Source organism: Thermoanaerobacterium calidifontis (assembly GCF_055381745.1).
On the sequence record NZ_AP042436.1, the window covers coordinates 2,441,006 to 2,556,348 of the forward strand.

At 37.9% G+C, this 115,343-nt stretch carries 104 protein-coding genes, 2 pseudogenes and 1 riboswitch (2 of these 107 running past the window's edge); of the genes and pseudogenes, 10 read left to right on the plus strand and 96 right to left on the minus strand.

Features of this window, described 5'->3' with window-relative positions; translation table 11 throughout:
* The 7 genes from ACZ42G_RS12655 to ACZ42G_RS12685 all read right to left on the minus strand — a co-directional run.
* Nucleotides 1-499, minus strand: the 5' end (the start) of a protein-coding gene (locus tag ACZ42G_RS12655) for a hypothetical protein (RefSeq protein ID WP_464850688.1). It extends 527 nt beyond the left edge of the window; only the first 499 of its 1,026 coding nucleotides appear in the window; the start codon lies at nt 497-499; its stop codon lies beyond the left edge, outside the window.
* A 12-nt stretch (nt 500-511) separates the two neighbouring features.
* Entirely contained in the window at nt 512-1,465 is a 954-nt protein-coding gene (locus ACZ42G_RS12660) for a phosphodiester glycosidase family protein (RefSeq protein WP_038069157.1), read from the minus strand.
* Between the two features lie 210 nt (nt 1,466-1,675).
* Nucleotides 1,676-2,026: a PIN domain-containing protein gene (locus tag ACZ42G_RS12665; protein ID WP_464850690.1), complete on the minus strand. Its 351-nt coding sequence runs from the start codon at nt 2,024-2,026 to the stop codon at nt 1,676-1,678.
* Between the two features lie 181 nt (nt 2,027-2,207).
* Nucleotides 2,208-3,305, minus strand: coding sequence for an RNA-guided endonuclease InsQ/TnpB family protein (locus ACZ42G_RS12670; RefSeq protein WP_464850692.1), 1,098 nt, complete (start codon nt 3,303-3,305; stop codon nt 2,208-2,210).
* The gene (gene tnpA, locus ACZ42G_RS12675; protein ID WP_078060501.1) at nt 3,302-3,706 is read right to left on the minus strand and encodes an IS200/IS605 family transposase; all 405 of its coding nucleotides are present in this window, start codon (nt 3,704-3,706) and stop codon (nt 3,302-3,304) included. The genes ACZ42G_RS12670 and tnpA overlap by 4 nt, the downstream gene beginning before the upstream one ends.
* Before the next feature lie 176 nt (nt 3,707-3,882).
* Entirely contained in the window at nt 3,883-4,140 is a 258-nt protein-coding gene (locus ACZ42G_RS12680) for a UPF0175 family protein (RefSeq protein WP_464850693.1), read from the minus strand.
* A 149-nt stretch (nt 4,141-4,289) separates the two neighbouring features.
* Entirely contained in the window at nt 4,290-5,459 is a 1,170-nt protein-coding gene (locus tag ACZ42G_RS12685; protein ID WP_464850694.1) for an iron-containing alcohol dehydrogenase, read from the minus strand.
* A 176-nt stretch (nt 5,460-5,635) separates the two neighbouring features.
* Between ACZ42G_RS12685 and ACZ42G_RS12690 the strand changes: the two genes are divergently transcribed.
* Together ACZ42G_RS12690 and ACZ42G_RS12695 are read left to right on the plus strand one after the other, a co-directional pair.
* Nucleotides 5,636-6,676, plus strand: a complete 1,041-nt coding sequence (locus ACZ42G_RS12690; protein ID WP_464850695.1) for a DNRLRE domain-containing protein — start codon at nt 5,636-5,638, stop codon at nt 6,674-6,676.
* Between the two features lie 74 nt (nt 6,677-6,750).
* Complete coding sequence (locus tag ACZ42G_RS12695; RefSeq protein ID WP_464850696.1) at nt 6,751-7,821, plus strand: tetratricopeptide repeat-containing glycosyltransferase family 2 protein; 1,071 nt, start codon at nt 6,751-6,753, stop codon at nt 7,819-7,821.
* A 50-nt stretch (nt 7,822-7,871) separates the two neighbouring features.
* Here the strand turns inward: ACZ42G_RS12695 and ACZ42G_RS12700 are convergent, their stop codons facing one another.
* The 16 genes from ACZ42G_RS12700 to ACZ42G_RS12775 form a co-directional block, all read right to left on the minus strand.
* Nucleotides 7,872-9,845 (minus strand): methyl-accepting chemotaxis protein, encoded by a 1,974-nt coding sequence (locus ACZ42G_RS12700; protein ID WP_464850697.1) that lies wholly within the window; start codon nt 9,843-9,845, stop codon nt 7,872-7,874.
* An 87-nt stretch (nt 9,846-9,932) separates the two neighbouring features.
* Complete coding sequence (pgeF, locus tag ACZ42G_RS12705) at nt 9,933-10,748, minus strand: peptidoglycan editing factor PgeF (protein WP_464850698.1); 816 nt, start codon at nt 10,746-10,748, stop codon at nt 9,933-9,935.
* Between the two features lie 58 nt (nt 10,749-10,806).
* The gene (locus tag ACZ42G_RS12710) at nt 10,807-10,944 is read right to left on the minus strand and encodes a hypothetical protein (protein WP_168170199.1); all 138 of its coding nucleotides are present in this window, start codon (nt 10,942-10,944) and stop codon (nt 10,807-10,809) included.
* A gap of 96 nt (nt 10,945-11,040) precedes the next feature.
* On the minus strand, nt 11,041-12,159 hold the full coding sequence (locus ACZ42G_RS12715) for a DUF362 domain-containing protein (protein ID WP_274893533.1): 1,119 nt from the start codon (nt 12,157-12,159) through the stop codon (nt 11,041-11,043).
* Nucleotides 12,160-12,173: 14 nt separating this feature from the next.
* Nucleotides 12,174-13,730, minus strand: coding sequence for a murein biosynthesis integral membrane protein MurJ (murJ, locus tag ACZ42G_RS12720; protein WP_464850699.1), 1,557 nt, complete (start codon nt 13,728-13,730; stop codon nt 12,174-12,176).
* Between the two features lie 16 nt (nt 13,731-13,746).
* Nucleotides 13,747-14,175 carry a 3-hydroxyacyl-ACP dehydratase FabZ gene (fabZ, locus tag ACZ42G_RS12725; RefSeq protein WP_274894083.1) on the minus strand — a complete coding sequence of 143 codons (429 nt, stop codon included), beginning with the start codon at nt 14,173-14,175 and terminating at the stop codon, nt 13,747-13,749.
* Between the two features lie 115 nt (nt 14,176-14,290).
* Nucleotides 14,291-14,632: a rod-binding protein gene (locus ACZ42G_RS12730; RefSeq protein WP_274893536.1), complete on the minus strand. Its 342-nt coding sequence runs from the start codon at nt 14,630-14,632 to the stop codon at nt 14,291-14,293.
* Nucleotides 14,633-14,656: 24 nt separating this feature from the next.
* Nucleotides 14,657-15,457, minus strand: a complete 801-nt coding sequence (flgG, locus tag ACZ42G_RS12735) for a flagellar basal-body rod protein FlgG (protein WP_464850700.1) — start codon at nt 15,455-15,457, stop codon at nt 14,657-14,659.
* Nucleotides 15,458-15,472: 15 nt separating this feature from the next.
* Entirely contained in the window at nt 15,473-16,219 is a 747-nt protein-coding gene (gene flgF / locus ACZ42G_RS12740; RefSeq protein ID WP_464850702.1) for a flagellar basal-body rod protein FlgF, read from the minus strand.
* 12 nt (nt 16,220-16,231) lie between these two features.
* Nucleotides 16,232-17,260, minus strand: coding sequence for a rod shape-determining protein MreB (gene mreB, locus ACZ42G_RS12745; protein WP_464850704.1), 1,029 nt, complete (start codon nt 17,258-17,260; stop codon nt 16,232-16,234).
* Between the two features lie 129 nt (nt 17,261-17,389).
* Complete coding sequence (gene spoIIID / locus ACZ42G_RS12750) at nt 17,390-17,641, minus strand: sporulation transcriptional regulator SpoIIID (RefSeq protein ID WP_014757250.1); 252 nt, start codon at nt 17,639-17,641, stop codon at nt 17,390-17,392.
* Nucleotides 17,642-17,776: 135 nt separating this feature from the next.
* Entirely contained in the window at nt 17,777-18,592 is an 816-nt protein-coding gene (locus ACZ42G_RS12755) for a peptidoglycan DD-metalloendopeptidase family protein (RefSeq protein ID WP_464850705.1), read from the minus strand.
* A gap of 79 nt (nt 18,593-18,671) precedes the next feature.
* Nucleotides 18,672-19,739 carry a stage II sporulation protein D gene (gene spoIID / locus ACZ42G_RS12760; RefSeq protein ID WP_464852174.1) on the minus strand — a complete coding sequence of 356 codons (1,068 nt, stop codon included), beginning with the start codon at nt 19,737-19,739 and terminating at the stop codon, nt 18,672-18,674.
* A 58-nt stretch (nt 19,740-19,797) separates the two neighbouring features.
* Nucleotides 19,798-21,258, minus strand: coding sequence for an S-layer homology domain-containing protein (locus tag ACZ42G_RS12765; RefSeq protein ID WP_464850706.1), 1,461 nt, complete (start codon nt 21,256-21,258; stop codon nt 19,798-19,800).
* A 15-nt stretch (nt 21,259-21,273) separates the two neighbouring features.
* Nucleotides 21,274-23,769 carry an S-layer homology domain-containing protein gene (locus tag ACZ42G_RS12770; RefSeq protein ID WP_464850707.1) on the minus strand — a complete coding sequence of 832 codons (2,496 nt, stop codon included), beginning with the start codon at nt 23,767-23,769 and terminating at the stop codon, nt 21,274-21,276.
* A 13-nt stretch (nt 23,770-23,782) separates the two neighbouring features.
* Nucleotides 23,783-29,038 carry an IPT/TIG domain-containing protein gene (locus tag ACZ42G_RS12775; RefSeq protein WP_464852176.1) on the minus strand — a complete coding sequence of 1,752 codons (5,256 nt, stop codon included), beginning with the start codon at nt 29,036-29,038 and terminating at the stop codon, nt 23,783-23,785.
* Between the two features lie 400 nt (nt 29,039-29,438).
* Here ACZ42G_RS12775 and ACZ42G_RS12780 point away from each other — a divergent pair.
* Nucleotides 29,439-29,729, plus strand: a pseudogene (locus tag ACZ42G_RS12780) (MTH1187 family thiamine-binding protein).
* A 20-nt stretch (nt 29,730-29,749) separates the two neighbouring features.
* Here the strand turns inward: ACZ42G_RS12780 and ACZ42G_RS12785 are convergent.
* From ACZ42G_RS12785 to ACZ42G_RS12970, 38 genes are all read right to left on the minus strand, one after another.
* Complete coding sequence (locus tag ACZ42G_RS12785; RefSeq protein WP_014757257.1) at nt 29,750-29,893, minus strand: YvrJ family protein; 144 nt, start codon at nt 29,891-29,893, stop codon at nt 29,750-29,752.
* Nucleotides 29,894-29,994: 101 nt separating this feature from the next.
* Nucleotides 29,995-30,213 carry a DUF2922 domain-containing protein gene (locus ACZ42G_RS12790; protein ID WP_045413198.1) on the minus strand — a complete coding sequence of 73 codons (219 nt, stop codon included), beginning with the start codon at nt 30,211-30,213 and terminating at the stop codon, nt 29,995-29,997.
* Between the two features lie 37 nt (nt 30,214-30,250).
* Nucleotides 30,251-30,475 (minus strand): DUF1659 domain-containing protein, encoded by a 225-nt coding sequence (locus ACZ42G_RS12795; protein WP_085113102.1) that lies wholly within the window; start codon nt 30,473-30,475, stop codon nt 30,251-30,253.
* A 113-nt stretch (nt 30,476-30,588) separates the two neighbouring features.
* On the minus strand, nt 30,589-31,983 hold the full coding sequence (gene pepV / locus ACZ42G_RS12800; protein ID WP_274893549.1) for a dipeptidase PepV: 1,395 nt from the start codon (nt 31,981-31,983) through the stop codon (nt 30,589-30,591).
* A 94-nt stretch (nt 31,984-32,077) separates the two neighbouring features.
* Nucleotides 32,078-33,592: a glutamate/gamma-aminobutyrate family transporter YjeM gene (gene yjeM, locus ACZ42G_RS12805; RefSeq protein ID WP_274893551.1), complete on the minus strand. Its 1,515-nt coding sequence runs from the start codon at nt 33,590-33,592 to the stop codon at nt 32,078-32,080.
* A gap of 112 nt (nt 33,593-33,704) precedes the next feature.
* Nucleotides 33,705-34,532, minus strand: coding sequence for a 5'-methylthioadenosine/S-adenosylhomocysteine nucleosidase family protein (locus ACZ42G_RS12810; protein ID WP_274893552.1), 828 nt, complete (start codon nt 34,530-34,532; stop codon nt 33,705-33,707).
* A gap of 162 nt (nt 34,533-34,694) precedes the next feature.
* Entirely contained in the window at nt 34,695-35,948 is a 1,254-nt protein-coding gene (gene murA, locus ACZ42G_RS12815; protein ID WP_085113106.1) for a UDP-N-acetylglucosamine 1-carboxyvinyltransferase, read from the minus strand.
* A 9-nt stretch (nt 35,949-35,957) separates the two neighbouring features.
* Nucleotides 35,958-36,710 carry a YwmB family TATA-box binding protein gene (locus tag ACZ42G_RS12820; protein WP_274893553.1) on the minus strand — a complete coding sequence of 251 codons (753 nt, stop codon included), beginning with the start codon at nt 36,708-36,710 and terminating at the stop codon, nt 35,958-35,960.
* Nucleotides 36,711-36,909: 199 nt separating this feature from the next.
* Nucleotides 36,910-38,061 carry a non-hydrolyzing UDP-N-acetylglucosamine 2-epimerase gene (wecB, locus tag ACZ42G_RS12825; protein WP_274893555.1) on the minus strand — a complete coding sequence of 384 codons (1,152 nt, stop codon included), beginning with the start codon at nt 38,059-38,061 and terminating at the stop codon, nt 36,910-36,912.
* Nucleotides 38,062-38,079: 18 nt separating this feature from the next.
* On the minus strand, nt 38,080-39,114 hold the full coding sequence (locus ACZ42G_RS12830) for an MraY family glycosyltransferase (RefSeq protein WP_274893556.1): 1,035 nt from the start codon (nt 39,112-39,114) through the stop codon (nt 38,080-38,082).
* A gap of 65 nt (nt 39,115-39,179) precedes the next feature.
* Entirely contained in the window at nt 39,180-39,626 is a 447-nt protein-coding gene (locus ACZ42G_RS12835; RefSeq protein ID WP_274893557.1) for a deoxycytidylate deaminase, read from the minus strand.
* A 12-nt stretch (nt 39,627-39,638) separates the two neighbouring features.
* Nucleotides 39,639-40,271, minus strand: coding sequence for a uracil phosphoribosyltransferase (upp, locus tag ACZ42G_RS12840; protein WP_274893558.1), 633 nt, complete (start codon nt 40,269-40,271; stop codon nt 39,639-39,641).
* A 16-nt stretch (nt 40,272-40,287) separates the two neighbouring features.
* A complete protein-coding gene (gene rpiB / locus ACZ42G_RS12845; protein ID WP_085113111.1) occupies nt 40,288-40,734 on the minus strand; it encodes a ribose 5-phosphate isomerase B in 447 nt (148 codons plus the stop codon).
* Nucleotides 40,735-40,748: 14 nt separating this feature from the next.
* A complete protein-coding gene (locus tag ACZ42G_RS12850) occupies nt 40,749-41,189 on the minus strand; it encodes a low molecular weight protein arginine phosphatase (protein WP_274893560.1) in 441 nt (146 codons plus the stop codon).
* 17 nt (nt 41,190-41,206) lie between these two features.
* Nucleotides 41,207-42,256, minus strand: coding sequence for an L-threonylcarbamoyladenylate synthase (locus tag ACZ42G_RS12855; RefSeq protein WP_274893561.1), 1,050 nt, complete (start codon nt 42,254-42,256; stop codon nt 41,207-41,209).
* 23 nt (nt 42,257-42,279) lie between these two features.
* Nucleotides 42,280-42,999, minus strand: a complete 720-nt coding sequence (locus ACZ42G_RS12860) for a ZIP family metal transporter (protein WP_085113113.1) — start codon at nt 42,997-42,999, stop codon at nt 42,280-42,282.
* A 309-nt stretch (nt 43,000-43,308) separates the two neighbouring features.
* Complete coding sequence (prfA, locus tag ACZ42G_RS12865) at nt 43,309-44,370, minus strand: peptide chain release factor 1 (RefSeq protein WP_085113114.1); 1,062 nt, start codon at nt 44,368-44,370, stop codon at nt 43,309-43,311.
* A 51-nt stretch (nt 44,371-44,421) separates the two neighbouring features.
* The gene (gene prmC / locus ACZ42G_RS12870; RefSeq protein ID WP_085113115.1) at nt 44,422-45,261 is read right to left on the minus strand and encodes a peptide chain release factor N(5)-glutamine methyltransferase; all 840 of its coding nucleotides are present in this window, start codon (nt 45,259-45,261) and stop codon (nt 44,422-44,424) included.
* The gene (locus ACZ42G_RS12875) at nt 45,248-46,177 is read right to left on the minus strand and encodes a DUF1385 domain-containing protein (protein ID WP_274893562.1); all 930 of its coding nucleotides are present in this window, start codon (nt 46,175-46,177) and stop codon (nt 45,248-45,250) included. Before ACZ42G_RS12875 ends, prmC begins: the two co-directional genes overlap by 14 nt.
* Nucleotides 46,178-46,201: 24 nt before the next feature.
* Nucleotides 46,202-46,783 carry a thymidine kinase gene (locus ACZ42G_RS12880; RefSeq protein WP_085113117.1) on the minus strand — a complete coding sequence of 194 codons (582 nt, stop codon included), beginning with the start codon at nt 46,781-46,783 and terminating at the stop codon, nt 46,202-46,204.
* A gap of 323 nt (nt 46,784-47,106) precedes the next feature.
* Entirely contained in the window at nt 47,107-47,316 is a 210-nt protein-coding gene (rpmE, locus tag ACZ42G_RS12885; protein ID WP_045413159.1) for a 50S ribosomal protein L31, read from the minus strand.
* Nucleotides 47,317-47,379: 63 nt separating this feature from the next.
* Nucleotides 47,380-49,218, minus strand: a complete 1,839-nt coding sequence (gene rho, locus ACZ42G_RS12890; RefSeq protein ID WP_085113118.1) for a transcription termination factor Rho — start codon at nt 49,216-49,218, stop codon at nt 47,380-47,382.
* Nucleotides 49,219-49,569: 351 nt separating this feature from the next.
* Nucleotides 49,570-50,217, minus strand: a complete 648-nt coding sequence (gene fsa, locus ACZ42G_RS12895; RefSeq protein WP_013788937.1) for a fructose-6-phosphate aldolase — start codon at nt 50,215-50,217, stop codon at nt 49,570-49,572.
* 66 nt (nt 50,218-50,283) lie between these two features.
* Nucleotides 50,284-51,135: a class II fructose-1,6-bisphosphate aldolase gene (locus ACZ42G_RS12900; RefSeq protein WP_045413153.1), complete on the minus strand. Its 852-nt coding sequence runs from the start codon at nt 51,133-51,135 to the stop codon at nt 50,284-50,286.
* Between the two features lie 72 nt (nt 51,136-51,207).
* Entirely contained in the window at nt 51,208-51,561 is a 354-nt protein-coding gene (locus ACZ42G_RS12905; protein ID WP_085113120.1) for a response regulator, read from the minus strand.
* 185 nt (nt 51,562-51,746) lie between these two features.
* The gene (locus ACZ42G_RS12910; protein ID WP_274893563.1) at nt 51,747-53,177 is read right to left on the minus strand and encodes an N-acetylmuramoyl-L-alanine amidase; all 1,431 of its coding nucleotides are present in this window, start codon (nt 53,175-53,177) and stop codon (nt 51,747-51,749) included.
* Nucleotides 53,178-53,384: 207 nt separating this feature from the next.
* On the minus strand, nt 53,385-55,298 hold the full coding sequence (locus ACZ42G_RS12915; protein WP_274893564.1) for an FAD-dependent oxidoreductase: 1,914 nt from the start codon (nt 55,296-55,298) through the stop codon (nt 53,385-53,387).
* A gap of 263 nt (nt 55,299-55,561) precedes the next feature.
* Entirely contained in the window at nt 55,562-57,346 is a 1,785-nt protein-coding gene (locus ACZ42G_RS12920; protein WP_274893565.1) for an ABC transporter ATP-binding protein, read from the minus strand.
* A 29-nt stretch (nt 57,347-57,375) separates the two neighbouring features.
* Nucleotides 57,376-59,124, minus strand: coding sequence for an ABC transporter ATP-binding protein (locus ACZ42G_RS12925; protein WP_274893566.1), 1,749 nt, complete (start codon nt 59,122-59,124; stop codon nt 57,376-57,378).
* 406 nt (nt 59,125-59,530) lie between these two features.
* Entirely contained in the window at nt 59,531-59,947 is a 417-nt protein-coding gene (locus tag ACZ42G_RS12930; protein ID WP_085113450.1) for a hypothetical protein, read from the minus strand.
* 4 nt (nt 59,948-59,951) lie between these two features.
* The gene (locus ACZ42G_RS12935) at nt 59,952-60,437 is read right to left on the minus strand and encodes a type II toxin-antitoxin system HicB family antitoxin (RefSeq protein ID WP_464850715.1); all 486 of its coding nucleotides are present in this window, start codon (nt 60,435-60,437) and stop codon (nt 59,952-59,954) included.
* Between the two features lie 30 nt (nt 60,438-60,467).
* Nucleotides 60,468-60,719, minus strand: coding sequence for a type II toxin-antitoxin system HicA family toxin (locus ACZ42G_RS12940; RefSeq protein WP_085113452.1), 252 nt, complete (start codon nt 60,717-60,719; stop codon nt 60,468-60,470).
* A gap of 160 nt (nt 60,720-60,879) precedes the next feature.
* The gene (locus tag ACZ42G_RS12945; protein ID WP_240495879.1) at nt 60,880-60,975 is read right to left on the minus strand and encodes a hypothetical protein; all 96 of its coding nucleotides are present in this window, start codon (nt 60,973-60,975) and stop codon (nt 60,880-60,882) included.
* Nucleotides 60,976-61,279: 304 nt separating this feature from the next.
* Nucleotides 61,280-67,756 (minus strand): pectinesterase family protein, encoded by a 6,477-nt coding sequence (locus tag ACZ42G_RS12950; RefSeq protein WP_464850716.1) that lies wholly within the window; start codon nt 67,754-67,756, stop codon nt 61,280-61,282.
* 468 nt (nt 67,757-68,224) lie between these two features.
* On the minus strand, nt 68,225-69,583 hold the full coding sequence (locus ACZ42G_RS12955) for a PTS fructose transporter subunit IIC (RefSeq protein WP_464850718.1): 1,359 nt from the start codon (nt 69,581-69,583) through the stop codon (nt 68,225-68,227).
* 12 nt (nt 69,584-69,595) lie between these two features.
* Nucleotides 69,596-70,045: a PTS sugar transporter subunit IIA gene (locus ACZ42G_RS12960; protein ID WP_464850720.1), complete on the minus strand. Its 450-nt coding sequence runs from the start codon at nt 70,043-70,045 to the stop codon at nt 69,596-69,598.
* A gap of 6 nt (nt 70,046-70,051) precedes the next feature.
* Nucleotides 70,052-70,984: a 1-phosphofructokinase gene (gene pfkB, locus ACZ42G_RS12965; protein WP_464850721.1), complete on the minus strand. Its 933-nt coding sequence runs from the start codon at nt 70,982-70,984 to the stop codon at nt 70,052-70,054.
* Entirely contained in the window at nt 70,929-71,756 is an 828-nt protein-coding gene (locus ACZ42G_RS12970; RefSeq protein WP_014757300.1) for a DeoR/GlpR family DNA-binding transcription regulator, read from the minus strand. Before ACZ42G_RS12970 ends, pfkB begins: the two co-directional genes overlap by 56 nt.
* 358 nt (nt 71,757-72,114) lie before the next feature.
* Here ACZ42G_RS12970 and ACZ42G_RS12975 point away from each other — a divergent pair, with 358 nt between their 5' ends.
* Nucleotides 72,115-73,047: a hypothetical protein gene (locus tag ACZ42G_RS12975; RefSeq protein ID WP_464850723.1), complete on the plus strand. Its 933-nt coding sequence runs from the start codon at nt 72,115-72,117 to the stop codon at nt 73,045-73,047.
* Here the strand turns inward: ACZ42G_RS12975 and ACZ42G_RS12980 are convergent, their stop codons facing one another.
* The 25 genes and pseudogenes from ACZ42G_RS12980 to ACZ42G_RS13100 form a co-directional block, all read right to left on the minus strand.
* On the minus strand, nt 73,048-74,232 hold the full coding sequence (locus tag ACZ42G_RS12980; protein ID WP_464850725.1) for an ArnT family glycosyltransferase: 1,185 nt from the start codon (nt 74,230-74,232) through the stop codon (nt 73,048-73,050). It abuts the gene before it with no gap.
* Nucleotides 74,233-74,241: 9 nt separating this feature from the next.
* Complete coding sequence (locus ACZ42G_RS12985; RefSeq protein ID WP_464850727.1) at nt 74,242-74,580, minus strand: EamA family transporter; 339 nt, start codon at nt 74,578-74,580, stop codon at nt 74,242-74,244.
* Nucleotides 74,577-74,948, minus strand: a complete 372-nt coding sequence (locus tag ACZ42G_RS12990) for a DUF2304 domain-containing protein (protein WP_464850729.1) — start codon at nt 74,946-74,948, stop codon at nt 74,577-74,579. The genes ACZ42G_RS12985 and ACZ42G_RS12990 overlap by 4 nt, the downstream gene beginning before the upstream one ends.
* Nucleotides 74,949-74,959: 11 nt before the next feature.
* Nucleotides 74,960-75,670 (minus strand): glycosyltransferase family 2 protein, encoded by a 711-nt coding sequence (locus tag ACZ42G_RS12995; RefSeq protein ID WP_464850731.1) that lies wholly within the window; start codon nt 75,668-75,670, stop codon nt 74,960-74,962.
* Nucleotides 75,671-75,764: 94 nt separating this feature from the next.
* Nucleotides 75,765-76,172: a GtrA family protein gene (locus tag ACZ42G_RS13000; protein ID WP_038068571.1), complete on the minus strand. Its 408-nt coding sequence runs from the start codon at nt 76,170-76,172 to the stop codon at nt 75,765-75,767.
* A complete protein-coding gene (locus ACZ42G_RS13005; protein WP_464850733.1) occupies nt 76,141-77,109 on the minus strand; it encodes a glycosyltransferase family 2 protein in 969 nt (322 codons plus the stop codon). The genes ACZ42G_RS13000 and ACZ42G_RS13005 overlap by 32 nt, the downstream gene beginning before the upstream one ends.
* 43 nt (nt 77,110-77,152) lie before the next feature.
* Nucleotides 77,153-79,318, minus strand: coding sequence for a glycosyltransferase family 39 protein (locus tag ACZ42G_RS13010; RefSeq protein WP_464850735.1), 2,166 nt, complete (start codon nt 79,316-79,318; stop codon nt 77,153-77,155).
* A 303-nt stretch (nt 79,319-79,621) separates the two neighbouring features.
* Complete coding sequence (locus tag ACZ42G_RS13015; protein WP_464850737.1) at nt 79,622-81,229, minus strand: hypothetical protein; 1,608 nt, start codon at nt 81,227-81,229, stop codon at nt 79,622-79,624.
* Between the two features lie 207 nt (nt 81,230-81,436).
* Nucleotides 81,437-81,787, minus strand: a complete 351-nt coding sequence (locus ACZ42G_RS13020) for a nucleotidyltransferase domain-containing protein (protein WP_464850739.1) — start codon at nt 81,785-81,787, stop codon at nt 81,437-81,439.
* 19 nt (nt 81,788-81,806) lie between these two features.
* Complete coding sequence (locus tag ACZ42G_RS13025) at nt 81,807-82,388, minus strand: Uma2 family endonuclease (RefSeq protein WP_013788968.1); 582 nt, start codon at nt 82,386-82,388, stop codon at nt 81,807-81,809.
* 83 nt (nt 82,389-82,471) lie between these two features.
* Nucleotides 82,472-83,863, minus strand: a complete 1,392-nt coding sequence (locus tag ACZ42G_RS13030) for a sensor histidine kinase (protein WP_464850741.1) — start codon at nt 83,861-83,863, stop codon at nt 82,472-82,474.
* Nucleotides 83,860-84,018, minus strand: a complete 159-nt coding sequence (locus ACZ42G_RS13035) for a winged helix-turn-helix domain-containing protein (RefSeq protein WP_464850743.1) — start codon at nt 84,016-84,018, stop codon at nt 83,860-83,862. The genes ACZ42G_RS13030 and ACZ42G_RS13035 overlap by 4 nt, the downstream gene beginning before the upstream one ends.
* Nucleotides 84,019-84,075: 57 nt before the next feature.
* On the minus strand, nt 84,076-84,546 hold the full coding sequence (locus tag ACZ42G_RS13040) for a response regulator transcription factor (protein WP_464850744.1): 471 nt from the start codon (nt 84,544-84,546) through the stop codon (nt 84,076-84,078).
* A gap of 106 nt (nt 84,547-84,652) precedes the next feature.
* Complete coding sequence (locus tag ACZ42G_RS13045) at nt 84,653-84,790, minus strand: hypothetical protein (RefSeq protein ID WP_464850746.1); 138 nt, start codon at nt 84,788-84,790, stop codon at nt 84,653-84,655.
* Nucleotides 84,791-84,822: 32 nt separating this feature from the next.
* Nucleotides 84,823-86,688: a hypothetical protein gene (locus ACZ42G_RS13050; protein WP_464850747.1), complete on the minus strand. Its 1,866-nt coding sequence runs from the start codon at nt 86,686-86,688 to the stop codon at nt 84,823-84,825.
* Between the two features lie 13 nt (nt 86,689-86,701).
* Nucleotides 86,702-87,595, minus strand: coding sequence for a decaprenyl-phosphate phosphoribosyltransferase (locus tag ACZ42G_RS13055; protein ID WP_464850749.1), 894 nt, complete (start codon nt 87,593-87,595; stop codon nt 86,702-86,704).
* Nucleotides 87,596-87,722: 127 nt separating this feature from the next.
* The gene (locus ACZ42G_RS13060; RefSeq protein ID WP_464850751.1) at nt 87,723-88,400 is read right to left on the minus strand and encodes a PHP domain-containing protein; all 678 of its coding nucleotides are present in this window, start codon (nt 88,398-88,400) and stop codon (nt 87,723-87,725) included.
* 56 nt (nt 88,401-88,456) lie between these two features.
* Nucleotides 88,457-88,807, minus strand: a complete 351-nt coding sequence (locus ACZ42G_RS13065) for an EamA family transporter (RefSeq protein ID WP_464850752.1) — start codon at nt 88,805-88,807, stop codon at nt 88,457-88,459.
* An 82-nt stretch (nt 88,808-88,889) separates the two neighbouring features.
* On the minus strand, nt 88,890-91,040 hold the full coding sequence (locus tag ACZ42G_RS13070; protein ID WP_464850753.1) for a stalk domain-containing protein: 2,151 nt from the start codon (nt 91,038-91,040) through the stop codon (nt 88,890-88,892).
* A 510-nt stretch (nt 91,041-91,550) separates the two neighbouring features.
* Nucleotides 91,551-91,928 carry an S-layer homology domain-containing protein gene (locus tag ACZ42G_RS13075; RefSeq protein ID WP_464850754.1) on the minus strand — a complete coding sequence of 126 codons (378 nt, stop codon included), beginning with the start codon at nt 91,926-91,928 and terminating at the stop codon, nt 91,551-91,553.
* A gap of 57 nt (nt 91,929-91,985) precedes the next feature.
* Nucleotides 91,986-92,132, minus strand: a pseudogene (locus ACZ42G_RS13080) (hypothetical protein); the annotation flags it as partial.
* Nucleotides 92,133-92,151: 19 nt separating this feature from the next.
* Complete coding sequence (locus ACZ42G_RS13085) at nt 92,152-93,723, minus strand: DUF4127 family protein (protein WP_464850755.1); 1,572 nt, start codon at nt 93,721-93,723, stop codon at nt 92,152-92,154.
* 86 nt (nt 93,724-93,809) lie between these two features.
* A complete protein-coding gene (locus ACZ42G_RS13090; RefSeq protein ID WP_464850757.1) occupies nt 93,810-94,850 on the minus strand; it encodes an acyltransferase in 1,041 nt (346 codons plus the stop codon).
* On the minus strand, nt 94,850-95,284 hold the full coding sequence (gene mntA, locus ACZ42G_RS13095) for a type VII toxin-antitoxin system MntA family adenylyltransferase antitoxin (protein WP_464850759.1): 435 nt from the start codon (nt 95,282-95,284) through the stop codon (nt 94,850-94,852). Before mntA ends, ACZ42G_RS13090 begins: the two co-directional genes overlap by 1 nt.
* Nucleotides 95,285-95,367: 83 nt before the next feature.
* Nucleotides 95,368-96,966: a CTP synthase gene (locus tag ACZ42G_RS13100; RefSeq protein ID WP_464850761.1), complete on the minus strand. Its 1,599-nt coding sequence runs from the start codon at nt 96,964-96,966 to the stop codon at nt 95,368-95,370.
* Between the two features lie 1,180 nt (nt 96,967-98,146).
* On the opposite strand from ACZ42G_RS13100, the gene ACZ42G_RS13105 reads away from it, so the two are divergent.
* The 3 genes from ACZ42G_RS13105 (at nt 98,147) to ACZ42G_RS13115 (ending at nt 99,900) form a co-directional block, all read left to right on the plus strand.
* Nucleotides 98,147-98,965: a histidinol-phosphatase gene (locus ACZ42G_RS13105; protein WP_464850763.1), complete on the plus strand. Its 819-nt coding sequence runs from the start codon at nt 98,147-98,149 to the stop codon at nt 98,963-98,965.
* 83 nt (nt 98,966-99,048) lie between these two features.
* Nucleotides 99,049-99,132: riboswitch (cyclic di-GMP riboswitch) on the minus strand.
* 145 nt (nt 99,133-99,277) lie between these two features.
* On the plus strand, nt 99,278-99,703 hold the full coding sequence (locus ACZ42G_RS13110) for a hypothetical protein (RefSeq protein ID WP_085113480.1): 426 nt from the start codon (nt 99,278-99,280) through the stop codon (nt 99,701-99,703).
* Nucleotides 99,682-99,900, plus strand: coding sequence for a type II toxin-antitoxin system HicA family toxin (locus tag ACZ42G_RS13115; RefSeq protein ID WP_274893592.1), 219 nt, complete (start codon nt 99,682-99,684; stop codon nt 99,898-99,900). The genes ACZ42G_RS13110 and ACZ42G_RS13115 overlap by 22 nt, the downstream gene beginning before the upstream one ends.
* Nucleotides 99,901-99,930: 30 nt before the next feature.
* Here ACZ42G_RS13115 and serA read toward each other — a convergent pair whose 3' ends face one another.
* The 8 genes from serA to ACZ42G_RS13155 form a co-directional block, all read right to left on the minus strand.
* Nucleotides 99,931-101,532, minus strand: a complete 1,602-nt coding sequence (serA, locus tag ACZ42G_RS13120) for a phosphoglycerate dehydrogenase (protein ID WP_464850765.1) — start codon at nt 101,530-101,532, stop codon at nt 99,931-99,933.
* 22 nt (nt 101,533-101,554) lie between these two features.
* Nucleotides 101,555-102,640, minus strand: coding sequence for a pyridoxal-phosphate-dependent aminotransferase family protein (locus ACZ42G_RS13125; RefSeq protein WP_464850767.1), 1,086 nt, complete (start codon nt 102,638-102,640; stop codon nt 101,555-101,557).
* Nucleotides 102,641-102,766: 126 nt separating this feature from the next.
* Nucleotides 102,767-103,885, minus strand: a complete 1,119-nt coding sequence (locus ACZ42G_RS13130) for a glycerate kinase (protein WP_464850769.1) — start codon at nt 103,883-103,885, stop codon at nt 102,767-102,769.
* Between the two features lie 277 nt (nt 103,886-104,162).
* Nucleotides 104,163-105,524 (minus strand): S41 family peptidase, encoded by a 1,362-nt coding sequence (locus tag ACZ42G_RS13135; RefSeq protein WP_464850771.1) that lies wholly within the window; start codon nt 105,522-105,524, stop codon nt 104,163-104,165.
* 93 nt (nt 105,525-105,617) lie between these two features.
* Nucleotides 105,618-106,523, minus strand: a complete 906-nt coding sequence (gene thrB / locus ACZ42G_RS13140; protein WP_464850773.1) for a homoserine kinase — start codon at nt 106,521-106,523, stop codon at nt 105,618-105,620.
* Nucleotides 106,516-107,571, minus strand: coding sequence for a threonine synthase (gene thrC, locus ACZ42G_RS13145; protein ID WP_464850775.1), 1,056 nt, complete (start codon nt 107,569-107,571; stop codon nt 106,516-106,518). The genes thrB and thrC overlap by 8 nt, the downstream gene beginning before the upstream one ends.
* Nucleotides 107,571-108,830 carry a homoserine dehydrogenase gene (locus tag ACZ42G_RS13150; RefSeq protein ID WP_464850777.1) on the minus strand — a complete coding sequence of 420 codons (1,260 nt, stop codon included), beginning with the start codon at nt 108,828-108,830 and terminating at the stop codon, nt 107,571-107,573. The genes thrC and ACZ42G_RS13150 overlap by 1 nt, the downstream gene beginning before the upstream one ends.
* Nucleotides 108,831-108,860: 30 nt before the next feature.
* A complete protein-coding gene (locus ACZ42G_RS13155) occupies nt 108,861-109,301 on the minus strand; it encodes an ACT domain-containing protein (protein ID WP_464850779.1) in 441 nt (146 codons plus the stop codon).
* Between the two features lie 201 nt (nt 109,302-109,502).
* Here ACZ42G_RS13155 and ACZ42G_RS13160 point away from each other — a divergent pair, with 201 nt between their 5' ends.
* Entirely contained in the window at nt 109,503-110,420 is a 918-nt protein-coding gene (locus ACZ42G_RS13160) for a DUF4830 domain-containing protein (protein WP_464850781.1), read from the plus strand.
* Nucleotides 110,421-110,427: 7 nt separating this feature from the next.
* On the opposite strand, the gene ACZ42G_RS13165 is transcribed toward ACZ42G_RS13160, so the two are convergent.
* Entirely contained in the window at nt 110,428-111,207 is a 780-nt protein-coding gene (locus ACZ42G_RS13165) for an MBL fold metallo-hydrolase (RefSeq protein ID WP_464850782.1), read from the minus strand.
* Between the two features lie 393 nt (nt 111,208-111,600).
* Here ACZ42G_RS13165 and ACZ42G_RS13170 point away from each other — a divergent pair, with 393 nt between their 5' ends.
* Complete coding sequence (locus ACZ42G_RS13170; RefSeq protein ID WP_464850784.1) at nt 111,601-113,289, plus strand: 2-oxoacid:acceptor oxidoreductase subunit alpha; 1,689 nt, start codon at nt 111,601-111,603, stop codon at nt 113,287-113,289.
* Nucleotides 113,290-113,309: 20 nt separating this feature from the next.
* Nucleotides 113,310-114,158 (plus strand): 2-oxoacid:ferredoxin oxidoreductase subunit beta, encoded by an 849-nt coding sequence (locus ACZ42G_RS13175; protein ID WP_085113682.1) that lies wholly within the window; start codon nt 113,310-113,312, stop codon nt 114,156-114,158.
* Between the two features lie 41 nt (nt 114,159-114,199).
* Here ACZ42G_RS13175 and ACZ42G_RS13180 read toward each other — a convergent pair whose 3' ends face one another.
* Nucleotides 114,200-115,343, minus strand: the 3' portion of a protein-coding gene (locus tag ACZ42G_RS13180; protein WP_274893601.1) for an ABC transporter ATP-binding protein. It continues 728 nt past the right edge of the window; 1,144 of the gene's 1,872 nt are visible here — the last part of the coding sequence; its start codon lies beyond the right edge, outside the window; the stop codon is at nt 114,200-114,202.

Genomic DNA, 115,343 nt, shown 5'->3' on the forward strand with positions numbered 1-115,343 from the left:
TCATGTTTGTAAGAGGCGACAATGTGACATTTTCTATATGGCTGTTTCTTGGAGCATATATAAGCTTGTCTATCTTTATCTTGTTGTTTATATCAAGGTCATAAGCTTCAAGCTGTATCGCTTCACTGCCACGGCTATACGTCTTATAAAAATATATGATTCTGTTTCTATCATTAAGCCATGTGTAATATTGTATATAGTTGCTGGCTGCAATTACCTTCTTTATGCCTTGCGTCTTAGTGTCAACAACTATTATCTGATGGTTTAAAAGATATGAAACGTAGCTTCCGTCATAAGAAGCCTCGACGCTTTCTCCATCGCTGGGTACCGCGACTTTCATTGTTTTTTTCATCGCGTTTGTATCTGACTCAGTATTGACTTTTTGTATGTGAAACGTAGTTGTGGTAGATAAATATACATTATTTATATAGAAAAGCACTCCCATCTCTATTATCAATGGAAACACTATCCATGTAAAAATTCTTCTTATAGCTTTCATAATACCTCCATCTTATTTTGCATAAAATATTGTAGGAACCATTCTCTCCCCTAAAGGATTTGACGGATTGTTTATGACTTTCCCTTTGTAGTACATGGTCGTGGAAGATCCTCCGTCAAGATTTGTAGCATTTACGGCACCGTAATCCAGCATTATGTTTTGTACATCCTTTAATGTAGCTCCGACGCTGGATATTGCCCTTCCGTCAATGACTAAAAATATGACTGTGCCATCGGCTTTCTGTCCTATTGCAGTCCTTGGAGCAATACCCCATCCGCCGTCACCACTTTTAATCATAGGCTTTCCATTGACTACGAGGGCAGGGCCAAAACTTACTGCTTCTTTTATGTTTAAATTCTTTATCTCATCTAAAGTGTATTTGCCAACCAACAGCTTACCATCTGTTGTAAACCCTGCAAGGTCGATTTTCCCGTCTTTGCTGTAGGCATTGTTGTATATTAGCTTTCCGTTGTGTATGATTATTCCACCTGGAGTACCCCCACTTCCGGTCCATGCACCATCAACGTACCCAATAAAACCGCCAGCGTTTATGGCGGCTATTGCCCCATTTTCCTTAGCTATCTCGCTTACTGTTTCTCCTTCTTTAGGAAGCTTACTTGATATGCCTACTTCAACTCTCGTAGGGTCGTGGATTAAAATCACCTTTCCTTTAAATCTGCTGCTGCTTATGTCATTCACTTCAATCGTCGTGTCGTGGTTGTTTTTGAAATTCAATAGACTACTTTTGCTGCTGTCTGTAGATATACTTGTCATTTCCTTCATTATAGCGTCAATTTTGCTTTGTGGCAAAAATAACGTGGCAATGTACTTATGGCTGAATGTAGTCATAGCTGTCGCTACCAAAGTATTTCTGATATTTGTAAATGGTCCGTAAAATATCGACATCGGTATCACTATTACAGCCAAAAATACTTGAAATATTACATAAGCTATTATTTTTTTCATACAATTTCTCTCTCCCATTTTAACACCTTATAATTTTACACATATTCTATTATACAAGAAAATTATTAATATTTTATTAAAAAAATCGCAAATATATAAAAAATATATCCTGATTGGCTATTTTTGTAGCATAATCAGGATATATTTTACATATATTGGGTTATTTTGCAAGATTGTATATGTTTATTATATCTTTTCTCCTAAACAATTTTATTTTTCGCCACAAATATTTAAGATCTCATCATACAATTTTTTATCTATGTAGAACCCCTTTCGCATCATATCGTCCACAACTGGCTTTACGCTTTTTATGATTCCTTTTTCTTTTGCCTTCACCAAAATCCCCAGCGTGCCACTCACAACGAGTCCTAAGCTTTTTGAATGCTGTCTTGCAAGGTAGTCATCAATAATACACAAATCAGCATTAATCTCTTTAGCCAAAATCATCACTTCAACTTCACCTTTGTGAAGTCTTGTAGGGAAAAATTGCTTTGCCTCTTCATTTTTTATCTTAACAATTTTTATAAAGTCTTCAATTTGGCAATTTTCAACAATATTCACTTCTTCATATACACCATAAGGGATATATACATTCTCGTAAAGCTGTTGTGAACCTACTCCATCCTCTATAGGATGGAGCTTCCTATTTCATAGACCGTTGCCTACTGCTATTCACAGCAGGTCTTACACAATCTCCATAGGCGTAACTTCGGGAGGAACCTTCCCTACAAAATTATTACTCTTATGCTGCTATGCCTAATTGTTTTAATCCTTCATATAGTATATTCATTGCTGCATTTACATCTCTGTCTATCTCTAATCCGCACTCGCATTTGTGTATTCTTACTGATAAGTCTTTTTCTACTATTTTCCCACATTTTGAACATCTTTGTGATGTATATGCTGGATCTACTTTTACGAAGATTTTTCCTTCTTTTTCTGCTTTATACTGGAGATATTTGTCTAACATTCCCCATCCTGCATTTGCTATTGATTTTGCAAGTTTATGATTTTTCATCATATTTTTTACTTGCAAATCTTCAACGCATATGATGTCATTATGTTTTACTATGTTATAGCTTATCTTATGTAGATAGTCCCTTCTTTGATTCGCTACTTTTTCATGAAGTTTCGCTAATTTTTTCTTTTGCTTTTCTCTGTTTTTGCTTCCTTTATTTTTTCTTGATAATTGTCTTTGCAGTCTTTTTAGTTTCTTCTCTGATTTTTGTAGCCATTTAGGATTTGAGTATAACTCTCCATCTGATGTTGCAGCTATTGAGTTTATTCCTTTGTCTACTCCTATTGCTTTTTCTCTTATGACTGTTTTTTCTTTTTCTTCTTCTACTTCAACTGATAGATTTATATACCATTTTCCTGCATGGTATTTTATGTTTATTGTTTTGACTTTTGTTGGATCAAAGTTTCTATGTGCTTTGATTTTTATATGCCCTATATTTTTTATGTATACATATCCTTCTTTCCCAAAGTTTCTTTTTGCTTCGCATTGTGGAAGTGTTATTGATGTGTAGTGATATTTATCTTTGAATTTAGGATATTTGGCTCTTTTGTCAAAGAAGTTTTTATATGCTCTATCTAATCTTCTCAACACATCCTGTAATATTTGCGACTGTACTAATTTGTATTCTGTATGTTCTTTTTTATATTTTGGAAGCATGTTCTGCTGTTCTTTATATGTAAGTCCTTTGCCATATTGTTTGTAATGTTTTATTCTTTGATCTAGTGAGTAATTATATAATTTGCGACATAAATACAATGTATAAAAGAGCTTTTCTTCCTGTTCTTTTGTTGGCTCTATGAAAAAATGCTGACATGTCATCATCTTTTCTCACCTTGGCTTTCTATATACTGTTTTATAACTTCTATAGGTGCACCACCTGATGTAAGAAGACAGTAACTTCTTGACCAAAAATATTCTTTCCAAAGTTTTTGTTTTATCTGCGGATATTCTTTTTTTATGAGTCTAGACGATGCACTTTTATAAGCATTAATGAATTTAGATATTTCAGAGTTTGGCTCTGCTTTGAAAAGTATGTGTACATGGTCTTTATCGTGATTCCATTCTTGCAGTGATATATTATAATTGGGTGATATATTCTCAAATATCTCCTTTAATCTATTTGATATGTTATCGTCTATTACTTTTCTTCTGTATTTTACAACCATTATAAGATGATAATACAGTAAGAATACTGAATGATTATTATTATCTAATATTAGCATTATATCACCACTTTGCTTTTTACTTCTGATAAGATTATAACATATAATGTTATGGAAAACAATAGAAATTCATCTCCCGCCTATAAAGGATGGGAGACTTCTTTCAAGCTTTTGTTAAAAGATCCATTCGGCCTATATTTCGAAGAATTATAATCGGTGTAGAGTTTAAAACAACTTTACGCATTTCTTATATCCTCCGCAAGTTCTCCTTCGATCAAGTAAGAAAAGATGCTTATATTAAAGCCAGATAAATACTTCATGAAATCTTCCTCACTTACACCAGCAAGGCCGGCACATTGGCCTAATGAAAGCTTTTTCTCTTGATAATATCTAACTGCTAAAGTTTTTTTCATCTCATCTATAAGCTCTTCTCCACTTTTTCCAAGACTTAATAATATTTCTTCAGGAATTTCTATTTTCTCTGTAAACTTCATAAAATCACCTTCTGCTTTAAACCTTATGATTATATTATATCACATATAACTTAAATTAGTGGAAACATAATGAAAAATAAATATATAAAAAAATATATCCTGAATAGCTATTTTTATAGCATAATCAGGATATATTTACATATATTGGGTTATTTTGCAAGATTGTATATGTTTATTATGTCTTCTTTCGTAAGTTTAACAAATTGTCCGACGGTTGCTGTCCCATTTGACGTGCATTTGTCTGCCATCTCCTCAAACCTGTCATAAGGTATATTAGCCTCCCTCAGTGTCACAGGAAGGCCAATGTTTCTAAAGAAATCCTCAAGTCTTTTTATGCCTTCCAACGCTATCGCTTCTCTGTCGGTAAATGTCAAATCTACATCCCAAACTTTAACGGCAAACTGGACAAATCTATCCAAGTCGTGTTTATACACGTATTTCATCCACGCTGGGAATATTACGGCAAGTCCTGCGCCGTGAGCTATGTCGTAGATTGCACTTAGCTCATGCTCAATCCTATGTGATGCCCAATCGCCGATTCTTCCCGTATCCAGCAGTCCATTATGCGCAATAGTACCTGCCCACATCACTTCAGCTCTCGCATCATAATCCTCAGGATTTTCAATAAGCCTTGGAACATTGTTTATCATGGTCTTAAGCGTTGCTTCGCAAAGCCTATCCGTAAGATCTACACTCCTGACGTTTGTAAAGTACCTTTCCATTATGTGAGCCATTATATCCGCTGCACCTGCAGCCGTCTGATATTGAGGAAGTGTAAACAAAAGCTCTGGATTCATGATGGCAAATTGAGGCCTTATAAGATCAGAGTGTATACCCTTCTTGTACCATCCATCTTCATTTGTTATAACAGCGCTATCGCTGGCTTCACTTCCTGTTGCAGCCAATGTCAATATTACACCTACTGGTAATGCCCTTTCAATCTCAGCTTTGCCTACAAAGAAATCCCACACATCACCATCATAAAGCGCACCAACAGCGATAGCCTTTGCAGTGTCTATCGCGCTACCCCCACCTACGGCCAATATGAAGTCAATGCCATTTTCCTTGCAAATCTTTATCCCTTCATAAACCAAGCTAAGCCTTGGATTTGGTTTAACACCTGATAATTCTATGTAATCAACACCATTGTCTTTTAGCGATTTTACGACTTTGTCGTAAAGACCTGTCTTTTTTATACTGCCGCTGCCGTAGACAAACAATACCTTTTTTGAATATTTTTTTGTCTCTTCACCTACTCTATTTTCAGTCCCTCTGCCAAAAATGATCTTTGTCGGACAAACAAAATCAAAATTGTTCATAAATCACACCCTCTTTTCAATGTTTCTTTTGAGATAATTATACCACTGGTTTTTTGAAAAACATATTTTGATGGTGTGCTATGATACCGCTTGATATGTAACAATTAATATACTACTTCATATATTAGTTTTAGAACACGATCATATTTAATCGTGCTCTAAATATTCCAAACGAGGTGGTTGTTTTGCCAACTATTCAAATTAACCCTACTGATGATGCTTATATATCACAGTATTTTCCTACCCAAAACTTCGGCAATTCTATTTCGCTATTTACCGGTGAATATTTAAGGTTTGGAAATATGCCAGATGCTTACAGAACACTATTAAAATTTGACTTATCGGGAGCTATACCGTCTGGCAATGTAATGACAGATGCTAAACTGTATCTTTATGTAAACAGAAAAGATATGCCTGATAGCATACTGTATCCACAGAATATTACAATCTATGAAAACCTAAATGACTTCAGCCAATCAACAGTAACTTGGAATACAGCTCCATTTACTGTCATCACCCCTTATAGTTTTACTGTTACAGACAGCATGGTAGGAAGTTATATAGGAATTGATATAACAAATTTAGCGTATAAATGGGTCCTAACACCATCTTTAAACTTTGGCATAACAATAAGAGGAATAGAAAATGTAGTTGACACTATAATAGGATATGAATCAACCAACAATGTAAATAAACCATATCTGGAAATAACTTATGAACCATGTCCTGTATGTCCAACTGGTCCAACTGGTCCTACTGGCCCGACTGGTCCTACTGGCCCGACTGGTCCTACTGGTCCAACTGGTCCGACTGGCCCAACTGGCGCAGGAATAGCAGCTTACGGATATATTTACAACACAACCGGTAACACCGTCATTCTTGGTGGAGATGTAACATTTGACAGCAATGGACCATTAGTAGGCATCTCCCACACAGCAGGAACTGCACCTATAACATTTGATATCGGTGGAACCTATCGAATTGGCTATACTACGACAGCTTCAGTTGCTGTTTTGAATTCGATGGTGTTGACATTAAACGGCACTCCATTATCTCAAACGCAGTACTCCACTATCATCAACGCAACAGAATTAGTAGGTGAAGCTATAATAACAGTATCCGCTGGAGACGTATTGACTTTGAGAAATACAGGCGTCGCCTTGACTTTGGCTTCTGGTGTCGTAAATGCTTCTATCACATTGCTAAAGCTTGACTGATATTAAGAAACATCTAAGGGTTTGGTTTTGCCAGCCCTTAGATGTAATTTATTTGAATTAATAGGAGGATGTCTATGTGCCAGAGTATAACTATAAGTCTGTGCATGATAGTAAAAAATGAAGAACTAACATTGGATAGATGCTTAACATCCATAAAAGATGCTGTAGATGAAATAGTCATAGTTGATACAGGCTCTACTGACTTAACAAAAAACATTGCAAAGAAATATACTGATAAAATATTTGATTTTAAGTGGATAGACGATTTTAGCGCAGCAAGAAATTTTTCATTTAGCAAAGCAACAATGGATTATATATTATGGCTTGATGCAGATGATTATGTGGAACCAGACGATTTAGAGAAACTTATAAATCTTAAAGACAACTTCGACACATCTATTGACTCAGTGACGATGAAATACGTATTGACTAAAACATCAAATGGCAGTCCATCTTTTATAAGCATTAGAAATCGCCTTGTTAAAAGAACGAAGGACTTTAAATGGATTGGCGCAGTGCATGAATACCTTGAGGTCTACGGAAAAATTTACAATAGCGATATACAAATTGTGCATGGTAAAATAAAAAATACGCCCAATAGAAACATTGAAATTTATGAAAAGATGATTGAAAGCAAAAAAGATTTTTCACCAAGAGATATGTTTTACTATGCAAATGAATTGGCCGAACACAAAAGGTATGCTGAGGCCGTTCAATATTACAACATGTTTATAGACTCCAAGAAAGGATGGATGGAAGATATACTGTATTCTCTCGGAAAGCTTGCTGACTGCTATGAAGCTTTAGGAGATTTAAATAAAAGAGATGAAGTGATTTTTAAATCTTTTGAGTACGACGTGCCAAGGCCTGAATTCTGTTGCAGATTAGGTTATAAATTTTTGCAGGAAAACAAGATAAAACAATCTATTTTCTGGTACGAGCTTGCGACAAAAGTCGAAAAACCTAATCAAGGTTTTGTAAATATAGCATGTTCAACATGGCTTCCACATATTCAGTTGTGTATATGCTATTATAGATTAGGTGACATAGAAAAATCATATATGCATAATGAAGAAGCGAGAAAGTATGACCCAAATAATCCTATGGTGCTTCAAAACAAAGCATTTTTAGAAAGCATATTATAAAAAAAGAACAGGTCTATTTAATGCCTGTTCTTTTTTATACTTACTCTATTTTAAATTTTAAACATCTTAAGCGATTCCATAAGCTCTTGTGCATACATTTTAAGCTCATTTGCCGTACTTGAAAGCTCCTCAATTATAGCTGTCTGCTCTTGTGACGATGCAGAAATCTCCTCGGTAGACGCCGCAGTTTCCTCCGATACAGCGGCTATATCCTGCACAGCATCAACGATCTTGTTCTTATTGGCTTCTATCTCTTTTAAGGAGTCATTTAGGCTGTTTATCATGTCTGTTACAAACTTCAAGGCTTGTATTATGCCTTCAAATATTTCTTTCGTGTTATTGACAGAATTGCTTTGCTCCATGACGATGTTATTGGCATTTTCCACCGTTGCCACCGTTTCATTTATATCATTTTGTATCTCAGATATAAGCTCTGATATGCTTTTAGCCGCAATACTTGACTCATCAGCCAATTTTCTCACTTCGTCAGCAACGACTGCAAAGCCTTTTCCAGCCTCTCCAGCCCTTGCAGCTTCTATTGCTGCATTTAAAGACAATAAATTGGTCTGATCCGCTATCTGCCTTATTGTATCAACTATCTTTCCTATCTGGTTTGACTTATCCCTCAAGAAAAGGGTAGATTCTCTTACTTTGTTGTTAGATTCGATGCTTTGCTGCGTCTTAGCTAAAAGGCTTTCAATTATTTCATTGCTGCTTTCCGAAATCATGTTTATGTTTGTGACTTCGTCCAAAATATTGTTGGAATCATTCATAGCCGTATCTATAAGCTTTCCAAGCTCCAACGTTGCTTTAGCGCTGCTTTGAGCGCTTTCAGCTTGATTCGATGAACCTTCAGCTATCTGCTCTATTGCCCTGGCCACATCCTGCATTGTCGACGAAACTTGCTCTGATGACGATGCAATGTTATTTGAAATGTTGTTTACAGATTCAGCCACATTTTTTATCTTTATGACCAATGACCGTATTCCTTCAATCATGTCATTGTAACTCTTAGAAAGCAGTCCTACTTCATCTCTTGATTTTATATCAGTGCTAAGCACAAGCTCGCCTTTTGACGCTTTCTCCATCGTCTTTGATATTTTCCTGATGCCACCTGTCAAAGTGGAAATAAATACGAAAGCCAACAGCAGCCCAAATATGAGACAGATAATCATCACAGTGATCATCGTATTCCTTATGGAGCTTGTATCAACACTTAGCTCCTGAATAGTCGTAGAAACGACGCCGATCCATCCAAATGCGCTTAGCTTCTTGACGCTGGCAAACTTCAACTGATTGTTAAAAGTGTACTCCATCGTCTTATTATTAAGAGACAAAAGCTGTTTGCCAAAGCTGTACTTCGTCATCTTTGTAAACATCATGGTTTTATCTGGATGCGATATGACAGTGCCGTCACTTGTCATAAGATAAAAGTATCCTGAATTTCCTATCTTTATACTGCTTATGGCATCCGAAAGCTTCGATAGGTCTATGTCTATTCCTACAACGCCTGCTAAGTTTTGGTTTTCATCAAATATGGCTTTCGACATGGTTATCTCAGGTTTGCCAGACAGGATGTCCTTGTAAGGCTCAGTTGAAGCGATAGCACCTCCTGCATCTAAAGCAGCTTGATACCAAGGCCTTTTAGTGAGATCTACACCGCTAACATCTTGAACAGGGTAGATGATGGTCTTGCCGTCTTTAGCTGTAAAATAAGCGTTCAATATGATCGAATTGTTGTCTTCTACACCTTTTAATTTATCCAACAAACTGCTTGAATCGCCGGTTTTTATGTAGTTTTTAAGGTCGCTGGAATTGGCAATATCGTTAAGTGAAATCTCTGCGTTTTGCTTCACCATCCCAACGTAATTGTCAAGCACTGAAAGAGCCGCTTGATTTGATTTGTCTATTCTGCTTTTTAAAATTGTCTGCGCTTCATTTACAGAAAAATAGCCTGTAATAAGAAGCGGTACGACGATAAACAGGGTAACTAATGAGAAAATCTTGATCCTTATGCTTTTCACTGCCTTATCACCTCATGTATTAATTTTGCTCATAGATTGTTTATCGGCTATTTTAACAATAATCTTAAGCGTTTTTTGTATTTTTTCTCATATTAATTCCATAAACGCTGCCATGCTGCCGGTTACGCCTTTATCTCTCCTATAGGAGTAAAACTCGTCAATATTGCAGGATGTGCAAAGACCTGATATTGTTATGTTTTCATCTTTTATCCCACAATTTATAAGCTCATAATAGTTTGTCATCTCAAGGTTTAGCATCCACTTTCCATCGCCTTTATCTATCAATACGTCAGCTACATTGATATTTAATTTTGATATTTCATCTGCCACATCTTTCCCTACTTCATAACAGCAAACGCCTATGGCTGGACCTACCGCAGCAAGTATGTCTTTTTTATCAGAGCCAAAAGCACTTACCATTTTCTCAACCGTTTTAGGGCCAATCTCTTTCACTGTGCCTCTCCAGCCAGCGTGTGCTAATGCTATGACATTTTTTACAGGATCTAAGAAATAAAGGGGTGTGCAGTCAGCATAAAATGTCACAATTGGTATGCCTCTTTCATTGGTCATCAAAGCATCTGCGTTTTTTATATCGCTTTCCCCAAAGTTTTTACCTTTGTCAGATTCATTGACAATTCTAATGCCATCTGAATGGACTTGATTTGAAAACACCATATCATTGTAGCTGATATTTGCAACGTGGCATATACGCCTAAAATTTTCGTACACGCTTTCTTTGTCATCATACCTTGTAAGGCTTAAGTTAAGAGAGCTGTAAGGCCCACCACTTACACCACCTATTCTTGTGGAAAAAAGATGTTTCACTTTTCCTGTATTTTCAAATGCGGGTATCGTGTAAAAAACGACGCCATCTATTTCATTTCTTTTAAATCCTATATTCACCTTAATCAAACCTTTCTATATTATTATTGTATAAAAAAAGGACATCACTGTCCTCAATTCAACTTGCCTTTTTCTTTTTTTCTTCTTTTTTATTTATGTACTTGTCAGAAAACTTGATCATTGAAAGCATTATTAAAAAAAGCAATGCTACCGTCAGCACCCCTGCAACCGGTATTATAATAATGTACTTTTCCATCATTGACCTCTCCCTTTTTAACCTTATATATACATTATACTATAATCGTATACAAATTTGTTTACTTTTTTAAAAAAATAATGCAGAAAATCTGCATTATTTTAATTCTACCAGCTCATAATCTGTGGTACCCATTCCAAGCTCTTCACCGTACTTAAATTGTATGTCTCCTCTCGTCTCAGGATGAATAGCGGCAAATTTGTCATCACCTTCATTAAGCCCTCTGCCTACATCTCCTAATGCAGAATGTGGATTTCCTGCTTGCCTGTTTACAAGGTCAAAGCTGGCTTTATCTATTGCAACAGGGTCAAATGACGCCAATATTCCTATATCCTGTACAATAGGTGCATCGCTCCACGGTGTGCAGTCACACAATGGCGTCACATTCATTACAAAGTTCATAAAGGCTATTTTGCCTTTTTTATTCATATAGGCTCCATAGGCGTACTCCGTCATCCTCTCCACAAACTCATCCATGTCTGTTCCCCATTGTGGATTTATGGCGTCGTACTGGCACATTGTAATACATTCTCCACATCCGATGCATTTTTCAGGATCTATGTAAGCCTTGCCATCTACTAGTGATATAGCGTCTTCCGGGCAATTTTTGATGCAAGTTTGACAGGCGGTGCATTTTTTGCCTACTTTTGGGCTTACTGTAGAATGCTGCTGCTGCTTTCCTGCCCTTGGTGCACATCCCATCGCAAGGTTTTTTATAGCACCTCCAAATCCAGCAATCTCATGCGCTTTAAAATGCGAAAGCACGATCATGGAATTGGCATTGACTATGTTAGACGAAATTTTTACCGTCTTAAAGTGCTTCTTGTTTATCTCTACTTCATCTGCATCTTTGCTCAACAAGCCATCCGCTATTATAAGTGGTGCATTGACAACAGCGTAAGCAAAGCCATTTTCTATGGCTGTAATCAAATGGTCTACTGCATTGGAGCGGCTTCCCTTGTAAAGTGTATTAGAATCAGTCAAAAACGGTTTACCGCCGTTGGCCTTAACCTTGTCTACCACTTGCCTTACAAATATGGGATTTATGTATGCATTATTTCCTCTTTCTCCAAAATGGAGTTTTATCGCCACCAAATCATCCTTTTTAAAAATGCTTTTAAATCCTGCTACATCAAAAAGCCTTGATACTTTTGATGTGATACTTCCTGACGGCTTTAAAGACCTCATGTTGTAATAGTATACCTTTGATTTCATGTAAAACCACTCCTTTAATCACCAGCTAATTTTCCTTTTAACATTTTTGCCCCTTTTCTCACATAGCCTAACATGGAGTTGTCCGATAACATTATAATTGCAAGATAGACGACAAAACCTGCAAAAATGGCAGCTCCCAATGATACAGCTTCGTAAATTTTTGTATCCGGCAAATGTCTCATAACAAGATTGAATGTCAAATATGCAAATCCTCCCATTATAGCAGAGCCTATAATGGACTTTAAAAACGAAGCTAAAATTTCACGCCCACCGATAGTGCCTATTTTCTTCTTTAAAGAATACATAAGCATCAATGATGCTAAAGTTGCTGCAATGGACGTAGACAATGCAAGTCCTCCTAATCCAAGGTACCTTACGATGATGAGATTAAGTCCTATATTCACTAAAACAGCAATTGCACCATTTACCATCGGCGTCTTGGTATCTTTTAAAGAATAAAAGCCTCTGCTTAGAACATTTCTAAGCCCATTGGCTGTCATACCTAAACTTAAAAACATGAAGGCTATTGATGTAAGATAAGTTGATCTTTCGTTAAAGGCCCCTCTCTCAAACAAGATCCTTATAATAGGGTACCTAAATATTATAGCACCTACCGTTACTGGAATCATGATGTAGAGTATTGCTTTAACTGCTATTTTTATGCCTTTTTTAAACTCATCTACGTTGTTAGCCGCAAAGTGCTTTGAGAGCATCGGATATATTACAATTGCTATTGCCATCGAAAATATGTCAAAACCTATAAGCCTATTTGCATAGTTTAAGGCTGCAATGCTGCCTGATGGCAAGTATGACGCTATCATCCTGTCAACGTAGGTGTTTATGACTTGTATTGATGTTCCAATGAGAACAGGCATTGCCAATATGATTACTCTTTTTACCCCTTCATCTTTCAAATCCAGCACAAATCTGTACCTAAAGCCAAACTTGTAAAGGACCGGAAGCTGCATTATAACCTGAATGACAGAACCTGCCACAGTTGCCACAGCTACACCATATATGCCGTATTTAGCCCCGTATAAAAGTGCTACACCTATTATGATGATGTTGTACGGTATGCCTATCATTGCAGGTACAGAAAAATGGTCAAGTGATTGCAAAACACCTGTTATGATATTTGACACTAACACAAATACCATCACAGGCATCAAAATCATCGTAAGCTTCAATGTAGCGTGGTAGACATCACCTTTAAATCCCGGTGCCATTATTTTGACTAAAATCGGCGCCATCACTATGCCTACTGACGCAAAGATAACTGTCAATAAAATCAAAGCATTTAAAAGGTTGTTTATAAAGTCAAAAGCCTTGTCCTTTCCTTTCTTTGTAAGGTATTCGGAAAAAAGGGGTATGACTGTAGTACCGATAGATGCCGCAATTGCAGCAAACAAAACCATCGGTATGTTCTGAGCCATATTGTAAGCATCTACGTATTTTGTTGTACCAAATTTTGATCCTATGACTACCTCTCTCAAAAAGCCAGTTATTTTGCTTATCAATGTTATAGCCATCACAAGCCCTGCAGCTTTAGCAGTTTTTTTGACTGTTGACATTTAACGCACCTTCAATTTAATTTTTCTCCACCAGCATAAACGATATCTCAGCTTCGGCTGCTAAGTCACCATCCACCGTTGCAACGCCTTTCGCCTTTATGAGATTTAATTTTGACGAGATTATCTCAACTTCTATCTTTAACTGATCTCCAGGCACTACTACTCTTTTGAATTTGCACTTATTGATGCCTGTAAAAAGCCCTATCATGTTATTATTGTCTTTCCCGTGCATAACGGTTATTCCACCAAGCTGCGCCATAGCCTCTACAATCAAAACCCCCGGCATAATGGGGTTTCCCGGAAAATGCCCTTGAAAATAAGGTTCATTTGCAGATACGTTTTTTATGCCTACGGCTTTTTTACCATCTTCAATCTCCAACACTTTATCAATCATCAAAAACGGATACCTGTGGGGTATGACCTCCCTGATTTCTTTATTATCTATCATCTAATCCACTCCTAATTTTGCTTTTTACTATGATTATACCATATAGGATGAAAATATGAAAATTGCACAGTTAAAAAAATAACCGCCCTGCAAGCTTAGAGCGGTTACGGTTTCATATCTTCTTTGACAATTGGTTGTACATTTCATCTGCCAATCCGATCCCTGAGTTTTGCGCTATTGACTTTGCATAGTTGTCGTACATCATTGTAGTAAACACATCTGTAGCAAAGTCATCACCAGTCAGCGGGTCCTTTGGTATCGTGTTTCTCATCTCAGTAAGCATTTGGTTTACAAATACGGCTTCCAAGTCGATACATGCCTCTTTCAACTTTTGCTTATCCTTATTGTTTAAGGCATCTTGTATCGCCTTTTGAAAATCACCAGTATTAGTGTTGACATTAAGCTGGTTTACCTGATTTACTTCATTTATGCTGCTTACAGGATCTATGTTCATCTAAGATTTCCCCCAAATGAAAATTTATCTCCTTAAATTATTGGCAATGCCAAGCATGTCGTCTGCCGCCTGAATGGCCTTTGAATTTAGTTCATAAGCCCTTTGAGCTGCTATCATGTTTACCATCTCATTTACCACTTGCACATTTGAAGTCTCCAAAAATCCTTGGCGGACGTTTCCCATTCTGCCCTGAAAATCATCTCTCGTGCCAGGATCTCCAGATGCGGCTGTTGCTTCATAAAGGTTGTCGCCTTTATCCAACAGCCCATCTGGATTTTGAAAATTATAGATTCCCAAAGTCGCTACATCCTGCTGAGTCCCATCAGGGTTTTTCACAGATATTACTCCTAAGGGAGATATTGATATATCCTTTTGGGTACTATCGAATGTTATCGGATTTCCTCCATCATCTAAAACAGGATAGCCATTAGCAGTTGTCAAAGTTGCTGTGTTTTGATCTACGCTTAACTTAAAGCTTCCATCCCTCGTGTAGTACGTATTTCCATCAGGGCCTAATACCGCGAAAAATCCTTCTCCATCCAACGCCACATCTAAAGGATTATCTGTCTCCTGCAAGCTTCCTTCGCTAAAGTCTTTGACAATGGCAGACGGCCTTACGCCAACACCTACCTGCATGTTTACAGGCTTTCCTTGCCCGCCATTTACGTCTTCTGTCTGAAGCGTCTGATATATGAGGTCCTGAAATTCCGCCCTATCCCTCTTAAATGCAGTCGTATTTACATTTGCAAGGTTGTTTGAAATCACATCAACATTAAGCTGCTGCGCATTCATGCCTGATGCAGCAGACCACAATGCTCTTATCACTTATACCACCTCTTTTTATACTTTTCCAACTTCATTTACGCTTTTATCAAGTGTTTCATCAAATGCAGACACTGACTTTTGGTTTGCCTCATAAGTCCTCATTGCGCTTATCATTGTCACCATCTCATCTACTGGATTTACGTTTGAACCCTCTAAGTAACCTTGCTTAACTTTTGAAGTCGCAGGTGCAGCTTGTCCACCTGTCGTAAAAAACAGGTTATTGCCTTCTTTTCTGAGTGTATTGTAATTTGCAAAATCTACTATGTTTAACTTATCGACAGTTTGTCCATTTACGCTTATGTTTCCTGATTCATCGACAGATATATCTCCGTTGCTAAGCTGTATAGGGCCATTTTGGCCTAAAACGTAATAACCATCTTTCGTCACAAGATATCCATTGCTATTTAAAGTAAACGAGCCATCTCTCGTGTACCTTACGCCATTTGGCGTGCTTACAGTAAAAAATCCAGAACCATCTAATGCAAAATCCAGCTTCCCATCGGTCTTTTCAATATCCCCTTCAGAGAAATTGGTGTTAAATGTCTCAACTAAAACACCGTAATCCATCGTGCCAATGTTGCCATTGTAGGGTACATTGTCGCCACCATTTCTTGTAACCATATAATCAGGAAAAGCCATCGTCGTCACAGTGTCCTTTTTGTAGCCTGTGGTATTTACATTTGCTATGTTATTTGAAAGCACATCTACTATCTTCTGCTGTGCTATCATTCCAGATGATGCTGTGTATAAACCTCTTAACATATAAACACCTTCTTACTTGATTTTAAAAGCGTCAATGACGGTTTCGTGGTCTTCCATAAATGGCAAAGACTCCAATGCCTTTCCCGTCCCTAAAGCCACACATGATATTGGATCATTTGCCAGTATAACTGGCACGTCCATCTTTTCCTCCAGCAATTTGTCAAGCCCATGCAACAGCGAACCACCACCAGTAAGCACTATGCCTCTATCGCATATGTCTGCTGCTAATTCTGGCGGAGTTTTTTCCAATACGCTGTGAACCAAATCAACAATATCAGCCAATGGCTCTTCCAGTGCTTCCGCAACCTCATCTGAGCTTACGTCGAAGCTTTTCGGCAGCCCCGATATAAGGCTCCTTCCCTTTACAGTCATGTACTCTTCTTTTTCTTTTTTAATGGCAGAACCTATGTTTATCTTTATTTCCTCAGCAGTCCTATCTCCTATGATGATGTTGTACTTTTTCCTTATGTACTTTATTATAGCGCTGTCAAAGTTATTTCCTGCAACTTTGATGCTTTTAGACACCACTGCGTTACCTAAAGAAATGACGGCAACATCAGTGGTGCCTCCCCCAATATCTACTACCATATTGCCACACGGCTTCTCTATGTCAAGACCTGCCCCTATAGCTGCAGCTATAGGCTCTTCAATCAAAAAAGCTCTCCTGGCACCTGCATGTACTGCAGCATCTATGACAGCCCTTTTTTGAACCTGCGTCACCTCGCTGGGTATGCAGATCATTATTCTGGGCCTCATTATAATTCCCCCGCCGCAAGCCTTTTGAATGAAGTATCTCAGCATTTTTTCAGTTATGTCATAATCTGAAATCACTCCAGCACTCATTGGCCTGACAGCTATTATATCCCCCGGCGTCCTGCCTACCATTCTTTTTGCCTCATCGCCTATTGCAAGTACTTTGCCTGTATTTCTATCGATGGCTACAACAGATGGCTCGTTTAAAACGATCCCCTCATCCTTCATATAGACAAGTACAGATGCCGTGCCGAGGTCAATTCCAATATCTTTTGATAAAGCAAACATCTAAACACACCTTTCTTCTGTTTTTCGACATTGTATTGGCATCCATATTCTTTATCGACACTTAAAAATAAATATTTAATAAATAAATTCGACAAATATTTCATAATTCCTCTTTTTAATATTAAATTTTTATTTAGCGGATTTGTACTTTATTTTAGTGGCATTACCGCCTCTTATATGTCTTTCAGCCTTATTTTTCTCCAATACTTCTTTAACTTCTTTGTAGAGCTTAGGATTTATATTCTCAAGTCTTTCCGTTACATCTTTATGGACTGTGCTTTTGCTGACACCAAAAACTTTTGCAGCTTCTCTTACAGTCGATTTGTTCTTTATTATATATTTTCCTATCTCCAATGTCCTCTCTTCGATATAATCCTTCAATACAAAAACCCCCTTAAGTATAGACCTTTCAATATATTTATATGCGGGGATTGTATCAATAGAATAAAATGACAAGCTTCAATGCAAAAAAATAACAGGGTTTTTCCCTGTTATCATGATGACAAACGCACTGTTTTATTTGTTGAAGTATTGCATAGGGTCTATATAATTTCCATCTTTCAGTAGCTCAAAGTGGACATGCGGATCTTCTGCAATTTCAAACTTAGCCGTATTTCCAACTTTACCTATGACACTTCCTTGTTGTACTGCCTGTCCCACTTTTACATTGACGTTATCCTCAAGATTGCTGTAGCGAGTTATATACGAACCGTTTTTTATCTCTACAGTATTTCCAAGCCTACTATCGTTGTACACCTTTGTCACAACACCGCTCATTGCTGCTACGACATCAGTGCCTAAATCAGCTTTTAAATCTACCCCTTTGTGTGTAGTCCATTCATCGAGGGTTTTTGAATATGTAAGCTTTGTCACAGCAAATTCCATAATCACATCGCCATTGACTGGTTTTATCAGCGAGAAGATAGTGCTGCTTTCACTCTTTGAATTATTACTTGCGGTATTGATATTTGACATGGTATTTACAGCATTATTTGGTTGAACTTTTTCTTCCACTGCCTTCTGTGCTGTACTTGATACATTAGTTTTCACAGGCGATGATGCACTGGTGGAATTTGTGCTTTCAACTTTCACTTTATTTTCTTCTTTTGCCGTGCTATTATTCTTGGTAGTAGGTTGCTCTGAAACAGTATTCTTTGTTCCCAAATCTGTCTTCACAGCATTTTGCGTTGTACTAAGCTCTGCCATCTTCTTTAAGTTATTGTCTGTAACGTAGACAGCAGTAACTGCTACTACAACTATGCACAAAAACAAAATCAAGTAAAATCCTTTTCTGTCAAAGAACCTTGCCAAATCGTCTCTATTTATCTTCATAAAAATTCACCTCCTTTTGGTATTTTAACCAATATAATTTAATTTATACCAAAGGAGGTTTCTCAGCATTTATCTGGACTCAGGCTTTTCCATTTTTCAGTTTTAAAAGATCATCTATTTTCATTATTTCTACACCCGTATAGTAGTGCTTCAATATGTCTTCAAAGCTTTTTCCGTCTTTCGCCATTGCATTTGCACCATATTGGCTCATACCTACACCATGTCCATATCCAATCACATTTATCACCACATTGCTTCCTTTCATGCTAAAGCTGAAGTTGGTAGAATTTAATTGAAATAGATCTTGTATGTCTGTCCCTGTAAAATCTACACCGCCTATGTTTAAAGACAAGACGTGCCCTGCTTCAGTCCTTTTTATGTTTTTTATGTATCCTAATACGTTTTTTGTGGTTATATTAGCTTTAGGCGCTTTGCTCTTTATGCGGTTTACAAATTCTTCTGATGATACTGTCACAGTCGTCTTAAATTTCTGGGCTACTTCTTCCCCTGGAGATGGCACGCTTTTTAGGTAAGGAAGGTTCTCCTTCCACACGTTAATGGCATCTTCCGTCTCACCACCGCTTATGGCATGGTATACAGGATCTATAAGCACATCATTGTACACTATCACAAGGCCTTTTGTGTCATTTACCGCTTTTACTATCTTGTCGTGGTATAAATTATAATTGTCACCCCAGCGGGATTTCATTACATCATCTGATATCCATGCTTGACAGTGTTTTGAATCTGTGCATATATCACTGCCTGGATGAAGATCGCAACCTTTACCGCCTAAAGCTATTTCCTTTGAAAGAGCATACGTCCTTGCAGCAACTGCCTGTGCCTTTAAAGCTTCCAGTTCAAAATCTGCAGGCATTTCTGCTGCTACAACACCTACAAGGTAATCTTCCAAATTCATCTTTACATTTTTGTTTTCATCTACCACAAACACATTAATCGTATTGTAATCTGCAGGCGCTTCTTCTACATTGGTTTTTAAATCTTTAAGCCCTCCACTATTTATAAGCCTGACAGTACTTCCATTGGACACAACACTTCTTGCAGGAGCCAATCCTATGACGATTACAGTTGGCAGTAAAATAGTCGCAAAAACAATTAAAATAACCCCGTACGCAATATGCTTCATCATATCCTCCTTAAAAACAGGCTAATAAAGTATATGCTACGGGGTGAAAATTTATGAATCAGTAATTTATAACCTTTTGTACATAATCGACCGTCAGATCTTTCATCATAAAATCTATCATGCGGGATATCATGGCTGCCGCTTCTTCCCTTGTCAATGTGTCATTGGCATCAATGTTGCCGTAGTTATCGCCTTCTAATAATCCAATCTCATTTGCAACGTAAATGTCCCTTTTAGCCCATGATGGAATGCTGCTATCATCTCTAAAGCCTGTATTGAAATTGCCTGATGGAGCAAGGTTAGAAAGACCTAATGCTCTTATGAAGATGACTGCCGCTTCCGCTCTGGTAAGTGGCTTATCAGGGCTAAACTGATTTGGTGCAGTTCCTGATATAAGCCCGGCTTGACTTGCTGCTTTTATGTAGCCGTAATTGCTATCAGAAGTAGATACATCTACAAATGGAGATACTTCTGCAGTTTTAGCCTTTGAATACCCCATCGTCTTTGGAACAGTGTACGGCGCCAAATTTATAGCTTTTGCAACTGCAACTGTAAAATCAGTCCTCGTTATAGGAAGTTTTGGTCCAAAATACTTTGAGGTATTTGGGAAAACCTCCATGCTCATAAGCTTCAATATGTCGTCATATCCCCATGTGCCGTTTATATCCCGTACATCCGGCACCACAAGCCGCTTTTCCTGCGGCACTTCGTCTAAGCTTGCGCTACTTGATCCTGTATTTCTTCCTATTACATTACCACTTCCATCAAACTCTGGTAAATCGTATGTGTACGTCATGACGTCTTGTCCAGCCTGACTTAAAAGATAGCCGCCTCTAAAGCTTATGTAGTTAGGATCGTTTGTCACATATTGAAGGTCAGAGCTTACAGTAAATGATACATTCACATCGGCAGTACCGCTCCACGATATATTCGTATTGTTAGAGACGGTACTACCTTCTATCGTGTAATTAATCTGCTGTGTCTTTACACTGCCGTAAGCGTGGCTATACCCTACTGTTTTGTCAGTTATATCCACGACTATTGTTCCGCCGTTATTGTTTAGAGTGTACACCTTTCTGCCTGCAAAATTGCCTGCAAAATAATCTACACCCGGATTTAGCGATTTAATGTCAGAGCCATTGAAATCATAAGATGACAGCCTGTAAACTTTGCCGCCTTCTGTTATGGTCTCTGAAAACCGGCTTAAAGTGGTGTTTGACTGCACTTGATTGTACTGATCCTTTGGCGTGTCCACAGTAGTAAATGTCAATGTCCTTGTAAGTTTACCGCCATCACTGGATGACAATTGATACCTATACGTTGACGTGGTGGTTCCAGATCTTGTAGACTGTGATACAGTAAGTTTTCCATCAAATACGACAGGGCTACCTGTTATAAACACTACTTCTTTGTACTCATATTCATTGGCAATACCGCCTTCATATCCGGCATCATTGGCAAAGGCGTATACTGGAATAGCCATAAACAATAGTATCAATATAATCATAATCTTCTTCATGCTGCATCTCCCCATTTACTGCTGTACAGTGACTATTATCCCTGAAGCGCCATCTCTCACTATGTAAAGACTGTCGCCACTCTTTAAGTCATTGACAGATATTACTTTGTTGTTCTTAACTATGACTGCCTTAGTGACATCTATAGAGTCTAAAGACGTATTAAGCTCCCAATTGTTGTTGAGTCCATTCCAATCCATCACATTGTCCAAAGTCAAGACATTGCCATTAATGCTGCTTAACACTGCTTTAGTCACCCTGTCTGTACTCACTAAAGGCCTTAAGTTTACAGCTATTGCATTGCCGTTACTTGAAACGACGTACGCAGAATAATACGTAGAACCGCTATACTTCTGATTCAGAAATTGACTGTACGGTACATTTGAAGGGCTGTTACCAGTGTTGTCTACAATATATGTTTCATCACCGACATAAAAAGTTTCGTCCCCATTGGCAACCCATTCGTTGTTGCTTAGAGATTCATCGCCGTAATCATTGCCACTGTAATAGTAGTAGTTGCCAAGCGTTATGGAGTCTGATGTGACAGTTATAATATTTCCTTTAGCGTAGTAATATCCTGATGGAGCATTTGTATCCAATATTGATATGAAGTTTGCCCCGCCACCTCTTGCAAACGAAATATAAGCTTGGCTTACCTTAGACAACTGGTCTTTTGGCACCAAAAGCCCATCATCCAGTATGATAGTGCCGTCATTGACGCTTACCTGACGATTGTCACTTAGTGTCACTGTCAAAGTGTTTCCATCGTACGATATGTTGCCAACGTAGCTCATATTAAATCCATTTTGTATAGATACGAGTGTTGCAGTATCTGTGCCATAATGGTCTTCCACCATTATGTATGCATCATATCCTTTGTACTTGCTAATATCGCTTACAGGTATCTTTAGACCATTAAGGTAGACTGACGCACCATCAATGCTGTACATAGAATAGTCAGATGATGTATTCCACTGGCCTTGCCTATATATTTGGACATTTTTAAGCTGTATTTTGGGGTTAAATCCAGAAACCCCTGATATGGTCCCTCTTATGACTGCAACAGCTTTATTGTAGTCCCCTTCTAAAAACACCTCATCAGGTGTATTGGAACTTATGCTGCTGAAATAAAGCTTTATATACTCTCCGACTTTCAAATCTCCTACGCTTAGGGACCCACTTCCACCTTCAACAAGCATATCAGGATTTACCGTATACGTATTTCCATTGTCCAACGTTATTGAAACTTGGCCGTTATTCGTCTCTATATCGGCTATTTTTCCGCTGTCTTGCCTATCACCAAGATTGACCTGACCATTTCCGCTTAAATCGGTGTACACAACATCTATTTTTATAGCTGTGCTGCCTGAAACAGTCGCTTTAACCGTTTCCCCGTACTTTAAGTCGCTTATAGATGCATCCACCGAATTCATTGTAAGTTGTGTATTGTTGTTGTAGTATATTATATAGCTATTTCCACTGTCGTCTATGAGCCTAAAGCTTCCCTGCCAAACAGCATCGATGGTACCGCTTAAAACCGATGAAGACGTGCTTTCTGTCTCTGCAAATACCACATTGCTGCCATTTGTGTAATATGTGATCCTGTCGCCACTTGTGATTAATGAAGATAATCCTGCAACACCGTTTTTCAAAACTGCGAAGTCGTAATTTGCACTTTGAGAGTTTTCAGAAACCAATGCAATATCTTGTCCGCTGTCATTTTTAATTTCGTAAGTATACCTTGTGCCGCCATTTACGCTGTCTTTTTGTACGCTTTCAACGTACCCCATATCTTTCGTGTAACCCATCATTGCATATGAGACATTGAAAGCCCTGCTTAGTACAGCAGCCATCTGTTCCCTCGTGATATAATCATTTGGACCAAAATAGCCATTTGTGTACCCCGACATTATTTTCGACTCAATCGCCGCTTCTATGTACGGCAATTTGTCTGCATCGAATAGGCTGCTATCTTTGTACGAATAGACGTACTGTGCGTCTTTTCCATAGACAGGCGTCAGATTTATGCCTTTAGCGATCCAATTGGCTATCTCCTGCCTTGTGGCATTTTTCGTGAAATCCAAAGACTGCTCCTGCTTTGACAGAAGCCCTGTATTTTTAGCAACGGTTATCACACCTTGCGCCCAGCTATCTACCGTACCACTGGAAGTAGTACCAGCAGCACCCGGCACTCCACCAGATGCGCTGTTTTGAGCAACTTGCACATCTTTCTCTTTCCCCATAAGCCTTAATATCATTGCAAGTGCTTCTTCTCTTTTTAAATAATTTGTTGGGTAATAAAGTCCATTTCCATTGCCTCTTATGACTGCCAAGGCTGTCATCCTCATTATATCGCCTTTTGCAAAGCTATTATCTATATCATTGTAAGACATATTTTCAAAAGTAGCTGTTGCGTTGTTTACTCCAGAATAAACCGTTGAACCATAAGCAGACGCAAACATCAAGATGGATAAAATTGAAATCGCGGTGATTGTTTTAATTAGCCTTTTCATAGCACATACCTCATCATAAATTAGAATCAACTACCGCATATCTTCCAGTGTATAAAACATACCCTGAAACGTAATGCAAAACAGAATCAACGTATTGGTAGTAAGTCGTGCTGCCATCAAAATTTTTTAATGACAGTGAACTATTTTTTGCTCTATTGCTGTAATAATTCATAGCTACATTTACAGCCTGTTTAAAGTTGGTCATATGAGTTACAAGGCTGCCACTTATCTCATCATAATTTATCTGATATACATCAGATACAATCCCACTGGATTTTCCAAGGCCTTTGTTTAAGTCATCTATAGTCTTACCATCCAGCAATTTGACAGTAATCCTGTCTATGTCGGATGTGAGGTTTAAAGCCTGAAGTGAAAAGTTTATGCTGAAATTTGGAGTCCTTACGACGATACTGCCACTTTTACCTCTGAAATTTTTTGGGACATTCACAATCCAAGTATCTGTATTTTTGTATTTATATCCCGTCAAATCTACGGTGTATGTGCTGGAACTTACAGCATCATTCCCAAGCGTAATGTAAACTACGCTGCCTGAAGCGTTTATGGATGTATTGCCTATGACATCCGGCACACCAGTATCGTACTTTGCGTTAGCTGAAGAATCAGTGTATGCAGATGCATAAGCAAAGCCGCTGTTGCCTTTATCATTGATAGGCCTTAACTCAAAATTGTAAAGAGTGTTAGGGCTTAAACCATCGACGTAATACTCCAACTTATCTGTTGATGCGATAAATGAATAATTTGTGTCAGTGCTTCTTTTCCCGTATATTTCATATAGATTTGCGCCATTTACAGCATTCCAGTACAAATGTATCGCGTGATCATTTCCGTAAATCGTCTGGGCGTAAAATCCGGATGGATTGTCTGGCGCTGTCTGAACATACGTAAATCCGCCTGACAGCACAGCATCTGCGTAATCCGGATTCAATATCCTTACATCTACTTTTCCAGCAGTATGCTGTGGCGTGACTACAGTTATAGTCGTGTAATTATTGACAACCACTGACTGAGCCAATGCATCTCCGAAATAAACGAGAAGTCCTGTTTTAAAATTGTCGCCTACAATCGTTACGGTATCTCCTCCTCTTGTAGATCCTGTATTAGGAGTTATAGATGTTATAACAGGGTTTGCACCTGTCTTCACATAAGTAAATGCACCTTGCATTGTGGTACTTGCTCCGTCATCTACGTTGTACACCGTAACATCTATAGGCACATTAAGTAGACTCGGATCGCCTGCCGGCGTCTTGACAACTATTTCTGTGCTACTGTTTGATACGACAGTAGCTTTATTGCCTTCAAAGTACACCGACACATTGCTTCTAAAGTCGCTGCCAGTTATTGTGACAGTTGTACCACCTGCAATGCTTCCTTTAGATGGATCTACTTTAGTTATGACAGGATTTGAAACAGGTGAAACATACTCGATGTTTGCTGTAGCCGTACCACCATCTGGATTTACAATCTTTAATGTCTTTATACCTATATCGCTCATCGCTGGTGCTACAAATTTTATTTCACTGCCGCTTACTACAGTAACATTTGTCACTTCTACATCATCAATGTAGACTTTCGAGCCTGGTCTTACAAGAGTGTTGCCATCATATATAGGTACAGCAAAATTAGAGCCTACGACAATAACGTGCGTCGTACCATTTACATTGACTTTTGGAGGTACAATACCGTTTATTGTAGGTTTAGATTGAACGTATGTAAAACCATTGTCAAGATATCCTATGCCTGTGTCGTAGTTTACGACAGATACCCTTACAGGTCCCGGCACATTAGGAGGCGTCACAACCTTCAACGTGCCATAGTCTACGTATATTACCTTTGTGGCTTTCACATTGCCAAAGTACACGTCAGGCCCTATAGGGTTCCCATCGCTGTCTTTTAGGATATTGCCATTTTGGTCTTTTGCTATCCTAAAATCTTGACCTGTTATGGTGATAGTATCACCGCCATACGTAGAACCTGTATTGGGATCTATCTTCGTTATGACAGGCAAGCTATTTGGAACGACGTAAGTAAATCCAGCCTCACCACTGTGAAGACCATAAGTATAGTTACCACCATCGTAGTTTATGACTGTGACGTAAGTCATTCCCGGATTCCCTGGAGGCGTCATAGCCTGTATGGTGGTGCCGTCAGAACTTACAGTAATGTTCGTGGCAAGCTGTCCACCAATGTATACTTGTGCTCCACGCCTAAAATCGCTTCCCGTTATTGTTATTGCAGTGCCGCCGTTTACAGTACCTTGATCTGGCGTTATGGACGTTATGACGGGATTTGATTCAGGAACAAGGTAGTGGAACTTCTGCGGCGATTTTGCTGTAGCCGTATCAGGGTTTACTACGGTTATGTCGTAAAGCCCTGTGTACTGCAGATCTGGCACAACTGCAGTTATAGTATTCTGATCTATTACGTACACATCATCCATAACCGTATTGCCTATATAAACTGTGGCGCCATCGCTGTCGCCTATTTTTCTTGAAAAATCACTGCCAAAGATGTACACAAGTGTCCCTTTACCACCGTAATTGGGAGATACACTGGTTATCTTTGGGTTCGTTTCAATAAGCAAGTATTCAAATCCATTCTGCAATGATGCCGTACCGCCATCTGATGGATTTATCACCTGCACTATCTTTTGCCCCAATGTGCCTGCAGGTGTCACAGCATTTATTACAGTATTTCCCGATGTGACGCTTGTAACATTAGCCTGTACGCCATCGATGGTGACAATGCTTCCAGTCTCAAAGTTGCTGCCTGTAATAGTAATCTGTGTACCACCTTTCGTGGGTCCTTTATTAGGATTGACAGAAGTAATCGTTGGGGTCTTCTGAGTATCTTTTATTTCAAAGCCATTTTTAAGGATAACTGTGCCGCCTGCTGTGCCATTTTCCCCATCGTAGTTGGTAACCGTCACATCCTGCCATCCTACTGGATAAGGACTTGTCGTGACAGGCACTATCGCCTTTATCTGTGTCCCTATGTTTAACTTCTTGCCATCTATGATGTTACCGCTATTGTCCGTAACACTTATCACTTGCAAATTTATGTTTCCTATCGTCACCGTAGGGTACACTGGAACGTATACGCCATTTTGCACAGTTTGCCCCACGTAGAAGTCTGTCCCTGTTAGTGTTATTAAATTTCCTCCATACTTAGAGCCAAAATTTGTAAACACATTTGTGATAGTAGGTGCGGTATAGTAATAATAGCCATTTGTCATCGTTGTAAACCCGCGATTTTGATCCGCATCTTTATTTACGACTTTCACATCTACATAGCCAAGAGCGCTGCTTTTTGGCGTTACAACAGTTACTATCGACCTATTGCTGGAATCAATAGTCAAATCTTTTACAGTAGCCAAGACGCCACCAAAGTACACGCTGACACCTGGCCTTATGTCAAATCCTTGTATTGTGACAGTATCGCCGCCTGCTCTACTTCCGCTATTTGGGGATATGCTTAATATTTGAGGATTTGAAGGAAGCGGATTGTACGTAAACTTCTTAGCCGGTGAGCTTTGCTCGGAGTACTGCATAACGACATTTCCATTAGAATCCATAATCGTGGTTTCAACTGTCACTACTACATCAACAGACATAGGCTGTCCTGGCGGGTTTAAAGTAATACTTGGAGATAATACTTTCAAAATTTCCTGTCCACCAGATGGAGCAGAAACGCCTTCTATCACAGCTTTATTGCCACCAAATGTCACATAAAGCTTCCTTACCCTTGTGCCTACTACATTTTGCCCTGTCACAGGATCTGTGTAGGTGTAGCTGCTGTTAGTGTATGTTATCTCCGTATTATCTGGATTTGCGGTGTATGTGGACGGATCGTCGCTTCTCTGGAAGTTGTATCCCCAGATAGTCACATCTGTACTGCCATTTTCATATCCGCTGTATGGATTCATGTCTATTGCCACAAGGCTGTCTTGAACAGCAAGGTAGAAGTACCCGTTTTGCTCTGTCACAGTGTATCCTGTAATAGGGTCTACTATGTCTACATTCACAGGCCCTGATTTTGAGTAAGGTGGAGTTGTAACCTGTATTGCATCCATGTTGTTTGTAAGGCCAGGCAAACTAACCATCTGAACATTTTGGCCCTGAATGCCGCCAAACTTGACAATAAGGTCCTGCCTTAAGTTTTGACCGACTATGATGACCTTCGTGCCGCCGGATACTGTGCCAGCATTTGGAGTTATGCTGTCAATAGTTATGATAGAGGGCGTAGGAATTATTTGGAGTGCGTTTACCAATGTGACTGTCGCACCATTTGATGCAATGATGTCGATGTTTTGATATGGCAATGTGGTATCCTTTGGAGCAGGCACTACTACGCTCATCTCGGTATCGCTTACCACCGTAACATTGCCGCTATTTACAAGGTTTTCTCCTACGTAAACTCTCATACTGCTTCCAAGTGTCGAAAACCCGTGACCGTATATTGTTATTACATCACCTACTATAACCTGATACTTGGACAAGCTAGTTATATCTTGATTGACTGCAGATAGCTTAGTACGGAAGCTTGTATCTGACTGACCGCCGTATATGTTTGTCACGTATATGTTGTAAGTAGTATTTGTATCTATCCTTATACTAGAAGGTATATCTGAGATTAGCACAGAACCACTCTGCGATACCACATTTGACGTTTCTCCATTTATATTGCCTACAGCTATGTTGCTTAAATTGCTTCCTTCCATTCTTATGTACGATTGAGGCTGTGTTATTCCCGTTACATTACCATTATTGTCCCTGGTCACAGTCTTATAATTATCAAGGGCTGCACTAGTTATCTTAGGATTATCAACATACGTAAAGCCGTTTGGGATAGCAGCGCTTTGTCCATCACTTCTATGTACTATAATCATATATGGTTTATTAATCGCAAGTCCTGTTACACTCGTGTTCGGAACCTTTGCATATATTTTGCTTTCGTTTACGCTTACTATTGTAAGCTTTGTACTGTCAGATATCGAATCAATATAGACTGCATCAACCTGCGATATCATATTCCCTGTGCTGTCAAATATCATAAAAGCACTTCCGTCAATCTCTATGTCTGTAGTGGAGTTGTAAGGCCCTTTTGCAGGCGATGCCATCGTCCCGTCATACCGCAATGACTCTACAGAAGTTATATTAGGTGGATTTGAAGCATAAGCTTTCGACATATTTCCTGGGAAAAATGAAAACAAAATGACAAATATCAACAATAGCGACACAAATCTCTTCATCACACACGCCCTCATTTCATCAGATACTTTATGTAAATAAATCTATTACAAATGAAAAACTATATAATCCAATATTTATATCGGCACTTTTCTTTGAAATTTTATAGTTGAAAGCATAAAAAAAACGCTGCAATAAATGCAGCACACCATATTGGGTTGGGGGTGCAGAATATAAATTTAATTATGGGGAAAAGGGGAATCATTCTTACATGTCATATTATATTACAACAATTTGTCGAAATAAATAGGTCTTAAGACCCAATTAATCCAAAATTTAATCAATTATTTGTAGTTTTTTTCTTCAAATCGGCTTATTTTCAGCATTCTGTAAAAGCGGATAAAAAAATATTTTTCGACAAAATATATTAACATACAACAAAATAACAAAGGAGGCAGTGAAATGTCAATATTAGAAATAAACTTTGTCCCTGTAGGAACAGGAAGCGCTTCTTACTCAAGTTTTGTCCAAGAGGCTGTAGAACTTTTAAACACGAGAGGCCTTAAATACACCGTTACACCTACATCGACAGTAATCTAAGGAAATACAAAAGAACTTATGAAAGTAGCAGAGGAAATTCACAACATACCATTTAAAGATGGGGCAATGAGGGTTGTGACAAACATCATGATTGACGAAAGGCGAGATAAACCGGATAACATGGAAAAGAGAGTAAGTGAAGTAATCAGTTGATAGAATAAGCGCAGAAGCGCTTATTCTATCTTTGTTATGGCTTTTGTCAACTCATTTATAGAATTGGTCAAATTATCTATCTTGCCTTCGATTCTAACTAATAGGTAAATGCTTACTACTATTGGAAACCCAAGATTGGCGATACCTGCAAAGATCTCATTCATGATAACCCTCCTTTACATATTTACAATTTTACAATGCCATACTTGCATAAAAGCCATGGAATTGTTCAATAAATATTAAAAGCGGGGTTGCCCCCGCCGTATTATTTGACTGCAAATTCTTTTTCGGTTGTAGATACAAGGCTGGCGCTAACTGCTTCTACCAGTTCACCGCCATTTGTATCAAATATGTTTTTTGAGATTATAGTATCCATAGCTGCTTTAACTTGGCCATCGGTAAGCGTTTCAAGTGCGTTATCCACATTTATTCTGAAATTGCTGCCAAGCTTATTTTTGAAGTTCATCTGAAGTTGTACCGCCACACTAAAACCTCCTTTCCTCAATAATCAGTTTAAATTATTACTCTTGCGCCAGGTCTACTTGGTTTATACGTGTCACAGACTTCACAGGATATGTTTGAAGGCCACTTAAAACTGATGCCACATCCATCACATCCTGATCAAGGGCAGAACTTTTAATGTTGTTGTAAGTCCTGCTTCTTATGACGTCGACGCCTCTTTCATCTTTTCCAGTGATGTATGATATGGAAAGCCTTGAGGCCTGTGGTGTAGATATAACTGCCATTTTAACACCTCCTTTTAGTTTTTACACTTATAATATAGAAAAAGCGAAAAAATCTTACCCATAAAAAAAAAACAGGAAATTATCATAAAGATAAGTTCCTGTTTTTAATGTATTTACTTTGCCAGCTCGTATATGGCACGGGCGTATATCTTAGCGTTTAAGACGAGATCGTCTATCTCAATGTACTCATTTGCCTGATGGTCAAGGTCTGGTTTGCCTGGGAAAATCGGTCCAAATGCCACCATATTTTTCATCTCTTTAGCGTAGGTTCCACCGCCAATCGACAATGGCTCATCTTTTCTTCCTGTCACATCCTCATAGACTTTCATAAGGGTCTTTATGAGGAAATGATCTTTAGGGAAATAAAGCGGCGGCTGATGCATCATGTTTTCTACTCTCATGCCATGTTCACTTATCTTCGCATTAAATGGATTCATCAAGTCTTCGTACTTATATGTCACAGGATACCTTATATTTAAACCTATTGAGCCTTTCTCCTCGTCAAAATTGATAGTGCCTACGTTAAACGAAAGTTCTCCTGTATCATCCTTTAGGTAAACTCCAAATGTCTTGCCATCTGTCTCCAGTCCGACGTTTTTAGCGAAAAAGTCTATGAAATCTTTCACATCGTCTTCATCTTGATATACGACATTTAAAAACATCAAAAGCTGCATTATCGCATTCTTCCCAAGATGTGGAAGACTGCCATGAGCTGATACGCCGCGGGATTTTACTATAAGCATGTCACCTTCTACTTCGCTGTCTAAATCAAATCCTGAAACATCCTTAAACCTCTTAGCTTCATCATGAATAGCTTTTCTCTTGTCTTCATCTTTTACATAAATACCGCATTCACAGTAGTCTGGCACCATATTAGGTCTATTGCCGCCTTTTATATACTTAATAACTATATCTTGAGACTTCTTTTTAAAATCCTTTACTACTTCAAACATGGTGATGCCTTTTTCTGCGTATATGACTGGATAATTGGCATCTGGCGTAAAGCCGATTGATGGTGATTCATCGTGTTTAAGGTAATACTCTATCTCTTTAGAGCCTGTCTCCTCATTCGTGCCAAAAAGTATCCTTACTCTCTTGTTTAATTTAAGCCCAGAATCTTTTATGGCTTTTAATGCATAAAGAGCAGCCATTATAGGTCCTTTATCGTCTGTTGCCCCCCTGCCGTATATTTTGCCATCATGGATTTCGCCGCCATAAGGTGGATAATCCCAGCCGTCCCCTTCAGGCACTACATCCAGATGCCCTAAGACGCCTACCATCTCATCGCCTTCACCGTATTCTGCATACCCTACATATCCGTCTACATTTTTCGTCTTGAAGCCCAGGCTTTTAGCTATGTCTAAAGCTAATTCCAATGCCTTTGCGACTCCTTCGCCATAAGGCATCCCCGGCTTCATGTCCCCCTCAGTGCTTTTTATCTTGATGATTTCTTGCGTCGACTTGACTAAGTCGTCTTTTAAAGCATCTACATACTGATCTAATACCATAAAAAGCCCTCCTATTTATTTACTTTAATTACATTATAGTCCCTTTTTAAAAAGAAATAAAGCAATACGAGTTAAACTCGCATTGCCTCAAAAGTCATTCGTCATCCCTTAAAGCTTTCAAATATTTATTTGCATACCTTCTGTAAAGAAGGAGAGCTGTCGCTGAGAAAAATACAGGCCCAATTATCATCCATATAGTAGACGTATAGTCACCTGATGTCATAGGCTCTATAATGGTGAAGAAATTTGCAAAACCTACCGTAGCCGCACTTAATATAGTGACAGTCATCACCATTCCTTTGCTTTTAAACACTTGATATCCTTTCTTTATGCTGCTTTTGCCTTTAAAATAAGGATATGCGATGATTAGGAACATATAAGGCAGCGTCATAGCAACATTAGCCATCAAAACAAGCCTTGTGAAGAATACCTTCGCAATATCTCCACCAAATGACACCAAAAATATCATAGCCACCACGATGCCACACTGAACCCATATAGCTACCTTTGGTATTCCATCCTCAACGTAACCTATGTTGGATGGCCACAGCTCTTTTGGAGTACCTTCTACAAGCTGTTTAAGTGGCGCATAAGCAAGTGTGAAAAACGCTCCTGTAAGCGCTAAAAACATGGATATGCCTACGATCCTGGCAACCCAATTTCCCAATGAAATAGATGCTGCTTGTCCCATGCCTAAACTTGTCCCTAACTGATAGCCAAGATTGTTCATTATCACGTACGCAACATTGGCTAAGTTTATCTTGTCAGAAGACAAAACATCTTTCCAATTTGTAAAAATACCGATTAAGAAAATGCCTAATGAATAACCTACAGCTATTATTGAAGCGGCTATCATCATACCTCTCGGGAATGTCTTTTCAGCATTTTCCGTCTGATCTACGACACCACCCACCACTTCTGTGCCGCCGTAAGCGAAAATCGCGAACACCACGAACGACAAGACAGAAAGCGGTGTTGCATAAGAAGGATTTGGCGATGTCACAAACGAACTAATTCCCGTAATCGGCTCTTTAAACTTTCCACCTGTAGCAATAAACACTATCAAAGAACCAAGTAGAAGAACAACGTTTAGCAAAAGCACAGCCGTACCACCTACAGATGCAACTTTTGAAACGCCGCTTAACCCTTTGCTGGCTACAAAAGTTATGACGATGATAAGGATAATTCCCAACATTCCCAGCGTCTGTGTAGAATTAAGCCCTAAAAAGTGAAGCTCAGATGTCTTATCGCTTCCAAATATGGCATTTGAAAGCGGAATCCAAATCGTAGAGCATATGTTTACAAGCCATACAACATATGATGCGTACCACATAAAAGTGCCTGTAAACGCAAAAAGTGGCCCTACGGATTTCTCCATCCATGTATAAATACCACCGCTTTCTTCTTTGAAAGCAGCGCCATACTCAGCCATCATAAATGCAAATGGGATGAAAAATGTAATGCCTGATAAAATATACCACGGAATAGCGCCGTATCCCATAAGGTAAAACGATCTTGGCATGTTTGTAAAGCCAAAGACAGATGTAAATATCATTAAAATCAATGATAATTGGGATAACTTCTTTCTAGCATTTTCTTTTGTTGTCATCTGATTCCTCCTTTTGTTTAATTATTAAATTATTTTAATACATTTATTATAATTTAAACTTGCGATTTTTGCAATATTTAAGCATTTTCCAGCATTTCTCATATCAAATCCGTCAATCATTTTTCTCTAAAGACGAAATGATTAAATCAAAATACTTTTTTCTTTCTCTTTTATTATTGACATTTGAAAGCCCAATATTCTCTAAAAACAAAATATCATCGCCTGTTCTCACTTTGTAGTGTAGACATGATTTATAAAGGATTTCTTCTAAACTTTTTGTAAGTTTCAAAGAAGAAAAAATCTTTTCCATCAGCTCAAGTTCTTCTTTTTTGAAAAAACTGCCGTCAACTTTTGTAAAATCCTCAGCGTTTTTTATAAAAGCATCAATCTTCTCCACATTGTTTTGAATAAGCTTCAAAACATCATCTTTAGAAACCGTATCAATGCCAACTCTATCTGAAACCACCTTAATCAAAAAGATTCTGTGCTGCTCTACATACTTTGATGCAGAAACATAAAAACCGCTGGACTCCATATCGCACAGTTCTTCCTCTAAAAACTCTTGACTTGAAAGAGGCTTATCAAAGGTCTCTATAGAGCATTCTTTAAGATCGTGATTCAAAAGGATGTCTGGATAATAGTCTCTCCCTGTTGAAGCATCTTTTATCTTATTGATAAGATAAGGTGTCCCAATTTGAAATCCATCTTTCGCACCACAAATGCCGACATTCACCACAATATCACCATCATCAGGCGGTATCTTAGCTAAAAGGTGTGATGTTGCTGCAGCACAATTAACCTTGCCAACGCCTGTTATTATCAATCTCATATTATCGCTTTTAAAAACTTGATAATATCTTTCGTCCACATCCTTCTTCAAATTGTAATAATCTATAAAAGGCTTTGCCTCCACATACATAGATGCAGATATGTAAACCATGATTTCCTAAGCTCCTTTTCTAACTTTTCAAAATGCCTATAATATTATAATTCTTTTGCTGTGACTTAACAAATAAATTCTGATTTTATGCGGGAGGTGCATTCACGTCTTTTTCATTTATTCAAAAATACTACAACAAAAAAGTGTACATAAGTACACCTTTCAATCGACTCTGTATATGATTGCTCCAAGACTTCTAAGCTTATCCTCGATGTTTACATAACCTCTGTCTATATGGTACACATCGTTTATAATGGTCTTTCCATCTGCTATAAGTCCTGCTAATATGAGTGCAGCTCCAGCTCTTAAATCTGTTGCCTTCACTTCTGCACCTGATAAATGATCAATGCCTGTTACGACTGCGGTTCTTCCCTCGATCTTTATATCCGCGCCCATCCTTTTTAATTCATCTACATGCATAAATCTGTTTTCAAACACTGTTTCTATGATTACACTGGTACCTTTTGCTCCAGCCATCATTGCCATCATCTGAGCCTGCATGTCTGTGGGAAAGCCCGGATACGGCAGTGTCTTTATGTCAACTGCTTTATAGCTTTCACAACCTCTTACCCTGACGCCTGTGCCTTCCTCATACACTTCGATGCCACACTCAGTCAACTTGGCAATTATAGGCTTGACGTGATCGACTATGACATTTTCGATAAGCACATCACCGCCAGTCATGGCAGATGCAACCATGTACGTGCCGGCTTCAATCCTATCTGGTATGACAGTATGCTCTGTAGCTTTAAGCTCTTTCACGCCTTCTATCCTTATGGTGTCTGTGCCAGCACCTTTTATGTTAGCTCCCATCTTATTGAGAAAATTGGCAAGATCCACTACTTCCGGTTCTTCGGCTGCATTTTCAATGGTAGTAAGCCCATCTGCAAATACAGCAGCCATCATGATATTTTCCGTAGCGCCGACGCTTGGAAAATCCAGATAAACCTTCTTGCCTACAAGTTTTTTAGCTTTTGCTTCTACATACCCATGACCTATGTCTATCTCCGCCCCCAGCGTCTGAAATCCCTTTAAGTGTAAGTCTATAGGTCTTGTCCCTATGGCACAGCCACCCGGCAGCGATATCTTTGCATGACCCAATCTTGCCAGAATAGGCCCCATCACAAGGAAAGATGCTCTCATCTTTTTAACCAGTTCATACGGTGCCTCCACATCTTTTATGTCCACATTTATCTTAAGCTTTCCATCCTGAAATGTACATTTGGCACCTAAAAACTTTATAAGCTCTATCATCACATTCACATCTTTAAGCTCTGGCACGTCATCTATAATTACTTCTCCTTCTGAAAGCAAAGATGCTGCGATGATAGGCAAAACAGAATTTTTCGCTCCACTTACCTTTACAGTGCCCTTTAGCGCAGGGCTACTTTCAACGATAATCTTCGTGTATACCACCCTCTATTGTTAATATTCCATTGCTATGACAGGTGTTGCCAGCCAAATATATGTTTTGTCATCGTAACTGCTATACCTTACTGCAACGTTCAAATTTATTTTTTCACTGCCCATCTCAATATATTCCTTAATTTTATTTGTGTGAGCAGAAATACTGACTAACTTTTCATCATTTAATCCTTCTATTTTCGAAGCATCCGTATCCTTCATCACTTCTTCTAATATACTACTTATTTTGTCCTTATTCAACTTTCCATCGTATGTACCGACTAAGCACGTAGCAATCTCTGGAGTAAGGCTTAAACTTGAATACGCCTTTTTGATTTTTTCATTTTCACTAAGGACATCCTTGTTTCCATGAAGCAAGTATTCGTCTATTAAAATGTACGTTTCATTTGCCCCACTGTTTTTGACGCTTTGTACGACAATCGAAATTTTTTTGTCTTTAGCGTCGTATTCCGCATCGTACTGTCTGAAATTGGACTGATCAAGTTTCGAAACTTTAACCATTTTATCGTCAATTTCCAACGATTTTATAACATTTTCTACAGTTTTATTCATTTGGCTCAAAGGCGTAAAATCGGAACTCAACTTAGCCCACCCATTGATATTTGCGTACTGGTACGATGCTCCGCTTTTTGCAAAAGCTTCTTCTATGACTGAAACATCATTGCCTTTTGCAGAAAACGCATCCATCTGAGAGTTTAGCATGAAAAACACCACTATTATTGTAACAACAATCAATGATAACTTATTAAACATATTCATTCCTCCAAAATCGAAATAAAAGTGGGCGGTATCATACGGTAAATTCACAAGGGGGATAATAAATTCACCATACGTTCCGCCCAACCTAATATAATTATTGACAATTTTAATGTATTTATACATAAAAACATCCATCAATTTAAAGATGGATGTTTAAACTCCTTAAAGCACTTTATAATTTTTAAAGGCAGCTTCATAAGCTGCCTTTAAATTCATCTACTTTTTCATCTGTCATGCCAAATGCGTATTTTATGGCTTGCACAATACGCCTTGATGCATTGCCATCCCCATATGGATTTACTGCATTTGCCATCTTGTCGTATTCATTTTTGTCTGTAAGCAGAAGTTTTGCTTCACTGTACACTCTATCAAAATCCGTCCCTATTATCTTTACAGTACCTGCTTTAACCGCTTCAGGCCTTTCTGTAACATCCCGTAAAACCAAGACAGGTTTCCCCAATGATGGCACTTCTTCCTGAAGTCCTCCTGAGTCTGTCATAACCATGTAACACCTTTTTAGAAGGTTGTGCATTTCGTCCGTATCGATTGGATTAAGCAACAAAACATTGTCAAGGTTGTCAAGGATGCTAAATACCATATCCCTTACGACGGGATTTTTGTGAACTGGGTATATGATGTACGTATCCTTAAAGTCAATGGCTATTTTTCTCAATGCATTACATATATTTTCTATTGGCAAACCCCAATTTTCTCTGCGATGTGCCGTAACAACGATGACTTTCTTGTTTCTGTAGTCAACCTCATTTAACCTGTCATCCCGAAAGATGTAATTTTCCTTTACAGTGTATTTCATGGCATCTATGACGGTATTGCCTGTAACAAATATGCTGCTTTCATCTACGCCTTCTTTTAAGAGATTCTCTTTTGCCGTCTGTGTCGGTGCAAAGTGCAAATCTGACAATACTCCTGTAAGCTTTCTATTCATCTCCTCAGGATACGGAAACCACTTATCGAAAGACCTTAACCCTGCCTCCACATGTCCTATCTTTATCTTTTTGTAAAAAGCCGACAAAGCAGCAACAAAAGTCGTAGTGGTATCGCCGTGAACCAAAATCAAATCAGGTTTTTCCTGCCCTAAGACATCGTCAAGCCCTCTTAAGACAGATGATGTTATGTCAGATAATGATTGGCTTTCTTTCATAACGTCAAGGTCATACTTAGGAATGACATTAAAAAGCCTCAGCACCTGATCAAGCATGTCCCGGTGCTGAGCTGTAACGCACACGACTGTCTCTATTCCATCGGCACACTGAAGCTCTTTTACAAGCGGTGCCATCTTAATAGCCTCAGGCCTTGTGCCGAAAATAGGCATTACTTTTAGCATGTCTTCAGCTCCTTATATTTACACATTCATGTTTTTAGCTTTGTGCCCATAAAGGCCCATCTTGTCTGCTCCCCACAAAACAGCTAAGATGGCAACAATCAATATGATGTAGCCTTTTGCACCATTTGTGGAGGATATAAGTATCGCGCTTAAACCTAAGAACAAACTTACACCGTACATGACAAAAACTGCCTGTCTCTGCGAAAGGCCCAGCGCTAAAAGTCTATGGTGCAAATGCCCTTTGTCTGCCTCCATGATAGGCTTTTTATTGGCTAACCGCCTTATTATTGCAAATATCGTGTCAAACACCGGAACACCTAACGCTAATATAGGAACTGCAATCGCAATGGCGGCAGCAGATTTTACTGCACCTTGGATGGATACCGCCGACAGGATGAAGCCTAAAAACATGGCGCCAGTATCTCCCATGAATATCTTAGCAGGGTTGAAATTGTACGGCAAAAATCCCAGTGCCGCTCCAGTGACAGCAACAGTAATAAGTGCAGTAGCATACCGCCCATTTAGCAACGACACCACAAACAGTGAACCTGACGATATGGATGCTATGCCTGCAGCAAGTCCATCAAGACCATCAATAAGGTTCATGGCATTTGTAATACCTACGATCCAAAATATGCTAAGAGGGATGGCAAAAACGCCCATGTTTATCATGCCATCGCCAAATGGATTTGTAAGCCAATCGATCCTTACACCGCTTAGGACAACCACAAATGCTGCTAAAAGCTGTCCTAATAGCTTCACTTTAGCTTTTAATTCGTATTTATCGTCAAATATGCCTAAAGCCACTATTATCGTGCTTCCGGCTATTATTCCAAAGTTAGTCTCTGATTTTGGCAAAAACAGAAGCATACTTAAAACTGTACCAAGGTATATGGCCAATCCGCCTATAAGCGGTACAGGCTTATTGTGAACACGTCTTTTATCCTTTGGTATGTCGATGGCTCCGATTTTATAAGCCAACTTCTTTGCCGCTGGTGTAGCCATAAGTGCAGCCACAAAAGCCACAACAAACGACAAAACGTATATTTTCATTTTAACACTCCCCTGAACTTATCATAATTATATAATATTCCACCAACGCCATTATTGTCAACTATTTATCGTCTTTCCATCTTCACAACTTCTACAGAAGCTTCCTTAAAATACTCAAATGAAAGGTTATCAGGGTAATCCCCTTCATAGACAACTCTTTTTATGCCTGCATTGATAATCATTTTGGCACACATAGAACACGGGCTTGCACTTACATAGATGGTGGCATCTTTAGTGCTTACACCGTTTAATGCGGCTTGTATTATGGCATTCTGCTCGGCATGAGTGCCCCTACAAAGCTCATGCCTTTCGCCTGATGGTATGTTTAAGCTTTCCCTCATACATCCTACTTCTTCACAATGTTTAAGCCCTGTGGGTGCACCGTTGTATCCTGTGGATATGATATGCTTGTCCTTCACAATGACAGCACCAACCCGCCTTCTTAAACAGGTAGATCGTGTCTTCACCACATCTACCACCATCATAAAATACTCATCCCACGACGGTCTCATCTTTCATTCCTCTTACTTCGTTCCGAAAAGCCTATCCCCTGCATCGCCAAGACCTGGCACGATGTATCCATGCTCATTTAGCCTTTCATCGATACAAGCTAAATAGATAGGCACTTCAGGGTGATCCCTGTGAACAGCTTCTATCCCTTCAGGTGCAGCTATGAGGTTGACAAGCTTTATGCTTTGTGCACCTCTCTCTTTCAAAAAGTGTATGGCAGCAGATGCGGAGCCACCTGTCGCCAGCATAGGATCTACTACAATGAGATCCCTCTCATTTATATCAGAAGGCAACTTACAGTAGTATTCAACAGGCTTTAATGTCTCAGGATCCCTGTACAAACCTATGTGTCCAACCTTCGCTGCAGGTATAAGCTTCATCATGCCATCTACCATGCCAAGTCCTGCTCTTAAGATTGGAATTATGCCTAACTTTTTGCCAGCTATGACTTTCGTCTTGGCAATGGCTATAGGTGTCTTTACTTCGATCTCCTCCAATGGAAGATCTCTCGTCACTTCATACGCCATAAGCATAGATATCTCTTCTACAAGCTCTCTAAATTCCTTTGACCCTGTATTTTCGTCTCTTATCAAACTGATTTTGTGCTGTATCAATGGATGATCTAACACATAAACATTATCGTACATTCATTTACCTCCTATGTCATCTCGAGTATTTTTTTTCAATCTCAGAAATCTTGTCAATCCTCTTTTGATGCCTTCCGCCTTGAAATTCTGCGTCAAGCCATTCATCTACCAAAAGGGTTGCAAGACCTGGCCCTACAACTCTTCCCCCCATGCAAAGCACGTTTGCATTGTTGTGCTCTTTTGAGTACCTTGCCGAAAAGGCATCAGATACGTGTGCTGCCCTTATGCCAGGCACTTTATTGGCAGCTATCGATATGCCAACGCCTGTTCCACACAAAAGTATGCCTTTCTCAAACTGTCCGCTGGCTACAGCCTCTGCCACTTCTCTGGCGTAATCAGGATAGTCTACAGACTCCTCACTAAATGTGCCAAAATCCTTGTATTCTATCCCTCTTTCCTCAAGATGCTTCTTTATGGCTTCTTTAAGCTCATATCCACCGTGATCAGAACCTATGGCAATCATTGAAAAGCTCCTTTCTACAATTTTTCTATTATACGCATTATAGATGCATATATTTCTTCTGCAGTTTTTTTGTATACATCTAAACCTCTTCCAAACGGATCCTCAATATCTCCACTTTTATCTGCGAACTCATTTAACGTAAAGACTTTATCGGCAAATTCGGGATGTCTTTTTAAGATGAATTCCCGCTGCGAAGCTGTCATAGTCAAGACTAAATCGGAATTTTCCAAGTGCTCTTTTTTTATGTTTCTGGATTTGTGATTTGATATATCAATGCTGTACTGGTCTTTCAAAACCTTAATAGCCTCATCTGTGGCCGGCAATCCGTCATACGTCATGGTCCCTGCTGATTCTGCCACATGAGAAATGCCTTTCTCTTTCGCTATATGGTTAAATATGCCTTCAGCCATGCTGCTTCTGCATGTATTTCCTGTGCAAACGAATAATACCTTCATAAAACACCATTTTCTCCTTACGCATCGATTTCCTTGTATCCAGCGGCTTTTTCAAGCCTATTCATAATAGCCAGTCCAATTTCATCGTAGTCAAATCCTTCTGCATAAACTACGTCAACGCCTTTTTTGTCGAATTCTCTAAGACATCTAAAAAGATTTTTGGCGATAGTCTCAGGCTTTTCCCTACTTCCTACTACTAAAACTTCCCCGTTTCGATATTTTTCGCATGTTTGCTCTGTTGCCATTATACCAACTTTTTTGCCATTATTCAATTGAAATTCTGTCAACTCTTGTATTTTTTTTATAACATCGCCTATATTTCCCTTGACTATGTAAACTTCTGCATCCGGAGAATAGTGTTTGTACTTCATTCCTGGTGATTTAGGCTTTACATCCAAAGAAGGCTTTTTATATACTATAGGATCTACATCTACACTGCCGACTACTTCCATTATCATCTCTTTCGTAATGCCGCCAGGCCTTAAAATGGTAGGAATCTCTCCTGTCATGTCTACCACTGTAGACTCCACCCCTACATCACAGCTTCCGCCATCTATTATCATGTCTACTCTGCCATAAAGGTCGCTAATCACGTGTGAAGCATCTGTAGGACTTGGCTTACCAGATAGATTGGCGCTTGGAGCAGACACAGGCACCCCAGCTCTTTTTATGAGTGCATGCGCGATCTTATTAGACGGCATTCTAATGGCTACAGTATTCATTCCGGCTGTATTTATAGGCGGAACTATATCAGACTTTTCAAATATCATGGTCAATGGTCCCGGCCAAAACTGCCGTGCCAGCTTTAACGCATCATTTGGGACATTTTTAGCGTATTTAAAGAGATCTTGAAACTCTGCTATGTGCAAAATAAGGGGATTGTCTTGAGGTCTACCTTTGGCTATGAATATCTTCGCAACCGCATCTGGATTAAGTGAATTGGCACCAATGCCGTAAACCGTCTCTGTGGGAAAAGCCACAAGTCCTCCATTTAGAAGTATAGTTGCCGCTTCGTCAATTAAAATCATATCTGGATTATCTCTATCAAGCTTAACTACCTTTGTCATTCGTCACAACCCTTTCAATCATTTCATAAAACTCTCGTAATTATTATACCACTAATGATTCCTGCAATCATACCAAATACAGAAATCCTTCCCCTGTACAAGTCCCTTGATTCCGGTATCATCTCTCCGCAAGTCACATAAAGCATGGCACCGCCAGCAATGCCCAGATTTAAAGCTATGAAAAAAGGGGATACCTCGCCCATATAGACGCCAGCAATAGCCCCTAATCCTGTAGGTATACCTGCCAGTATGGCGTACATCATGTTTTTAAATGGCGTTACGCCACCTATCGATAGTGGTGTGGCCATTGCTATTCCTTCAGGTATGTCGTGAAGGGCAATGACGAGTGCAATGCTTAAGCCGAAACTGCTGGATGACATAAATCCAGAGCCTACAGCAAGTCCTTCAGGAAAATTATGTATTGCAATGGCAAATCCCATTATTATCCCCTCTTTTAAATAATTGTTTATTTTCTCCTTATCAGGCAGTATATCTTCAAAAAACACCACGATTAAGACACCTGCTATAAGTCCCAACATGCCCACATTCAATCCGCCTGTCTCAAAGGCGTGTGGAAGCAAATCAAATGTGACTACAGACAGCATGAGGCCGCCTGCAAAACCTAATATCGTGCTTAAAAATCGCTTCGATGGTTTCCTCAAAAAAAATGTCATGGCACCACCTATGCCAGTGCCTATTATGCCTATAACAAACCCCAACACAACAACATGAAAATTGCTCACAATATCACCTCATCTAAGTAAAATTTATTCTGCAAAAAAGCATAATATGATATGTGGCAAAATAAAATCTACCCGGATGGTAGGAGGTCCATCCGGGTAGAAAAGCGCCCTCAATGAGGACAGCTGGGGGGCAATATTTATATTTTCATAATGTGAATCATTAAAGTGTTTTCTTTATTATAAATGAGAAATCAATAGTGGGTCAAGTTAAAAAAATTTAACAATTTAAAAAAATATATAAGTTGTGTAAGTAGCAATAATCTCTTTCAGATAATTCATTTAATGCTAAAAGAAAAGGCTTTTTAAGCATCACTGCATGCTTTCAAGCCTTTCTGCCTGGTCTTCTGCCAAAAGGGCATCGATTATCTCGTCTAAATCGCCATCTAAAACCATCTGCAGTTTGTAAAGCGTAAGCCCTATCCTGTGATCTGTAACTCTGCCTTGCGGGAAGTTATAAGTCCTTATTCTTTCGCTTCTGTCCCCTGTGCCAACCTGCAGCTTCCTCGTCATAGAAATTTCTCTTTCTTTTTCTTCTCTGGCCATCTCATAAAGTTTAGCCCTAAGTATCTTCATGGCTCTTTCCCTGTTTTGAAGCTGTGACCTTTCATCTTGACATGATATGACTATGCCTGTAGGTATGTGGGTAAGCCTTACAGCCGAGTCAGTTGTGTTTACGCTTTGCCCACCGTGGCCACCAGACCTAAACACATCTATCTTTATGTCATTTGGGTTTATCTCGACGTCAACATCTTCTACTTCCGGCAATACCGCAACCGTAGCAGTAGATGTGTGTATCCTTCCGCCAGCTTCTGTCGTAGGTATCCTTTGAACCCTGTGAACGCCGCTTTCAAATTTAAGCCTGCTATACGCTCCTTTGCCTGCTATGCTGAATATGACTTCCTTAAATCCTCCAAGCTCCGTAGCATTGGAGCTCATTATCTCATACTTCCAGCGCTTTTTCTCTGCGTACATGGTATACATCCTAAAAAGGTCGTAGGCAAAAAGTGCAGCTTCTTCGCCACCAGCTCCTGCCCTTATCTCCATTATGACATCTTTCTCATCGTTGGGGTCTTTAGGAAGCAGCAAAAGTTTTATCTCGTTTAGGAGGCTTTCCTCTTTCTCCTCCAGGCTTTTAAGCTCCTCCTCCGCCATGTCTTTTAGCTCATCATCCACCTCGATTAGCTCTTTAGTGGACTCTATGTCATCTTTCACCTTTTTGTACTCCCGATACTTTTGGACGATTTCCTCTAATCCAGCCTGCTCTTTCGCCATTTTCTTCCATTCATCCATGTCTTTCATGGCTTCAGGATCGCTTAATTTCTGGCTAAGCTCAACATATCTATCTTCAATTGCCTTAAGTTTATCTATCATCATCTCACCTCAAAAGCTGATTATATCATATAAATAGTATTTTTAAAAGTATCAAGAACCAAGCCATTTTCCTAAAACTACCCTGTCTATTCCTTGAAGGTCTTTTACTATTTCTATATTGCCATATCCACCATCTAAAAGTATCTGTGATACGTCAAGCGCCTCATCGTATCCTACCTCAAATGCTATTATACCACTGCTTTTAATATATCCTTTAGAATCTCTGACTATATTTCTGTAAAATAAAAGGCCGTCCTCTCCTCCGTCGAGAGCTATCTTAGGCTCTTTTTTCACTTCTTTCTGCAATTTATCCATATCACCGCTTCTAATATACGGCGGATTTGACACAATTACATCAAACTTCACATCTTTCGGCACCAAGGAAAATAAATCGCTTTTTAAAAAGACGATCTTATCTAAAACGCCGTTCTCACAAGCATTATCTCTCGCAACAGACAAAGCATCGTCGCTTATATCAACTGCGTATACTTTCACATCTTTGTATTTCGCTATGCTTACGGCAATAGCACCGCTTCCAGTGCCTATATCCAATACCACATCGTCTTTCTGAAGCCTTTTTAAGACTTCCTCTACCAATACCTCTGTGTCGTTTCTCGGTATTAAAACATTAGGACTTACTTTAAATATAAGTCCCATAAAATGCTTTTTCCCAACTATATATTGATAAGGCATACCTTCTTTTCGTAAGTCCAACAAACCTTTGTATCTTTCAAAAATATCTTCGCTTAACTCTTTATTTCTATTTACAATTATGTATTCCCTTTCTGCACTTAATACAAAAGATAAAAGCCCTTCCGCTTCAAGTCGCGGTTCTGATACATAATTCTTAAGATACTGTGTCCCAAAATTTAAAGCATCAAATATCTTCAAAAGCTTTTCCTCCCTCATCTTCTAAGACACTTTTTAAAGATGCTATAGCTACCTCCAACTGACTGTCATCAGGTTCTTTTGTGGTAAGCTTTTGAAGAATGAGCCCCGGATACACCAATGCAGCTATGACTTTATTATCGCTATGACCAGCTATCTTTATCACTTCATACGATATGCCAGCAACAACAGGTAAAAGCAGTATTCTGGATATTATCCTTACGTATAATGAGGGCCATCTCAAAAACGAAAATACGATAATTGACACAATCATGACTATAAACAAAAAGTTTGTACCACACCTTGGATGAAGCGTCGTATACTTTCTGGCATTTTCAACGGTAAGCTCCTCTTCATGTTCGAAGCAATGTATCGTCTTATGCTCAGCACCGTGGTATTCAAAAACTCTTTTTATGTCTTCCATCCGCGATATGAGAGCAAGATAAGCGATAAATATTGCAACCCTAAGTACACCTTCAAAAAGATTTATAAGAAACGTATTTTCGGTGTACCGCTTTAAAAAGCCTGCCACATAAGTTGGCCCTATGAAAAATACGATTATAGATATAGCCAACGACAAAGCCACCGAAAGATACATTATGGCATCATCCAGTTTGTCTCCAAAGACTTTCTTCAAAAATAGTTCAAATTTAGAAGGTTCTTCCTCTTGGCTTTCACCTTCTACCAACTCAGCAGAATAGCTTAATGTCCTGATTCCAATTATCAAAGAATCTATAAGTGCAACAGTCCCTCTTATAAATGGCAATGATAATATCTTATACCTTCTTGTCAAAGGCTTTACCATATCCTTTTTTACAACTATATCATTTCCACACCTTACAGCGGTAGCTATGCTGTTGTGTCCTCTCATCATTACGCCTTCTATTACCGCTTGTCCGCCGATATCCGTCTTCTTCATTGCTGCACCTCCTTAAAAATCCGCTTAAGCCCGCGGGACTTCGTGGCACTTTCTGCACCTTGCTTCATAAGACTCCTTTGCACCAACCATTATAATGGGATCGTCGTAATTGGCAGGCTTGCCATTTATAAGCCTTTGTGTGCGAGTGGCAGGATTGCCGCATTTCATGCATATAGCAGTAAGCTTGTCGACAAATTCAGCTATGGCCATCAATTCCGGAGTTGGACCAAATGGCTCGCCTCTAAAGTCCATGTCAAGCCCGGCACATATAACCCTTTTCCCGCTATCGGCAATCTCTTTTACGATGTCCACTATTTCAGAATCAAAAAACTGAACTTCATCTATAGCAAATACATCCGTATCTTCTTCGGCGTATTTCAATATATCAGATGCCTTTACTATGGCAATGGCGTGCATGTTATCACCGTTATGAGATACGACTTTGTCTATGGAATACCTGTCATCTATAGCTGGTTTAAAGACTTGAACTTTCTGCTTGGCAATCTTGGCTCTCTTTATCCTTCTTATAAGCTCCTCACTTTTACCGCTAAACATAGGACCAGTTACAACTTCTATGTACCCATGGTCTTTAGGCCCGTACATCATAATCCACCTCTTAAGACAAATAGTTTAAGACAAAAAACAGTTATTATAGAAAATTATCATAAAAAATTTATCATAAGCGAACGATTAATGGAGCTTTCGTAATATATCACGATGAATGTAGCACAGTTTGGCGTATGAGCGAAAGCTAACCCTAACAACGCATAGACGGCGTTAGCCAAACAAGCTGAATGAATCGATGATATATTAGATAAGCGAAATTTGTGAGCGTTGATAAATTTTTCATATTACGAATTTATTTAGAATTTTAATATTTCCCATGCTTCATACAATAAAAGGTTAGAGCAACAACTCTAACCACTTCATTATTTTGCATCCAAATTGTATTTTTTCTTAAATCTTTCTACCCTTCCACCTGTATCAATCAACTTCTGCTGACCAGTAAAAAGTGGATGGCACTTTGAGCATATTTCAACTCTAAGTTCTTTCTTTGTAGAGCCTGTCACAAATGTATTTCCACATGCACACCTTACAACTGCATCGTGATAATAAGTTGGATGTATTCCTTCTTTCATCGCCTTCACCTCTTTCAAACCGAAATTACACTTAAATGATTATATCACACATAATATATAATATCAAGATTTATAAAGTTGGGATCTTATGGCCTCTATAAACTCTGCATTAGTCCTTGTCCTCATAAGCCTATCTATCAACACCTCAGTGACTTCATTAGGCGCAATGCTGCTCATGGCCTTTCTTATCATCCACATTGCTTCCAGCTCTTTTTGTGAAAGCAGTAATTCTTCTTTCCTTGTGCCTGATTTGTATATATCAATTGCAGGGAATATACGCCTTTCTTGCAGTTTTCTGTCAAGGTGAAGCTCCATGTTGCCTGTTCCCTTAAACTCCTCAAATATGACATCATCCATGCGGCTTCCCGTCTCGATTAAAGCTGTAGCTAAGATTGTCAAACTTCCACCCTCCTCAATATTTCTGGCGGCACCAAAAAATCTCTTAGGTGGGTGAAGTGCTGACGGATCAAGACCACCAGATAGAGTCCTGCCAGATGGCGGCGTCACAAGATTGTATGCCCTTGCAAGCCTTGTTATGCTGTCCATGAGAATTACAACATCCTTGCCATATTCTACCAGCCTTTTCGCATATTCCAATACCATCTCTGCCACTTTTGTGTGATGCTCTGGAAGTTCATCAAAAGTGGAATAGACAACTTCGCCTTTTATAGACCTTTTCATGTCTGTGACTTCTTCAGGTCTTTCATCGATGAGAAGCACAATAAGGTGAACTTCAGGATGATTTATGGAAATGCTATTGGCTATCTTCTTTAAAAGAGTAGTCTTGCCAGCTTTCGGCGGAGCCACGATCATTCCTCTTTGGCCTTTTCCAATAGGAGCTATTATGTCCACAAGCCTCATAGCAAGCTCTGTTGGAATCGTTTCAAGCCTCAGTTTTTCATCTGGAAAAATAGGTGTAAGCTCATCGAATGGAATTCTTTTCTTGGCAAGATCCGGACTTTCGCCATTTATAGACTCCACATAAAGAATTGCGGAATATTTTTCTCCTTCCCTCGGAATCCTTGTAATTCCTTTTACCTTATCGCCAACTTTAAGCCCAAACCTTCTAATCTGCGATTGTGATATATAAATATCTTTATTGCCTTGTATAAAATTTTCAACCCTTAAAAATCCATATCCATCAGGCATTATGTCAAGGACGCCTTCTGCAACCACATCACCCTGCGTCTCTATAAGCTCTTTCAATGGTTCAGATACATCGCTTATCAGTGGAAGCCCTTCTTTTATAAATATGCTGTTATTTTTTCTTGGCTCTTTTTCCTTCTCTTTTTCATCTTCTTTTTCTTCAATTTTCTCGTTTTCTGTATCTAAAGATACATCTTCCTTGACATTTTCTTCATCTTCGTATGCTTCGTCTTCATGCTTAACCTTTATTGCCTCATCTATATCCTTTTTGGCTTCCTCCACATTTTCTGTGATATTTTCTTTGCTTCTTAGGCGCATCCTAAGCTTTCTTCTAAGCTCTTCGTAATCTGCATCTGATTTTTCAAGCTCCTCCACCGGTATGCTTATCTTCCCTATGGTCTTTTTCTCTTCATCTTTACCAGCTTCTTCTGATTTTACATCATTGACTTCTGATGCAGTTTCTATGACTTTTTCAGTATCAGATGATTTTTCTTCTTTTTCATTTTCAGAATCCTTTTCATCTTCTTGTCCTTCTAATCTTGCTTTCTCATCAAGATTTTCTTCTAAAGACAAATTCTCTACATCATTTTTTGCTTCTTCATCTGTCTTTTCTTCAAGCTTAATCTGCTTTGACTTCTCTACGATAAGCTCTTTTAACTGTTGCTTCCTGTACTTCGTAATGCTTTTTACGCCATATCTTTTGGCTATATCCCTAAGTTCTGCAAGGGATTTCCCTTCTAAATCATTAAAATCCAAAAAAAGGCACCTCCTGAACAAAATAATTATTTAAATTGTAAAATGGGATTTTATTAAAAAATTTTTAAATAATATTTTTAATAAAAAAGAATTGTTTTAGACTGGTCTTAGAATACACGGTTATAATATTATTTACAAATAGGCAATGATGTATTCTTGAGCCCTCAAACGTTATACACTATTTATATTTTATTATACCTTTTAAAAAAGTCAAGTAACAAAGCATAATTTTAATAATTTTTTAACATCCTGTTAATATTATCGACACATTTTATAAAAATATTCAGCTTATGTAATTTTTTTCTTATAATTTTATAAAAAAAGTCAGAGGAAATATCCCCTGACTTAAAATCATTTCTTAGGAACTGTCTCCCAATCTTTTAAGAATCTTTCAATGCCTATATCTGTCAATGGATGCTTTATCATCTGCATGATCACTTTGTACGGCACTGTAGCTATATGTGCTCCTACTTTAGCCGCTTCCAATACGTGCATTGGATGTCTTATGCTTGCTGCTATAACTTCTGTTTCAATTCCGTATATGTCAAATATCTGGACGATGTCAGACACCAACTGCAATCCATCTGTGGAAATATCGTCAAGCCTGCCTACGAAAGGACTTACGTATGTAGCGCCTGCTCTTGCTGCCAGAAGTGCTTGTGTCGCTGAAAAAACCAGTGTGACATTGGTCTTTACGCCTTTTTCGGTGAGTATTTTGACTGCCTTTAGACCTTCGGCCGTCATAGGTATCTTTATGACGATATTTTTGTGAATCTTAGCCAGCTCTAATGCTTCTTTCACCATGCCGTCGTGATCTTCTGAAACGACTTCTGCGCTGATAGGGCCGTCTACAATTGTGGTTATCTCTTTTACTACTTCTATGAAGTCTCTGCCTTCTTTAGCTATAAGAGAAGGATTTGTGGTAACACCGCATATTACGCCAAGCTCATTTGCTTCCCTTATCTCATCAACATTGGCAGTATCAATAAAAAACTTCATATTGCACACTCCTTTAAAACAAATTTATCCCATAGGGGCGGAAACCGTCCCTTATGAATCTAAAACTTAAGCTCTTCCTTCTGAGCCAAACATCCTCATCTTGTTTTTTATTACTTCTTTCATAGCTTCTTTGCATGGACCTAAAATCTTCCTTGGATCGTACACTTCTTCATCGTTTTTCAATAGCTCTCTAAGCCTTGCAGCAAAAGCTTGTCTTATGTCTGTGTCGATATTTATCTTATTTACACCTAAGCTTACTGCCTTCCTTATATCAGCTTCTGGAACTCCCGATGCGCCATGGAGAACTATAGGCATCTTAAGCATCTCTTTAATCTTTACAAGCCTGTCAAAGTCAAGTTTAGGTTCACCTTTGTATGGACCGTGTGCAGTACCGATGGATATTGCCAAGTAGTCAACACCTGTCTCTTTTGCAAACTTGTAAGCTTCATCAGGATCTGTCATAGATGCTTCTCTTTCGTCAACAGTAACATTGTCTTCTGTACCGCCGATTTTGCCTATCTCTGCTTCTACAGATACACCCATGCCGTGTGCAATAGTTACAACGTTTTTCGTCACTTCAATGTTTTTCTCGAGGGGTAACTTTGATGCGTCCATCATGACGGAAGTCCAACCATTTCTAAGACATTTCATGACATTGTTGAAATCTGTACCGTGATCTAAGTGTAATGCGATGGGAACTGATGCTTTAGTTGCCAATGTCCTTACGATTGCAGAAATTGTCTCTATGCCAGCATATTTTAAACCGCCTTCACTAACCTGAATTATGGCAGGAGATCTCATTTCTTCTGCAGCCTCAACAATGGCTTGTGTTATCTCAAGATTGCTCGTATTAAAAGCACCTACTGCATAGCCTTCTTCATTGGCTTTTTTTAATAATTCTATACCTGTTACTAACATCATAACACCTCCTTAATATATTTTAACCAATTAACGTGTATAAATCAAGAAAAAGGTACCTATGCGGTACCTTTACACTGCTACTCTTTCCAGCAAAATTTTATTTACGTATTCCTTGACTTTGAAAATGTCGAAAGGCTTTTTTATAAACCTCTCCCCTTTAAAACATTCATCGGGATCATCAGCAGACATGAAAATGATTTCCATGTCTGGGTGTCGCATTTTTAAACTTTTTGTAAACTCTAAAACGTCACACTTCCCAATATGTATATCGAAAATGCTAACGTCAGGCTTAAAATTCTCCAATTTTTCGTGGACTCTTTCAATTTCACTGCATGTTTTTGCAAGGTGTCCCTCCATCGTAAAAAGCTCTTTTAAGAGAGAACAGACACCTTTGTTATCATCGACAATCAAAATCCTCCCCAACTACAAGAACCTCCCTACTGCTTACTTACTCATAAATTAATTTTTCAACAAATTCAAACGTTTTTCTACCAACGCACACACAAATATATATATTCTACAAAAATTTTAATATTCCTTTAATCTAAAAAAAATTTTTAAAAAAGAGCGGATGTTTTTCCGCCCTTTTTAACGATGGTTCTTATATATTATGAAATAGTAGATTTGATAGTGCCACTCTTTAATTCGTTGAAATACTGTACTATGCCATTGTATATGCCTTGTGCTACTTTCCACTGGAAATTGTCATCTGTTAGAAGTTGAGCATCCGTAGGGCTCGTAACGAATCCCGTCTCCACTAAGACAGCAACCATCTTAGTCTGGTTTAATACCACCAAATTAGGCCTCTCTGATAAACCTCTATCCGTCGTATTTATTTCCTGCATTAAGTTGTCGTGTATTATTTGCGCAAACGTCTTGTCATCCCTCGTGTCGCCATTGTATCCATTTGGATAGTAAAGAACTGTTGTCCCATTTGCAGATGGTGAATCAAAAGCATCGCAGTGAATGCTTACAAACGCATCTGCACCTGCACTATTTGCCTGATCAGGTCTATCATAAAGTCCTACATACGTATCTGTGGTGCGAGACATCATTGTGCGAAATCCACCGTTGTCAAGAAGTGTCTTTAGTTTAAGCCCGATTGCCAATGCTATATCTGCTTCATGTATGCCGCCAACTCCTATTGCCCCTGGGTCAGAGCCTCCATGTCCTGGATCTATGTATATTAATGGACCGTTATTGGAAGTCTGGCTGGGACTGCCAATATTAAATGAAATGTCGAATTCCTTTTTGTCTTGTGACTGTGTTATCGTATATGGAAGGCTTGAAGACATACTTACAACAAACCTTGTTATGGCAGGCTGAAGTTGGTTCTGTCCAATATAAGCCATGTTAAGTCCACCTTGATTTATAGAGATCTGCTTATTAGCAACTGCATTTATAGCATTGTCAAAGTCGAAGTACACTCTTACGCCAGAGCTATCAGTCAGAATCCCTTTTTGATACACCAATGGGCCGTCTGCCTTCAAAGTCACTGTGTAAACGCCATTTGCATAAGTTGAGCTAAAGCTTGTGATATTTACATTGTTTGATGTTTGTGGACCTGGTGTTTTTGATGTGACCTGTATTAAATACTTATCGCCTATCCATTTCACGTCATATCCTAAGCTTTCAAACAAAAATCTCATAGGAACATACGATGTATTGTAATTTATAAGTCTTGCTGGCGCTGGAAGCTGTACTTGGTTTCCGTCGACAGTAGCGTAATTTTTGCCTATAAAAAATTTAAAGACTTTTCCCTTTACTATAGTTATCGTCTGAGTTGTCCCATCCCAGTTTACACTGGCACCTAATCCTTGTGCAATCGACCTTAATGGCACTATGGTGTTCCCGTCCAATATAAGTGGTGGATTGCCGTATGTATTAAATGGGTTCCCATCTACAGTTATGCTGACGTCGGGCACATTGTAATTTACGACTTTGCCGTCTACAACGATATTTCCACTTAATGCGTACGAAGTAGCGTGAAGTACCAAAATAAAAAGCAAAATGGATAGAATCCCGATGGCTTTTCTCAATTCTCTACCCCCTTTCGACAAAAATTCTATTATTTATAAACATATTTACATGATAGCCTATTTTTATTACAGATAAGTTACAGACACATTACAATTTATTAACTTATTATGGATAACCAGCACTTCTTGATTTTCAATATGCCATTAATAGACTTTTTTCGCCACCGTATTACAAAAAAAATACCTGTCTCCAGGTATTTTTTTGACTTATTTGTTCAAATATTTATACAATGTCAGTGTCATGTCATAGGCATCCTGCCATTTAATGTATCCAGTTTTCAAAACGTCCATATACGCTTCTTTAGATACAAGCCCTTTCTCATAAGCCAGTTTAAAAAGATCTCCACTATTGCCATTAGCTTCATTTCTGTATCCAGCATACATCAAAAGTATATCCGCAGCTTCTTCTTTCGTAAGAGGCTTGTCAACAATGTATTTTTGCAGATATTCATAATCATCATCTATAAGCTGTGATTTATCTGGTATTGACCTTTTAATCATGTTTGATGCCATATAGTAAAATGATATGCTTTTTATGCCTTCATTAAGCTTAAAATCATTTGTGTAGCCAGGCACTATAAGCCCCCAATGGAGGACAAATTTTAGCCCGTCAAAGGCCCAACTTTTTTCTACAGCTTCTTCTACTTTAAATGGCTTAAGGTACGCTCCTTGGCTTACTAATATAGACTGTATGTTCTTTATATCTTCTTCACTTTTTGCAATGTCTTCAAATGATTTGTCTTTGGCTATGGAGTAGGCTGACGCTACGCCTGCTGCATCTCCTTCTGCCATGCCTATCGGTATCGTTCTGGCAGAGCCTGCTGCTAAGTGGCTGTAGGATGCTGACCGTCCCACTACAAGTAGGTTCTCTACCTTCTCAGGCACTATGCACCTAAATGGCACTGCATACTCTACAGGCTTCCCGTACACATACCCTGTGTCTTCTGGTGATGTTGCTTGTACATCTACTGGATATGAGCCTATGGCTATCCTGTCGTAAAAGTCTCTATTGAATACAACATCGTTTATGTCAAGTGTGTAGTATCCTTTTATATGCCTCGTTTCTCTTACGTACAGTTCGTCTGCTGTGCCGTCAAGTTCTGCTTTCGCAAAGCCAGGGATGTTTTCTCTAAAAAATTGTACTATCCTTGGAAGCTCTTTCTTTGCCAGTTCCATTCCTTTTTCTATTGATGATTGGTTAAGTCCGTCTACGCCGTATATCAAAAGGGCATTTACTAATACTGTGCCATCGTCTTGCCTGCCGAGATTAAGTCCTCTTAGCCTAAGCATAGGCGTTGAAGGCTTGTAGTTTTTTGTGATGGATAGAAACCCGTTTGCAGATGTGTCGTTTATATACGTTGCTGGTATCTTTTTCTCGTATTTTATTATTTTTATCAGGTTGTTCCAGTCTATGCCTTTCAGTCTAAATACAAGTGTCGATGCTTGTACTTTGCCTTTTACACCCATGTCTTCTGCTCCGATTGTGTAAGGCACACCTGCAGATGCTGCAACTGAAGCATCCTGTGTTGCGTCGATTATCCTTTTCCCGTAGTAGTTTACTTCTTTTCCGTCCTTTAATGCTGTTATGCCTATTATCTTGTTTCCATCCATTATAGGCTTTTCAAATACGGTGTTGTACGACTGGGTGATGTTTGGAAGGCTCAAAAGCTTTGAGAATACTTCTTTTGCCTTTTTCACATCGAAGGAGTTTTTGGAGCCTATGCCTTTAAAAAACTCTTTAAATGTGCCTTGTGTAAGCAATGTGCCGTCGGGAGATACACTCATGTCTATGGTATTTAACATGCCGTACGTCATGAGGCCGCCAGGGCCATCATGCTTGTCAATTATTAATACTTTGGCGTTGTTTTTTGCAGCAGACCTTGCAGCAGCAACGCCTTCTGGCTCTGCTCCTACTACTATGACATCGTACTGGCTTTCGTCTTTAGGAAGGTTAAGCTTTATAGGGTTAGGCAAATTTGAATTTTCCTCTATAACTTTAGCTTTAGTCTCCTGTGATGATTTTTTGTACTTTTCTACATAAAAATACCCGCCTACTGCTGTGATTATTAACACTGATATGATGAAAAGCGTAATGATGATTATAAAATACTTCTTAGGCAAAAAAATCACCTCAACATATTTCTCATATGTTGATTATATCATGATTTGCCTATATTTGAATATAATTTCTTGTCCTTTCAAATAAATTTTTTTCCTCTTCTTTTGTCAACAACTTCGACATCCTATCATCCCCATCATTTTCACTTATTCTATGTAAACAATACTACAACTGGACTTTATAGTTTTGATGTGAAAATTTTGTGAAATTTATGTGATAGATAAAAATAGCGGAAGATGAAATATTCACCCTCCGCCTATATATTTTAAGCTCCTTCACTTAAAAATTTGTACTGTGACATGTAGAGGTCGTAATAAAGGCCTCTACGATTCATAAGCTCATCATGAGTCCCTACTTCTACGATTCTCCCTCCATCTACCACCATTATCCTATCGGCATCCCTTATGGTAGAAAGCCTATGGGCTATGACAAAAGACGTCCTTCCTGAAAGGAGCCTCTTTATACCTTTTTGCACAAGCCTTTCCGTCTGAGTGTCTATGTTAGATGTAGCTTCATCCAAAATCAATATTCTCGGATTTGCCAGAAGCGCTCTTGCAAATGATATAAGTTGTCTTTGTCCTACAGAAAGCCTTGATCCTCTCTCGTTTACCTCTGTATCATAGCCTTTTTCCATCTTCATTATGAATTCATGGGCATTTACGGCTTTTGCTGCAGCTATGATTTCCTCGTCTGTAGCATCCAGCTTTCCGTACCTTATATTTTCCTTTATTGTAGCCGAAAACAAAAACGTATCCTGCAACATTATGCCCATCTGACTTCTCAGCGACTCCAGCTCCACATGCTTTATGTCTTTACCATCTATCAAGACAGCTCCTTTAGACGGATCGTAAAAACGGCTTATGAGATTTACAATCGTAGTCTTTCCTGCGCCAGTAGGTCCAACAAGTGCTATGGTCTCACCAGCGTTCACTTTAAAGCTTACATCATCTAAGACAACACTGCCATTTTCATAGCCAAACGTGACATTTTTAAACTCAACATTTCCCTTGATCTTAGGCATCTTAATGGCATTTTTCATGTCTACAATATCTGGCTCAATGTCCATTATCTCAAATATTCTCTCTGCAGATGCAAACGACATGACTAAGCTATTGTAAAAATTGCTTATATCAAGTATAGGCCTCCAGAACATGCCTATATACATGGTAAATGCTATTATTGTCCCGATTGTAATGCCGTATCCCATAAACTTTGCGCTAAAATAATAAAGTATGACAGCCCCAATCCCATAAGACGCATCAACCATAGGCCAAAAAAGGTCATTCAATCTTACAGCTTTAATAAAACTGTCCATCATATCCTTGACAAGCTTAAAGAACACTGAAGAAGTCTTGTCTTCATTTGCAAACTCCTGCACGACTTTTATCCCTGAAAAATCTTCATGTGTGTACGCATTAAATGTAGATCTCTTTCTTCTAAATTCCTGCCATCTTCTTCTCGATAAAGTCTCTACCGAAAAAAGACCAATCACAAGCATCGGCAACAATATCATAGAAGCCAAAGCCAATTTGCTGTTTAAATAAAACATCATGGCACCAACACATATTACTGTAAGAATCTGTGGTATAAAGTTTGTAACGCTGTTGTTAAATAAATCCTGCAGTGAATTAACATCTCCTATGACCCTTGCCAAAATTTTGCCTACTGGCCTGGAGTCAAAAAATGAAAACGAAAGCTTTTGTATGTGGCTATATAGTTCGTGCCTTATATTTAAAAGTATGTCATTTGTGACAGATGCCATCTTCACTATCCTGGTTCTTGACGCCATCATTGATAGAAAATTTAATACCACCATCAAAATACCGATTATGAATAGACCATTTATATCGCCATTTCGTATGTTTTTGTCAATAGCCGTCTTCATAAGAACTGGATTTATCAAGCTTACAGCCATCTCAAATATCAAAAACATTATCACCACAAATACCTTAAATTTATATTTTCCAAGGTAACTAAAAAGCCTTTTCAATATGACGAAATTTGACATTCGCCTTAAGTCTTCGTCTTGCTTCACCGTATTTTTAGCCATTTTCCCGCCTCCCTCTTTTTACAAATATTTTAGCTGCAAGCATCCGGTATACCGTACTCTTCATCGCTAAAATCTTTAAACTGCTCTAAGTAAATCTCATAGTACCTGCCTCTTTTTCCTAAAAGCTCATCATGCGTTCCTTTCTCAACGATTCGTCCGTCTTCCATGTAAAGTATCATGTCTGCGTTTTTAACAGCCGATATTCTGTGAGCAATAATAAATGTCGTAGCATTTTTTCGCCTTTCACTTAAATTTTTTAAAAGCCTAAATTCCGTATCCATGTCAAGAGCAGATGTGGCATCATCAAGTATCAATATCTTGGCATCCCTTATAAGGGCTCTGGCAATAGCTATCCTTTGCTTTTGACCACCTGATAATCCTATGCCCCTTTCACCTACTATCGTATCGTACTTGTCGTCAAAATCCTCAACAAAATCATCTGCACAGGCCAATCTTAATGCTTCCTTTACTTCTTCAAACGAAGCATCTTCTTTTCCAAATCTCACATTTTCTTCAATGCTTTCAGAAAATAAGAATGTATCTTGCTGCACCACCGCCATCTGGCTTCTCAAATCGTGAAGATTTATATTTCTTACGTCATAGCCGTCAACGTACACAGCCCCATCAGAGACATCGTAATACCTCCCGATGAGATTTACCAAAGATGACTTTCCAGAGCCGGTAGTGCCCATTATGGCAACAGTTTGACCTGCTGAAACCTTGAAATTTATATCTTTTAAAACCATATCATCATTGTACTTAAAAAACACATGCTTAAACTCCACATCACCTTTTAATTCTTTTATCCTTACAGAATCTTCACTGTCTTTTATAGATGGAACTATGTCCATGATCCTCATTATCTTTTTAGCTGACGCATCTGACTGTGCAATCAGATTTGTCAAAAATCCCAGCATTCTCATAGGCCATATAAGCATGTATATATATCCGCTAAAAGCCACCAATTCTCCAATAGATAGAGAGCTTCTGATTACCAACATGCCACCAAAGACCACTAATATGACGATAGAAAAATTCGTCAAAAAATCTATAGGCGGAAAATACTTAGCCACTATCCTGTTTTGCTCCATGCTAAGCTCAAAATTTTCATTATTTAAGTTTAAAAATTTCATGATCTCGTACTTTTCTCTCGCAAAAGCCTTCACAAGCCTTACGCCAGCTATATTCTCCTGTGCCGCCGTATTCATAAGCACACCTTGGTCGCTTAGTTTCCCATAAGATATGCCAATCTTCTTTTCAAACTGAAGCGCAAGATATCCAATGATAGGCATTCCCAAAAGACTTACTAAAGTAAGCTTCCAGTTTATAAAAAAGAGTATTGTTGATGCAGTGATAAAATATATCATGTTTTCGATAAAAAGCCTTATGCCAAATGATATGCTCCTCCACACATTGTCAACATCTTCACCTATCCTGGACATAAGCTCACCTGTATTCATATTATCAAAAAAGCTAAAAGGAAGGCTTTGAATGTGGTCAAAAAGGTCCTTCTTTATGTCTACGCTTATCTTTGCTGACAGCACATCAAATATATACTCTCTTAAGTATCCTAATACGGTCCTCACTGCTGTGATGGCAATAAAAGCCCACAAAATTGGCCAAAGAAGGCTCTTGTCACCGCCTAAAAAGACCTTATCAGTAATTACCTCCTGTAGGTATGGATTAAACATATCAAGTGCGATTGCCAATACCATGGCAATAGACGGCACTATCACGTATAATTTGTACCTTAAGACGTATTTTAAAACTCTCCTCAAAAAAATCCCCCCTTAAGAAATAAAGACTGTACAAGAACATAGTCTTATACAGTCTTTTTAAGCAAACTTCGATACACAATAATCATAGGTACAATTATCGTGCATAAAAGCAAAGATCGTGTTTTGACTGTGTTCTTAAACAATTTAAAGTATAGCAAACAAAGCCAATAAATTACCATAAATTTACGGCTACAAAACAAAATGCCATACTTTTGCCATTTTCAGTCTAATGGCTTATTTAAGAACACCCTTAATCATCACAATCTTTCCTTTCAAAGAGAAACTACAGATATTATACCACTGAGGACAAAACAATTGCAACAAATTTTAGTAAAAAAATCCTCAAAATGATCAGAAGCTTAACAAGCATTAAAAAAACAGGAATCAAACCTGCTTTTTTGATTTTTTAGTTTTTATTATTTTTTAATTTAACAATTGGCGGTAAAACATATGGTTGTTTTAACATTTCATTAGTAATAAAGCTAACGATAAAACTCATTTTATCCGCCATAAAATTCAAAATATCTATTATATTTTCTTCAATTTTTTTTATTGTTATAGTTTGTTTGAAATTAAATTTTCCTATTAATTCAATTTCAATATTAAATATTGTCTTTGGTTCAAATCCTATTTGACTTATTAATTTTATTTCAGCATAATTATCATCAACATGCAATATTTCATATTCAAATTCTTCTACAGGTTTAATGTCATCATCATTTTCAAGAATAGTATTAGATACTATTTCACCAGCAACTTTATTAAGTATAATCTCATTGTTTTCAATTTTTTCAATAATACTTTCTTTTTTTTTCTTAGACATAATTTCACCTCATTGCTAATTTTTCTATTATATCAATATTTGAATTTTTTCTCTCATGCCATTTATCTTTAGATTTTTTGTTTATTTTACTTGTAACTACTACATTATAATTTATATTCACGTTTCTTTCTCCTTTTTTATATCCAATAGCAAACGAAAGTAAATTCTGAATTAGATTATTTAAACTTATTTCTTCTTTTTCGGCCATTTCAGAAAGTATTTTATGCATAGTTTTTGGCATTCTTAAAAGAATTTTCCCACTATAATCATTTTCATCTTTATATTCATCAAATTCAGGAATCGCTCTGTTTAATTCTTTTGCAGTTTCTACCCAGCATTTTATAGCGTCTTGAACATTTTTTAAAGCTTCTTCTGGAGTCTCACCATCACTCATACAGCCTGGCAATTTAGGTACATAGGCTAAATAGCCACCACCATCTTTTTCAGAAAGTTTAACAAGTTCAACTTTATAATTTAATTCGTTTGCCATTATTCCAACACCTCTCCAATCAACACCAATTTAATCATAATATCTAATATCCTGAATCATCTTTAAGGCTTTTTTAACATAGATCTCTTTGACAAAAGGTTTATTTTTAGGCACTGTCAATATATCCGCTAATTTTGGATGGAAATATGTTACATGACTAGAACCACTTTTTGGTTCTCGCACACCAAAACCAAAATGTCTTAAAATTTTATCAAGTTGTTCATACCTGACATTCTTAGGATTCTTCTCCATCTTTTCAAAGAGTTTTTCTATTTGACTCATTGAAATCCTCCATATATAAGCATTTCCAAAGCGAAATTATCTTATACATTTTGATACTATATATAATATCATTTTTGATTAAATAATTCAACATTTCTATAAAAAAATCCTTAATGTTTAGCTTTCTTTATATTCAAAAAAACTGGAACTTCAATTGTTTTTACAGGTTTTTCTCATAAAAGTACTCATCAAGCTTTAGTGATGTATCTGCATCAAAATACCTTTCGTCACATTCTACGCATTCAAATACTGGCACATGCTCAATACAATAAGCTTATCATTTACCCATTTTTCTATTCTCGTCTCTTTCTTTTCTAATTTCCCACCACACTTAAACACATGTCATTCATGATATTTATATCCTCTTGTTCTTTCATCAACCCATTTGGGTAATTCTGGAGTAATTGACCTTTTAATATCAATTTCTTGATCATTTTTATATCAAAATCATTCATATATTAATAACCTTTAATTTAATTACATCATATCAAATATTTAAACTATGCTTTACAAAAGCTAACTGCCAACAGCTTCTTAAGAAGTGTTGGCAGTTGAAATGATTATATGTTTCCGCTTTTCTCCAATAAGCCGTATATGATAGCCGCCGCTTCTGCTCTCGTAGCTACACCTTTAGGTGCAAATACGTTATTTGGTTCTCCATTTACTATTCCTAATTTCGCTGCGTTTGCCACTACGTTTCTTGCCCAGTCGCTTATGGATTTGTCATCGCTAAATGATGTGGCACCTAAGTTTTCCTCTTTGTACTGTGTCAGCATCTCGTATGCCCTCATGGCTATTGCTGTCATCTCTTCTCTTGTTATGCTGTCATTTGGCCTTGCGTTCTTTCCATCACCTTCTATTAATCCTGCTTTGTATGCTGCCTCTATTGCGTTTGCATACCAGTCTCCACTCTTTACATCGCTAAATTCTCCATTGTAGGCTTCTTCTTTTATGTTTAATAGCCTTAGTATCATTGCTGTGAATTCTGCTCTCGTTACTGTCTTGTTTGGTTCATACTGGCTGTCTGTCATCCCTTCTACTATGTGCCTTGATGCTAATACTTCTATTACGTCTTTCGCCCAATTGTCTTTTATGTCATTAAATGTCTTGTCGTACTCAAATGCCGCATATTGTGAGAAGTGCGTCGCATTGAATGTTATTGTTCCAGATGACACGTCTACTTTTCCACCCACGTATTCCCATTGATTTGTTGTTGGGTTGTAGTAGTAAACTGCTACTTTTCTTGGATCGTTGGCTTTTGATATATTTAATGTTACTTCTACTGGTTTTGCCAATGTTGCATTGCCACTGCTACTGCCTATCGTTATGTCTACTACATTAGAAAGTGGCACATAATTTGTCACATTAGGCTTTCCATTGTCTTTTATTGATACATTGACACCGTTTTGTATCTGGTTTTGGTTAAGTGCATCTTTCGTAAGTGTTATTGATGCGTTGTCTGATTTTATGACGATGTCTTTGCCGTTAGCTGCACTTGTATCTAAAATATCTTTTGATATCTGTACGACTTTCTGTTGTCCTTGGCCTATTGTGGTTATGTCAAATACGACTTCCTTGTCTTTTGAATTTACTATCAAGTCTTTAGCTTTTCCTGCATCAAGCGTCAATGTGATAATGTTGCCATTCTTTGTTATTACACCTATTGTATTGCTTACAGCACCACTATTGTTGCTTATATTACTTGTGCTGCTTCCACTGTTATTATTTGTACTGCCTGTGCTACTGCCGCTATTGCCGGTACTGCCGCCAGTGTTTCCACCTTCCTGACCTGTAGTGCCATTACCATTGTTGCCATTATCGCTTGGATTTACTATAACCGCAACATCGTCTTGAGGATCTATATTAAAAGGTATCCAATCTCCAAGAAATGCTGTTATGGCCTTATCTGCAGTGGAAATATCTGTGCCGTCTGTCAATTTCCCATCCTTAATTACTGTAGCCCATGAAACTCTTTGAGATGTATTGTCAGTACCTGCTAAGGCTTCCATAGTATCATATTCATACATCTTCGGCGATGTTCCTCCGAGCGTTGAAAGCCACCCTGCTGGCTGTATCAGTGATTGTAAAGTTCCGGAATAATCAGTAGGTTCTATTATAGTCTTATCAAACACAACTTCACTGGTATTTGCCAGCCAAGGTCTACCAAAATAACCAGGTTTAGAATGTTTTGTAGATGCAGTATCAACACCAGGTGTCGTTGATGTTACAGTACAATTGTACATCAAGAAACCTCTCCCAGATGATTGCTGAGCAGCGGTAATATACCCTACATCGTTGCTGGCATCGCTTGTGTTGAAAACAAGCTGACACTTATAGAAAACTGCTGTCATAGGTCCAAATATATAATCAGTTGAACCCATTATTACGCTTTTATTAAATGCTGCTATTGAATTGTTTCCACCATATAGTGTATCTTGTCTTCCAACAAATCTACAATTGTTAAAGTAAATTTGTTTCGCATTATCAGCTATTGCAAGCGCAGCAGCTCTTTCTACAAACGATTTATTTTGGACTGCAGTGTCACCTGCATCTGTAGGTCTTACGCCTTTATTGCCAACATCAGGCACTACCACATCATTAGCCTCTTTATCAGATATATATTGGTTGTATGAATTTTCAAATATTATCCCATCTGCCTCAAATCCATCAGCATAGACAACCACTGTTGCATTCCAGAAACTTCCATTAGTAGTGCCTGCACCTGGATTGTGGTATGTCAAATAGCCGTTTGCTTTATTTACAGCTAATAAATCTGCATGATACTTGCCATCTGGACCCATGCTATAGTAGCTATACCCCGTACCATAATATGAAGTTATTCTTACTGCATTTTTGTCAATTCCAACGCCCTCATTTGTTAAATTAATACTTGGTTGTGTGCTTGCATTTTTTATGGTAACATTGGGCACATCTATGACCAACATCTCTTCGTAATTACCTGGTTGAACTTCAATAGTAACTCTTTCGTTATTGGGACGATACATCGCTCTAACAGCATCTAACGCATCACTAATTGAAGTATAATCACAATCTTTTGGTCCTACAGTTATAGTTTCTTTATAAGGAACAGGAGTATAAACCCTGATACTGGTCAAATATGTTTGTGATGCATTATTGCCAGCAATACCAGTTAAAGTCACGTATCCATCGCTTTGTGCAACATAAGTAGCCGTCTTAATTTGATTTGTGCTTCCTAAGTTGACATCTACATTTGTAGTAGCGTCATTATTAAAATTAAATGCCGCACTACTTGTGTAACTTACAAAGACTATGTCTCCTGATTTTACAGGAACATCTATAGTTCCGCCTTTGGAAAGCAGCAGATAATAATTATTTTCAGAGACTCCACTGCTTGAAAGCTTAAGACCTAAATAGTAGTTAGAACCATTAATCGCCTCAATGCCTGGTCCCAATGCAATGGAGTTATACATAGCAAAATCCCATTTTGTTATAGGTTTAAAATTCAAATCAACTGTATTAGGTGCATCTTTTACTATTAAATCAGGTGTTGGAGTTAATACAACCGGATATTCACCTGTTCCTTTTATGCTAATCTTATATTGCCCATCTCTTAAACTAATGTTGCTATCAGTTAGATTAAACGTATAGCTATAGCCTGGCTCGTTTATATTTGTAAATGTAATTGTAGCACTATTTTTTATAGAATCGTCAAGTCCTGTTGTATTTACAGTAATTTGATAAGTAGGCTTTGGCGTAAACACAAAATCATGCGTTTCATCGCTATTCGCACTTATTGTATTTTCATTAAGGGTATAATCATTAACACCTTCCGCATCTAAGGTATAAGTTACACCAGTCTCAAGCTGAACAGTGTAAGAGCCATCACTTGATATACTTATTTGTGGCACATAAATATTTGAAGATACAAAGTTTAGTTTCAACTTTGCCAGGGCATCCTGCGAGAGCCCTGTAATATGTCCTGTCAATGTTACAAGAGACGCCTTTTCTACACTGACATCAAACGTCTGATCGCCAGCACCATTTGCTATTGACAGTGTTTTCGCACTTGTAATAAGGTATCCATTGGCATTGTTTAGGCTTACGTCATAATCATAATTCTCGTTTAATGTTACTGTGTATTTCCCATTGACAACATCTGCCGTTGTAACTTCTCCGTTTTCTTTATTTGTGAATGTAATTCCATAATTCGAAAGATCTGACGGAGCTGATACTGTGCCACTGACAGTTACTGGCCTTGTATGCTGTCTGTAAACTCTGGCCACTACAAGCTTTTCATCTTTAGAGTATATCTTGTAAAGTCCTTCTTCAGATGCATAGAATGTCATTACACTCGCAATACTTGAACCTAAAGTATGGACTTGTGTAGAAACATTTCCGCTGGGTGACTGAAAAACAATTGTAGAAGGATTTCCGTTTGATGCTACTACCAAAGTCACAATATCATCTTTTTGCAAGTAAACTCCTATATATACATTAGGATTTGCACTTGAATTTGAATAAAGATACCCTGAATAAGTTATACTTCCATCACTGCTTTTCAAAGATTTCGGGTCATACCGGGTTAGACTTGTATTTATTGTCCTTAGCCTGTGTGTGTTTAATTTTCCTCCATCGCTAAAGACAAATTCTCCATTGTTAAGCGTAAAACCATTTATTGTAACACCTAATGTTCCCGGAGTAACACCTGGATACAAGCTATTTATAATGTCCACCGTTAATTTATTGTTATATTTTGTCGGATCTAACTGTTCCGCGCCAAAGTCCCATACATCTATCTTGTTGTAATCTATCGTCTCCGTTCCGCCACCTTCCTGACCTGTAGTATCTGCCTTGGCAGTAGTAAATGTAACTATTGGTCCAAAAATAGTATTGTTTTGATCATCTGTTGCTTCAACAGTTATTGTATACTGAGTATCTGGATTAAGTCCCGTAAGGTCGTAAGTCGTAGTGTTTCCATCAGCCTTTCCTAATATGGTGCCGTCTGCACCTACAAGCTGATATCCTGTATAAGTGCCAGTAACTGCACTTGTCCACGTTATCGATGCACTGTCGTACGTCACATTCGACACTGTAGCTGTGCTATTTGATGGCCACTCTGGAATCTGCGGCTGTGTAGTATTTTCCGTAAACTGTATATTAGTTGAATGAACAAGATGCCATGGATTTACGGGAGTCGTCTTATCGCCATCATAATTAGGAGTAGAGCCATAGAAAACTACATTATTGAATGTACTGTTTTTCAAATAGTAAATCTTCGTCTGATACGTTCCAGCGCCGAAAAATACATTGTTGAAAGTAATGTTGTAATCAAATCCATCCGGCGCACCCTGGAACATTATGGCGTATTTTTTAGATCCATTTACCGTACAATTTTCCACCGTAATATCGTGGAATGTCGGTTCATCTGGAGCCCAATTGCTGGTATCTGTAGGCAATGCGCTTGAATATCCATCCGTTAGCAAGAATGGTGAACCATCATTATCTGTTATATACGCAAGGGCACTATCTCTAAATGTAATATTTCTTGCGCCTCCTCCATTGCCGCTTTGAGATTTACCTCTTAGCCCTATAGCGGTTCCATTTATGACGTTATCCTCAGCTAAAATGTTCTGGATCCACGCTGCAGTATGACTGCCCATAGCTATTACACCATGTCCTCTGCCAAAGTAGTTGTCAAACACCCATGCATCTCCCGTTGGAGGGTTTTGTTCACCTGAAAGTCCAACGCCTGCATCGAAGTTGACATCGTCATCCCCTGTATTGAATACAGAATTTACGACAGTCAAACCTGTGCTGTTGCCAAAATCTATGCCATCGCCATTATTGCAGTCATAAGTTGAGGCAATCAATTGGTTTAAAACAACATTCTGCGAATTCGTGACAGATATTGTATGGAAAGACGGATTTGCCACCGTAAGCCCGTCACCGATGTAAAGCCCATTGACATTGTTAAATACCATCAAGTTAGACCTTGTAGCATAGGCATTGCTGGTACCTTGAGATGAATATTTATTAAACTGATTTAAGGCAAGGTGGTTTTTCGCAGTAGTCGATATGTTGCTGCTATTTCCCTTTTGATACTGATCAAACTGATCATCAATAGGCACGCTGGTATCTTTGCTGGAAACTTGCGCCCATCCATTGCCGTTTATCACGCCATGTCCTACAATCCTTATATTTTGATACTGTATCGTATTACCGTACACATCCGTGCTGACTGTAGAAATAAGAGGCGCTGACTTCTGTCCTACTTGGCTCGTATCAGTATCGTATGGATTTGGATATTGGTTTGGATCTGTGGTACCTAAAAGCGTACCTTCTACATCAAGTGTCATATTGCTTTTAAGATGTATAGGTCCTGTGACAAATATTTTCCCTGCAGGCACCAATACAACGCCACCGTCTGGACATTCGTCAATCGCCTTTTGTATTGCTGCCGTATTTAAAGTACCTGATGACGGTATTCCATTTACATCGTCCGCCAGCACGCCATCACCTATAGCGCCTGTTGACTCTATATTTATGATGTTTTCACTCGGTATTGAAGGCGCAGTGCTTTGAGTTATTGTAACTGGCGTTGATGTATTGCCATTAGCATCTACAGATTGTACTTGAATCGTATACAGCGTATCAGGCTTAAGCCCTGTAAGCACAAATGAATGCATAGAAATCTTATATGCACTCATCACAGTATTTCCACTGTCATCCTTTAAATCTCCTACATTATTATCGTAAAATTGCTTAATATATGGACTTGCCACTGTTTGATTCTCACTTGCATAGTACACTTGTTCATATACACTATCGCTTACAGTAATCTTGTAGTCGGTAATATCACTGTAATTGTCTGGTTTATGCCAAACAAGCGTAAAACCTGTATCGGTTACAGAACCTGATAAGACTTGAAGATCAACAGGTGCAGCCGGTCCAGAAGAAGTGGTGTCTGCAAATGCTTTACTCATTGGCATTGTAAAGACCATTAAAAATGCCAATAAAAATGAAATGAAGCTATTGAGTTTCTTTCCTATACCCATCATTTCCCCTCCTAAAACATGATATTGATTTTTCAATCATTTTAATTTACCAAATATACTTATAAACCTTTTCACCTCCCACTTTTAAAATTGACATCATTTAACAAAATTGTGCGAAAGAAGTTTTTTAGACACACTTGTAAAGCCTATTGCAAGACTGCTAAATTTATGCACACGTTAACAATTTTGGTTGCTAAAAATTCTCGTGAAAAATGCAAAGATTTAGAAATTTCGCAAAGCAACATAAAAACAACGACAAATAATACCATGAATAAATAATAATATAATGTTAAAATCATTAGATTTACATATTTTAGGTCGAATCGTCTTATTCAGCTTCTTATGTAACTGTATCTAATTAATTGTTAACGTGAACACTTTCCTTGTATTTAATTATATATCTTCTCACACCAAATGTCAATAACAATAAAACATCGCCCCATATTTTGGAGCGATGTTTTATATCAATCACGATACTTTCTTTTTCAAAAGCCCTATCATGAAGGCTGTCACAACCATACCTACAAGTATAGCAAAAATGTATAAGAGCGGATTTGATACAGCGATTGGTATTACGAATATCCCGCCATGAGGCGCTCTAAGTTCTATATGGAACAACATGGAAAGTGCGCCTGTAACCGCGGATCCTACCATAATGGAAGGTATTACTCTAAATGGATCTGCTGCAGCAAACGGTATAGCGCCTTCTGTTATAAATGATGCACCTAAAACCCATGCTGCTTTGCCTGCTTCTCTCTCTTCTTTCGTAAATCTATTTTTAAATATGATTGTTGCAAGCGCTAAACCTAAAGGCGGCGTCATTCCTGCAGCCATAACCGCAGCCATAGGCATAAACACATTCGACGCCAAAAGACCTGTTGCAAATGTGTATGCTGTCTTGTTGACAGGGCCACCCATGTCAAATGCCATCATAAGTCCTAATAGCGCGCCAAATATGACTGCATTTGTGGAGCTCATTCCCTTAAGCCAATTTGTAAGACCTGTCATTATGGTCTTCATAGGTGTACCAACAACGTATATCATGAGAAGACCTACGATAAGCGTCGATAATACAGGCAGTATAAGGACTGGCATTAAACCTTCCATCGTCTTAGGCAATTTTATGGTCTTTTTCAGGTAGTAGACTGTATAACCAGCGAGAAAACCAGATATGATGCCGCCTAAAAATCCTGCACCAGTTGATACTGCCAACATACCTCCTACCATACCCGGTACAAGTCCAGGTCTATCTGCTATAGAATAAGCCAAAAATCCCGAAAGTATCGGAACCATAAGTGCGAATGCAGAGCCACCGCCGATTTGCATCAATGCAGCAGGCAATGTACCCGGTACCTGGAATGCTTTGTAGCCCCATAGGAATGAAAGTGCTATGGATATACCACCAGCGACGACAAATGGAATCATGTAGGATACACCTGTCATCAAATGCTTGTAAGCGCCTGTCCTTTGGCTGGCCCTTTCTTCATGAATCTTTTCCACTTTTTCTACGTAGTTTTTCGGTTTTTCCATCTTCAACGCTTTTTCGATCAATTCTTTTGGATTTTTTATAGCTTCCTCAACCGGAACTTCCAGTATAGGTTTACCTTCGAAGCGGGACTTGTCGACTTTTGTCGCAGCAGCAATTATGACTGCATCCGCTTCATTTATGTCGTTTTCTGTCAATTGATTTTCTGCCCCTATAGACCCTTGTGTCTCCACTTTTATAGCCACATTAAGCTCTTTACCTGCCATTTCTAAGTTCTCTGCAGCCATATAGGTATGGGCTATACCTGTAGGGCATGCAGTAATGGCAACAATCTTTTTCATCAAAAATCCCCCTTACTCATATTTTTTGAAAGCATTTATGACATCCTCGTAAGTCTCAGCCTTATTTAGTTCATCTCTCACCTCCTCATGCATCAATGACCTTGAAAGCTTAGCTAAAATCTTAAGATGCAAATTGTCAGAATCCTCAGGTGCTGCAATAAGAAAGAACAGATATGCTGGTTTCCCATCCATGGAATTATAGTCTATTCCATCTTTCGACTTTCCAAAAACTAATGACGCCTTTTTCACTAAGCTGCTTTTCCCATGCGGTATTGCAACACCCATTCCAATGCCTGTGGAGTACTCCTCTTCCCTTTTTAGCACTACCTCCAAAAACTTTCCTTCGTCCTCAATGGCTCCTTTTTCTGCCAATGGCCTTATAAGCTCTTTTAGCACAGATAATTTATCTTTCGATTTCAAATCGAATATCATCATGTCTTTGTCAAGCATCTCTTCAATCATCGTTTATCACCTTTCTATTACTTCAATTTCAACCTTTTTCTTAAGTTCTTCCACATCTTTTAAAGAACATGCCTTAGTGCCTTCCCTCATGATAACGGATGTAGACGCAGATGATGCTATCTTCATAGTGTCTTCTACAGGAAGATTCTCGCTTAGTCCATAGGCAAAACCTGCCACGTAGGCATCTCCAGCTCCTACCGTCCCTTTCACTTGAACCTTTATCGGTCTTACTTTATACGCCCTCTCTTTGGTCACCACGATGCTTCCACTGCCGCCCATCGATACTGCCACAATTGAAATTCCACTTTCAATTATTCTCACGCCTTCTTCAATAATCTCATCAACACTTTCAAGATTTTTCTTTGATACCCTTCGAAGTTCATGGATATTGGGCTTTATCATGTATGGCTTTCCTTCTATGCCAAGCTTTAAAGCATCTCCGTCAGCATCCAGTATGACTTTTGCGCCTTTTTCGTTGACCTTCTCAATTATTTGTCTATAAAAATCCTCCTCCATATTAGGAAGCAAGCTTCCTGATAAAACAATCACATCCGATAAATCAGCATGCTCATTTATGCTCGAAATTAGCTTTTCTATTTCATCCTGAGAAACATCTGGACCAGCTTCGTTTATATCAGTATAAGTATGGTTAATCTCATCAACTATCTTTATGTTTGTCCTTATGTCACTTTTGATTTGGACAAACCTGCAGTCAATCCCTGATTCCTTTAAGACATTTTCGACGTACTTGCCGTTTGGTCCCATAAAGCCTAAACACTTGACGTCACAGCCTAAATTTTTTAAGTTTTTTGCGACATTTATGCCTTTCCCGCCTGCATCAATTATGGTTCTTGACACCCTGTTTACTGCACCTAATCTAAAATCATTTACTATTAGCGTCCTGTCTATCGCCGGATTTACCGTCACCGTCGTAACCATCTAATACATCCTTTCCAAAGTTTAGTACATCCACATTGGCTTGCTCGTACTTTCTAACTATCTCGTAGTCCAGCTCGTCATCGGTTATAATGGCAGTTATATCGCTTAAGTCTGCAAATTTTACAAAAGACTTTTTCCCAAACTTGGTGTGGTCTACAACTGCGTAAACCTCATTTGATACATCTATCATGGCCTTTTTCGTGTTTGCCTCTATAATATCTGGTGTCATAAGCCCATTCTCATACGATATGGCATTAGCACCAATAAAGGCTTTGTCAACCTTAAAATTTCTTATCACCATCTCAGCTATAGGACCAACAAGCGCTTTTGTGTTTAACCGCTCTATGCCACCTGTCACTATAAGCTCAATATTGTTGCGGTTTGAAAGCTCTATAGCAATAATAGGAGAGTTTGTGACAACTGTAAGATGTATATCTTCAAGTGATTTTGCAATCATCAACGTAGTAGTGCCGGCATCAAGGATTACAGAATCGCCTTCCTCTATAAGTGAAGCTGCCATCTTGCCAATCTGCATCTTTGACGGAAGCTCGTAATCCTCTTTTTCCACAAAAGACGGCTCGTAGTGTGTATGCGTATTCAATATGGCGCCGCCATGTGTCCTCTGTATAAACCCGTCAATCTCCAACATCTTTAGATCTCGTCTTATAGTGGACTCAGATACGCCTAAGATTTCGCTAAGCTGAGACACTGTAATGCTTTTATCCTTGCTTAGTATCTCGGCTATCTTCATCCTGCGCTCTTCCCCAAACATTCAATCACATCCATTCAAAATAGATGATATTTTTTGATTGATTTTGCTTAATTATGATTATACATTGAAAATGTTTTTTTGTCAATCGCCTATATATAAGATTTTCACTTTTTTACTACATTATAAATGTAACTCGAAAAATATTATTATAAGCGAACGATTAATGGCGTTTTCGTGATATATCACGATGAATGTAGCGCAGTTTGGCGTATGAGCGAAAGCGAAAGCCGTCACAACGCATAGACGGCGTTAGCCAAACAAGCGAAATGAATCGCTGATATATAGAAAACAAAATTTGTGAGCGCTAATAATATTTTGTGTGACATATCTATTTAAAAATGAAAATGGGGGTTTAAAAATGATAAATGATTTTGAGAAAGAATACGGGATAGTGCCAAAGAATTTTTTTGAAAGTCTATCTTCAATATCCGGTTCACAGTTAAAAATCATAATGTACATTGCAAAGCATACAATAAAGAATGGAAAGTGTATTCCAGTGAAGCTTACTATCGATGAAATACAGAAAGGAAAATACGAAAATGGCAAAAGAATAGACAGTGGCACAGGTCTATCTACAGGCATCATAAGCAAAAGCTTGAAAAATGCCATAAAAGATGGATTTTTGGTGTGCTACGTCGATAATGAGGACAAATTGCGGCAAAAGAAATACTACACATTAAGACAAAATACATCCATCGAAAGCATCACATACAAATATGGCGAAAACGGTAGAATAATCGAATTTTGTGATTGGCAAAATATGACAACTGGTGATTTCGCTGGTATATCATATATCGACAAAAATGAATGCATGGATAAAGAAAGTGAAAACCGTATTTCAGATAGTGAAAAGGTAGAAGAAGTTAAAACCATTGAAAACATTCCACTTTCAAAAAGTGAAGACAATATGATCATATCAGATATGAATGATATGATAGATATTAATTCTTATAGTATATCTATCAATCATATCAATGATATGATGCATCAAAAAGGTGAAAATGCGCCTAAGTACATAGATAAAGATTTGCTTAAAAATAGGTACCATCTTACAGATGACGAAATGAATTTGTGCATATCTCGCATGAAAGGAAAAGACATAAAATACCCAGCAAAGTTTTTAGAGAAAGTCATACAAAACTATTTAAAAGACAAATCAATACTAAAAGATGCCGCATCGTCAAATACGGCACCAAGAAACTACTTCAATTCATACCCGCAGAGGAAATACGACGTAGATGAACTGGAAAGAAAGCTTTTAGAAGTGTCAAGAAAAAGGACTCGACAATAATCAAATGCCTTTTTCAAATAGCAGCTTATCAATCACATAAGATGCGAGAATTATGAGAAGCGGCATGATTGAATACGCATATCTATTAGTCGGTATAAACATAAGCTGAATAAGCGTCAATAGTACGGCATATATGCCGATAAAACGTATTTCGCGTTTTCTTAAAGAATAAAATGTTCCAAGCCAACCTATAGCCATCACAAAACTGTGAAGAAGATATATATTTCGCAAGTATTGATATTTCGGGTCAAGATCATACCACATGCTGCCAAAAATTATATTGAACTTGCCTATGGTATACCATTTAAAATAATAGATAGGGCTTTTTTCGAAACCTTTTATGATGAATCTGATGACATCCATAGTGGAGCGAATGTTCTGAGGAACATGTTCAATTCCATTGAAGAATGGGAAAGCGCCTCCCAACATAGGATTCCAAGTTTGAGTTGCAAATAAAATAAGCTTGTGAAGCGTGACAATATTTCTAATCCACCAAGGCATCATGACCACTATAAACCCGATTAAAACCTGCAAAAAGTTTCTTGCAGTGTAATTTAGATCTCTATTTTGAATGTACATTAAAATGTAAGGTATCACTATAAGCGGTGCTGCAGCAGGTCTTATTAAGATTGCCAAGCCAAATGAGATACCTGTTAAAACATTTATATACGCTTTAGGTCTTTTAAGCGCAATAATCTGCAAATACAAATACACCATGAAAACAAAAGTATACACCGTCTCTGTAAGAATTAGCGTAGATGCCCAGACGAATGTAGGATAAAGTGCTGATATTGAGGCAGCCATAAGCCCTACTTTGTTATTTTTGATTTCTCTACCTATTAAGAAAATAAGTAAAACCGTCAATACGCTTAATACACTTTGCACGATCCTTACAGCTTGAAGCGGACTACCATTAGAAAAGCCAAAAATCTTGTAGATTAAAGCAAGAAATAAAGGATACCCCGGTGTCACATAAGCATTCGGAATGTCCGACATATAACCTAAGAAGCCTTTTGTCAAAAACTGTTTCACCATTATGTCGTAATTCATGGCATCGCCTGAAAGAGGCGGCTGAATTACCTTGTAGACAAAGAGGAATCTCAAATACAAAGCAATAGCCAAAACAGCAATCAATGAAACAGCGACAAAAAACTTCTTTGAGCTAAGCTTCAGTTTGATATCCATGATTACCTCCTATCTTAATGCAATCAACGATGCACCTGCGAAGATGAGAACTACGCCAATCCACCTTGTCATTGGTATAGTCTCTTTAAATACGAGCCACGCCACAAATACTCCTAAAGCATAAGCGGTGCTCTGCAAAGGATAGACGATGCTGAACTTTCCTTTTGCAAGAATATACAGCCACAGGACAGTAGCCAATGCATATATTATTATCCCGCTTATGACGTACGGTGACGTAAGTGACATAAGTACGCTTTTAAAACTACTGGCACTTCCAATGCCTATTTTCCAAAGCACTTGCCCTGTCACCAAAAGCAAAACATTCACTAAAACAAGTACGTATATCAATCGCCTTTGCCTCCTTCTACATCTCTGCTTACATTTTCTACCATATTCTTTAATATGGCCACTTCCTGCGTCAGTTTAACAATGCTTTCCGTCTGTTTAGATATTATCAACGTAAGATGAAAACAGTATGAGATGATAAATAAAAGTCCTAAGAGAAACAGGACAGACGGAGCATAATAAATGTGAAGCATACGGCTTAAAAGATTTAAAAATCTCAAGTTAGCTGATATTACAATCATCACTATAGAAAAAAATATCCAAAATAAGCTGTACTTCTCTAAAAGATTGCCTTTTTTTATCTCAACTATGATTATAACTAAAAACAGTATGCTAAAAATTAAAGAAAAACTGTAGACATTAAAAAACACAAAAAGACCTCCTATGCTTTTTGTTGTTCTTTGACTTTGATGCAATTTATCAGTATCGCCAGCGTCACCTTTACCATGTAATAAATTGAACGTCTAAAATTGATAGAAGATCGTCCACCTAATCTCTCATACATCTCCACAGGTATTTCCACAATTTTAAACCCGCCTTTGCTAAGCCTTGCTACCACCTCAACTTCAGGGTAATCTTGAGGATAGCTTTCGCTGAAGTATTTGATGACTTTCCTGTTAGCTGCCCTAAAACCTGATGTGGTATCATATATGGCTTTGCCTGTCAGAGCTTTTAATAAAAGCGTAAAGAAGTATGAACCTGTCCGCCTCAGATACGATCCCTTGTAATTGGTCTTTGAAACATACCTTGACCCTATCACAAGATCAGCCTTATCTTCTAATATGGGCTTTATAAGCTTATCTATGAATCTTGCATCATGCTGCCCATCTGCGTCAATCTGTATCGCTATGTCGTAGCCGTACTTATAAGCATACTTATATCCTGTCTGCATACATCCACCGATTCCAAGGTTAAAAGGGAGATCTATGACTGTGACACCATTGTTTTTAGCAATAAGAGATGTCTTATCGCTGGAACCGTCATTAACAACGAGTATATCTACATTTTTATTTGTTAACTTTATATTGTTGATGACGCTGTCGATGGTCTTCTCCTCGTTGTAAGCCGGAATGATGACAATGACATTTGGCAATTTATTCAACTCCCATCACATTAGTACACATTACATTATATCATAAATTTATCACATAAATAAATTTTTCCTCATTTTTACATAAGAATCTACGTTATGCCTTCTTAAACACCCAAAGTTTGCTGCCTACAAAGTTTATCATCATTGAAAACAATGTGGCAATCACTTTGGCAGAAATCACGCCTAAAATGGGTTTTAATGGATACAGGATAGAAAGAGATACCGCTAATGACACACCATTTACAGCGATAAATTTGAATACTTCGTATCCATGCGGAGTTGATTTGTCGCCAAATGTCCAATACTTATTCATGATAAAGCTGTTTACAACGCCACAGCTATAAGATATTACCTGCGCTGCCATGTAGTACATCCCAAAAAACGTAAGGACGGTAAAGACCGAAAAATCCACCAAAGTATTTACTATGCCTACCAGATTAAACTTTATAAACTGCACAAATCCTGCCTTGTTATTCCATCCTTTCTCCTGTCTTTCCATCATCAAACCCCACCTTTCTCGCTATGATGTACAATGGTCTATCCCTTACCTCGTCGTATATCCTTCCGATATACTCTCCAAATGCCCCTAAGACCGAAAAGTTTAGACCAAATAAGATCATATTTATAGCTATGACTGTATTCTCCATCGACACATCTACTCCTGCGACTTTTAAGACAAGCTCCACAATCAAGTAAACAAAACCTGCAGCTAACAGGAAAATGCCCAAGTTCAAAGGCAATTTAAGCGGAGCGTAAGAAAATGACGTTATACCATCCATGGCCAGCTTAAGCATCTTTTTAAGCGTGTACTTTGTTTCACCTGCAAGCCTCGGATCTCTTACGTATTCTACGCCTATCTGCTTAAATCCTACCCAGCTTACAAGCCCTCTTATATACCTGTTTTTTTCCTTTATGGAATTAAGAGAATTCATCACATCACAGACTTTTCTGTCAATAAGTCTGAAGTCCCCTGTATCAACAGGTATGTCTACATTTGTAAGGCTTTTTAGCAATCTGTAGAAAACCCTCGCTGTAAAGAGCTTAAAGAATGACTCCCCTTTTCTCTCTGCCCTTTTGCCGTACACGACATCGTATCCTTCTTTCCACTTCTCGATCATCTTCAGTATCACTTCAGGTGGATCTTGCAGATCCGCATCGATGACAACGACAGCATCACCTTTGGCATTGTCCATGCCGGCTGTTATGGCTGTCTGATGCCCAAAATTTCTCGAAAAGCTTATAAGTTTCACGTTTTTATCACTCATGCTTATCCTACTTAAAATCTCCGCTGATTTGTCATGGCTTCCATCGTCTACAAATATAAGCTCGTAAGTCTCATCAGTTGAGTCCATGACTTTTTTAAGCCGCCTGTACGATTCTTCGATAAGAAGTTCTTCGTTGTACACAGGTACCACAACAGAATATCTTATATGAGACATATCTATCCCTTCTTCCCAAAATATTTATGTCCAAGTGCCAATGTCAGTTGACATTGACACCTTTAAGATCATAAAGTTCTCCAAAATCTCTGCCAAATCCTCCGAAGCCATTGCCGCTTTGGGTAGAATTTGAGCTGCTCCACTCGCTTGTCGGCACAAGCTTCCCATTTTCTCTTACCCAGTTCATTATCTCGCTGTTGGAACCTCTGCCCATTCCTCCTGTCATCACGTACCTTACTTCTCCTTTTTTCACAAGCTCTTTAAATTGACTCAGTGTCAAAATATTGTCAGATCCTGAAAAACCACCCAATGCCATCACAGGTTCACCTGTCTTTATGATTATGCTATCTGCGCTTTGTGATGATGATACGACTAAAAGGTACTTTGCGCTGCCTTTGTTTTTCTCAAGGAAGCTTATAAGCTTTGAATTTGTACTGCTATTTATATCTCCACCTCCGAAATCAAACCTATTTCTACCTGTAGAAAGCTCTAATCCGGCAGACGGCATTGTGCCATTCATAGGATAAAACAGCGTCGTAGCCGACCAGATAGTAGGCGCTATCAAAAGCCCTATTACACCTACTGTAAGCATAGCCTTTTTGACTTTAAATCCGCCATTTTTAGCAAAAATCATCAATGACAAGACTACTGCCGAACCGATAGAAAGCACTGCAACAGATAACATGATGTACTTCGTAAGATTAGACGTATTGTAGTGGTAGTACAATATTAGAAGCTCCACCAAGCCGTCAGCCACAAGTGATAGAGGCAAAAGCCATGACTTTGCACCGCCTTCTTGGTACATCTCCCACATTGAAACGATGCCTATGCCTGTAAGTGCCGCTATAGGAGGTGCCATCATCGTCAAATAGTACGGATGGAACATGCCTGTGGTAAAACTGAAGTATATAAACACAGGTACAAGCCATGAAATCCACAGTATCAGAGAAAGCTTCCTACCGTCATCAAATGGCCTTTTAAGCCTTTTTCTTAAAAGTTCTGCTAAAAATCCGAAAATAGCCATCGGGAAAAGCCATATTATCTGATCAGACAGGCTGTTGTTTGAAAAAAGCCTCAATACGCTGGCTTTTTCGTCTCCGCCGAACATGCCGCCCATGCCGCCTCTATTGCCATTTGACCTTCCAAAATTGCCGCCTGCAAAATTTGGATTTGGCGCATTTTGCCCATTAAACCTTGGGAAATTACCTTGGTTTGCAGGTGGTGTATTTTGAGTGGCATTTGAACTACTGCCATTCTTAGTAGCGCTTGATACCGTATCTACTGACGTACTTAATTGTGACGTGCCTTGATTAGACTGCCTATTAAATTGACCGTTGAAATCTCCAAAGTTTCTACGGAATTCTCCGCCATTGAAATTTCCTACGCGGCCGCCAAATCCGCCTCCAAAACCTGTATTTCTGCCAAGGCCAAGCCTTTCAAGCCCATTGTGACCTATTATGAGCTCTAACTCCGAGTTGTCTGTGCTGCTGCCTACATAAGGTCTCATGCTTTGAGGAGTCATGTCAACAATGATGGCCCATGAAAGAGATACAATAAGTAAAACAACGGTAGCTAATGACAAATAGCCTATCCTTTTCTTAAAACTTATCTTTGACGCTAAAACGTATGTTATATACACTGCCGGAATTATCATATAAGCTTCCAGCATCTTTACATTGAAGCCAACGCCTACTAAAAATAAGCTTAATAGCAAATACTTAAGTTTACCTGTATCTAAGGCTTTCATAAGGGCTAAAACTGCAAACAAAAGGGTCATAAGCAACATATTGTCAATCGTATTATTTCTGCTGTCTGCCACGAATACAGGTGTTGTGGCCAAAACCAATGCAGCTATAAGCCCTGCTGCCTTGCCAAAATACCTTTTAACGAGGACGTATATTAAGGCTACTGATATTACACCTGCTATGGCCTGTGGCAGCAATATGCTTATTCCGCTAAAGCCAAATATTTTAGCAAAAATGGTCTGTATCCAAAATCCCAATGGAGGCTTGTCTATCGTGACAAATCCTGCAGGGTCGTATGATACAAAGAAAAAATTTTTAAGGCTCATAGTCATGCTTTTTACGCCTGCAGCGTAATACTGATTTGCATACCCTTCGATGCTTAAATTGGTAAAATTTAATATTGCTGATAATAGTAAAATTAAATACAAACCAATAGAATCTTTGTTAAACTTCAATCTTTTCATGGTTCATCCTCCAATCCTTTTTTGCTGTAAGTTAATTAATATAAATTTTGAAAAATTTATCAACACTCACAAATTCCGCTTATCACATATATCATCGATTCATTCCGCTTGTTTGGCTAACGCCGTCTATGCGCTGTGACGGCTTTCGCTTTCGCTCATACGCCAAACTGCGCTACATTCATCGTGATATATTGTGAAAGCTTCATTAATCGTTCGCTTTTGATAAATTTTTCATATTATAAATCCACAATTCCACTCTAATTTCTTGTTATCTCAATATACCCTTAAAATATCTTATAAGTTTCAAATAGTTGTGTGAATTTCGTGTGATTCCATGCCTTCATCAACAATGTGGATCTTATTTAATACAGCCACATCATAAGATACTTTTACAAGATAGACTGCCATCACTACATTTACCAACGAAACTATCATAGGTATAAACCCAAAAGAATTTCTTAAGCTTCCAAACATGACGTAGTACATATTTAAAAAGCTTGTTATGCTGAAACCGACAAAGAGCCCAAAAAGCCTTATATCTTTTATATACAAGAATGCTATTATCGCCAGTGCTACAGCAGGAAAAAGGTATCTCTCATGCATCCCTGTTGAAAATGTAAATACACCTGCGATCTGAATTAAAGCTGATAAAAATGACAATTTGCTGCTTTTTCCTTTAATGTATATAAACCACGAAAATGCCGTCGTTAAAACTATGAATATAAATCCCCATGTGCTGTAGCTGAATACAAACAATTTTAAGCTTGAATTCACATAGTTTGCTCCCAGCAATCCGTAGAAATTGAAGCCATTTACAGATGCGTATGGATACTCTGAAATGGTCTTTTCATACAGCTTAAATATCCACAAAGGATCTTGACCTATGGCAAACGGCACTAAGACTATAACCGCCGTAATCAGCGACGCCACAAAAGCCTTTAAGAAATTTTTTAAACTCCTCTCATTTACAATCTCGAAAAACAAGACCGGCGCAAATATGATTCCCTGTGGCTTCATAAGCACCGCCCCGGTGAAAAACACTGATGAAAGCCCAATCTTTTTCTCTGACAAAAAGTACACCGCTATTATCACCAGCATCGTAAAAAACGAGTCTACCTGTCCCCACGCAGATGAATTTATAAATACGGCCGGATTGAAGATGTACAAAGCTGATATGAATGCACTTATGCTTTTTGTAAAATGCTTATTTGCTATTTTGTATATGATGTACGACGATGCAATATCAGCTAAAATCGATGGAAGCTTTAAAATCACATTGTAGTAATGCGATAGATTTCCGATTGAGGCTACTTTGCCTATTAAGTAAAGCACGTAGATGTAAAGTGGTGGGTAATCACATCTTGGAGTATTTTTATAAAAGTTTAATATGTCCTGCGATGCTGACTGTGCCCAGCTTCTAAAAAGCCCTATATCGCCTGAAAAACCTTCAATTGTTGCAGCTATGTAAAGCCGCATAAAAAATCCTATCAAAAATAGTGCTATTATTGTGAATTTGTCGCTTTGCAAGTCAATCTTAAATTTTTTATTCTTCAAAGCATAGTAGCTTAAAATAAACAGCAAAAACACGATTGCTGCGTATGCCATTATATACACGCCGTACTTTGATGATGTTTCCCTAAATCCCCCAAAATCTCCTCTACTGCGAGGCATCTGCCATTGGGACTGCCCACTTTGTGCATTTCCTTGAGGAAAGTTGCCTCTTTGCCAAACACCTTGATTTGTGTTTCCGCTGCCCCAACTTCTATTTGTGCTGCCTTGTGTGAAACTGTGCTGAAAATTCCCTCTAAAACCTTCTGTACTTCCACTGTAATGGTACAGTGAGTACACATTTAGAATCACAGACAAAGCCAAGACAAATGCCAAGCTGTATTTTACCACCTTTTTACCCATCGCCTTTTCTCCTTTTCTTTTTAATCTGCCTATAAAAAATTATAAGACTTAAATGTTGCAAAAAAATTAAAAAAATGTGTGATTTCTGTGTGAAAAAAAGCAACCAGCATACGCTGATTGCTTTTTTAAATGAGTGTACAATCATATAGACAACTTTTTCTTAACATATTCATACATGGCGTCAATAAAATCAACTGCATTTTGAAATCATCCATAGACTCTTATGCCTTCTTTCTGAACATTTTTGTAAAATGGAAGCATCTCAACGTACTTATTATAAGTCTTAACATTTTGAAAGTACAATGAAACGACAATATTGTACTTTAATGATAAATCAACCATAATATCCGTTATTTTATCATCATACTTTCTCAGATCTTCTTCTTTTTCATCAACTAACACCATAATATCTACATCAGAATCGCACGTAAAATCTCCACGAGCATAAGAACCATACAAAATAATCGCATCGAGTTTCTGATAAAATAAATCTCTCATTCTTTTCTCAATATCAGCAAGCATTTGTTTCATTTTTTTATCATTATATATATTCTTCACAAAAATCACACCTTGCCATTTAATTTTGAAAGATATCCTTCAATTCAATTTCAAATGATTCAAAAATCCTAAACTTTATATTGTCTTCTTCTGAATACACTTCAGGTCTTTTGTATTTGCCATCTTCACCTAAATAGTAAGACAATACAGTTTTTTCATCAGGAAATACGATCCAATACTCTTTTACCCCTGCTTTTTCGTACAAATAGAATTTTTCCTTTAAGTCTCTCTTTAATGTTGAAGGAGAAACTACCTCTATAATCATATCTGGACTTCCTTTACAGCCTTTATCATCCAGCTTACTTGGATCACACACTATCACTATGTCAGGCTGAACTACATTTGTCACATCATCATCGCTAACATTTTCAGCAAACAATCTTACATCAAATGGAGCGCTGTAAACTTCACAAGCCTTTCCTTTTAGATAATTATGGATAGAGGCAAATAATTCTCCTACAACTTTCTGATGCTTCCGCGTCGGTGATGGACTCATATTATACGGAACTCCTTCTATAAGCTCCCATCTCTCATCATTAGTCCAGCTCAAATAATCTTTATATGTGTATTTTATATGTTCATCTTTATCTGCAACTGCCATATTATTTCACCTCTTTTAATAACAAAACTATCCGAATATACTTTATAATAATTATACCACTAATTGTAAATTTAAAACTATTCTTAATCATGACTATAGTTTAAAGGATATTTTATTATGAAGCTTACGCCTTTGTCTCTATTTATAGCTTTTATCTCACCTTTATAAAAGTCTATGATTTTTTTCGATATGGCAAGTCCTAAACCGAAATTTCCCGTCTTATCCTTGTACATCCTATCAAATATATGTTTCATGTGTTTCTCATCTATCTTTGGACCGTCATTGTATATGTCAAGATATGCATACTGCCCGTCTTTTTTAAGTGTCACTTTTATCACTTCGTTGGCATACCTTAAAGCATTGTCAAGGATATTTTCTATGCTGACTTCTATCTTATCCCTATCACCCTTTATTATTACCTCATCTAAGCTTAAATCCCACTCAATATCGCTTTTTATGATTTCAAACCTGCTTATTATGTTGTTCACAAGATCTTTTAGATTTATATAGTCAGTTTTGCTGTCGTTCTCCAGCACATAGTCAAGAGTATTCAAGTAAAGCATCTGGTTTATCTTCTTTTGAAGCCGTATCGCTTCGTCCTTTATTATGCCGGCAGTCTTTTCCAATGAATCGATGTACACACCGTCTATTATGGCATCAGCATGGCTCATTATCACCATAACAGGTGTCTTTAGATCATGTGATATGCTTTGCAAAAACATCTTTTCCTCTTCGTCTGCCCTTTTTAGCTCTTTCTGCATCATATTCATGGAATTTGCCAGCATACCTATCTCGTCTTCTCTGTCTAAGTTTATGGGCTCCTTCCAGTCTTTGTGAGCTATCCTCATAGTGTACTCCTCAAGCTTCTTAAGGGGCTTTGCGATGTATCCAGCCACAATTATAGATGTAAAAAAGCCGATTATGATGAATATTATTCCTACAGCAATGACAAGATAAAGAATGGTATTGTCAACGATGTTTGGCACATACGACACAAGATAAGCTTTGTTAGATGAATCATAATTTACAGTGCTTATTATAAAGAAGTACTCCATGTTGTCATAAACTTCTCTATAAAGCTTCTCATTCATGTTTCCGCCTTTTATAAAGCTGGACATCCAAAGCTTAACCCCCATCGTATTAAACGATGGTGAATGAATATCTGGTGGTGGTTCTCTGTGGTTTATATCTATGATCAAAGGTCTATTGGCTGTATCAAAATCCACAATGAAATTATCTCCGCCTCTTAGATTTCTCAATCTGGAAAAATTGTTGTAGTTTCCGCTGAAATTATTATTATTTTTAAGAAGCATCTCATGGGAAACTTTTAAATCCTGTATCTTGTTGTTTTCTTCTACTCTCCTGTATGCAAAGATATAAAGCATTGACAGGCTGCAGACTATTATAAGTATGACAGCGGTAAATGTCATCCATATCCGCATCGCAAGTGAACGAAATCTAAATATCTTCTTCATGATTTACACACCAGTTTATAGCCGTAACCATATACAGTTTCTATATTTAACTTATCTATTTTCTTCCTAAGCCTTCTTATAGTGTCATCTACAACTCTGTCTGAGCCGAAATAGTCCTCTCCCCAGACGTTATTCAATATCTGATCTCTTGACACGACGATATTTTTATTTTTTACAAGGTAACAAAAAAGCTCATACTCCTTATTCGTAAGCTATATCTCATTATCGCCTAAATAGACAGTCCTTTGCTTCTCACTCAATGTATAATCGCCTACTTGTATAATGTCATCGCTGCCATCTTCTTCTTTTCCGTATATCCTCTCCATAAGCTTATTTGTCCTAATGACAAGCTCACGAGGCAAAAAAGGCTTTGAAAGGTAGTCATCGCTTCCAAGCTCTAAGCCTACCACCCTGTCAAGCTCCTCATTTCTGGCAGACATAAATATGACTGGGGTAGACTTATTGTGCTCCTTTATGGCTTTTATAAGCTCATATCCATCTACATCAGGAAGCATTATGTCAAGTATCCATAGATCAGGCATGTCATTTATTCGCTCCATCGCCGTACTTCCATCAAAAAAGGTAGTGACGCTATAACCTTCCATTTCCAAGTATTTTTGCAATAATATATTTAAGTTTTTCTCATCCTCTACAAGATATATCTTCCTTAGCAACTTAATCACCAGCTTTTACACTATACTAACTTTGTCTATTATTTTATCACATAAATATAACAAATGTTTAAAGAAATTGTGTGAAAAGTGTGTGAAAGTAAATACTCCGATAAGCTTAAAGAGTTCTAATATAATTTATTGACTCTTTTAAAATATCTAATTTTGATGGATCTTTAAAATATTTATAAGCCAATATCGTCACGATAACTAAAAACAACAATCCAAAAAAAGCATCTAAAATTTTTGATATCATTTCTAACACCTTTCTATATACTTTATTCATATTTATCTAAGCTTTTTGTATACATCGTGTTGCCTTCCAACAAATATCAACTTGAAATCCCTATCACTTTCCAACCATCTATCATAAATAGAACCTATACTTACCATTGCATAATCAATCCTATTTTCTTCAATATACTTTTTAAACGATGATTCATTCTTGATATTACCCAGATAAAAAAGATTATTTGAAAGTCCTTCACCGTACAACGGATAAATATATGCGTGAAGAAAATATGCAATATTTTCATTTCTCACGCCTTTTAAAAACGACATATCATCTCCATAAAATGAATTTGCCATATAAGAGCTTCTGTCAAGTATTGGTGTCTTTCTCAACTCATTAAATGTCTCTCTCGACGATATGTTTGCTGGCAAATACCCTTTTATAGAAACTGTAAAACTAAATGTAACTAATGCAATAATAACCAGTGCAACAATTCTTGTAAATTTAATGTTTTGCATAATATAAGATATGGCAACATATCCCAATGCAACAATAAATATAACGTATCTGGACCACCAATTTTCTGATGAAGCTAAAAATAGTATTCCAGTAGAAATGGCGAAAAAAATGTTGACCCACTTTTTATCTATTATTGATTTTAAAATAAATATCAAAATAGCAGGCATCGCTACGATATACCATACAGCGCCAAATCCACCTATACGTGTATCGTAAGAATATCCTTTCAAGAAGTTAAAATTTTCATACCATGAAAAATAAATTTGCTTAAAGTACCCCATGCCCTTCATCTGAGGCAAAAGATTTGGATCGAATATGATTTGCTTAGCTGTACCAAGACCTTTAAATATCGTTATCCCGTGAAAACTTAGTGTAAATGGATAAATAGGATTCCCGTAAAAATACCATGTCCTGTAATACCAAAATGCACCAAGCGTAATTGAGAATAATATGTATATAGTTAGACCGTATATTAAATTTTTATAATTCTCACTTTTTCTATGTTTTATCAAAATGATCGCCAATAATGCCAAAAATATTACTGCATAAATAGGTCCAGAACCTTTCATGCCACTCATAAATGCGACAGTCAGCGAAAGCAAGTATATATACTTTATGCTGAATTCCTTATATATATGTATAAGAAAATTTAATGACAAAATCACCATAACTGAAAATGCAACATCAATATAAGCTGTTTTTGATTGTATAAAAACAATCGGTGTCAGGAAAAATAATAACCCTGCACATAATGAGTAATACTTATCAAGTCCAATTTTTCTCCCTATTCCATAAACACCAATAATGCCGATCAGTGCAAATATCAGTTGCGTTCCATCAACAATAACATCGCTTTTAAAGAATATCATATTCCATAAGAATAATATCTCCGTATTTTTTGGATACCAATTAATCCACTGAGATATGTAATCTTGATGAATATTGAATATCATGCCGTGTTTCATCCATTCAACAGGCCCTACAAGATGATACATAAGCTCATCTGTGCCATATGGCGGATAAATCAATGTTATATAAACCACCCATATCACACCGATTATTGTCATAAATGATAATATTATTAGAAGAGGTCCAAATTTGACATCCTTAAAAAAATTTATTATGGATTTTAGCTTTATATTAAAAGACCAATCCTTCAAATAGAAGCATGTAGCTATAAATAAAACTGCAACAAAAATAAATAAGTATATGGGATAAAGCATTTTAAGCAATATTCCTAGAACTATATTTATTAAAAGAATTTCTGTTATTGAAAAAAGAAAAGACGTAAGTATTTCATCAGAAGTATTACTTAATTTAATCCATTTCGTCCATTTAACGGATGTCATTATTACCAACAACGTCGAAACAATGTATAATATAAGACCTAATGTAAAGCTCATGATATCCTCCTTTTTAGATATACAATATCAAAATGACAGTAATGCAGTATAAAATCCCATTTATAAGAAAAGGTTTGTCCTCAAAAAATGCCAATTCTGGACTGCCTCCAAATGTTTTACTGTCAACAAGATACTGATATCTGAATATACCATATATCACAAAAAGTATCGTTATCATCATGTAATAACCCTTTTCAGCATAAAAAGTATAAAGGGAATACGCTATTATGGTTGATGACGTTACTATTGAAAGCATATTGTCAAGAAGTTTCACACTATATTCATCAAGGACATTTCTATGGCTTTTTGCATTATTATCAAGGACGATAACCTCATTTTTCCTCTTGGTAATTGCAAGAAATAGTGACAATAGAAGTGTACATAGCAGCAGCCACGGTGAACTTGCAACGCCTATTGCCTCTGCACCAGCAATTACCCTCAGTACAAATCCAATAGCAATAACCATTACGTCAATAATGATAATGTTTTTAAGATAAAAAGTGTATGCAAGATTTATTATGAAATAACTTAAAATAATTATACCAAAATTTACATTAAGCATAAATGATAATGCTGATGATGTCAAAACAAGTATAAAAAACAATATAGCCGCATGTCTCTTTTTAACAAGTCCTGATGGCAATGGCCTTAATCTCTTCTTAGGATGTTTTCGGTCTTTTTCAAGATCGGCTATGTCATTTATTATATAGACGCTGGAGGAAATTCCGCAAAACAGTATAAATGCAAATAAAGTTTCCTTAAGTGATAAAACATCAAGCATTTTTTTGCTGAAAATAAGAGCCGCCAAAACAAACACGTTTTTAATCCACTGCTTTGGCCTCATAAGCTTTATTAAACCCTTATATTTGTCTATTGTAGAATACTTTACAGTATGTTCCAATCTCATTTCACCCTTCTTTTAACTTAATAATTAATAATGCACATATTCCTATATATGCAGTGAACATAAGGTTACGGCATTTAATATATAGACAAAAAATATTTCGGTATTTTCATTATGCTATGAATTGAATCTAATTATTAGCCTTAGATCTAAATAATTTATTATAATACTTCTTGCCCTTTGTAAAAAAGTGTACATAAATGCCACTTCTTTCAAAATGTAATTTTGCATCATTTAGATTATCTAAGAACCCATTTGGATCTTTAAAATCCTCCAATTCTACATAGGTATGCCCTATCTCAAATAAAGTATGTGCATCTGTACCACATATCTTCAGTTTACCGTATTTGTCTGCAAAATCATGTGCAAGATTATCATCGTGTGAAAATATATTCCTAGCATTAAATACTTCGACTATATCTATATCATCTATTATTCTGTACAATGCATCTAAGTGTATCTTTGACTTTCTCATCCTGTCAAACGGATGCGGGACACATACAAGTCCCCCTTGATCTCTGATGCGCTTTATTGTCTCATCAATAGATAGCTGAGGTGGTATCTCTTCACTTAAAAAAAGTCCTATAATCTCACCCTCTTGCGTCTTTATTTCCTCGCATTTGATTACTCTGACATCATCGCCAAATAATTTTTCCGCTTCTACTGCACCTTTTAGTGTATTGTGATCGCTTATGGCAACTACATCTATGCCTTTCTTCATAAGACGCCCTTTTAAATTGTGAATCTTTGAAAAACCATCATGAGAATAATTTGTATGAACGTGAAATAGCAGCTTTACCGTATACATCAACCTTTCACAATATATTATTGCATATCAACTTTAGAATATTTATTCAAATAAATTTATCTTCCTCTTGCAATAAGCATTATTCCTAATGCTATAAAAAGCGTCCCTGCTATCTTAAAAGTATTTACGTTCTCACCAAATAATATTATGCTAAAGAGCATAACCAATACAAATCCAAGGCTTGTAAATGAATATGCATAACCTACATCCACTTTTGTAAGAATATAAAGCCATATAACCATGCTTCCGATATAACTCATAATTCCCATTATGACATATATATTAATATATTGAACCAATACGTGTAAAACACTACCTGTCATGCTAATATTTTTTACGCCAAATTTAATGAGAAGCTGTGCTGATGCACTAAGAATGATGCTTAGTAAAATCAAAATAGTTAACATGATAACCTCCAGTGTGATATTATATATTATATTATAGCATAAAAAATCCGGTATCTCATGATACCGGATTTTTTTATCTAACTTATTGAGCGTTTGTTACTGTAACAGTACCTGTTGTTGCATCGTAGTTAACTGTATATCCTAAAGCTTCTGCTAGATATCTAGCTGGGATATATGTTCTTCCTACTGGTTTGCCATTCTGGTCATTTACTGTTGCTTGAACATCCATTGTATCAGTAACAGTTACGCCGTTCTTTGTTATTGTAACTTGGTTTGTACCAAGTACAAACTTAACAACTGTTGTACCTTTTACAAATGTTACAACTGAATGTCCATCTGCACTGTATGCAAAATAGCTTTGTGCACCAAGTGCATCTGCAAGGAATCTAGCTGGTACTACTGTACGACCTGTTGATGTGATGTATGGAGCAGCATCAGCTGTCTTGTCAACACCATTTACTGTGTATGTTGTTGAACCTGGTGTAAACACTACTGTTGCTCGTGTAGCATTACCAACTGTTAATGTCAGATCATTTGTAACACCTGAATCACTAACAGTTATTGAAGCTGGGAATGTTGAGTACAATGTAGCAGTAACTTTACCATTTGAATCAGTTTTTACTGTATTAGTTACATTTGATGCTGTTGAACCAGTACCGCCTAAGAATACAACAGGTGAATTAAATGTCAATGTTGTATCGCTTATTGGATTTTTGTGTACATCATATACTGAGAATGTAACGTTCTGATAGTCATCAGCATTTAATGCTGTCTTATCAGCCGTTATTGTGCCTAATTTTGCTTGTAAATCTGCAACTACAAATGTCTTTTCAAAGCCTTTCATTGTGTCACTTACTTCATATCCATTGCCTACATAATCAGTGTAAGCACCTTCAACTTTTAGATAATCGCCATTAGGAATCTTAACATTATTAAGTGTTATGTTGCCAGTTGTCGAATCATATGATCCGCTTATAGCACTGCCTAAAGAATTAAATGAACCATCAGCATTTTTAACTACGGGTTTTAATCCGTCGCTTGTTACCACAAACCATCCGCCATTTGCGAAGTATTTATTGTCCGGATCAATGTATGAAACATTTGAATCTTTTGTTGAATTATCTGATTTTAATACTGTAAGTCTTACGTATTTTACAAGATCAACTAATAAGTTGCTATTTACTGATTGTGTATTGCCATTCGGCAATTTATCATCAAGTGTAAATGTTACTGTATCATTTATACCAGCTGCTAAAGCATTGTCAGTCGGTTTTACAAGTGTTGATTTAGCTGCTTGTGGTTTTAATGTTACTGTGCCAGAAGCATAATATTGTGCTGGTACACCTGTATAATAATTATAATTCATTGCAGAACCATATACTTTTAATGTATATGTCTTTGATGCAGATAATGGTGGCAATACAACTGACTGATATCCTGTTTGAGTGCTATTCGGTGTTAATGTGAATGTAGCAAGTAAATTGCCATTTTCAAATAATTGAGCATTAACAGGTTGTGTATAATCAGCATTTGATGCTGTTATCGTAGCTGTTTCTGGATATGATTCCAATGGTGCATTATTACCACTTGCAAAGCTTACAGTTGGTGTTAAACCATTGAAATATAAATTTGCTAATGAAAAATCAACGTTAACACTCTTACCATTAACTGTTAAAGTATTTACACCATGATAGGGAACTCCACTTAGATTAGCTATTTGAACTCTTCCATACCTAGCTATATAAAAACTTGGTACTGTTGTGCTCCATCCACTTGTGGATACAACTGCCAATGAACCTGTTGAATTGGGATCTAAACCTATTTTATAAGTATCAGTATTATAAACAGCATTATAAACGGCATTTGATGTTGTGACTGTACTTAAATACTGAGCACCACCTACATTGCTGAATACCAATGTATTATCATCAGCAGTTAATTTAATTTGTTCAGCAAGAGATTTTAAAAATGTAGCATCCTTTACTATATTGCCTTGATTGTTAAGAACCTTAAATTCTAATGTTGTTGTTGAACCTGGTGTTGCTGTATCATTTACAAATACAACTTGATAATCCCAACTTGGAGTTGGAGTTCCTTGGTTAAGATTCGTATTAGACGATGATGTTGAAGTATTTGCTCCGCCCACATATGTGAATGCAAAGCCAGTAACCATTGAAGCCATTACCATTACGAATGTGAGCAATACTGCTACTAACTTTCTGCCTTTTAACATTTACTATACCTCCTATTTATATAAGTGTGTTTTTGAAAAAACTTAAACATATTCTTGGCCTGCCTGCCTTATCTTGCAGAACATCACTCCCCTTCCCGGTTCCTATTATGTAAGGATAACCTTTTATTCGCTATATTGTGCCTATCCTGTAGTCAACTTACAGGTGACTACGGAAAAAGCCTCTTTATCCAAAAGGCTTCTCCTGTAGTCACCTATTATCATCATGTTAAAACTGATTATAATAAGTCCCTTAGGAGATCTGGATCTACTTACAGTTTAACGTTTTTGCTGTCTTTGTTAGTAGCAGTAGACCAATATAGACTCATCTACCTGATAAGCCGTTTGTCAAGGTTCAACTTATAAATCTACCTTCCTGATATAACCACAAGTTTATTATAACAGGTCATTCCCTATAGGTCAATAAGTGTTACCAATTTGTAATAAAACTGTAATATTCGCTTAACATTAGTATCATTACTACAATTAGCCATAAATTATTTTACCATATATCTATTGAAGTTTCAAAAACAATGCTCTGTACATTATGACAGCAAGATTTTCCCTTGTTATGACATCATCAGCTTTGTAAGGCATATCTTTCGTAAGACCAAGCTCATCCGCTTTTTGCATGACGCCATTAGGCCACTTCAGATCTTTATAGTTAAGTGCATTTAAGATAAACCCTAATGCTTGTATGTATGTGACATTCCCTTCTGGGTTAAACAGATTATTCCCAACGCCATGTGCAAAGCCAAGCTGAGTAGCTAAGTTTATATCTCCCAATGCCCAGTAATTTTTTGGCACATCTTTGAAAGTTGAAGGAGTTGTCTTTAACTTCTCTGCTAAGCTACTGTAGCCCGTAAGTCTATTTATGAATACAGTCATCATTGCACGTGTAACAGGCTTACCAACGCCAAAAAGTCCTCCGCCTATGCCTTGTGTTATATTGAGATCTGATAGATAATTTACAGCCTCAGCATATGGTGCATCTTGCTTGACATCTGAAAAAGATGCAGAATATGAAACAGTTGAAAGGCCAGTACTTATAAGGAAAACAATAATAATACAAGATAAAACAATCTTTTTAAAAATTTTTACATTCCTCCTCCCTCTATCTGCTGAGTTCTACTTGAGTTTGTACCATTATTTCAAACATTCTTTTCCACGGATATTTAACTTCTACATCAACTTTTTTTAATCTCCTCCCCATTAACGTCTTCCCAACATATACTTTTTTTAATTCTTCTAATATTGGATTCATTTCTTTTGATAGTTCTTTATCTGAAGATTTTATATCTATGTCGTCAGAACTCATGCCATTACTTTTCGCCCACTTATACATCTTATTTCTAACTACAGCTTGATATGCATAATCATCTGCCATCCGTATAAATGAAAATGTCGCAAAACTTCTTATAGCTTCATCTTTTTTATATATAGGAAGAAACTTTTTGTCAAGGATAGCTTTTAAAGCCATCTCAGATATAACTGTACCTATTGCATTGCTGGGAGTATTCCATCCAGCATATGAAATTTCAAGTGGATTATACTTTAATATCGCATCTACAACTTTCTCATCTGCCATATTAATATATGCAACATCAGCTATCCCAAAATTTTGTCCTATATTTTTATATTTATCTATGTCGCTTTTTATTCCTAAATTTTTATTTGTATGTATGTATAGTATTAATTCGCCATTGGTATCGGTTTTTCCTCCTATAAAATTAATTTTTTCTTCAACAATTTTTTTAAGGTCTGCACCTTCATACGGCAAAATGATATTTTCAGGATTTTTGACATCATAAACTACGTGAAATCTAGGCCTCTGCTTGTAATACTCATTTGCAAGCTTTGCTGTTATCTCCATACCAACTTCATCTGCTCCATGAAGCATGTACACTTTATCAGTTATGCCATGACTTTCTACGTATTGGCTTAGCTTCCTTGATACCATGTTTGTCATGCTGTATTGTGATGTATCGTCATTACCTATCACCAATGTCTTTATATATCCATCTTTTGTCCAATCAATAAGCTTTTGGTTTATTGCATCATTTATCTCAAAAAGATTATTGTAGTTCTTTATCAAATCTGTCGGTATACCACTCTCTATCTTCTCAAGCTTTTTTACATCGCTTTCTCTATGATAAAGGTCAACCATGTCTTTTAACTCCGAGAACTCCACAATTTGCTGATTGTATTTTATATATTCAGGATCACTAAATTGTGTCGGTTTAAGCCTAGGTATTACAGAAAAGATAATTATATTTTTATCTTTATTCTTTTTTATAAAATTGTAAAGAGTCAAAAGCCTTTTTTTATAATCATTGTAGTTTTTAATATCGCGTGATGCTATAAGTCCGCCATTTATGTACTGCTGCACCGATATGACTATCGCATAGACATTATCTTTAGAGGCTTCCTCATTAAGCCATTTTTTAAGTGCCTCAAAATCTCCGGGCTTCGTATAATCATCAAGGACATTTTTTGGCGGCAAAATCAAGTTTTTGCCCCACATTTTTGTGAGTATTGAAACATTTTGTGTATTTACAGGTCTACTGTCCAATGGAACAAATATTATATTATCATCCAAAGCAAAACTCTTTCTAATATAGTTACAACCAGATGACAAAAGCAAAGTGCTAAAGATGAGAAAAATTGCAATTATCTTTTTAAACACGCAAATCCCTACCTATTTTTACCTACATTATAATGTCACAAAAAATAAATTTCAACAACTTTTATTTAACATCCAATATCATAGCATCATTTGCCTATGACAACAGTCGCAAATTTGTGCTTTTTAAGAAACTTCGCAAAGAAATACGATATTGCATAGATCATAATAAATATAAACAATATATAAATATCGTATAGATATTGATTGCCTGTATTTAAAAAGTGGTTTAGCACATCTAAAAAGAGCGGATGGGACAGATATATACCAAACGAAAGCTTACCTGTGCTTGCCAATAAACCGCTTAAAGCATGGTAATTCAATATTTTCGTTGACAGCGCAAAAAAGAATAATGATGCTAAAAGCGTAAATACATAATAATAAATATTGTACAGATTAGAATCTATTTGTTTATTTGCGAATACTTTTAATGATATATCAATAAAAAGATAGCCAAATACAATTACAGCAAAAAACGAATTAAGCAATTTTTTATGGTAATATTTTCCCCACTCACGTATGTTTTCACCAATATACATACCTGCAATTATAAATGATATATAAGTTATAAAAAGAAGGCTAGAATTTTGAAAAAATTTGCTTATGAAGTATCTATAAACTAATACATCTACTATCTGAAATAACACAATAGACAACACAACCGTATGTATGTTTTGGCTTATGAACCTGTATATATAAAGCAGTATTGGAAATAAAAGATAAAGTTGTACTATTATCACTATAAAGTAAAGATGGTAGAACATACCTCCAAAGAAGAGATTTTCTACTGTCAATATGGATTTCAAAGGCTCATTATATACTACATACAAGTAAATGCCGTATATCATTGTCCAAACGATATATGGCAATAATACGTTTTTAAACCGTTTCTTGTAAAATAATTTCCAATCATCCCCATCGCTATAATTGTACATAAGAAGCATAGATGACGCAAATATAAAAGCTGGAACTGCAAACTGTGAAAACCTGTTTAGCACAGCAAATATGATATAAGATAAAGATGATTTGTCAAGATCCGATACAGCAATGCCTGTCGTATGTATCATCAAAACCGCTATTATAGATATGCCTTTAAGTATATCAATCTCGTCTATCCGTGATTTTGTCATTAATCTCTCTCCTTGATTTTTATCTCATTCAGCCCTTTCAAATAATCGTCGTAAAAAAATTTCATTGTTATTCCATAATCACCGTAAAATTTAAAAACATTTTCTTTAAAATCGGCTAATTTTAAATAATCTCTGCAATACAATAGATCGCCTGTATAGATTACCTTATGTTTAAACTCAAGAGATGCTTTGTTTAGATTTATTAAATCTATATCATCTGTGCCTAATATTTCTGAAAATTTTACTTCTAATGAAAGCTCATCATTAAGGCTTGGCATACGTTCATATAAAACAGCAAAATCAATGTCACTATTTTCATTTTGATATTCCGTCCCATACGATCCAAAGATATACAAAGCTAATATATTCGGATTTTCTTTTACATAATCTACAAGCAAATCAATCTGTTTTTTTATATTTGTTAAATTTCTCATAACTATCACCGTTTACTAATTTTCATTGTCATTATATCACAAAAAAGGTGCAAATCAAAAAAAGGACCCGAAAGCGGATCCTTTTACTTTATTGATAATGCTGCAGCTATAAAATCTCTGAATAATGGGTGCGGTCTTAATGGCCTCGATTTAAACTCTGGATGGAATTGGGACGCTACAAAGTATGGATGGTCTTTTACTTCTATTATCTCTACAAGCCTATCATCTGGCGACAAACCTGATAATACCAGTCCTTTTGATGTTAGAAGCTCCCTGTATTCATTGTTAAACTCGTACCTGTGCCTGTGGCGTTCATATATAAGCTCGTCTTTGTAGGCATCGTAAGCTTTCGTGCCTTCCTTTAACTTGCATGGATATACGCCAAGCCTCATTGTGCCACCTTTCTCGTCTATATCTTTCTGTTCAGGCATAAGGTCTATAACAGGGTATGGTGTGGCACCGTTAAACTCTGTAGAATGGGCGTTTTTAAGTCCTGCTACATTTCTTGCAAATTCTATTACTGCACACTGCATTCCCAAGCAAAGCCCTAAGTACGGTATCTTGTTTTCTCTGGCGTACTGGGCGGCTCTTATTTTGCCTTCTACACCTCTATCGCCAAATCCTCCAGGCACCAGGATGCCTTTTGCACCTTTTAAAAGCTCATCAACCGTATCGTCATTTACATTCTCAGAGTTTACCCACCTTATCTTCACATTGGCGTCGTTGTATATACCGGCATGTCTTAACGATTCTACAACGCTTATATACGCGTCGTGCAGCTCAACGTATTTGCCGACTAAAGCTATCTCTACTTCTCTTTTTAGATTTTTCTCTTTTTCAACAAATGCTCTCCATTCCTTAAGATCAGGCTCACCAGCCGGCAGATTAAGCCTATTTATGACGTATTCATCTACTTTTTGCCTGTCAAGTTCCAATGGCACTTCATAGATGGAGTCTACATCGATATTTTCGATGACAGCATCTGGTTTTACATTGCAAAACATACCAATCTTTTCTTTTATGTCATCTGTAAGAGGAAATTCTGTCCTGCAGACGATCATGTCAGGTTGTATGCCAATAGATCTCAATTCTTTTACGCTGTGCTGCGTAGGCTTTGTCTTAAGTTCACCAGTCTTGCCTAAATGTGGTACAAGCGTAACGTGTATAAACATGACATTGTCTTTTCCTTCTTCAACACCTATCTGCCTTATAGCCTCTAAAAACGGCAGGCTTTCTATATCACCTACAGTACCACCTATCTCCACGATGACACAATCCACATTTTGCTCTTTTCCTACTCGCCTTATCCTGTCTTTTATCTCGTTTGTAATGTGTGGTATTACCTGAACCGTAGCTCCTAAATAATCGCCTTTTCTCTCCTTCGATATTACTGACCAGTACACCTTTCCTGTCGTTATATTACTGCTCTTCGTAAGGTTTATGTCTATAAATCTTTCATAATGGCCAAGATCTAGGTCCGTCTCTGCACCGTCTTCTGTGACGAATACTTCTCCATGCTGGTATGGACTCATTGTCCCAGGATCTATGTTTATATATGGATCGCATTTTATCACCGCCACGCTAATGCCGCGGCTTTTTAATAGCCTCCCTAATGACGCTGCTGTTATTCCTTTGCCTAATGATGACACAACACCGCCCGTCACAAATATATACTTTGACATCGTCTCACCTCATCTTTTATTTTATCTTATATCGTGCATTAAATGCGTTTAATTAAGTGAAAGGCATTAAAAAAATCTCTATTCTTAAAAATAGAGACTCTTATCCCTTTAATTTTTTGATAGTTTTTTTTAATTTTCTTCGATAATGACTCATCAAAAACACCCCAAAAAAAATAAATACTTTTTTATTATATATGAGATTTTTTTGAATGTAAAGGGGGTTGAAAAATAAAATAATGTGGTATAATATATATAGACAAATTTAAAACCTGTGGACACTTTGCATAGAAAAAGGTGAGGCCGTTACCCTCACCTTTTTCTCGACTATGTACATATCACTTCGTGTACCACTTAATTATTATCTCTAATAATTTAAGCAGTATTTCCGCGACTTTGTACCAGTCTATTTGGCGGTTTTCTCTCCGCCTTCTGCTACCTGTGGACACTTTGTCACCTCCTTTCTTGGAGGCTACCATTATTATATCATACGTTTTTACCTGTTATTGCAATGTTTTTACTGAAAAATGTTTGAAAAATAAAATAATGTGGTATAATATATATAGACAAATTTAAAACCAGTGGTCACAATGTTATAGAAAAAGGTGAGGATGGTACCCTCACCTTTTTCTCGACTATGTACATATCACTTCGTGTACCACTTAATTATTATCTCTAATAATTTAAGCAGTATTTCCATGACTTTGTACCAGTCTATTTGGCGGCTTCTTTTCCGCCTTCTTTTGCCACCAATGGTCACAATGTTCACCTCCTTTCTTGGAGGCTACCATTATTATATCATACGTTTTTACCTGTTATTGCAATGTTTTTACTGAAAAATGTTTGAAAAATAAAATAATATGGTATAATATATATAGGCAAATTTAAAACCAGTGGTCATTGTTTATAGAAAAAGGTGAGGCTGCTACCCTCACCTTTTTCTCGACTATGTACATATCACTTCGTGTACCACTTAATTATTATCTCTAATAACTTAAGCAGTATTTCTGTGATCTTGTACCAGTCTATTTGGCGGTTTTCTCTCCGCCTTTTGCCACCAGTGGCCATTGTTTCACCTCCCTTCTTGGAGGCTACCATTATTATATCATACGTTTTCTTGAGTTATTGCAATGTTTTTGTTTTGATATTATAATTAGTTTATCAATGTAAAGGGGGAAAATATATGCCATCAGATTATCACGTACACATAGAAAGAGGACCGTACACGATTGATTGGCTTAAAAAATTTGTAGATACGGCATTTGATAAAGGCCTTAAAGAGATAGGCATATCAGAGCATGGATACAGATTTGATAAAGGATACGATGCATTTGGAAGCGACGGCTTTAGAGGGGAATGGATTAAAAAGTACAACGGTCAAGACATAGATGAATATGTATCGCTTATAAATGAAGCAAAGTCTATGGGACTTCCTGTAAAATTAGGCATAGAAGCAGACTATATACCAGGCAAAGAAAAAGAGCTTATGGATTTCTTAAAGCCATATCCATGGGATTATGTGATAGGCTCCATCCACTGGATCGATGACTGGGGCATAGATCTTGATGACTGCCTTGATATCTGGGAGTCCTGCGATGTGGACTCTGTGTATTTAGAGTATTTTAATATGGTTGAAAAAATGGCTGAAACGGGTATCTTTGACTTTATAGGCCATATCGATTTGGTAAAAATTTTTAAGTACAGACCGACGCCAATGGTTTATGATAAAATAGAAGAAAATATTAAGAATATAGCAAAGATCGGAATAGCTGTGGAAGTTTCAACAGCAGGTTGGAGAAAACCTGTAGGTGAAATATATCCATCTAAAGAGATAATGTCAATGATTAAAAAGTACAATATCCCTATTCTTGTAAACTCTGATGCACATACGCCGGAAGATGTGGCAAGAGATTTTGACAAAGCATATAATTATGTGAAATCATTTGGGATTGACACACTTAATTATTTTGACAAGAGAAAAAGAATACCGTACAAGATATAAAATATACGCTAAAAGGATAAGCATAAGCTTATCCTTTTGCCGTATATAAAAACCCCTATCCCCATAAAGCAAAAAGCCGCAGTAAAGACTACGGCCGGTTGCACCACTATCTCCGCATAACCCAGGTGCCCAGATACAGGTTATGCTTCACAGAATCCTATATATTTTGTTTATATTTCTAATATTCGACATAAAACATAATTTTCCTTCTTTGATAAAAAATTTTTTTTACACTCAAAGCTATAAAATGTGCATAGTGTACATAATATACATAATATGATATAATGGGAGGTGATAGGGGGAATGAATAAGATGTTTACAGTTAATGCTACAGATGTACGCAAAGAATGGGCAGATTTCATCAATTCAGTTGTTCGGGAAAAACCTAAAATTATAAAGCGAACAAAGGATTACGTCTTTGTTTCTAATATAGACATGATTAAAGAAATGTTAACAGCTTATACATTTACAGCAAATGTTCTAAATGAAGATGATGGTACTGTAACAATTTCTTTAAATGAAATCGACATTGTTGTCAATGGCAAAGACGAAAATGAAGCATTAAATTTACTTGTTGCTGACATGATTGAATATGCAGAAGACTTTTATAACGATTTTCAATATTGGTATTCGGCTCCCAACCGTAGAGAACATCTACCTTATGTATTAAATATACTGCTACAAGATAATCCTGAAGGAGTTAAAAAGCTTATTAAATGCCAACATGGAAGGAATTAAAGCGCTTTTTAGAAAGAGACGGTTGGGAATTGTATAAAAAAACAGATCATTACTTTTATATAAAGCGGGATAAAGATGGAAATATACGACGCACAAAGGTTTCAATGGGTAGCGGCGAAATAAAGAAGCACTTATGGCAAGAGATCTTAAAAAAGCAATTACAAGTTACGGAAGAATATTTTAATAGCAAGATATAAAAAAATCTCCCATTCGAATGGGAGATTTTTTTATATCAGATTTTTCACTGCCTTTGCCCTCAATATGCTATTTAGTTTGTTTAATGATTCTACGGCTTCAATAGGGATTTCTCTATCTGTATTAACGATCATGAGAGCAGTCCCGTCGTTTTTATTGGGACTTACATGCATGGAAGATATGTTTATGCCAAAGTCCCCCAATACATTTCCGATGTGTCCAATTACACCTGGCACATCTTTATTTTTAACAAAAAGCATGTACTCTGTAGGCTCAAAGTTAACCCTGTGCCCCAAGTATTCTACGATGCGTATTTCATCGCCATACGTTGTCCCTGAAAATTTATAAGATTCTCCTTTTGTGTCAATCACATTTATGGTGACAAGGCTTGAATAATGATCTATTTCTTCTATCTTGCCATCTATTACTTCTATCCCCATTTCCTTTGCTCTTAGCCTTGCATTCACAATGCTTATGCCTTCTTTCAATGCAGGCTTTAAGAGTCCTTTCAAGGCGTGAAGCGTGACGACTTCAGTGTTTAGACCGGATATTTCTCCTCTGTATATTATCTCTACCGTTTTTGCAGGCACATCGCTTATTTGATAGTAAAGTGAACCCATTGCTTCGCAAAGCTTCATGTATGGCTTCAATTCTCCAAATTCATCGGCTTTTACATCAGGAAGGTTTACTATGTTGCCGTAAAGTTTTCCACTTAATGCCGTTATCACTTCTTTTGCTACAGATATGCCTACATTGTTTTGAGCTTCTACAGTTGAAGCACCTAAATGTGGTGTCACAACTACATTTGGAAGCTCTAAAAGCTTATTGTGAAAGTCCTGCTTTTCCCTGTCATAAGATGGTTCAACTTTAAACACATCCAGTGCAGCCGCAGCAACAATCCCTTCTTTGACTGCATCGTACAAAGCTTCTTCATTTATAAGTCCGCCTCTTGCGCAATTTACGATTCTCACGCCTTTTTTGACTTTCTTAAATTCCTCATGGCTTATTATGTCAATTGTCTCCTCCGTCTTTGGTGTATGGATAGTTATAAAATCAGATTCTTGCAAAAGCTCATCAAATGATACTTTTCTTACGCCAAACTTTTCAAAGCGGCTGTCTGGTATATACGGGTCATACGCAATGACTTTCATATCAAATGATGCAAGCCTTGTAGCAACTAACGATCCTATCCTGCCAAGTCCGATTATGCCTACAGTCTTTCCGCTTAGCTCCACACCTTTAAATTTGTTTCTGCGAAAGTCACCGTTTTTTGCGCCAATATACGCTTGTGGTATATTTCTGGCAATAGATAGCATAAGCCCAATCGTATGCTCTGCAGCCGATATGATGTTGCCTTCAGGAGTATTTACGACAATTATGCCTTTTTCCGTTGCTGCCAAAAGGTCTATATTATCGACGCCATTGCCTGCCCTTCCTATTACTTTTAAATTCTTTCCCTTTGAGATAAGTTCTTTATCGACGTTTGTGACACTTCTCACGACTATTGCATCGTAATCGCCTATGATTTCTAAAAGTTCTTCTCGCGATAGATCCAGTTTAAAGTCCACATCCGCATGATTCTTAAGGTACTCCAAGCCGCTTTCGGCTATTCTCTCCGTCACCAATACTTTCACAATAAATCCCCCTTAAATAAAATTAAGATAAATCCGATAATGCGCTTTTTAGTGCATCAAACGTCAAGTCAAGCATTTCATCTGTGACATAGCCCATGTGGCCAATCCTGATTATCTTGCCTTTTAAATGCCCTTGTCCACCTGTCACAAGCACGCCTTTTTCTGACATGTGGTTTATTATATCTCCAGCTTTATATCCTTCTGGCACTTCTATTGCCGTCAAAAGATCTGACGATATGGCCTCGTCTGGGAAAAGCTTAAGCCCCATGTCTTTTACGGTCTTCCTTACTTTTTCGCCGATTAAGTGCTGATTTTTGTATACTGTGTCCATACCTGTGCTAAGAAGCATGTCTGTGGCTTTTTTTACAGCCATCACAGTGGAAACTGCTGGTGTATATGGATTGTCCGGCTTTTCGTTTTGCACGCCTTTTCTCGCTTTTTTAAGGTCAAAATAATACTTAGGAAGATCAGACTCCTCTGCCATCTGCCACGCCCTCTCGCTTAATGCAACAAAGCTTAATCCCGGCGGAGACATGAGGCACTTCTGTGAACAGGTGATAACCGCATCCAGTCCCCATTCATCCATGTCGAGAGGTATGCCGCCTAATGAGCTTACAGCGTCGACTACCATAAGCGCACCGTACTTTTTGGCTACATCAGCTATTGATTTTACGTCATTTGTGACGCCTGTTGACGTCTCATTCTGCGTCACAATCAAAGCCTTGTACTTATGTTTTTTCAAGGCATCGTCTAAAATGTCAAGATGGACTGCATTGCCCCAACCAAAATCGATAATATCAGAATCAAGTCCGTAAGCTTTTGTAATGTCGTAAAACCTCTCTCCAAAATGGCCTATGCTGGCCACCAAGACTTTATCGCCTCTTTTAAAGAGATTCGCCACGACGGCTTCCATGCCACCTGTACCAGATGACGTCAGCGTCAACACATCCATACTTGTTTTAAATATCTTTTTAAGATTTGAATTAAGATCTGAAAATAATTTAAAATATTCCGGCGTCCTATGGTGATACGGCTGAAGGTGGCATACGTCCAACACTTCCTTTGGTACCATAGTAGGTCCCGGTGTCATGAGAATCCTATTTTTCATAAGCTTCACACCTTTTTAAATATTTATTTAATATGATAAACTATTAAAGAAAAAAATGCAATAGTAAAAAACAAATGTCTACTATAAGTAGACATTATGATATGTATTAGTTTACCTTATACAAATTTAAACAAATAAGCGGATTATGTCCTCCATCCTGTCAGATATAAGCCTTTTGGCATCATGCATGGCTTCATCTATCGTCATAGGTCTATCCACTATGCTAAACAAAGCTGTAACACCTATTTTATAAAGCTCTTTGTATCCATAGCCTAAACCGCCTGAGAGGATTATGACTTTCTTGCCATATTTTTGGGCAATCGTGGCTATACCTGCCGGCGCCTTGCCAAACGCAGTTTGAAAGTCTGTGTTGCCTTCGCCTGTTATGACTATGTCGCAAGACTTTATCTTTTCCTCCAGTTTGGCAACCTCCATCACTATCTCTATGCCAGGCCTCATCTTGGCATTTAAAAATGCTATCAAGGCAAACCCCAATCCTCCTGCTGCGCCAGCACCTTTTGTATCTTTAAAGTCCTTTCTAATCGTCTTTTCTACGACTTTTGCATAGTGGTATAAGTTCTTATCAAGGATATTTACCATTTCAGGTGTGGCGCCTTTCTGAGGGCCGTAAACGTAAGATGCACCGTTTTTGCCGCAAAGGGGATTAACTACATCTGATGCCACTGTGAAGCTGCTTTCGTATATCCTCTTATCCAAGCCGTCTACGTCTATTTTCTTTAACTTTGAAAGATTTCCTCCACCATAAGGTATGTCCTTCCCGTCTTCATCTAAGAGCTTCGCTCCTAAAGCCTCCATCATGCCTGCACCGCCGTCATTTGTGGCGCTGCCGCCTAAGCCTACGATGAACCTGCGGCATCCTTCGTCAAGGGCTTTTCGTATAAGCTGTCCTACACCGTACGTAGTAGTGACTAAAGGATTTCTCATGTCATCTGGCACAAGGTTTAAACCAGACGATGCAGCCATCTCTATGACCGCTGTGCCATCATCTAAGATTCCAAAAAAGCTTTTTACAGTATTGCCAAGAGGGCCTATCACTTCTGTTTCTATGATTTTCCCACCTGATGAAGAAATCAATGCGTCTACTGTGCCTTCTCCGCCGTCAGCTATAGGCACTTTTATAATCTCAGCATCTACAACTCTTTCTATACCTTCCGTCATAGCCTCTATGACTTCCTTTGATGACAAACTTCCTTTGTAGGAGTCAGGCGCGACTAATATCCTCACTGTCTCACCACCTGTTTTAACGAAATATCTTTTCCATAATAGTAAATGTTTTGATAAGAAGACAATTTTGGATGGGTGAAGCGACTTGTTGGAAAGCGATAACTAAACTTGGCGAGATCGACGAACGAAAGCAGGGTCGAAGCCAAGGATGGCTGAGACGGGCACTTGAGGCATGGACGCCGAATGTGCCCGGAACCCTGCTGAAGTTCAAGATAGAGCTTTAGTTTAGTCGCTTTTCAACTCTGAGAGCGAACGAATCAAAATTGTCTTCTCTCATCTATTGTTGATTTAAAAGCTCAATGGCCTTGTCAAGCTGTGCATCGTTTTGAAGTGTCAAGCCGTAGAAGTACGAAAGTGCATCGACAGTGCCTCTATCCATGACACCTGTTGCTGGAATGCCTGCGTACTTTTGGAAGCTTATAAGTGCATCGTACGTATCATTGCCAAAGTACCCATTTGGCTCACCTTTGTAGTAGCCTAAAAGGCTTAAGTACGACTGCAAAAGCTCTACATTGTATCCCGTATCGCCTTTTTTCACATCATCTGTGTATATAAGCTGAGGCAAAAACACTCTGCTGTCCTTCACTTCCACATCAGGTTTAAGCCCTACTCCGTTTATGGAGCGGCCAGATGGAAGCAAATACTTAGCGATTGTAAGCTTCATGCCACTGCCATCAGAAAATGGAAATACCTCTTGCACTGTCCCTTTGCCATAGGAATTTTCCCCTACAAGGATTCCGGCTTTTGTGTCTTGTATTGCGCCAGATAGTATTTCCGCAGCAGATGCAGTGTTTCCATTTATGAGAACTGCTATCTTGTACTTAGGGTTTTTCAAGTATGAATAGTACGTCTCATTTCCGCCGTTCATAGCCACCGTTACAACAGGCCCTGCAGGCACAAAGAAATTAGCCACATCTACAGCCTCTTGAAGATACCCGCCAGGATTATCCCTTAAGTCTATGACAAGCTTATTTATATTGTTTTGATCCATATAGTCAAGTGCTTTTGCTACATTGTCATAAGTATTTCCGTTAAACTCACTTATGCTTATGTACCCAACACCGTTTATTATCTTGTATGTGACAGGATTTATGCTTATTACATCCCTTACAAGCTTGTACTCTAAAGTCTTTCCGTTTGCAAGAAAGTCGATAGTTACAGTTGTTCCCTTATCACCTTTTATGAGGTTTGTGACGTCTGCTATGTCCATGCCTTTTACGTCTTTACCATCGACAGATTCTACTATGTACCCGCTTTGTATGCCTGCCTTATAGGCTGGAGAACCTTTTATAGTAGATACTACCACTATGTCCTGTCCTCTTTCTTCTACTTCCAAGCCGACTCCTGTAAATGTGCCTGAAGTAGATTCCATGAAGGAATCCATCTCATCTTTTGTGAAATACGTGCTGTACTTATCAAGTGAAGATAGTATGCCTTGTATGGCACCTTGTTCCATCTGATCGTACGTAACATCACCTGCATAATTTTCTTTTATAAACTGCATAAATGAGCCTAAATCATTTAGATAGCTGCTTATGTCGTCTTGTGTTGCTGTTGCGGCAAAAGCCACCATAGGTGCAGATAAAACAAGTGTCAATACGATTACAAATGCCATAAAAATTGATAAATGCCTCTTCATAAGATAGCCTCCTTAAGAATAATTTACCTTAATTATATCACAAAATTTTTGCTGAATTACATAAATACGAAATAAAGGCCTAATATTAGACCTTTATATGATTGTAGCGCCGTCATTGTCGCACTTTAACTTATAAACGCTACACTCTATGTTTCTATCTTTGTACACTTTCTTTATGGCTTCCTCCACGCGGCTTAAGGCACTTTTATCGACCATAGCCATCATGGTAGGTCCTGCACCGCTTAAAAATGCAGCATAAGCTCCTTTATCCAACGCCTCCTCTATTACGTAGTACATCTCTTTAATGAACTCTTTTCTGTACACCTGATGAAGCATATCCTGCGAAGCATATTTAAGCAAATCATATCTGCCTGAAAATATGGACGCCGTAAAAAGGGATGATCTTCCCACGTTAAATACTGCGCTTCTAAATTCGATGATAGACGGCAACACGCCTCTTGCCTTTGAAGTCAAAAGCTCTCTTTTAGGGTAAAAGGCCAAAAACGCAATATTATCGTCCAACTCTTTTTTTACAAAATAAGTCTTTTTCCCATCAAAAGTAGCCACATTGAAGCCGCCGTTTAAAGCAGGCGATACGTTGTCAGCATGGCCTTCCATCGATGAGGCTATATCTAATAATTCATCGCGGCTTAAAGGACTTCCGATTAAGGCATTTGCAGCTACAAGGCCGCCTACTATAGCCGCTGCACTGCTTCCCAAACCACTTCCCGTCGGAATGCCATTTTTAGACTTTATGTAAAGCCCATCTACAGAAATATTGGCTTTGTCAAAAATTTTCTTGGCTGCTTTGTAAATCAAATTTTCTTCGTTCCGTTCTATATTTAAAATGCCTTCCCCTTCAACATCAATTTCAAGTTTATGGCCTTTTATCTCCATGTAGATTTCATTGTAAAGATTTAGCGCAATACCCAGGCAGTCAAATCCAGGGCCTAAGTTAGCTGTAGATGCAGGCACCCTCACGCAGACAGACTTAACCATATATTGCACCTTCTAATGATTTTAAGTCAGCATCCACAGTCTTTACGCCTTTCCCACCCAAATTTATGGCTGTATCAGGATCTTTAAGCCCGTTTCCTGTCAAGACGCAGACGACAGTATCTCCCTCTTTGAAAAGACCCTCTCTGTACTTCTTTATGACGCCTGCAATAGAAGCACATGAGGCAGGCTCTGCAAAAATCCCTTCCCTCTTAGCAAGGTACGAGTACGCCTCTAATATCTCATCGTCCGTCACCTTGTCAATAAGGCCACCTGATTCGTCCCTTGCAGCGACAGCTTTCTGCCAACTGGCTGGATTGCCGATTCTTATAGCTGTGGCTATCGTCTCAGGATGCTCAAATACCCTGTTTTCTACGATAGGTGCTGCGCCTGCCGCCTGAAATCCTATCATCTTAGGCAGACTATCGATCATGCCATTGCGGTAATACTCTTTAAAGCCCATCCAATACGCCGTAATATTTCCTGCATTGCCAACAGGAAGTGCCAGATAATCAGGAGCCTTCTTAAGCGTATCGCATATTTCAAACGATGATGATTTCTGCCCTTCCAACCTGTACGGGTTTATGGAATTTACTACGGTTATAGGGTGCTTTTTAGATATCTCCCTGACGAGGTTTAATGCGTCATCAAAATTGCCGTTTATGGCGACGACTTCTGCACCATAAGCTATCGCCTGAGCCAGTTTGCCTAATGCTATCTTTCCACCTGGAATCAGGACTACGCATTTAAGTCCGGCCTTTGCCGAATAAGCAGCCGCCGATGCAGACGTATTGCCAGTAGATGCACAGACGACAGCTTGTGAGCCTTCCTGCTTTGCCATAGATACAGCTACCGTCATGCCTCTATCTTTAAAAGAGCCTGTAGGATTTAGACCTTCATACTTTAAGTAGATCTTTAGCCCCGGAAAATCCTTCTCGATGTTTTCAGCTTCTATAAGGGGTGTATTTCCTTCTTTCAGCGTGATTATGTTCTCATCGTCTATTTTAGGCATATAGCTTCTGTACGACTTTATTATTCCATCCCATTCCATCATTCTTCCCCCTCTACTCTTATTACGCTGGCGACTCTGTCAACCTCTTTTAGTCTTTCTATTTCATCCAATGCATCAAACAGATTCTTTGTCAAGGCATTGTGGGTTATAAGGACTATCTCAGCATATTCTCCCAATACCTCTTTTTGAACGACAGACACTAAGCTTATGCCTTCCTGCCCTAAAACTCCTGTGACTTTGCTCATGACGCCAGGTTTATCAAGTGCTATTATCCTTATATAGTATCTGGATACTGTATCCACGATGTCTTTCATCACTGCATCATCATAGCCGTTTTGAGTAGGTATGTGATTTGCCACATCTATGACATCGGCCACAACTGCACTGGCTGTAGGCATCATGCCGGCGCCTTGTCCGTAGAACATAAGCCTTCCAACCGCATTGCCTTCCACCAAGATGGCATTGTATACACCGTTTACCCCATTTAGCGGGTTTTTCTTTGATATCATGACAGGATGTACCCATGCTTCCAACTTTTCATCTTCGTCAAGCCTGCCAAAAGCTATAAGTTTAATGGTAAAGCCCAATTCATCGGCGTACTTTATATCCTCTTTTGATATGGTCCTGATGCCTTTTGTATATATATTATCAGGCATGACGTACTTGTTAAACGAAAGTGTGCAAAGGATGGCAAGCTTTCTTGCAGCATCAAACCCATCCACATCGTCTGTAGGGTCCAGCTCAGCATACCCTTTCTGCTGTGCCTCTTTCAATACTCCTTCAAAGCTTAGCCCCCTCGACTTCATCTCTGTCAATATATAGTTGGTGGTTCCATTCAAGATCCCTTTTATCTCGTGTATCTTGTTGGCAGCAAGGCAGCTTTTCAAAGGCCTTATGATAGGTATACCTCCACCTACTGACGCCTCGTAAAGGAGGTTTACGTTGTTTTCATCTGCCAGCTTTATAAGCTCTTTGCCATGTTTTGCAATGACTTCTTTGTTGGCTGTAACGACATTTTTGCCTCTTAATATGGCTTCTTTCATGTACTCCAGTGCTGGGTGCTCTTTCCCCATAACTTCCACAACCACATCTATCTCTGGATCATCTAAGATGTCGTAGGGATCTATGGTTATTTTGCCCTGTGCTTCTTTGATCCTTTTCTTCTCTGGATCCTTCACAAGTATCTTTTTAATCTCTATCTTCTGGCCAATCTTTTTCTCAATGGCATCCCCATTTTCTTCTATCAGGTGTACAACACCTGAACCGACAGTTCCAAGCCCCATTAAACCTATCTTCACAGCAAATTCCTTCCTCTCTAAAACAATATTTTATTCGCCAAGAATCTCTACTTTTCTGACACCGTTCTCTTCTTCTATTTTCTCTATAAGCTCCTCGATGCCTTTTACCATGTACTGCGTGTCTATGGATATAGAGACACTTGCAACGCCAAGGGACGGCATACTTTGGTTTATAGTTATGACATTGCCCTTCATCATGGCGATTACATCAAGTATTGACGACAGTATCCCTGGCATGTGCTCTAATAAAAGGGACAGGGTCACTATCTTCCCTTTAGAAAATTTGGAATAAGGGAAAATATAGTTTTTGTACTTGTAAAACGCACTTCTCGATAAGCCTGCTTTTTTCACTGCCTCGTTTATGGTCTTAGCTTCACCTGTCTCCAAAAGCTCTTTCGCCAAGATGGTCTTTTTCAATGCTTCAGATAGTACTTCTTCCCTTATGATGTAAAATTTGCTTTCTTCCTGCAAGATTCCGCCCCCTTTCAGTCATGTATCTATATAGTGTACATATATCCATGTATTGTGAACATTTTATCACAGCTTTTTAAAAAAATCAAGTGCAAATTATCTTTTGGACATAAATGTGCCTTAAAAAATTTATAATTTTGTAACGAATTAGCATTTAATTTGTTATATAATATAAGTAAATGTTTTAAAGGGGAGATGAATTTGAAGAAATTTTTGATTTTTGTGTGTATTGCCTTGACGATATTTTTGACTGCTTGTTCTGGCGGCCAATTTAATGTTTATAATGATGATACGAAGTTTTTGCTTAAATACGGCTTTAGCCCTGAGAAAGAATCTCCTTACTTTGATGTGACGATACCATCAGATTGGAAGATTCAAAGCACATCTATGCCTGTTGGACTTTATTGGACTGAAGTGAATTTTTTGTCGAGAGACATAGGGTATAATATAGAAAAGTACAAGGGCAAGACAGTAAAAGCTGTGATCTACAGGTTGAATGAAAAACTTCCTGGACAGGGTGAAAGCAGCAAGTACACATACCCTGTCAATGCAGTCATCTTACGGGATGGAGAAAATATAATAGGAGCGTGGCTTGAATTCAACGCATCAACGCCTCTTTCGCTTAAGAAAAATTACATCGAGACCCTTACAGAAAGGCCTTGGATAGACTGGGTCGCATCCCACGGTTTCCTAAAGCAAATGTCATCACCATCCATAGACAAGCTTACACCTGAAGAATTAATATACGCGTATTTTAACGGTATAAACAAAGGCGACAAAGGCTTAATATATTCAACTCTATCTATCGATGTGCTGCACGATATGCTTTACATCAATAGACCTGCAGGCGTCCTTTACAATGCCGATTTTGAGTCAAACAGCCTGGAACTAAATACAAAATCGGCAACTGTATTAAGCATAGATGAAAATAAAAGTTACACACCTTCAAAGAATAGAAATATCTACGAGAGCAAAGAGTACAAAGTGACAGTAAATCTGACGTTAAAAAGTGAAAATAATACATCTATAAGAAGTGGAAGAAATACGTTCTTCTTTATAATAGCAAAGTCAACAAAAGACTCACCGTGGAAGATAGAATCAATAGGAACAGGGCCATAAGGCCCTTTTATATTTCCACAATATCGCTTTCTGCATACCGCAAAGCCATATTTATCTCGTAGTCTATGCCTTCTTCCTTAAGCGCATCTACAACCGTCTTGTACGCTATCTCTGGTTTGTTGTTGTTTTGGCTTAGATGTCCTAAGTAGATTTTGCCTATCGATTTAAGCTTTATAAACTTCTTTATGGCCTCTGCTGCATCTTTATTGGAAAGATGTCCATGTGGCGAAAGTATTCTTTTCTTTAAAGGCCATGGGTACGTGCCGTTTATCAGCATATCCACGTCGTGATTTGACTCTAATAGCACTACGTCAGAGTCCATTATGTTCGCTGCCACCCCTCTACTTATATACCCTAAATCTGTAGCGATGGTGGCTTTATTCTGACCGCAAAAAAACGAGAAACCTACAGGTTCTGACGCATCGTGGGACTTTTTAAATGGCCGTATCTTTACATCGCCTAATGTAAAGTCTTCGCCTGTCTTGAAAAATCGCTTGTTGTGAGGCTCAATATCTCCTATAAAGCCTTCCATAGAAGTCCATGTGGCCTCATTGGCATAGATGGGAATATCATACCTTCTGGACAATATGCCTGCGCCTTTTATGTGGTCGTTGTGTTCATGCGTTATCAAAATCGCTGAGATACTGTGCGGATCTACATCTATGTTTAAAAGGCTTTTTTCTATTGTACTGCCGCTTAAGCCTGCGTCCACAAGTATATGTACATCTTTATATCCTATATATGTGGCATTTCCGCTGCTTCCAGATCTAAGTGAACAGAACCTCATAAGATACCCAAAAACGGGGCTACCCCCTTCCAAATTTCATAAGTCCTCTAATATTATATAACAAGTAGAATCCTTTTTCTATGGCAACTTGAAGAAAGTCTTTTTTCAAGACTTATCAACATATAAAATGTGAGCAACTTTTTTCACAGCACTTACACAGTCGTTTTTTGTCTAAAAATAGTACATTCGAGGTAAGAGTTTTTAACACAGGACTTATCCACATATGCACATTTACATGTGGATAACTCGTGGGATAATCACAGGCGAATTGTTTTAGCTGTTTTCATCTGTAAAATGTATTTATTTAAAAATAATATTCCATTTTTATTGATAATAATTATCAATAGTGGTATAATTGAATTACAAGATATTGTAAATAAGGGGGACTAATGTATGGACTACAATGTATTGATCGGCGGTGCTGCCGGTCAGGGAATAGACACCTTGTCATACATAATCGAAAAAACCTTGAAAAGATGCGGCTTGTACGTATTTTCCATGAAAGATTACATGTCGCGGGTAAGAGGCGGTCACAACTTCATTCAGGTAAGGTTCGGTGACAAACCGATTCATTCACACGATGAGAAGTTTGATGCCATAATCGCTCTCGATGAAGACACTGTAAATTTGCACGCTAAAAGTTTGAAACCTTCAGGAAAACTCATCTTAGACAAATCCATTTCAGATAACGACACATACTTGTCATTTGATTTTAAAGCAGTTGCAAAAGAGTGCGGCAATCCCCGCGTTTTAGGCACTGCTGCCGTAGGCGTACTGCTTAAACTTTTTGGCATTCCATTAGACGTATCTCATACCGTATTAGACGATGAATTCAAAGGCGATGTGCTTAATGCAAATATAAAGGCTATCGACGCTGGCTACAGCATGGCAAAGCAGATTTTTAACGTGCCGCTTGGAAAAAAGGATGACAACATCTACATAAGCGGCAATGAAGCTATCGCATTGGGAGCTATCGCTGCAGGAGTCAAATTTTACTCAGGATACCCTATGACACCATCTACAAGCGTCATGACCTACATCGCTAAGAAATCGCATGATGCAGGCATAGTAGTTGAGCAAGTAGAAGATGAGATATCTGCCATAAATATGGCATTAGGAGCCTCCTACGCCGGAGTAAGGGCCATGACAGGAAGCTCAGGTGGAGGATTTGCACTGATGGTGGAAGGCATAAGCTTAGCAGGGATAACAGAAATCCCTATCGTCATAACGGAAGTCCAAAGGCCGGGACCTGCCACAGGCTTTCCAACAAGGACAGAGCAAGGGGATCTAAGGTTCATAATCCATTCAGGCCACGGTGAATTTCCAAAGATGGTGATATCATTAAGAAACCCGGAAGATGCTTTTTATCAGACTGCAAGGGCATTCAACATAGCAGACAAGTACCAGATACCTGTCATACTTGTAAGCGACCAGTACCTGGCAGACTCTGGTGTGACTGTAAAGCCTTTTGACTTCACTAAGGTGACAATAGAAAGGCATATATCAGGCCATGAAGCATTGGAAAATGGCGTGTATAAGAGGTACAAACTGACGGAAAGCGGCATATCACCAAGGATAATACCAGGCAAAGTGGAAGGCGCCACAGTCCTTATAGATAGTGATGAACACGATGAATTTGGCCACATTACAGAGTCGGAAGATGTAAGGGTAAAGATGGTAAATAAGAGGATGAAAAAATTTAAGCTATTAAAAGAAGAAGTTCAAGAGCCCCTATTTGTGGGTGCTGAAAATCCAGATATCCTCATAACCTGCTGGGGTTCAACGTACGGTCCTGTAAAAGAAGCAGTAGACATGCTTTTAAAGGATGGAATGTCAGTAGGAGCATTGTCATTTGGCGATATATGGCCATTTCCTACAAAGCTTATAAAAAAGTACGGAAAATTTGCAAAGATGATAATAGATGTTGAGCAAAATGCCACAGCACAGCTTGACAGCCTCATGAGAGAAAACGCCCTTATAAAGGCAGATGAACACATACTTAAATATGATGGTCGCATGATGAGCTCAAGTTACATCTACGACAAAGTGAGAGAAATGACAAGATCGTCAAGCTTGTATTAAATTTAGGAAGGGATGATTTTATGAATACCGCATTTGAAACCTATGAAACGGCGTGGTGCCCTGGATGTGGAAACTTCGGCATACTTAATGCTTTAAAGGATGCCCTTACTGAGCTTGGACTAAAGCCACATCAAGTTGTGATAGCATCAGGAATAGGGCAGGCCGCAAAGATGCCACACTACATAAACGTAAACGGGTTTAACGGCCTTCACGGAAGGGCTTTGCCTCCTGCCACAGCCATAAACATCGTAAACAAGGACCTTAAAGTGATAATAGACTCCGGAGACGGCGATACGTACGGTGAAGGTGGAAACCACTTTATACACGCAATAAGGAGAAACGCTAACATTGCCCACTTCGTCCACGACAACCAAATATACGGCTTGACAAAAGGCCAAGCATCACCTACGACGGCAAAAGGTCAAAAGACAAGTTTGCAATTTGACGGCGTAATCTTAGACCCTGTAAAACCAATAAAGCTGGCTCTCACAATGGGAGCTGGATTTGTAGCAAGAAGCTTTTCTGGAAATTATGAACATCTTAAGAAGATGATGAAAGAAGCCATAATGTACGACGGCTACGCTCTTTTAGACATCTTCCAGCCATGTGTCACATTTAATAAGGTAAATACGTTTAAATGGTACAATGACAGGGTGTATGAGCTTCCAGACGACTACGACTACACCGATTTAGACAATGCCTTCAAAGTAGCTGATGAGTGGGGCGACAGGATACCGATAGGCATAATATACAAGGTGGAAAAACCTACGTATATAGATAATATAAGCTTTTTGAAGGATGGTCCACCATTGGTAGATGCTAAATTGGACCCGATGATGGCGGAAAAATACTTAGATGACTTTAGATAATTGAAAAAAAGGAACCACCTATTTGGATGGTTCCCTTTTTATTAGCTTGCGACTTCTTCATCTTCAAACTGGCTATTGTAAAGCTTAGCGTAAAATCCGCCTTTTGCAAGAAGCTCTTTGTGGGTGCCTTGCTCTACAATATCACCGTGATCCATGACAAGTATGAGATCAGCATCTCTAATCGTAGAAAGCCTGTGGGCAATGATGAAACTTGTGCGGTTTTTCATAAGGTTATCCATTGCCTTCTGTATGAGGATCTCTGTACGTGTGTCAACAGAGCTGGTGGCTTCGTCCAGTATCAATATCTTTGGATCTTTAAGTATGGCTCTGGCTATAGTTATAAGCTGTTTCTGCCCTTGTGATACGTTTGATGCTTCTTCGTTTAAAACCATGTTGTAACCATCTGGCAGCGTGTGAACGAAGTGATCTACATGAGCTGCTTTTGCGGCTTTTATGACTTCTTCATCTGTGGCATTTAAGTTTCCGTACCTTATATTGTCCATGATGGTGCCGTTGTAAAGCCAAGTATCCTGCAATACCATGCCAAACAATGACCTTAAATCGCTTCTGGTAAATTCTCTAATGTCATGTCCATCTATCAATATCCTTCCTGCGTTTACATCGTAAAACCTCATCAGGAGTTTTACCATCGTCGTCTTGCCAGCACCTGTCGGTCCCACTATGGCCACTTTTTGACCCGGTTTAATATCGGCTGAGAAGTCGTTTATTATTATCTTATCTGGTTTGTATCCAAAGTGCACGTGATCAAACTGCACATGGCCTTCCACATTTTCAAGTTTTACAGGATGCTCTATCTCAGGCACTTCTTCTTCCTCGTCTAAGAACTCAAACACCCTCTCGGCACATGCAGCCGTCTGCTGAAGTATATTGGATATGTTGGCGATCTGCGCCAATGGCTGTGTAAATGACCTTACGTACTGAATGAAAGCTTGTATGTCACCGACTTGTATAGTGCCATTTATCACAAGGTAGCTGCCCAATACCACAACGCCTACATATCCTAAGTTGCTTACGGAGTTCATTATAGGCATCATAAGCCCCGTTAAAAACTGGGATTTCCATGCCACATTGTAAAGCTCATTGTTGTACTCGTCAAATTTCTTTACGCTTCTTTCTTCGTAGTTAAATGCCTTCATGACTACGTGTCCGCCGTACATTTCCTCT

What these genes read in the sequence shown, in the direction of transcription:
- prfA (WP_085113114.1), bottom strand. Translation starts at nt 44,370, where the DNA reads ATGATAGATAAACTTAAGGCAATTGAAGATAGATATGTTGAGCTTAGC.
- ACZ42G_RS12850 (WP_274893560.1), bottom strand. Translation starts at nt 41,189, where the DNA reads ATGAAGGTATTATTCGTTTGCACAGGAAATACATGCAGAAGCAGCATG.
- ACZ42G_RS13015 (WP_464850737.1), bottom strand. Translation starts at nt 81,229, where the DNA reads ATGGGTAAAAAGGTGGTAAAATACAGCTTGGCATTTGTCTTGGCTTTG.
- ACZ42G_RS13010 (WP_464850735.1), bottom strand. Translation starts at nt 79,318, where the DNA reads ATGAAAAGATTGAAGTTTAACAAAGATTCTATTGGTTTGTATTTAATT.
- fsa (WP_013788937.1), bottom strand. Translation starts at nt 50,217, where the DNA reads ATGAAGTTTTTTATTGATACTGCCAATGTTGATGAGATAAGGGAAGCA.
- ACZ42G_RS13110 (WP_085113480.1), top strand. Translation starts at nt 99,278, where the DNA reads ATGTTTACAGTTAATGCTACAGATGTACGCAAAGAATGGGCAGATTTC.
- ACZ42G_RS13135 (WP_464850771.1), bottom strand. Translation starts at nt 105,524, where the DNA reads ATGAAGAGGCATTTATCAATTTTTATGGCATTTGTAATCGTATTGACA.
- spoIID (WP_464852174.1), bottom strand. Translation starts at nt 19,739, where the DNA reads ATGAAGCATATTGCGTACGGGGTTATTTTAATTGTTTTTGCGACTATT.
- ACZ42G_RS12980 (WP_464850725.1), bottom strand. Translation starts at nt 74,232, where the DNA reads ATGGATATCAAACTGAAGCTTAGCTCAAAGAAGTTTTTTGTCGCTGTT.
- yjeM (WP_274893551.1), bottom strand. Translation starts at nt 33,592, where the DNA reads ATGACAACAAAAGAAAATGCTAGAAAGAAGTTATCCCAATTATCATTG.
- pepV (WP_274893549.1), bottom strand. Translation starts at nt 31,983, where the DNA reads ATGGTATTAGATCAGTATGTAGATGCTTTAAAAGACGACTTAGTCAAG.
- mreB (WP_464850704.1), bottom strand. Translation starts at nt 17,260, where the DNA reads ATGTTTGCTTTATCAAAAGATATTGGAATTGACCTCGGCACGGCATCT.
- rpiB (WP_085113111.1), bottom strand. Translation starts at nt 40,734, where the DNA reads ATGATTGCCATAGGTTCTGATCACGGTGGATATGAGCTTAAAGAAGCC.
- wecB (WP_274893555.1), bottom strand. Translation starts at nt 38,061, where the DNA reads ATGCTAAAAGTAATGCCTATTTTCGGCACAAGGCCTGAGGCTATTAAG.
- ACZ42G_RS13065 (WP_464850752.1), bottom strand. Translation starts at nt 88,807, where the DNA reads ATGTTAACTATTTTGATTTTACTAAGCATCATTCTTAGTGCATCAGCA.
- rpmE (WP_045413159.1), bottom strand. Translation starts at nt 47,316, where the DNA reads ATGAAAGAAGGAATACATCCAACTTATTATCACGATGCAGTTGTAAGG.
- tnpA (WP_078060501.1), bottom strand. Translation starts at nt 3,706, where the DNA reads ATGCTAATATTAGATAATAATAATCATTCAGTATTCTTACTGTATTAT.
- ACZ42G_RS12695 (WP_464850696.1), top strand. Translation starts at nt 6,751, where the DNA reads ATGTGCCAGAGTATAACTATAAGTCTGTGCATGATAGTAAAAAATGAA.
- ACZ42G_RS12880 (WP_085113117.1), bottom strand. Translation starts at nt 46,783, where the DNA reads ATGATGTACGGGCCTAAAGACCATGGGTACATAGAAGTTGTAACTGGT.
- ACZ42G_RS12935 (WP_464850715.1), bottom strand. Translation starts at nt 60,437, where the DNA reads ATGGCAAACGAATTAAATTATAAAGTTGAACTTGTTAAACTTTCTGAA.
- ACZ42G_RS12810 (WP_274893552.1), bottom strand. Translation starts at nt 34,532, where the DNA reads ATGGTTTACATATCTGCATCTATGTATGTGGAGGCAAAGCCTTTTATA.
- ACZ42G_RS12960 (WP_464850720.1), bottom strand. Translation starts at nt 70,045, where the DNA reads ATGATTGAAGAGATGCTTGACAAAGACATGATGATATTCGATTTGAAA.
- mntA (WP_464850759.1), bottom strand. Translation starts at nt 95,284, where the DNA reads ATGAGAAATTTAACAAATATAAAAAAACAGATTGATTTGCTTGTAGAT.
- ACZ42G_RS13090 (WP_464850757.1), bottom strand. Translation starts at nt 94,850, where the DNA reads ATGACAAAATCACGGATAGACGAGATTGATATACTTAAAGGCATATCT.
- ACZ42G_RS13060 (WP_464850751.1), bottom strand. Translation starts at nt 88,400, where the DNA reads ATGTATACGGTAAAGCTGCTATTTCACGTTCATACAAATTATTCTCAT.
- ACZ42G_RS12770 (WP_464850707.1), bottom strand. Translation starts at nt 23,769, where the DNA reads ATGAAAAGGCTAATTAAAACAATCACCGCGATTTCAATTTTATCCATC.
- ACZ42G_RS12900 (WP_045413153.1), bottom strand. Translation starts at nt 51,135, where the DNA reads ATGTTAGTAACAGGTATAGAATTATTAAAAAAAGCCAATGAAGAAGGC.
- ACZ42G_RS13105 (WP_464850763.1), top strand. Translation starts at nt 98,147, where the DNA reads ATGCCATCAGATTATCACGTACACATAGAAAGAGGACCGTACACGATT.
- ACZ42G_RS12875 (WP_274893562.1), bottom strand. Translation starts at nt 46,177, where the DNA reads ATGAAGAAGACGGATATCGGCGGACAAGCGGTAATAGAAGGCGTAATG.
- ACZ42G_RS12730 (WP_274893536.1), bottom strand. Translation starts at nt 14,632, where the DNA reads ATGAACATAGATCCTGTAAGCAGCATAAATGAAGTAAATCAGGTAAAC.
- ACZ42G_RS12955 (WP_464850718.1), bottom strand. Translation starts at nt 69,583, where the DNA reads ATGAAAAAGATTGTTGCCATTACTGCATGCCCTACAGGTATAGCCCAT.
- ACZ42G_RS12975 (WP_464850723.1), top strand. Translation starts at nt 72,115, where the DNA reads ATGATAAATGATTTTGAGAAAGAATACGGGATAGTGCCAAAGAATTTT.
- ACZ42G_RS13115 (WP_274893592.1), top strand. Translation starts at nt 99,682, where the DNA reads ATGCCAACATGGAAGGAATTAAAGCGCTTTTTAGAAAGAGACGGTTGG.
- ACZ42G_RS13165 (WP_464850782.1), bottom strand. Translation starts at nt 111,207, where the DNA reads ATGAGGTTCTGTTCACTTAGATCTGGAAGCAGCGGAAATGCCACATAT.
- ACZ42G_RS13100 (WP_464850761.1), bottom strand. Translation starts at nt 96,966, where the DNA reads ATGTCAAAGTATATATTTGTGACGGGCGGTGTTGTGTCATCATTAGGC.
- ACZ42G_RS12950 (WP_464850716.1), bottom strand. Translation starts at nt 67,756, where the DNA reads ATGGGTATAGGAAAGAAACTCAATAGCTTCATTTCATTTTTATTGGCA.
- ACZ42G_RS12670 (WP_464850692.1), bottom strand. Translation starts at nt 3,305, where the DNA reads ATGATGACATGTCAGCATTTTTTCATAGAGCCAACAAAAGAACAGGAA.
- flgF (WP_464850702.1), bottom strand. Translation starts at nt 16,219, where the DNA reads ATGTTAAGAGGTTTATACACAGCATCATCTGGAATGATAGCACAGCAG.
- ACZ42G_RS13075 (WP_464850754.1), bottom strand. Translation starts at nt 91,928, where the DNA reads ATGATGACTGTATTCATAAATAGACTTACGGGCTACAGTAGCTTAGCA.
- ACZ42G_RS12710 (WP_168170199.1), bottom strand. Translation starts at nt 10,944, where the DNA reads ATGGAAAAGTACATTATTATAATACCGGTTGCAGGGGTGCTGACGGTA.
- ACZ42G_RS12765 (WP_464850706.1), bottom strand. Translation starts at nt 21,258, where the DNA reads ATGAAGAAGATTATGATTATATTGATACTATTGTTTATGGCTATTCCA.
- ACZ42G_RS12795 (WP_085113102.1), bottom strand. Translation starts at nt 30,475, where the DNA reads ATGGCAGTTATATCTACACCACAGGCCTCAAGGCTTTCCATATCATAC.
- ACZ42G_RS13030 (WP_464850741.1), bottom strand. Translation starts at nt 83,863, where the DNA reads ATGAAGAAGATATTTAGATTTCGTTCACTTGCGATGCGGATATGGATG.
- ACZ42G_RS12685 (WP_464850694.1), bottom strand. Translation starts at nt 5,459, where the DNA reads ATGAACAATTTTGATTTTGTTTGTCCGACAAAGATCATTTTTGGCAGA.
- ACZ42G_RS12785 (WP_014757257.1), bottom strand. Translation starts at nt 29,893, where the DNA reads ATGAATGAGATCTTTGCAGGTATCGCCAATCTTGGGTTTCCAATAGTA.
- upp (WP_274893558.1), bottom strand. Translation starts at nt 40,271, where the DNA reads ATGTACGATAATGTTTATGTGTTAGATCATCCATTGATACAGCACAAA.
- ACZ42G_RS12835 (WP_274893557.1), bottom strand. Translation starts at nt 39,626, where the DNA reads ATGAGACCGTCGTGGGATGAGTATTTTATGATGGTGGTAGATGTGGTG.
- ACZ42G_RS13025 (WP_013788968.1), bottom strand. Translation starts at nt 82,388, where the DNA reads ATGGCAGTTGCAGATAAAGATGAACATATAAAATACACATATAAAGAT.
- thrB (WP_464850773.1), bottom strand. Translation starts at nt 106,523, where the DNA reads ATGGTTAAGTCTGTCTGCGTGAGGGTGCCTGCATCTACAGCTAACTTA.
- ACZ42G_RS12680 (WP_464850693.1), bottom strand. Translation starts at nt 4,140, where the DNA reads ATGAAGTTTACAGAGAAAATAGAAATTCCTGAAGAAATATTATTAAGT.
- ACZ42G_RS12920 (WP_274893565.1), bottom strand. Translation starts at nt 57,346, where the DNA reads ATGGCTAAAAATACGGTGAAGCAAGACGAAGACTTAAGGCGAATGTCA.
- ACZ42G_RS12660 (WP_038069157.1), bottom strand. Translation starts at nt 1,465, where the DNA reads ATGAAAAAAATAATAGCTTATGTAATATTTCAAGTATTTTTGGCTGTA.
- ACZ42G_RS12855 (WP_274893561.1), bottom strand. Translation starts at nt 42,256, where the DNA reads ATGACAAAGGTAGTTAAGCTTGATAGAGATAATCCAGATATGATTTTA.
- ACZ42G_RS12970 (WP_014757300.1), bottom strand. Translation starts at nt 71,756, where the DNA reads ATGTTTGGGGAAGAGCGCAGGATGAAGATAGCCGAGATACTAAGCAAG.
- murJ (WP_464850699.1), bottom strand. Translation starts at nt 13,730, where the DNA reads ATGTCAACAGTCAAAAAAACTGCTAAAGCTGCAGGGCTTGTGATGGCT.
- ACZ42G_RS13125 (WP_464850767.1), bottom strand. Translation starts at nt 102,640, where the DNA reads ATGAAAAATAGGATTCTCATGACACCGGGACCTACTATGGTACCAAAG.
- ACZ42G_RS13175 (WP_085113682.1), top strand. Translation starts at nt 113,310, where the DNA reads ATGAATACCGCATTTGAAACCTATGAAACGGCGTGGTGCCCTGGATGT.
- ACZ42G_RS12755 (WP_464850705.1), bottom strand. Translation starts at nt 18,592, where the DNA reads ATGAAGATAAATAGAGACGATTTGGCAAGGTTCTTTGACAGAAAAGGA.
- pfkB (WP_464850721.1), bottom strand. Translation starts at nt 70,984, where the DNA reads ATGGTTACGACGGTGACGGTAAATCCGGCGATAGACAGGACGCTAATA.
- ACZ42G_RS12715 (WP_274893533.1), bottom strand. Translation starts at nt 12,159, where the DNA reads ATGAAATCAAAGGTATACTATTACAACATGAGGTCTTTAAAGCCGTCA.
- ACZ42G_RS12820 (WP_274893553.1), bottom strand. Translation starts at nt 36,710, where the DNA reads ATGTTTAATAAGTTATCATTGATTGTTGTTACAATAATAGTGGTGTTT.
- ACZ42G_RS13055 (WP_464850749.1), bottom strand. Translation starts at nt 87,595, where the DNA reads ATGAGATTGGAACATACTGTAAAGTATTCTACAATAGACAAATATAAG.
- ACZ42G_RS13000 (WP_038068571.1), bottom strand. Translation starts at nt 76,172, where the DNA reads ATGATGGAAAGACAGGAGAAAGGATGGAATAACAAGGCAGGATTTGTG.
- ACZ42G_RS13050 (WP_464850747.1), bottom strand. Translation starts at nt 86,688, where the DNA reads ATGAGCTTTACATTAGGTCTTATATTATACATTGTTTCGACGTTGTTG.
- ACZ42G_RS12930 (WP_085113450.1), bottom strand. Translation starts at nt 59,947, where the DNA reads ATGTCTAAGAAAAAAAAAGAAAGTATTATTGAAAAAATTGAAAACAAT.
- ACZ42G_RS12775 (WP_464852176.1), bottom strand. Translation starts at nt 29,038, where the DNA reads ATGAAGAGATTTGTGTCGCTATTGTTGATATTTGTCATTTTGTTTTCA.
- ACZ42G_RS13045 (WP_464850746.1), bottom strand. Translation starts at nt 84,790, where the DNA reads ATGATATCAAAAATTTTAGATGCTTTTTTTGGATTGTTGTTTTTAGTT.
- ACZ42G_RS13005 (WP_464850733.1), bottom strand. Translation starts at nt 77,109, where the DNA reads ATGTCTCATATAAGATATTCTGTTGTGGTACCTGTGTACAACGAAGAA.
- ACZ42G_RS12830 (WP_274893556.1), bottom strand. Translation starts at nt 39,114, where the DNA reads ATGAAAATATACGTTTTGTCGTTTGTTGTGGCTTTTGTGGCTGCACTT.
- ACZ42G_RS13070 (WP_464850753.1), bottom strand. Translation starts at nt 91,040, where the DNA reads ATGTTAAAAGGCAGAAAGTTAGTAGCAGTATTGCTCACATTCGTAATG.
- ACZ42G_RS13170 (WP_464850784.1), top strand. Translation starts at nt 111,601, where the DNA reads ATGGACTACAATGTATTGATCGGCGGTGCTGCCGGTCAGGGAATAGAC.
- thrC (WP_464850775.1), bottom strand. Translation starts at nt 107,571, where the DNA reads ATGGAATGGGATGGAATAATAAAGTCGTACAGAAGCTATATGCCTAAA.
- ACZ42G_RS12940 (WP_085113452.1), bottom strand. Translation starts at nt 60,719, where the DNA reads ATGAGTCAAATAGAAAAACTCTTTGAAAAGATGGAGAAGAATCCTAAG.